General features: G+C 71.5%; 97 protein-coding genes and 3 pseudogenes (2 of these 100 cut by a window edge). 61 read left to right on the top strand and 39 right to left on the bottom strand.

Annotated features, from left to right (window positions below):
* Positions 1-357, top strand: the 3' portion of a protein-coding gene (locus tag FH610_RS06765) for a TetR/AcrR family transcriptional regulator (RefSeq protein WP_139573421.1). The gene continues 243 nt to the left of window position 1, outside the view; 357 of the gene's 600 nt are visible here — the last part of the coding sequence; the start codon falls outside the window, past its left edge; its stop codon occupies positions 355-357.
* Positions 358-438: 81 nt separating this feature from the next.
* Here FH610_RS06765 and FH610_RS06760 read toward each other — a convergent pair whose 3' ends face one another.
* Positions 439-1,752, bottom strand: a complete 1,314-nt coding sequence (locus FH610_RS06760) for a UDP-glucose dehydrogenase family protein (protein ID WP_139573420.1) — start codon at positions 1,750-1,752, stop codon at positions 439-441.
* Between the two features lie 226 nt (positions 1,753-1,978).
* Here FH610_RS06760 and FH610_RS06755 point away from each other — a divergent pair, with 226 nt between their 5' ends.
* Positions 1,979-3,142: an acyl-CoA dehydrogenase family protein gene (locus tag FH610_RS06755; RefSeq protein WP_139573419.1), complete on the top strand. Its 1,164-nt coding sequence runs from the start codon at positions 1,979-1,981 to the stop codon at positions 3,140-3,142.
* Positions 3,143-3,388: 246 nt separating this feature from the next.
* On the opposite strand, the gene FH610_RS06750 is transcribed toward FH610_RS06755, so the two are convergent.
* The 3 genes from FH610_RS06750 to FH610_RS06740 are packed head-to-tail and all read right to left on the bottom strand — an operon-like array spanning position 3,389 to position 5,745.
* On the bottom strand, positions 3,389-4,648 hold the full coding sequence (locus tag FH610_RS06750; RefSeq protein ID WP_139573418.1) for a tyrosine-type recombinase/integrase: 1,260 nt from the start codon (positions 4,646-4,648) through the stop codon (positions 3,389-3,391).
* 3 nt (positions 4,649-4,651) lie between these two features.
* Complete coding sequence (locus FH610_RS06745) at positions 4,652-4,828, bottom strand: helix-turn-helix transcriptional regulator (protein ID WP_139573417.1); 177 nt, start codon at positions 4,826-4,828, stop codon at positions 4,652-4,654.
* A complete protein-coding gene (locus FH610_RS06740; RefSeq protein ID WP_338104518.1) occupies positions 4,825-5,745 on the bottom strand; it encodes a replication initiator in 921 nt (306 codons plus the stop codon). The genes FH610_RS06745 and FH610_RS06740 overlap by 4 nt, the downstream gene beginning before the upstream one ends.
* Between FH610_RS06740 and FH610_RS06735 the strand changes: the two are divergent.
* From FH610_RS06735 to FH610_RS06725, 4 genes and pseudogenes are all read left to right on the top strand, one after another.
* Positions 5,681-6,577: pseudogene (locus FH610_RS06735) on the top strand (FtsK/SpoIIIE domain-containing protein); the annotation flags it as partial. The gene FH610_RS06740 and the pseudogene FH610_RS06735 overlap by 65 nt on opposite strands.
* Positions 6,578-6,595: 18 nt before the next feature.
* Positions 6,596-7,256: pseudogene (locus tag FH610_RS45585) on the top strand (DUF2637 domain-containing protein).
* A 17-nt stretch (positions 7,257-7,273) separates the two neighbouring features.
* Complete coding sequence (locus FH610_RS45580) at positions 7,274-7,423, top strand: hypothetical protein (protein WP_161627930.1); 150 nt, start codon at positions 7,274-7,276, stop codon at positions 7,421-7,423.
* Positions 7,424-8,003: 580 nt separating this feature from the next.
* Entirely contained in the window at positions 8,004-10,580 is a 2,577-nt protein-coding gene (locus tag FH610_RS06725; RefSeq protein WP_205825602.1) for an RICIN domain-containing protein, read from the top strand.
* A gap of 1,527 nt (positions 10,581-12,107) precedes the next feature.
* Here FH610_RS06725 and FH610_RS06720 read toward each other — a convergent pair.
* The 4 genes from FH610_RS06720 to FH610_RS06700 form a co-directional block, all read right to left on the bottom strand.
* Positions 12,108-12,476, bottom strand: coding sequence for a DUF427 domain-containing protein (locus FH610_RS06720; protein WP_139573414.1), 369 nt, complete (start codon positions 12,474-12,476; stop codon positions 12,108-12,110).
* A gap of 266 nt (positions 12,477-12,742) precedes the next feature.
* Entirely contained in the window at positions 12,743-13,789 is a 1,047-nt protein-coding gene (locus tag FH610_RS06715; RefSeq protein WP_139573413.1) for a LysR family transcriptional regulator, read from the bottom strand.
* 153 nt (positions 13,790-13,942) lie between these two features.
* Complete coding sequence (locus tag FH610_RS06710) at positions 13,943-15,424, bottom strand: MFS transporter (protein ID WP_139573412.1); 1,482 nt, start codon at positions 15,422-15,424, stop codon at positions 13,943-13,945.
* Positions 15,425-16,023: 599 nt separating this feature from the next.
* Complete coding sequence (locus FH610_RS06700; protein ID WP_139573411.1) at positions 16,024-16,662, bottom strand: HD domain-containing protein; 639 nt, start codon at positions 16,660-16,662, stop codon at positions 16,024-16,026.
* Positions 16,663-17,012: 350 nt separating this feature from the next.
* Between FH610_RS06700 and FH610_RS06695 the strand changes: the two genes are divergently transcribed.
* Together FH610_RS06695 and FH610_RS06690 are read left to right on the top strand one after the other, a co-directional pair.
* The gene (locus FH610_RS06695; RefSeq protein WP_139573410.1) at positions 17,013-18,005 is read left to right on the top strand and encodes a GlxA family transcriptional regulator; all 993 of its coding nucleotides are present in this window, start codon (positions 17,013-17,015) and stop codon (positions 18,003-18,005) included.
* Between the two features lie 211 nt (positions 18,006-18,216).
* The gene (locus tag FH610_RS06690; protein WP_240808806.1) at positions 18,217-19,299 is read left to right on the top strand and encodes an FUSC family protein; all 1,083 of its coding nucleotides are present in this window, start codon (positions 18,217-18,219) and stop codon (positions 19,297-19,299) included.
* A gap of 176 nt (positions 19,300-19,475) precedes the next feature.
* Here the strand turns inward: FH610_RS06690 and FH610_RS06685 are convergent, their stop codons facing one another.
* The gene (locus FH610_RS06685) at positions 19,476-20,801 is read right to left on the bottom strand and encodes a penicillin-binding protein (protein WP_139573408.1); all 1,326 of its coding nucleotides are present in this window, start codon (positions 20,799-20,801) and stop codon (positions 19,476-19,478) included.
* A gap of 469 nt (positions 20,802-21,270) precedes the next feature.
* On the opposite strand from FH610_RS06685, the gene FH610_RS06680 reads away from it, so the two are divergent.
* From FH610_RS06680 to FH610_RS42745, 5 genes are all read left to right on the top strand, one after another.
* A complete protein-coding gene (locus tag FH610_RS06680; RefSeq protein WP_161627929.1) occupies positions 21,271-21,813 on the top strand; it encodes a MauE/DoxX family redox-associated membrane protein in 543 nt (180 codons plus the stop codon).
* 15 nt (positions 21,814-21,828) lie between these two features.
* Entirely contained in the window at positions 21,829-22,371 is a 543-nt protein-coding gene (locus FH610_RS06675; protein WP_139573406.1) for a TlpA family protein disulfide reductase, read from the top strand.
* Positions 22,368-24,302, top strand: a complete 1,935-nt coding sequence (locus FH610_RS06670) for an ABC transporter ATP-binding protein (protein ID WP_240808805.1) — start codon at positions 22,368-22,370, stop codon at positions 24,300-24,302. Before FH610_RS06675 ends, FH610_RS06670 begins: the two co-directional genes overlap by 4 nt.
* The gene (locus FH610_RS06665) at positions 24,299-24,745 is read left to right on the top strand and encodes a S26 family signal peptidase (protein ID WP_139573405.1); all 447 of its coding nucleotides are present in this window, start codon (positions 24,299-24,301) and stop codon (positions 24,743-24,745) included. The genes FH610_RS06670 and FH610_RS06665 overlap by 4 nt, the downstream gene beginning before the upstream one ends.
* A gap of 108 nt (positions 24,746-24,853) precedes the next feature.
* Positions 24,854-25,027, top strand: coding sequence for a hypothetical protein (locus FH610_RS42745; RefSeq protein WP_161627928.1), 174 nt, complete (start codon positions 24,854-24,856; stop codon positions 25,025-25,027).
* Between the two features lie 72 nt (positions 25,028-25,099).
* Here the strand turns inward: FH610_RS42745 and FH610_RS06660 are convergent, their stop codons facing one another.
* Positions 25,100-26,995, bottom strand: a complete 1,896-nt coding sequence (locus tag FH610_RS06660) for an AfsR/SARP family transcriptional regulator (protein WP_139573404.1) — start codon at positions 26,993-26,995, stop codon at positions 25,100-25,102.
* Between the two features lie 162 nt (positions 26,996-27,157).
* Between FH610_RS06660 and FH610_RS06655 the strand changes: the two genes are divergently transcribed.
* The 4 genes from FH610_RS06655 to FH610_RS06640 all read left to right on the top strand — a co-directional run bounded on the left by FH610_RS06655 (position 27,158) and on the right by FH610_RS06640 (position 31,275).
* The gene (locus tag FH610_RS06655; RefSeq protein WP_139573403.1) at positions 27,158-27,811 is read left to right on the top strand and encodes a TetR/AcrR family transcriptional regulator; all 654 of its coding nucleotides are present in this window, start codon (positions 27,158-27,160) and stop codon (positions 27,809-27,811) included.
* Between the two features lie 206 nt (positions 27,812-28,017).
* Positions 28,018-28,395 (top strand): hypothetical protein, encoded by a 378-nt coding sequence (locus FH610_RS06650; protein ID WP_139573402.1) that lies wholly within the window; start codon positions 28,018-28,020, stop codon positions 28,393-28,395.
* A 38-nt stretch (positions 28,396-28,433) separates the two neighbouring features.
* Positions 28,434-29,618 (top strand): serine hydrolase domain-containing protein, encoded by a 1,185-nt coding sequence (locus FH610_RS06645; RefSeq protein ID WP_139573401.1) that lies wholly within the window; start codon positions 28,434-28,436, stop codon positions 29,616-29,618.
* Positions 29,619-29,796: 178 nt separating this feature from the next.
* A complete protein-coding gene (locus FH610_RS06640; protein ID WP_240808804.1) occupies positions 29,797-31,275 on the top strand; it encodes an AAA family ATPase in 1,479 nt (492 codons plus the stop codon).
* A gap of 128 nt (positions 31,276-31,403) precedes the next feature.
* Here FH610_RS06640 and FH610_RS06635 read toward each other — a convergent pair whose 3' ends face one another.
* Positions 31,404-32,783 (bottom strand): LCP family protein, encoded by a 1,380-nt coding sequence (locus FH610_RS06635; RefSeq protein ID WP_240808803.1) that lies wholly within the window; start codon positions 32,781-32,783, stop codon positions 31,404-31,406.
* A 195-nt stretch (positions 32,784-32,978) separates the two neighbouring features.
* On the opposite strand from FH610_RS06635, the gene FH610_RS06630 reads away from it, so the two are divergent.
* On the top strand, positions 32,979-34,037 hold the full coding sequence (locus FH610_RS06630) for a glycosyltransferase family 2 protein (protein WP_139573399.1): 1,059 nt from the start codon (positions 32,979-32,981) through the stop codon (positions 34,035-34,037).
* On the opposite strand, the gene FH610_RS06625 is transcribed toward FH610_RS06630, so the two are convergent.
* From FH610_RS06625 to FH610_RS06615, 3 genes are read right to left on the bottom strand one after another with little or no spacing between them, the layout of a single operon-like run.
* Positions 34,014-34,448, bottom strand: a complete 435-nt coding sequence (locus FH610_RS06625) for a Uma2 family endonuclease (RefSeq protein WP_139573398.1) — start codon at positions 34,446-34,448, stop codon at positions 34,014-34,016. The two genes, FH610_RS06630 and FH610_RS06625, sit on opposite strands and share 24 nt — an antisense overlap.
* A 23-nt stretch (positions 34,449-34,471) precedes the next feature.
* Positions 34,472-36,322 carry a CDP-glycerol glycerophosphotransferase family protein gene (locus FH610_RS06620; protein ID WP_139573397.1) on the bottom strand — a complete coding sequence of 617 codons (1,851 nt, stop codon included), beginning with the start codon at positions 36,320-36,322 and terminating at the stop codon, positions 34,472-34,474.
* 34 nt (positions 36,323-36,356) lie between these two features.
* Complete coding sequence (locus FH610_RS06615; RefSeq protein ID WP_139573396.1) at positions 36,357-37,763, bottom strand: bifunctional cytidylyltransferase/SDR family oxidoreductase; 1,407 nt, start codon at positions 37,761-37,763, stop codon at positions 36,357-36,359.
* Positions 37,764-37,932: 169 nt separating this feature from the next.
* On the opposite strand from FH610_RS06615, the gene FH610_RS06610 reads away from it, so the two are divergent.
* From FH610_RS06610 to FH610_RS43555, 8 genes and pseudogenes are all read left to right on the top strand, one after another.
* Positions 37,933-39,441: a CDP-alcohol phosphatidyltransferase family protein gene (locus tag FH610_RS06610; RefSeq protein ID WP_240808802.1), complete on the top strand. Its 1,509-nt coding sequence runs from the start codon at positions 37,933-37,935 to the stop codon at positions 39,439-39,441.
* A 100-nt stretch (positions 39,442-39,541) separates the two neighbouring features.
* The gene (locus FH610_RS06605) at positions 39,542-40,207 is read left to right on the top strand and encodes a DUF5941 domain-containing protein (RefSeq protein ID WP_139573394.1); all 666 of its coding nucleotides are present in this window, start codon (positions 39,542-39,544) and stop codon (positions 40,205-40,207) included.
* Positions 40,208-40,300: 93 nt separating this feature from the next.
* Complete coding sequence (locus tag FH610_RS06600; RefSeq protein WP_139573393.1) at positions 40,301-41,032, top strand: phosphocholine cytidylyltransferase family protein; 732 nt, start codon at positions 40,301-40,303, stop codon at positions 41,030-41,032.
* A 44-nt stretch (positions 41,033-41,076) separates the two neighbouring features.
* Positions 41,077-42,117 (top strand): iron-containing alcohol dehydrogenase family protein, encoded by a 1,041-nt coding sequence (locus FH610_RS06595; protein ID WP_167538693.1) that lies wholly within the window; start codon positions 41,077-41,079, stop codon positions 42,115-42,117.
* Positions 42,095-42,853 (top strand): CDP-alcohol phosphatidyltransferase family protein, encoded by a 759-nt coding sequence (locus FH610_RS06590; RefSeq protein ID WP_139573391.1) that lies wholly within the window; start codon positions 42,095-42,097, stop codon positions 42,851-42,853. The genes FH610_RS06595 and FH610_RS06590 overlap by 23 nt, the downstream gene beginning before the upstream one ends.
* 180 nt (positions 42,854-43,033) lie before the next feature.
* Positions 43,034-43,915, top strand: a complete 882-nt coding sequence (locus FH610_RS06585) for a glycosyltransferase family 2 protein (RefSeq protein ID WP_139573390.1) — start codon at positions 43,034-43,036, stop codon at positions 43,913-43,915.
* 86 nt (positions 43,916-44,001) lie between these two features.
* Positions 44,002-44,399: pseudogene (locus tag FH610_RS45095) on the top strand (sugar O-acetyltransferase); the annotation flags it as partial.
* Positions 44,400-44,498: 99 nt separating this feature from the next.
* Positions 44,499-44,672: a TetR/AcrR family transcriptional regulator gene (locus tag FH610_RS43555; RefSeq protein ID WP_205825599.1), complete on the top strand. Its 174-nt coding sequence runs from the start codon at positions 44,499-44,501 to the stop codon at positions 44,670-44,672.
* A 96-nt stretch (positions 44,673-44,768) separates the two neighbouring features.
* On the opposite strand, the gene FH610_RS06570 is transcribed toward FH610_RS43555, so the two are convergent.
* The 6 genes from FH610_RS06570 to FH610_RS06545 all read right to left on the bottom strand — a co-directional run bounded on the left by FH610_RS06570 (position 44,769) and on the right by FH610_RS06545 (position 50,458).
* Positions 44,769-46,361 (bottom strand): ABC transporter permease, encoded by a 1,593-nt coding sequence (locus tag FH610_RS06570; RefSeq protein WP_139573389.1) that lies wholly within the window; start codon positions 46,359-46,361, stop codon positions 44,769-44,771.
* A complete protein-coding gene (locus FH610_RS06565; RefSeq protein ID WP_139573388.1) occupies positions 46,358-47,254 on the bottom strand; it encodes an ABC transporter ATP-binding protein in 897 nt (298 codons plus the stop codon). Before FH610_RS06565 ends, FH610_RS06570 begins: the two co-directional genes overlap by 4 nt.
* A gap of 10 nt (positions 47,255-47,264) precedes the next feature.
* The gene (locus FH610_RS06560; protein ID WP_139573387.1) at positions 47,265-47,642 is read right to left on the bottom strand and encodes a hypothetical protein; all 378 of its coding nucleotides are present in this window, start codon (positions 47,640-47,642) and stop codon (positions 47,265-47,267) included.
* Between the two features lie 127 nt (positions 47,643-47,769).
* Complete coding sequence (locus FH610_RS06555; RefSeq protein ID WP_205825598.1) at positions 47,770-48,969, bottom strand: sensor histidine kinase; 1,200 nt, start codon at positions 48,967-48,969, stop codon at positions 47,770-47,772.
* Positions 48,970-49,014: 45 nt separating this feature from the next.
* The gene (locus FH610_RS06550; RefSeq protein WP_276607634.1) at positions 49,015-49,665 is read right to left on the bottom strand and encodes a response regulator transcription factor; all 651 of its coding nucleotides are present in this window, start codon (positions 49,663-49,665) and stop codon (positions 49,015-49,017) included.
* Positions 49,666-49,708: 43 nt separating this feature from the next.
* Positions 49,709-50,458, bottom strand: a complete 750-nt coding sequence (locus FH610_RS06545; protein ID WP_139573386.1) for an acetoacetate decarboxylase family protein — start codon at positions 50,456-50,458, stop codon at positions 49,709-49,711.
* Between the two features lie 148 nt (positions 50,459-50,606).
* Between FH610_RS06545 and FH610_RS06540 the strand changes: the two genes are divergently transcribed.
* A complete protein-coding gene (locus FH610_RS06540; RefSeq protein ID WP_240808801.1) occupies positions 50,607-50,987 on the top strand; it encodes a YciI family protein in 381 nt (126 codons plus the stop codon).
* The gene (locus tag FH610_RS06535) at positions 50,971-52,233 is read left to right on the top strand and encodes an RNA polymerase sigma factor (protein ID WP_139573385.1); all 1,263 of its coding nucleotides are present in this window, start codon (positions 50,971-50,973) and stop codon (positions 52,231-52,233) included. The genes FH610_RS06540 and FH610_RS06535 overlap by 17 nt, the downstream gene beginning before the upstream one ends.
* A gap of 48 nt (positions 52,234-52,281) precedes the next feature.
* Here the strand turns inward: FH610_RS06535 and FH610_RS06530 are convergent, their stop codons facing one another.
* The 4 genes from FH610_RS06530 to FH610_RS06515 form a co-directional block, all read right to left on the bottom strand.
* On the bottom strand, positions 52,282-53,445 hold the full coding sequence (locus FH610_RS06530; protein ID WP_139573384.1) for a glycosyltransferase: 1,164 nt from the start codon (positions 53,443-53,445) through the stop codon (positions 52,282-52,284).
* A gap of 67 nt (positions 53,446-53,512) precedes the next feature.
* Positions 53,513-55,993 (bottom strand): acyltransferase family protein, encoded by a 2,481-nt coding sequence (locus FH610_RS06525; protein ID WP_139573383.1) that lies wholly within the window; start codon positions 55,991-55,993, stop codon positions 53,513-53,515.
* A gap of 301 nt (positions 55,994-56,294) precedes the next feature.
* On the bottom strand, positions 56,295-58,229 hold the full coding sequence (locus FH610_RS06520; protein ID WP_139573382.1) for an LCP family protein: 1,935 nt from the start codon (positions 58,227-58,229) through the stop codon (positions 56,295-56,297).
* 335 nt (positions 58,230-58,564) lie between these two features.
* Positions 58,565-60,040 (bottom strand): hypothetical protein, encoded by a 1,476-nt coding sequence (locus FH610_RS06515; protein WP_139573381.1) that lies wholly within the window; start codon positions 60,038-60,040, stop codon positions 58,565-58,567.
* 385 nt (positions 60,041-60,425) lie between these two features.
* On the opposite strand from FH610_RS06515, the gene FH610_RS06510 reads away from it, so the two are divergent.
* The 5 genes from FH610_RS06510 to FH610_RS06490 all read left to right on the top strand — a co-directional run bounded on the left by FH610_RS06510 (position 60,426) and on the right by FH610_RS06490 (position 66,379).
* On the top strand, positions 60,426-62,537 hold the full coding sequence (locus tag FH610_RS06510; RefSeq protein WP_240808800.1) for a hypothetical protein: 2,112 nt from the start codon (positions 60,426-60,428) through the stop codon (positions 62,535-62,537).
* Positions 62,538-62,568: 31 nt separating this feature from the next.
* The gene (locus FH610_RS06505; RefSeq protein ID WP_139573380.1) at positions 62,569-63,447 is read left to right on the top strand and encodes a permease-like cell division protein FtsX; all 879 of its coding nucleotides are present in this window, start codon (positions 62,569-62,571) and stop codon (positions 63,445-63,447) included.
* Positions 63,444-64,301, top strand: a complete 858-nt coding sequence (locus tag FH610_RS06500; RefSeq protein ID WP_139573379.1) for a permease-like cell division protein FtsX — start codon at positions 63,444-63,446, stop codon at positions 64,299-64,301. The genes FH610_RS06505 and FH610_RS06500 overlap by 4 nt, the downstream gene beginning before the upstream one ends.
* A gap of 63 nt (positions 64,302-64,364) precedes the next feature.
* The gene (locus FH610_RS06495) at positions 64,365-65,300 is read left to right on the top strand and encodes a glycosyltransferase family 2 protein (protein ID WP_205825597.1); all 936 of its coding nucleotides are present in this window, start codon (positions 64,365-64,367) and stop codon (positions 65,298-65,300) included.
* Positions 65,297-66,379, top strand: a complete 1,083-nt coding sequence (locus FH610_RS06490; protein WP_139573378.1) for a glycosyltransferase family 4 protein — start codon at positions 65,297-65,299, stop codon at positions 66,377-66,379. The genes FH610_RS06495 and FH610_RS06490 overlap by 4 nt, the downstream gene beginning before the upstream one ends.
* Here the strand turns inward: FH610_RS06490 and FH610_RS06485 are convergent.
* A complete protein-coding gene (locus FH610_RS06485) occupies positions 66,343-67,296 on the bottom strand; it encodes a lysylphosphatidylglycerol synthase domain-containing protein (protein WP_338104517.1) in 954 nt (317 codons plus the stop codon). The two genes, FH610_RS06490 and FH610_RS06485, sit on opposite strands and share 37 nt — an antisense overlap.
* Before the next feature lie 143 nt (positions 67,297-67,439).
* On the opposite strand from FH610_RS06485, the gene FH610_RS06480 reads away from it, so the two are divergent.
* The 5 genes from FH610_RS06480 (at position 67,440) to FH610_RS06460 (ending at position 72,985) form a co-directional block, all read left to right on the top strand.
* Positions 67,440-68,294 carry a class I SAM-dependent methyltransferase gene (locus FH610_RS06480; RefSeq protein ID WP_205825596.1) on the top strand — a complete coding sequence of 285 codons (855 nt, stop codon included), beginning with the start codon at positions 67,440-67,442 and terminating at the stop codon, positions 68,292-68,294.
* On the top strand, positions 68,291-69,217 hold the full coding sequence (locus FH610_RS06475) for a lysylphosphatidylglycerol synthase domain-containing protein (protein WP_139573377.1): 927 nt from the start codon (positions 68,291-68,293) through the stop codon (positions 69,215-69,217). The genes FH610_RS06480 and FH610_RS06475 overlap by 4 nt, the downstream gene beginning before the upstream one ends.
* A 230-nt stretch (positions 69,218-69,447) precedes the next feature.
* Positions 69,448-70,575: a glycosyltransferase family 4 protein gene (locus FH610_RS06470; RefSeq protein WP_139573376.1), complete on the top strand. Its 1,128-nt coding sequence runs from the start codon at positions 69,448-69,450 to the stop codon at positions 70,573-70,575.
* Between the two features lie 333 nt (positions 70,576-70,908).
* Entirely contained in the window at positions 70,909-72,012 is a 1,104-nt protein-coding gene (manB, locus tag FH610_RS06465; protein WP_240808799.1) for a mannose-1-phosphate guanylyltransferase, read from the top strand.
* 1 nt (position 72,013) lies between these two features.
* Positions 72,014-72,985: a DNA-3-methyladenine glycosylase family protein gene (locus FH610_RS06460; RefSeq protein ID WP_139573375.1), complete on the top strand. Its 972-nt coding sequence runs from the start codon at positions 72,014-72,016 to the stop codon at positions 72,983-72,985.
* On the opposite strand, the gene FH610_RS06455 is transcribed toward FH610_RS06460, so the two are convergent.
* Complete coding sequence (locus FH610_RS06455) at positions 72,970-73,401, bottom strand: hypothetical protein (protein ID WP_139573374.1); 432 nt, start codon at positions 73,399-73,401, stop codon at positions 72,970-72,972. The two genes, FH610_RS06460 and FH610_RS06455, sit on opposite strands and share 16 nt — an antisense overlap.
* 146 nt (positions 73,402-73,547) lie before the next feature.
* On the opposite strand from FH610_RS06455, the gene FH610_RS06450 reads away from it, so the two are divergent.
* The 3 genes from FH610_RS06450 (at position 73,548) to FH610_RS06440 (ending at position 78,671) form a co-directional block, all read left to right on the top strand.
* Positions 73,548-76,172, top strand: a complete 2,625-nt coding sequence (locus tag FH610_RS06450) for a bifunctional FO biosynthesis protein CofGH (protein ID WP_139573373.1) — start codon at positions 73,548-73,550, stop codon at positions 76,170-76,172.
* A 113-nt stretch (positions 76,173-76,285) separates the two neighbouring features.
* Positions 76,286-78,049, top strand: a complete 1,764-nt coding sequence (locus FH610_RS06445; protein ID WP_139573372.1) for a substrate-binding domain-containing protein — start codon at positions 76,286-76,288, stop codon at positions 78,047-78,049.
* 67 nt (positions 78,050-78,116) lie between these two features.
* Positions 78,117-78,671, top strand: a complete 555-nt coding sequence (locus FH610_RS06440; protein WP_139573371.1) for an RICIN domain-containing protein — start codon at positions 78,117-78,119, stop codon at positions 78,669-78,671.
* A gap of 9 nt (positions 78,672-78,680) precedes the next feature.
* Here FH610_RS06440 and FH610_RS06435 read toward each other — a convergent pair whose 3' ends face one another.
* Together FH610_RS06435 and cofD are read right to left on the bottom strand one after the other, a co-directional pair.
* The gene (locus FH610_RS06435) at positions 78,681-79,964 is read right to left on the bottom strand and encodes a coenzyme F420-0:L-glutamate ligase (RefSeq protein WP_139573370.1); all 1,284 of its coding nucleotides are present in this window, start codon (positions 79,962-79,964) and stop codon (positions 78,681-78,683) included.
* Between the two features lie 31 nt (positions 79,965-79,995).
* On the bottom strand, positions 79,996-80,934 hold the full coding sequence (gene cofD / locus FH610_RS06430) for a 2-phospho-L-lactate transferase (protein WP_139573369.1): 939 nt from the start codon (positions 80,932-80,934) through the stop codon (positions 79,996-79,998).
* A gap of 173 nt (positions 80,935-81,107) precedes the next feature.
* Here cofD and FH610_RS06425 point away from each other — a divergent pair, with 173 nt between their 5' ends.
* The 4 genes from FH610_RS06425 to FH610_RS06410 all read left to right on the top strand — a co-directional run bounded on the left by FH610_RS06425 (position 81,108) and on the right by FH610_RS06410 (position 88,031).
* Positions 81,108-83,081 carry a sulfite exporter TauE/SafE family protein gene (locus FH610_RS06425; RefSeq protein WP_139573368.1) on the top strand — a complete coding sequence of 658 codons (1,974 nt, stop codon included), beginning with the start codon at positions 81,108-81,110 and terminating at the stop codon, positions 83,079-83,081.
* Between the two features lie 192 nt (positions 83,082-83,273).
* A complete protein-coding gene (locus FH610_RS06420) occupies positions 83,274-83,531 on the top strand; it encodes a WhiB family transcriptional regulator (RefSeq protein ID WP_079313297.1) in 258 nt (85 codons plus the stop codon).
* 154 nt (positions 83,532-83,685) lie between these two features.
* Positions 83,686-86,550, top strand: coding sequence for a glycosyltransferase family 2 protein (locus FH610_RS06415; protein WP_139573367.1), 2,865 nt, complete (start codon positions 83,686-83,688; stop codon positions 86,548-86,550).
* Positions 86,547-88,031 (top strand): DUF5719 family protein, encoded by a 1,485-nt coding sequence (locus FH610_RS06410; protein WP_139573366.1) that lies wholly within the window; start codon positions 86,547-86,549, stop codon positions 88,029-88,031. The genes FH610_RS06415 and FH610_RS06410 overlap by 4 nt, the downstream gene beginning before the upstream one ends.
* A gap of 4 nt (positions 88,032-88,035) precedes the next feature.
* Here FH610_RS06410 and FH610_RS06405 read toward each other — a convergent pair whose 3' ends face one another.
* Complete coding sequence (locus FH610_RS06405; protein WP_139573365.1) at positions 88,036-88,503, bottom strand: metallopeptidase family protein; 468 nt, start codon at positions 88,501-88,503, stop codon at positions 88,036-88,038.
* 166 nt (positions 88,504-88,669) lie between these two features.
* On the opposite strand from FH610_RS06405, the gene FH610_RS06400 reads away from it, so the two are divergent.
* The 7 genes from FH610_RS06400 (at position 88,670) to FH610_RS06370 (ending at position 94,999) form a co-directional block, all read left to right on the top strand.
* The gene (locus tag FH610_RS06400; RefSeq protein ID WP_139573364.1) at positions 88,670-89,035 is read left to right on the top strand and encodes a DUF3499 domain-containing protein; all 366 of its coding nucleotides are present in this window, start codon (positions 88,670-88,672) and stop codon (positions 89,033-89,035) included.
* Between the two features lie 118 nt (positions 89,036-89,153).
* The gene (locus FH610_RS06395) at positions 89,154-90,509 is read left to right on the top strand and encodes a phosphomannomutase/phosphoglucomutase (RefSeq protein WP_139573363.1); all 1,356 of its coding nucleotides are present in this window, start codon (positions 89,154-89,156) and stop codon (positions 90,507-90,509) included.
* A gap of 4 nt (positions 90,510-90,513) precedes the next feature.
* Positions 90,514-90,687: a Trm112 family protein gene (locus FH610_RS06390; protein ID WP_076432865.1), complete on the top strand. Its 174-nt coding sequence runs from the start codon at positions 90,514-90,516 to the stop codon at positions 90,685-90,687.
* 76 nt (positions 90,688-90,763) lie between these two features.
* Complete coding sequence (locus tag FH610_RS06385; protein ID WP_139573362.1) at positions 90,764-91,918, top strand: SIS domain-containing protein; 1,155 nt, start codon at positions 90,764-90,766, stop codon at positions 91,916-91,918.
* 34 nt (positions 91,919-91,952) lie between these two features.
* Positions 91,953-92,894: a cation diffusion facilitator family transporter gene (locus FH610_RS06380; RefSeq protein WP_139573361.1), complete on the top strand. Its 942-nt coding sequence runs from the start codon at positions 91,953-91,955 to the stop codon at positions 92,892-92,894.
* 132 nt (positions 92,895-93,026) lie between these two features.
* Positions 93,027-93,620 (top strand): DUF6230 family protein, encoded by a 594-nt coding sequence (locus FH610_RS06375; RefSeq protein ID WP_139573360.1) that lies wholly within the window; start codon positions 93,027-93,029, stop codon positions 93,618-93,620.
* Positions 93,621-93,631: 11 nt separating this feature from the next.
* Positions 93,632-94,999: a DUF6114 domain-containing protein gene (locus FH610_RS06370; RefSeq protein WP_139573359.1), complete on the top strand. Its 1,368-nt coding sequence runs from the start codon at positions 93,632-93,634 to the stop codon at positions 94,997-94,999.
* 30 nt (positions 95,000-95,029) lie between these two features.
* On the opposite strand, the gene FH610_RS06365 is transcribed toward FH610_RS06370, so the two are convergent.
* Positions 95,030-95,362 (bottom strand): MerR family transcriptional regulator, encoded by a 333-nt coding sequence (locus FH610_RS06365; RefSeq protein WP_079313289.1) that lies wholly within the window; start codon positions 95,360-95,362, stop codon positions 95,030-95,032.
* A 168-nt stretch (positions 95,363-95,530) separates the two neighbouring features.
* On the opposite strand from FH610_RS06365, the gene ahcY reads away from it, so the two are divergent.
* Together ahcY and FH610_RS06355 are read left to right on the top strand one after the other, a co-directional pair.
* Positions 95,531-96,958 carry an adenosylhomocysteinase gene (gene ahcY, locus FH610_RS06360; protein ID WP_139573358.1) on the top strand — a complete coding sequence of 476 codons (1,428 nt, stop codon included), beginning with the start codon at positions 95,531-95,533 and terminating at the stop codon, positions 96,956-96,958.
* 64 nt (positions 96,959-97,022) lie between these two features.
* Positions 97,023-98,279: an adenosylhomocysteinase gene (locus FH610_RS06355; RefSeq protein ID WP_139573357.1), complete on the top strand. Its 1,257-nt coding sequence runs from the start codon at positions 97,023-97,025 to the stop codon at positions 98,277-98,279.
* A 14-nt stretch (positions 98,280-98,293) separates the two neighbouring features.
* Here FH610_RS06355 and FH610_RS06350 read toward each other — a convergent pair whose 3' ends face one another.
* Positions 98,294-99,772 carry a DUF1349 domain-containing protein gene (locus FH610_RS06350; RefSeq protein WP_139573356.1) on the bottom strand — a complete coding sequence of 493 codons (1,479 nt, stop codon included), beginning with the start codon at positions 99,770-99,772 and terminating at the stop codon, positions 98,294-98,296.
* Between the two features lie 85 nt (positions 99,773-99,857).
* On the opposite strand from FH610_RS06350, the gene FH610_RS06345 reads away from it, so the two are divergent.
* Both FH610_RS06345 and FH610_RS06340 read left to right on the top strand, forming a co-directional pair.
* Positions 99,858-101,021, top strand: coding sequence for a sensor histidine kinase (locus FH610_RS06345; protein WP_240808798.1), 1,164 nt, complete (start codon positions 99,858-99,860; stop codon positions 101,019-101,021).
* Positions 101,018-101,674 (top strand): response regulator transcription factor, encoded by a 657-nt coding sequence (locus tag FH610_RS06340; RefSeq protein WP_139573355.1) that lies wholly within the window; start codon positions 101,018-101,020, stop codon positions 101,672-101,674. Before FH610_RS06345 ends, FH610_RS06340 begins: the two co-directional genes overlap by 4 nt.
* A gap of 32 nt (positions 101,675-101,706) precedes the next feature.
* On the opposite strand, the gene FH610_RS06335 is transcribed toward FH610_RS06340, so the two are convergent.
* Both FH610_RS06335 and FH610_RS06330 read right to left on the bottom strand, forming a co-directional pair.
* Positions 101,707-102,123, bottom strand: a complete 417-nt coding sequence (locus FH610_RS06335; RefSeq protein WP_139573354.1) for a nuclear transport factor 2 family protein — start codon at positions 102,121-102,123, stop codon at positions 101,707-101,709.
* 99 nt (positions 102,124-102,222) lie between these two features.
* Entirely contained in the window at positions 102,223-102,873 is a 651-nt protein-coding gene (locus FH610_RS06330) for a DUF305 domain-containing protein (protein ID WP_240808797.1), read from the bottom strand.
* A gap of 170 nt (positions 102,874-103,043) precedes the next feature.
* Here FH610_RS06330 and FH610_RS06325 point away from each other — a divergent pair, with 170 nt between their 5' ends.
* Positions 103,044-104,444: an LVIVD repeat-containing protein gene (locus tag FH610_RS06325; RefSeq protein ID WP_139573353.1), complete on the top strand. Its 1,401-nt coding sequence runs from the start codon at positions 103,044-103,046 to the stop codon at positions 104,442-104,444.
* 135 nt (positions 104,445-104,579) lie between these two features.
* On the opposite strand, the gene FH610_RS06320 is transcribed toward FH610_RS06325, so the two are convergent.
* On the bottom strand, positions 104,580-105,476 hold the full coding sequence (locus FH610_RS06320; protein WP_240808796.1) for an RDD family protein: 897 nt from the start codon (positions 105,474-105,476) through the stop codon (positions 104,580-104,582).
* A 40-nt stretch (positions 105,477-105,516) separates the two neighbouring features.
* On the opposite strand from FH610_RS06320, the gene FH610_RS06315 reads away from it, so the two are divergent.
* Positions 105,517-106,509 carry a stage II sporulation protein M gene (locus tag FH610_RS06315; protein WP_139573351.1) on the top strand — a complete coding sequence of 331 codons (993 nt, stop codon included), beginning with the start codon at positions 105,517-105,519 and terminating at the stop codon, positions 106,507-106,509.
* Here the strand turns inward: FH610_RS06315 and FH610_RS06310 are convergent, their stop codons facing one another.
* The 5 genes from FH610_RS06310 to FH610_RS06290 are packed head-to-tail and all read right to left on the bottom strand — an operon-like array spanning position 106,510 to position 111,949.
* Positions 106,510-107,850 carry a DUF58 domain-containing protein gene (locus FH610_RS06310; RefSeq protein WP_139573350.1) on the bottom strand — a complete coding sequence of 447 codons (1,341 nt, stop codon included), beginning with the start codon at positions 107,848-107,850 and terminating at the stop codon, positions 106,510-106,512.
* Positions 107,851-107,857: 7 nt separating this feature from the next.
* Complete coding sequence (locus FH610_RS06305) at positions 107,858-108,823, bottom strand: AAA family ATPase (RefSeq protein ID WP_139573349.1); 966 nt, start codon at positions 108,821-108,823, stop codon at positions 107,858-107,860.
* Entirely contained in the window at positions 108,820-109,968 is a 1,149-nt protein-coding gene (locus FH610_RS06300; RefSeq protein WP_139573348.1) for a DUF4350 domain-containing protein, read from the bottom strand. Before FH610_RS06300 ends, FH610_RS06305 begins: the two co-directional genes overlap by 4 nt.
* Positions 109,965-110,603: a DUF4129 domain-containing protein gene (locus tag FH610_RS06295; protein ID WP_240808795.1), complete on the bottom strand. Its 639-nt coding sequence runs from the start codon at positions 110,601-110,603 to the stop codon at positions 109,965-109,967. The genes FH610_RS06300 and FH610_RS06295 overlap by 4 nt, the downstream gene beginning before the upstream one ends.
* A complete protein-coding gene (locus FH610_RS06290; RefSeq protein ID WP_139573347.1) occupies positions 110,600-111,949 on the bottom strand; it encodes a DUF7847 domain-containing protein in 1,350 nt (449 codons plus the stop codon). The genes FH610_RS06295 and FH610_RS06290 overlap by 4 nt, the downstream gene beginning before the upstream one ends.
* 283 nt (positions 111,950-112,232) lie before the next feature.
* On the opposite strand from FH610_RS06290, the gene mtrA reads away from it, so the two are divergent.
* The 3 genes in view from mtrA to FH610_RS06275 are tightly spaced (at most 16 nt apart) and all read left to right on the top strand, a layout consistent with a single transcriptional unit that may run on beyond the window.
* Complete coding sequence (mtrA, locus tag FH610_RS06285) at positions 112,233-112,910, top strand: MtrAB system response regulator MtrA (RefSeq protein ID WP_030509347.1); 678 nt, start codon at positions 112,233-112,235, stop codon at positions 112,908-112,910.
* A gap of 16 nt (positions 112,911-112,926) precedes the next feature.
* Positions 112,927-114,666 (top strand): MtrAB system histidine kinase MtrB, encoded by a 1,740-nt coding sequence (gene mtrB / locus FH610_RS06280; protein ID WP_139573346.1) that lies wholly within the window; start codon positions 112,927-112,929, stop codon positions 114,664-114,666.
* Positions 114,656-115,343, top strand: the 5' portion of a protein-coding gene (locus FH610_RS06275; protein ID WP_139573345.1) for an LpqB family beta-propeller domain-containing protein. 1,079 nt of this gene lie beyond the right edge of the window; the window shows 688 of its 1,767 coding nt (coding positions 1-688); the start codon lies at positions 114,656-114,658; its stop codon lies beyond the right edge, outside the window. The genes mtrB and FH610_RS06275 overlap by 11 nt, the downstream gene beginning before the upstream one ends.

Here is a 115,343-nt window from a genome sequence, read left to right as displayed (position 1 = left end):
CTCCGCGACGACCTCGTGGCCCTGCTGCGCTGGATGTCGGAGCGGCGCGGCGAGTTGGCGGTGGTGATGAGCATGCAGATGAGCGAATACTTCGCGGAGACCGACTCCACCTTGGCCGACCTGCGGGAGCGGCTCCTGGCGGAGCGCGGGGGACCCCGCCTGATGGAGCAGGTCCTCGACCGCGCCGCCGCGCGCGGGGAGATCGACCCTCGGCGCATCACCGCGCGGCTGGCGGACCTGCCGGTCGACCTGATCCGTCACGAACTCCTGATGACCGGGCGACCGGTCTCCGAGGATGTCATCGCCGAGATCGTCGACGACGTCTTCCTGCCCCTTGTCCGGCTCAGGGCGGAATGACGGCGCTCCTCGACCGCCCCGGCCATACCTGGGCAAGCACGGCCGGTGAGGTCGGCGGGGTCGGCGTGGTCGGCGGGGAGATCAGGGGCGGCCGAGGGCGCGGTAGTCCCAACCAGCCTCGCGCCAGGTGTCCGCGTCGAGGGCATTGCGGCCGTCGACGATCGTGCGGGCGGTGACGACCGTGCCCAGCTCCTCGGGGTCGAGGGCGACGAACTCCTGCCACTCGGTGAGCAGCAGCACGACCTCGGCCCCCTGTGCGGCCTCCAGGGCCGACCCGGCGTACCCGAGGTGGGGGTGGGCCGCCCGCGCGTTCGACAGGGCGGCCGGATCGTAGACCGTGACCTGCCCGCCCTGCTCCGCGATCTTCACGGCCACGTCGAGGGCAGGCGAGTCGCGGATGTCGTCGGAGTTGGGTTTGAACGCCGCTCCCAGCACCGCGACCCTGCGGCCGTCGAACGCCCCGCCCAGGAGGTCGCGGGTGAGGTCGACCGTCCGGACGCGGCGGCGCAGGTTGATCTCGTCGACCTCGCGGAGGAAGGCGAGCGCCTGGTGGGCGCCGAGCTCGTCGGCCCTGGCCGTGAACGCCCTGATGTCCTTGGGCAGGCAGCCGCCGCCGAAGCCGAGGCCGGCGTTGAGGTATCTGCCGCCGATCCGCTCGTCGTACGACAGCGCCTGCGACAACTGGGTGACGTCGCCGCCGGCGGCCTCGCAGACCTCGGCCATGGCGTTGATGAACGAGATCTTCGTGGCCAGGAACGCGTTCGCGGCCGACTTCACCAGCTCGGCGGTGGGGAAGTCGGTCACCACGATCGGGACCTCGCCCAGGGGCGCGTAGACGTCCCGCAGCACCTTCTCGGCCCGCTCGGAGGTGACCCCGAGCACGATCCGGTCGGGGCGGAGCGTGTCCTGCACGGCGAAGCCCTCACGCAGGAACTCGGGGTTCCAGGCCAGCTCGACCTGCATCCCGGCGGGCGAGAGCCGTACGAGCTTGTCCGCGAGGCGCTCGGCGGTGCCGACCGGCACCGTGGACTTGCCCACGACCAGGCACTCGCGGTCGAGGTGGGGGGCCAGCGACTCGACGACCGCGTCGAGGTAGGAGACGTCGGCGGCGTACCCGCCCTTCGTCTGGGGCGTGCCCACACAGATGAAGTGGACGTCGCCGAACTGCGCCACCTCCTCGTAGGAGGTGGTGAAGCGCAGCCTGCCCGAGTCGAGGTTGCGTTGGAGGAGCTCCTGCAGGCCGGGCTCGTGAATCGGCAACTCGCCGCGCTGCAGTCGCTCGATCTTGCTCTGGTCCACGTCAAGACCGAGCACTTCGAAGCCCAGTTCGGCCATGCACGCCGCGTGCGTAGCACCCAGGTATCCGGTCCCCAGCACAGTGAGGCGGTACGGCACGGCATGCTCCCCTCTTACCGACTCTTTGTGATCTGGCATGGTACCGGCCCAGTCAACTGCCCTGTGAGCCACCTGGGCAAACCAGCGCCTTGGCCCCCACGGTACGGCTCTGGGCGTGCCAGGTCGACGCCAGGCCAGCACTTCCTCGCCCCTGTCAGGGCGTTGTGTCAAGGAGGGGGTCGTACTGACTGGTAACTTTCTAGTCGGACGTCCTAGTATCGGCGCTATGAGCTTCCCTCTCTACGCCCCCGCTGAGGAGCACGAGATGCTCCGCGAAACGGTCCGGGCCCTCGCCGACGAGAAGATCGCCCCGCGCGCCGCGGCGGCCGACGAGAACGAGGAGTTCCCCTGGGAGGTCTACAAGGACCTCGTCGCGGCCGACCTGCACGCCGTCCACATCCCCGAGGCGTACGGCGGGGCGGGCGCCGACGCGCTCGCTACCGTGATCGTCATCGAGGAGGTCGCCCGCGCGTGCGCCTCGTCCTCGCTGATCCCGGCCGTCAACAAGCTGGGCACCGTGCCGCTGCTGCTGTCGGCGTCCGAGGAGCTCAAGCAGCGCTACCTGACGCCCGTGGCGCGCGGGGAGGGCATGTTCTCCTACGCCCTGTCAGAGCCGGAGGCCGGCTCTGACGCCGCCTCGATGAAGACCAGGGCCGAGCGCGACGGCGACCACTACGTGCTCAACGGCACCAAGATGTGGATCACCAACGCGGGCGTGTCGGAGTACTACACGGTCATGGCCGTGACCGACCCCTCGGCCGGCGCCCGCGGCATCTCGGCGTTCGTGGTGGAGAAGGACGACGAGGGCGTCTCGTTCGGGGCCAAGGAGAAGAAGCTCGGCATCAAGGGCTCGCCCACGCGCCAGGTCATCCTGGAGAACGTCCGCATCCCGGCCTCGCGGATGATCGGCGAGCCGGGCACCGGGTTCAAGACCGCCCTGGCCACGCTCGACCACACCCGCATCACGATCGCCGCCCAGGCGCTCGGCATCGCGCAGGGCGCGCTCGACTACGCGCTCGGATACGTCAAGGAGCGCAAGCAGTTCGGCAAGCCGATCGCCGACTTCCAGGGCCTGCAGTTCATGCTCGCCGACATGGCGATGAAGCTGGAGGCCGCCCGCCAGCTCACCTACGCCGCCGCCGCCAAGTCGGAGCTGGCCATGAAGGGCACCCGGGTCAAGGACCTCACGTTCTTCTCCAGTGCCGCCAAGTGCGCCGCCTCCGACGCCGCCATGGAGATCACCGTCGACGCCGTCCAGCTGCTGGGAGGGTACGGCTACACGCGGGAGTTCCCGGTCGAGCGCATGATGCGCGATGCCAAGATCACCCAGATCTACGAGGGCACCAACCAGATCCAGCGCATGGTCATGGCCCGCCAGCTCCTCAAGTAACCCCTGACCTGCGGTAGCCCCGCCTGCCGCACTCGGGAGGCGGGGTGCGCCATGTCCGATTCGGAGCCTCTAAAAGATCTTGTTCCGTGGCTGTTCCGTGAGAGCTGCCGAACGCGTTTGGCTGTGATCGTCAACGACCATCAGCGGGACGCGCCCGCGCTCACCCAGGGTGACCATCTGTAGTCACGAAAAGCGAAGAGCCACCGGGCGGGTTTCGTCGCCGGTGGCTCGTGTACTTTCCAGGCGCTACCCCGTGGCGACCTGGTCGCCGGAGACGGCGCGGGGACGGAACAGGCGGTCGTCGATGGCCTTGCGGGCTCGGTCGTGGGAGCCGGGCATCATGTGGGCGTACACCCGGAGCGTGAAGCCGGGGTCGGCGTGGCCGAGATACTCGGCGAGTTCCTTCACGGAGACGCCACCCGCGAGCATGACGCTGGCGTAGTAGTGCCGGAGCTGGTGAAGGCCCTCCTTCCGTGAGGTCGTGAAGCGCTTCCGCGCTCGGGCGTCCTTCTCGGCATCCGGGATGACGCCGGCCGCGACGAGGGAGGGCTTCCAGACGAGTTCGCTGTAGCCGCGCGCCCGGATGAACTTGTCGTCCGTCCAGCGGAAGAGCAGGTTGTGCGTACGGAGAGGGCCGTTGAGCTTCTCCCAGGGCAGCGAGCAGGCGAGCGGGGGATAGGCATTGACGTGCCGTTTGATGGCCTCAGCGGCCCACTGAGGGAGCGGGTCCATGCGCTCACGGTCGTTCTTGGGGAGGGCGAATACGTGGTCTCGGCCGAGCTTCTTGATCTGCCGCCGGACGCGGACGATTCCCTCGTCGAAGTCGACGTCCTCTAGGGCCAGGCCGAACAGCTCTCCCTGACGGAGACCGCAGGACGCGGCGATGATCGGGATGAGGCGGAAGAGGTCCGGATGGGCGTGGATCACCGCATGGACCCTCTCGTCCGACCATGCGATCAGCTCTTCACCGGAACGCTTGGGCACCTGGACGATCGGGGATCGGGCCGGGTTCTTACGGATAGCCTCATCCGCGACGGCCAGCTCAAGGACGCCTTGAAGGACGAGGAACGACGTCTCGATGGTCGACGGGCCGTAACGCTCGTTCAGGTCACTGATCCATGCCTGGACGTGCGAGGGGAGGATGCTCTTGACCTGCCGCCGTGCGAAGGCCGGGCCGACGTGCAGGCGGTAGATGTACTCGTATCGGATCTTCGTGGACGGGTCGACGATGCGGGAGTCGAGCCAGCGGGCCGCGATGTCGCCGAACAGCATCTTGCCGGCGTTGGGGTCGATGTACTCGCCGCGGTTGACGTCGGTGCCCATCGACGCGGCCTTCTTCTCCGCATCGGCCTTCCGGTCGAAGGCGGCGGACACCTCCTTCCCGTCCGGGTCGAGCCAGACGGCGAGCCAGCGCTTTCCGCCGCCGTACCGGGAGGTCCTGACCTTCTCCGTCCTGCCGTCCGGGCGGCGGACTGTCTTGGTCCACAGGTCCTTGACGTAGGCCACCGGCTACTCCTGTTCCCGGACCCAGGACATAACGTCCTCGGGCACGTAGCGCAGGTGACGGCCGATCTTCCTGCTGGGGGGACCCGTCCGATGGTGTCGCCATTGATAGAGCGTGGCGACCGGGACGCCGAGGAACTCCGAGACTTCTTCCGCTGTCCAGAGCCGTTCGAGCGCGATCATCGGCCACCGTCCGGCAGCCATGTCGTGGCAAGCGTGGCGACCAGGGCGTCACCGGGGGAGTAGCCCTTTCCGGCGTACTCCCATTCGCTGACGACGAGGACGGTGTCCTCGTCGAGGAGGGGCAGGAGGCCCGTCGTGATCTGCTCATCGCGAGCATGTTCCTGCCGGTCGGCACGGATGTCGCCGAGGGTGGTGGAGTAGCGGCGGGATCGGGTGGAGAAGTGGCCGCGGAAGCCGAGCATGTGCGCCCACTGGGTCAGCCGTAGGTCCGCCAGCTCCTCGAAGGAGCCGAGGCGGAGGCACTCGGCGATGAGTCGCCGGGCGTGGTCCCGGACGGGCAGGGCGGCCAGGTCCTCGCCGGGGACGATGCGCCGGTCCATGGTGCCGACGCATTCGGCGGCCTTGGTGGCGTACTTGGCGATGTAGCCCGCAACGGCCTGGTCGGTCAGCTCACCGTCAAGGGTGACCGGGCGGACGTCGATTTGCGTACCCCAGTGCAGGACACGCGCGGGCTCGTTGTCGAACGCCGGGATCTTGGCGATGACCACGGCGGCGGCGTGCTCTACGGCCTGTGTTAGCAGGTCGAGCGTCGCCCAGGCCGGGGGCGGCGAGATCGGTCCAGCCGGACCGTCGAGCCGGATGACGGCGTGGAGGTGGACGACGCCGCGCCGCTGGTACTCAGCCACCTTGGCGAAGGACACGACGAGCTGGTCGCGCATGTCGCGGAGAGTCAGGCCGCCGAGCTTGGCCAGGTGCCGCCGTAGGGCGTCGGCGAGGCGCTTCCACAGCAGCGGCGCGACCGCGTTGAACAGCACCGAGCCGGTGTAGTCGTAGCAGTCGGGGCAGAGCGGGGCCGCCACCGTGCGAGACCCACTCGTCCAGCTCGACCACCTCCCGGCCTCCGACGACCTCCTCACCGTCCACGTCGGGCGGCTGGAGACCGGCGGGCTGTGGACGATCGACTTCCGCACGGTGCCGCACTGGATCAACGCGGGCGCCACCCAGTCGGGCAAGTCCAACCTCGCCAACGCCCTGCTCGTCGGGCTGGCCCCGCAACCGGTTGCGCTGGTCGGCATCGACCTCAAAGGCGGCGTCGAGTTCACCCCGTACACGCCACGCCTGTCGGCTTTGGCAACCACACGGGCCGAGAGCGTGACCCTGCTGGATGACCTGGTGGCGCTCATGGTCGACCGGATGGGGCTGTGCCGTACGGCCGGCGCCCGCAACATCTGGCAACTGCCGCCCGGCGTGCGGCCGGTCCCGGTCGTGGTGCTGGTCGACGAGCTGGCCGAGCTGTACCTGATGGCCGACAAGTCCGAGAAAGACGAGATCGCTCACACCTCCACCGCACTGCTGCGCATCGCGCAACTCGGGCGGGCGTTCGGCATCTACCTGTTCCTGTCCGGCCAGCGAATCGGCTCAGACCTGGGCCCCGGCGTCACCGCGCTTCGCGCTCAGTGCTCGGGGCGGATCTGCCACCGGGTCAACGACCCGGAGACCGCGACCATGACCCTCGGCGACCTCGACCCCGCCGCCCTGGTCTCCGCCCGAGCGATCCCCGCCGAGACACCCGGCGTCGCGATCATCGCCTCCCAGGACGGCCAGTGGTACCGCGCCCGCTCCTTCTACGTCGCCGAGCGCACTGCTGAGCACGCCGCCCGCACCTACGCCCACCTCACCCCCGACTGGGCCGACATCGCCCGGCCCGACCGGGACGGGGCTGACCTATCCGACCTGCTATCCGCCTGACCGAGAAAGGGGGTAACGATGCGACGCCTCGCCTCATGGCTGCTCGACACCGGGCCGGTCCTCGTCCTGGCCGCCATCGCGGGTGCCGGATCGTTCACCCACATCCGCGACACCGCCACCGGCCACGGACAGACCGGCTGGATGTCATGGGCCGTGGCCGTCTGCGTCGACCTCACCTGCGTCATGGCCGCCCGCGAACGCCAGCGGGACAAGAAGACCGGACGACAACGGACCGGTCTCGTGTCCTGGCCGACGCTCGTCCTGGCCGGTGGGATCGTCCTGTCCCTGGCCGCCAACCTCCACCAAGCCGAGCCGACCGTGTGGGGCTGGCTCACTGCCGCCACCCCCGCCGGGGCGTTCCTCATCGCCGTCTCGATGCTCGAACGCCGCGCCGCCGCCCCTCGCCCCGAACCATCCGCGCCCGTCCTGACCGTCGAGACCGTCTCATCCTCACCGTCCCCCTCCCCGGCGCTCGTCCCCGCCGTAGAGGACGGACAGGACGACGAGCCAGGACCGTCCCCGGCCCTGGTCGACTACGCCCGCCGCGTCGCCGACGAACACCCAGGCCAAGCACGGCAAACCGATCACCCGCGACCTGCTACGTGCCCGCCTGGGCGTGTCCAACCAGCTCGCCTCCGACCTGCTGCGCACCCTGCGCACCGCGTCCGAACCCGCCTGACGAAAGGAGACCACCACATGACCAACGACGACCACCGTTCCGCCCTCATCGCCGGGCTCCGCGCCCTGGCCGACTTCCTGGATGCCAACCCGGCCGTCCCCGTCCTAGCGGTGCAGGAAGTCTCCGAGGGCATCGGTGCGTTCGTCATTGCTGGCGTAGGGCCGTAGGTGGGCCCATTCCTCTACCAGGCGCCCGACGGCATCGAATCGATCCGTTTAACTGTGAAAGTTCGACACAGGTTGGATGGTCCCGAGCATGCCGATTCTCGATCTTGGAACCGTGTTCGAGGCGTCCAACGCAGCCTGAAAATTACACGGCGTCTAGGACCGCGTGATCTGATCGGGCGTGATGGGAGCCAGACGGCCGAAGTGATCCGATCTCTGTGAACCCTGAGCATTGACAGGTGGGAGCCTGGGCCTTAAGTGTGATGGCCGGCCATCCGTCGAACCGATACGACGCTCCCATTACGAGGAGACAGAATGCCCCCTCAAGCCGTCGGCTTTCGCCGACGAACGGCGACGGCCTGAACGGCCGGGCAGTGGCGCCCGCGGAGGGCCGGCCGGACCCGGGAAGTACCTCACACACGGGATTCACCCGAAAGGATTACCGATGAAGCGGAGCGATCCCTCCTCCCGTCCTCGACGTCCGGCGAGCAGGTGGCCGGCTGTGGTGGCGGCCTTGCTGGTCGCGTTGATCGGGGCTCAGCCGGCTGTGGCGGCACAGCGGTCCGCATCGTCGGAATCCACCGTGTCGAAGTCCGCCGCCTCGGTCGCCGCCGCCGGGGACATCGACGGCTTCACCGCGGGCAATGCCGCGGTCGCCTCGGTCGATCTGGCCGGGACGTGGAGCTTCACTCCGGCGGGCCGGTCGACGACGTCGATCAAGGTGCCCGGAGGTGGCTGGTACAAGCAGGGTTTCACCGATGTGTCACAGGCGGTGTACTCGCGTACGGTGACGGTGCCGGACTCGGGGCAGCCGCAGTCGACGTGGATCGAGTTCGGCGCCGTGAACCACCAGGCGACCTTGTCGGTGGACGGCCGGGTGGTCGCGACGCAGACCACGGCCTTCACTCCCTCGAAGTTCGACATCAGCGCCTACGCCGCACCGGGCACCACTCATACGATCAGCGTCGACGTGAAGGGCCGCGGCGCGTTGAAGGCATCCAACGGCCGGTACCTGGTGCCCGACGCCGCCGAGTGGTCCGAGGCGGTCCCCCAGGGGATCTACCGTTCGGCGTTCCTGCGGGTGTACCCGGCGGTGTACGTCAGCGACACATTCGTGCGTACGTCGGTGGCCAACAAGACGTTGAGCTACGACGTGACGGTGCGTAACACGTCGGGCAGTTCCCGGTCGGTGACGTTGACCGGGTCGCTGTCGTCTGACAACGGAACGGCTTTCAGCTACCCGGCACTGCCCAGCCGTACGGTCACCGTGGCGGCCCACTCGACCGGGACCGTGACCGTCGGGCCGGTCGCGTGGAACCTCGACAGCACCTCGTACTGGTGGCCCAACGTGCCGTACCGGTCGGGGTACCGGGCGCAGCTGCATCGGCTGACGGTGCATGCCGACACCGATGACGGGCACACCAGCGACGCCACGTACCGGTTCGGGTTCCGGGAGGCCACCCAGAACGGCGAGTACTACTACCTCAACGGCGTGCGCGTGAACTTCCGCGGCGACAACCTCCAGGGTGCCGACTACGACCGGATCAACAACGGCGGCAAGGGCGACGCCTACGACACGCTGCCCGGATTCCTTCCGCCTTCGTCGGGCAACGGCGGCTGGCCGCAGGCCGTGGACAACTACCAGCGGCTCAACTACAACGTGGTGCGCGTCCACCAGGAGCCGGCCAGCCCGTACATGTTGGATGTCGCCGACGAGATGGGCCTGATGATCATCGACGAGGTCGCGATCCGCGGCTCCCAGTCCGGGCAGGATTGGATCTCCGGGCACGACAACATGGTCAACCACGCCCGTGCGCTGGTCCTGCGCGACCGCAACCACCCCGCGGTCATCCGCTGGAGTCAGAACAACGAGCCGAACCAGAGCGGCCAGGATTCCGAACAGTTCGAGAAGGACCTGTACGCGGCGATGAACGGCGCCGACGGCACCCGGCCGATCATCGTCGAGCTGGGCGTCGGCGCGAATCCCAACATGTATCCCGGGATGACGTACGCCAACTTCGCGGTGATCTCGCACTACGTCGATGGCTTCGGCAGGTACGGGGAGGGCCTGATCACCGTGAACGGGCGGCCCGACGGTGAGGGCGAGTTCATCTGGCCGGCATGCAACAACAAGCAGGGCTTCGAGTGGTTCGCCACGGCAACCCTGGCCAAGCGCGGCAAGAACGCCACCGACCTGCGTCCGTACACGCTGCTGTCCGCCTGGGCCAGCGTTGTGCCCGGAGTGCGTTCCACGGACTTCACCCCGGAGGAGGGCGGTCACCCTATCTACGGCGCGGACAACCTCTCGAACCCCTGGAGCAACCCGCAGATCCAGCGCGTGCAGGCGGCGTTCAACCCGGTGGCAGCGGTCGACCTCCCGTACTGGTCCGCCTCCGGCGCCTCGGACTCGAACGGCAGCTTCCCGCTGCCGCAGGCCGTGCCCACCTACGCCCGGAACGCCTCGGTGACCCGCAACATCACCGTTTTCAACGACGACTTCGCCGACACTTCGGTGGGCTTCACTTGGACGGCGCGGCTCGACGCGCCGGACGGCGCGGTCGTCGCGTCCGGAAGCACGACCTTGACCGTCCCGCTCGGCTCGCGGGTCACCCAGCCGGTCACCTTCACCACACCGGCCACCGGCAACCGCGTGTACCTGCAGCTGTCGACCACGAAGTCCGGTAGCCCCGTCTTCACCGACGCGGTGGAGTACTTCAACCTCGGCGGAAGCAGCGGAAGCGGACCCGCACCGGGCACCTACCGCATCGTCAACCGCAACAGCGGCAAGCCGCTCGCTGTCGCGGGCAACTCCACCGCCGACGGTGCCAAGGTGGTCCAGCAGAGCGGCACCGCCACCTGGACCATCGCCACAACCTCCGACGGCTCCTACACCCTCAAGTACGTCCCGAGTGGAAAGGTGCTCGACGTCAACGCCGGCAGCAGCACGGCCGGGCTGCAACTGCAGCAGTGGACGGCCAACGGCGGCACCAACCAGATGTGGTATCTGCGATCCACCGGCAACGGCTACTACACCATCGTCAGCCACAACAGCGGACTGGTGGCGGACGTCTCCGGTGCGGCGACGAGCGACGGGGCACCGGTCGTGCAGTGGGCCGCCAACGGCGGGGCCAACCAGCAATGGCAATTTAACCAGACCTGACCGGACGACCCGGTTCTCGCCTGCTGCCGCGGCGTCGACCGCTACCCCTGGCCGCTCCGCCCTGCGGCCAGGGGTAGCGGCGAGATGTCAACTCCGAACGTCGGCAAGCGACCACCACCGAGTACCTTGTCTCCGCTCCCATCGGTACGGCCCGGCAGACCACCGCGGTGAACGCATCGAACCGCCTCGCTCGCGAGCGGTAGGCGCTCGTCATTGATCGAACCCCCATGGGGGTTCGATCAATGACGGTCAATGGACCCCACGCTGATGGAGGTTCCGCAACCGTCGGCCAGCTCCTCCAACCATGAGGAGACCCACATGGCTTGTTCGCACAGCTCGGGGGGCCGCAGCGTTCGACGGTCCATGGTGATGGGCGCCACGGCCGTCGTGTTGGTTCAAGCACCGCCGCCATCCCTATGAGGGGCGTTATGGAATCGCAGTCCGAGCAAGAACGCCAGAGGGGGAAGCATGTTGGCCATCGCCTTCATCGCGCATCCCCGTGGGGGCGATAAGCCGCCTCCGGTGCGCCGGGCGATGATCTTTCTAACGCGGATGCTAACTGCGTCCCGAGACGGCCGTAGACGTCGACAGAAGACGATCAAGCCAATCAGCCCGCTGAGCAGGCAGGAAGAGACGCTGAGGGACAGGAGTAGACGATCTTCTCCCGGCTTGTAAACAGAAGGTCCAAGGGCCTCCGGCGGGGGAGTCTGGCTCCGAGGGGATCGAGGAGCAAGGGTTCCGGTTGTGGTGTGGCTGAGGGCCATGATCGACTCACCTGACGTCGCCCAGGTGGAGCCCAGCAGACCGACTCCTCCGACACAAGCCCGGTCCCTTCTGTAGGGCAACCAGCAGAGGAGAAAGGGCGCCGGGGACAGGTACACGCCAGACCGGGCTTGCGTCTCCGTCGCCGGCCCGCTTTCGGGTCGCCCTGGGACGACGGCAGACGAGGCGATCATGGTGGGCTGAGATGTGGCGCGCGTCGACGGCAACACCAAATCCGATGTTCACTCTCCATCCGAATGGCTACTGTGAGTCACCCTTCGGGCGAGTGATCAAGAGCGGTGGATTGCCGATAATGCGGATCTTGTTCCGTGGCTGTTCCGTGAGAGCCCGTAAGCCAGCGAGAAACCATGACAGGTACCCAGAGGCTTATGCCCTGGTCAGAGGCTAGATCAAGGAGTTAGCCCAGTTCGCTCAGGAGTACGGCGGAGAACACCCAGATCTACGAGGGCACCAACCAGATCCAGCGCATGGTCATGGCCCGCCAGCTCCTCAAGTAGTCCTTGAGCAGCGAACACCCCGCCTCCAATGTTGGGGAGGCGGGGTTTGCTGTCTACGTGGACAGCCTCTGAACGATCACCTTTCCGTCTCTGTTCCCTGAGATTCGTCGTCGGACGGCTCCGCGGCGATATTCAACAGCTCAGCCCCGAGGTGCTTGCACGACAGATCGTGATCGGTCAACCCTCCACAAGCACCAGAGTGACGGCTTATGAAATCTGCCTTGCGGAAGCTGTGAACTGCGACTGCTTACGCGACCTGCCCGTTCACTTCCAGGGTGACGCCCGGCTTCTCGGCCCAGAAGGCGAGCCGTCCTCTGATCTGCTCGACCTGCGCGAATGGTTCCGGGTAGGACCAGACGACGTCTTCGACCGGAGCCTCTCCGGTGTCAACCGACCAGTACACCGCATCGCCCTTGTACGGGCAGTGCGACGTCGTCGTCGACGACCGCAGCAGATCCATCTTCACATCCTCCTGCGGCAGGTAGTACCGCGGTGGGCACTTCGTCTCGGTGAGTACAAGCGCCCGGGAGGAGGTCGCGACGACCGTGTCATTGACTCGCACCACGACGTGGTCCGACGCGTGTGTGAGCTCGATGCGATGTTCTTGTGTATTCATGTGAATCCCATCAAACATCTCCGGCGGCGACCAATGCTCACCGGCCGTGCGTCCACTGTTCGTATTCCACCGTAACACGAATATGCGCCACGCGGCAAAGAATTCCTGTGTATTAGCCGAGTAATTCCAAGCCGAATGGAGAACTGATTTAGATTCGCAGGACCGGGAGCCGCCTGAGCGGCCGGCCCGATGAAGAGCCCGATACGGCCAATATCAGTTATGTGATCGTCACGCTCACTCAGGGGCCACCTCGGGCACGACGGATTTCACGACGTCGCGTCGGCTTCCCGGAACATGTCGTCTTGGCGTGGCAGCAGCCAGTCGTACTGTTTGGCGACCAGGCGGGCGCACTCGACGAAGGCTTTGACTTGAGGCGTGTTCTCGACGGCAGGTGCGATCATCATGGCCCAGCTGAACACCGGCACAGGCTCGACGAGCGGGCGGAACACCAGGTCGGCAGGCGGTTCGTGCCAGCGCGTCGTCGGTGTGACGCAGAGCCTCTCGCGCAGCACGTCCGCCGCGCCATGCGAGCCGTAAGTGACGCCCGGCCACCTGCGCACTCGGATGCCCGCCTGCCGGCAGAACTGCGCGACGAACTCGACCCACTCGACGGCCGCCTCTTCGGTGGGCAGCAACAGCTCGAAGTCGGCCAGCCGCGCCACCGGCACGACCTCCAGATCCGCGAGCGGATGGTCGGCGGCCGTGCCCAGCACGACCGTCTCCCGCCGGATCACCTCGGCCGCAATCTCGATCGGACAGTGGGTGGCCAGCCCGAGCAGCACGTCGAGGCGTCCTTCCTGCAGGGCGACCAGGCCGCGGGTGACGCCCTCCTCGATCTGCAAGACCGGGATCTGCGGGTGCAGTTGCCGGAAGTGGCGCAGCAAAACTGCCCCGGTCTGGAGGCCGCTGGAGGAGATGTCGACCCGCAGCGAGCGCTGATACCCGCCGCTGCCGGCCCGCTGGGCGGTCTTGAGTGCGTCCTCGGCCGCGGCGATCGACTGCCGCGCCGGGCCGAGCATCGCCTGACCCGCGGAGGTCAGCCGCACGCTGCGGGTGGTGCGCTCGAATAGCTTGACGCCGAGCTGGTGTTCGAGCTGCTGGATGATGCGGCTCAGCGCCTGCTGCGAGACATAAAGCCGCCGGGCGGCCCTGGAGAAACTCAGGTCCTCCGCCACGGCGACGAAATACCGGAGATGCTTGAGTTCCGGTCCCATGTCAACTGGCAACTCTACCCACAAGGGATGATCGGTGCCACCGACCTTCCCGACGGCCACGGCCGCAGTCGCGTCGACCCGGAAGTCGGCGCAGGTCACGGGGAGCCGCCGGGTGGACGAGGCCTTCGTCGCGCGGTCGGGGGCGGGCTTATTCCACGGGGGTGATCAGGGGCAGGGTGCTCACAATGCCGTGCGGACAAACTCGGCACGTCCGCGCGACGTCAGCATGGCCCAAATGCCCCTTCCAGGGGTCTACGCCGTTGCCGCCTGCTCCTGTTCTTCGGCGACCGCCTCGGGGGCGTCCATCCGGCCGAGGAGGGTCACGATCGCGCCGAGCAGTGGGATGACGGTGCCGACGAACGCGCCGACGTGCAGGGCGGGGATGTAGTCGTTGGGGTCGGCTTTGCCGTCGAGCGAGGCGCTCACGCCCGTGGCCACCAGGGCGAGGCCGAGCCCACCGCCGACCTGGAGGGCGGTCTGCTGGATGCCGGCCGCTAGACCCTGCTGTGAGATGCCGACCCCGGTCACGCCGCCGATGGCGTAGGTCGGGTAGGCGTTGCCCACGCCGAGACCCAGGCAGATGATCGATGAGGGCAGCAGCACGGTGGCGTAGCCGGTGTCGACGTCGACAAGGGCCAGCATGAGAAATCCGAGCGCGACCAGGAACAGGCCGGCGAGGCTGCCGGTGATGCGCATGCCATAGCGGCGGATGAGGGCCGGCGCCATGTAGCGGGACACGAGGGCGGACACCACCGCCGCCGGCAGCAACGCCAGACCGGTCTTCAGCGGCGAGTAGTGCAAAACCTCCTGCGTGTAGAGGGTGACCACGTAGGAGTAGCCGAACGGGGCGGCCAGCACGGCCAGCGACGAGATGTCGGCGTTGCGGAGGGTCGGCATCCGGAAGATCCTCAGGGGCAGGAGAGGATCGGGGTGCTTGGCCTCGTTGACGACGAACGCGATCAGCAGGACCACGGCGGCGACCGCGGAGGCGATGACCAAAGGCACCGGGACAGTGTGGCCGGCGATCTGCGTGACGGCGAACGCGATGAGCAGTAGACCGGCGGTGCAGAGCACGCCGCCGAGCAGATCGTAGCTGCGCGAGCGGTCATGGGTCTCGGCGCGGGGGATGACGCGGACCCCGATGATCAGTGTGGCGGCCACGATCGGGACCTTCACGAAGAAGATCCAGCGCCAGTTGAGCAGGTCGGTGAGGACGCCGCCGAGGATCAGTCCGGCGGAGAACCCGGAGGCGGCGGCCGCGGAGAAGACGCCGAAGGCGCGGTTGCGCTCGCGGCCCTCGGCGAACGTGCCGGCGATGATCGCGACGCTGGATGGCACAGTGAGAGCGGCGCCGACGCCCTGGATGGCGCGGGCGAGGATGACCACAACCGCGTTCGGCGAGAGCCCGGCGACCAGTGACATGACGCCGAAGACGGCCAGGCCGAAGAGGAGGACGCGGCGGGCGCCCAGCAGGTCGGCGGCGCGGCCACCGAAAAGAAGGAAGCCGGCGTAGGTGAGGACGTAGGCGTTGACGGTCCACTGCACGCCGGACGTGGACAAGTCGAGGCTTCTGCGGATGTCGGGGAGCGCGACCTGAGTGATGGACAGATCCAGAGCGTCGAGCAGGATTGCCGTGGACACCACGAGCAGGACCAACGAGGAGTGTTGGCCGACTCGCTTCTCGGAAGGGACGCCCCTGACACCGCCGCCGGCCGAGGCCGTGCCCTGGCTCATGACAGCTCCTTGTTCACGATATTCCCTCGGTTTCGATTGTCATCGATTCTTAAATCTCGGTGGCTGGAAATGTGTAGGCAAAAGTGAATGTTGCGGGCGGCGCCCGTACGGCCAAGGTGAATTGAGGGCTCCTACGCTAGCGGCATGCCCGACCGTGTGCACCACCCGCATGACACGGTTTTGGAGTGAATGAACAAGAGGTCATTGTTATTCGCGGGCACGAAAACCTGTGGCAATTGTCCGAAGGCGTACGGCCAGTTCAAGGGCTAGATCGGCGAGTGGGTCCAGGCGGGCGAGGAGCACGACGGAGAACACCCGGATCTACGAGGGCACCAACCAGATCCAGCGCATGGTCCCACCAGCTCCTCAAGTAGCTCCTGAAATGCGAAAACCCCGTCTGCCGTTCAGGGCGGGCGGGGTTCGCCGGCGTCAGCCCGACAGCGGTCGCACGGCGCCGACGATGGGGTTGAGCCGTCCGGCCCGGAGGCGCTGGGCGAGATCGGTCAGCCGGGCGCGGCCGGGTTGCACCCACGCCCCCGGAAGAGCGGGTGGACCGGGGACGGCGCGCTCGTGGGCGCGTGGCTTCGTGTGATGTGCGGTCAACTCGGCCAGGGCGAGCCGACGATGCGCTCGACCGTCGTGATGCGCCGGAAGCCGGGGACGAAGTGCTCGAGCACGTCGGAGTTCACGGTGCCGTTCGTGGTTTCGGGGCGGTTCTTGAGTCCGTCGACGTAGGCGCGCAGAAACTCGTTCTTGAAGTCCCCTCGTGGGTGGACCGCGAGGATCTCGCCCAGTTGATCGCGTTCCATCCTGTCCAGGCCGAAGCCGATCGCGTCGGTCAGGACGCCGAGGTGCGTGCTCGCGATCACCGGGGCCATCCGGCCGGGGATGCCCGGCGTGGTGTGCAGCGCGATCGCCGTCCAGACGGTCTCGGCGGCGGTCGCCGAGAAACCCCGGTCCAGGAGGAACTTGCGCGCATGGTCGGCGCCGTCCACTTCGAAGCGCTGCTCGACATCGGAAAAGGGAGTCAGGAGGCCGGTGTCGTGGAACATGGCCGCCAAGTAGAGCAGCTCCGGATCCGGTTCCACACCGAGCTTGTGAGCGTGAATCAGGCCGAAGAAGTAGACCCGCCGGGAGTGGTGGTAGATGAGGGGGCTGGTCGTCTCCTGGATGAGCGCGGTCGCTTCGGCGACCGCCGCTGTCTCAGGAATCTCCAACCCCGCGATGACCTCTGGCATGACCCCTGACCTTCCGGGGAATTATGTCGGGCTGTGGACCGTGTGTCCGACTTCCATGCTCCCCGCCGATCGGCGTGCGGCGCCGCCTTCGTCCGGCCAGGAATCACCTATATCCAGACAGGGCGAAATCGCCGCCGGGCGCACCACCGCGACCACGTCGCGCAGCAGGGCCCCGCACGTGGCCTGCGAATTCGTGTCGTCCGGTCACGGCTGGAGGATCCCCGTGATCTCCGATGACGATGTGCTACCAATGAACGGTGTCAATGCCTTCTGCGCCGTCGGCCCGACAGCGGTCGGTGCCGGCGGGATCCGGCCGGTCACCGCGCGGATCCGGCTCCCGTGGGGCCGGAGTGGCGGACGCCGCCCCCCATCGCGTCGCGATCCTCGTCTACGACGGAGTGACGTTGCTGGACGTCGCCGGTCCCGCGGAGGTGTTCAAGGAGGCGAACCGGTTCGGTGCCGACTACCGGATCGTGCTGCTGTCGCCGACCGGTGCGGACGTCACGTCGAACCTCGGGGTCCGGATCGCGGTGGACGGCGCCGTCTCCTCGGAGACGGCTTTCGGTACGTTGCTGGTGGCCGGGTCGGATCTCTATCCGCGCGCCCGTGTCCCCGGCGACCTGGCGGACGCCGCGCGGATACCCGCGGCTGTGGCCGGCCGGGTCGCGTCGATCTGCACCGGGGCGTTCGTCCTCGCCGCCGCCGGCCTCCTCGACGGCAAGCGCGCGACCACGCACTGGAAGGTCGCGCACGAGCTCGCCGCCCGGTGTCCGACGTGTCGTGTCGAGCCCGACGCGATCTACGTTCGTGACGGCACCACATACACGTCGGCAGGGGTGGCGGCCGGCATCGATCTGGCGCTCGCCCTCGTCGAAGAGGACCACGGGCCCGACCTTGCGCGCGACGTCGCCCGCGCCTTGGTGGTGTACATGCAGCGTGCGGGTGGCCAGTCCCAGTTCTCGGCACCGCTGAAAGGACCGCCGCCCCGCTCGTCGGCTCTGCGTAAGATCACCGACTTGGTGACGGCGAACCCCTGCGGGGACCACTCGCTCGGTGAGCTTGCGAAACACCTCAACGTGAGCACCCGGCACCTCACCCGGCTTTTCCACGACGAGCTGTCCACGACACCGGCCCGCTACGTGGAGGACATCCGATTCGACCTGGCCAGGGCACTGCTCGACCAAGGACACACCGCGACGCAGGCTGCGGCCCTCGCCGGGTTCCCCAGTTACGAGAGCATGCGGCGGGTCTTCGCCAGAAAGTTGTCAATCAGCCCCGCCGCCTACCAACGCCGGTTCGGCACGGCCCGCCGCGTCAACGCGGGTCAGGCGCAAGCCGGGTAGCGCCGCCGCATCGGTCGGCAACGACGTCCCGGGCTGGTAGCCGCCAACCCTCCGGACAGCCGTGCGAGGTGACGGCGACAGGGCGATCGCCACGCCTGAAAGGCCTGGCCGTCGCAGAATGGTTCGAACCAGAAGAATTCGGGGCAAATGTGATCCCAATGTCATAAAGATCCGCGATCGTAGAGGAGTGCGCACGTGGCTCGATGATCAGGTGAGGAAACGGCTGGGTACGTTCGGCCTGATCGTGCCCTCTATCGCGCAGTGTGCCGTGGGCGCGGCGCTGGCCTGGATCGTCGCCGTTCACCTGCTCGGCCACGCCCATCCCCTCTTCGCACCCATCTCTGTGATGATCTGCGTGGGTCTGGGGCTCGGGCAGCGGCTGCGCAGGGTGGCCGAGCTGGTGGTCGGCGTCAGTCTGGGCGTGGGCATCGGCGACCTGCTGGTGTCCTGGATCGGCTCGGGCCCCTGGCAGCTGGCGCTCGTGATCGCGCTGGCGATGACCATCGCGGCGCTGCTGAACAGCGGCGAGCTGTTCGTGTCGCAGGTCGGGTCGTCCGCGGTGCTGGTCGCCATGCTGGTGCCGGGCGAGGACGGCGGCGGGCTGGACCGGATGGCCGATGCGCTCGCCGGCGGCATCATCGGCATCGCCGCGGTCGCACTGCTGCCCGCCAGCCCGCTCACCATCGCGGGCAAACATCTGTCCGGCGTGCTGGACGCCTTCTCCACCGTGCTGGAACAGGCGGCGGAGGCGATCGAGAAGGGCGATATGGACCTGGCCGCCGAGGCACTGGAGTGCGGCCGCAGGACCCAGACGGCGGTCGAGGATTTCGCGGCGGCGCTGGAGAACAGCAAGGAGATCATCAGGATCTCGCCGCTGCGCTGGCATCACCGGGCCAGACTGGCCAGGTACACGACCGCCGCCCTACCGGTGGATCTGGCGCTGCGCAACGCACGCGTTCTGGTCCGCCGCACGCTCGCGGCGATGGGGGAGGCGAGCCCGCCACCGGTCGCCCTGGCCGAGTTGCTGCGCGAAGTCTCTGAGGCGGCGCTGCTGCTCCAGCTCGAACTGGGGGCCGGACGGGAACCGATGTTGACCAGGCAGGCGTTGCTCGCCGTCGCCGCACGGGAGCGGCCCAAGAACCTGGGCTTCTCGGCGAACGTCATCATCGCGCAGCTACGCTCCATCGCCGTCGACCTGCTCGAGGCGACCGGCATGGATCACGACGCGGCATCGGCCGCGCTGACCCCGCTGAACGAGCTGAACGAGCTGAACGATGAGAGCATGCGCGGCTGAGGTCGAACGCCAGCGCACCGTCACCCTCAGGCCTGCGCCGAGTCGGCCTCGACCCCGGGCGAGACCAACCAGATCGAGCGCTGGTCACGGCCCGCCGGCTCCTCAGGTACGTGCTCAAGAGGCGGGGTGTCGCTGCCTTGGCAGGTCATGATGACCGGTTCTGGGGGCGGCGACGGTCAGCTCGGGCAGGCGTCGCGGCAGCCGCCGAAGCGCTCGGCGTCCGGTCGGACGAAGCGGGTCTCCTGCGTTCCGCGCAGCGCCTCGGTCATCGCCTTCTTCCAGATCAGGCCGGGCACCGACGTGCCGTCCACGTGCGAATAGCGGCGGTCGCCGATGGTGACGTCCACCATCGGGTGCCGCACCGGGCCACGAGAGTCGCCGAGGCTTACGGCCGAGGCCAGGCCGGGGGTGTATCCGGCGTACCAGGCGGTGCGGAAGCCGTCGCCCTCGCCGGGCATGCCCGCCGCCTCGCGGCCGACGCCCTTGAGTGAGCTTTTCGCCAGGACGTCCGACAGCACTCCGGTGACCGCGTCGGCGACCGCCGGGTCCAGGACCTGCTCGCAGTGCGCCGGGAAGGGGTGCCCGGCGCCTGAGCCGTCGCGGATCTCCGTGATCACTCGCGGCTCGCAGAAGCGGCCACGGGCGGCGAGGCTCGCGTACGAGTTGGCCACCGAGACGGGATCGGCCTCGGTAAGGCCCAGCGCGAAGGTCTCCAACTCTCGGAGCGGATTCCCGTCGGCGCTCCTGAGCCCGAGCCGCTGGGCCATCCTTACGGTCTCGCACAGGCCGACCTTCTCCTGTAATTGCATGAAGAAGGTGTTCACAGCGCCCTGGGTGCCCGACCGGAGGGTGACGAACCGGACTCCGCCCTTCTTCCGGTTGTGGATGTTGTGCATTGGATCTGCGACGGCTTGGCCCGCGCAAGTCTTGAACTTCGAGTAGCTCCGGGGACGGTACTCGTCCGAGACGACGAACCCGTCGTCGTAGCGGAAACCGGTGGCGAGCGCGGCGGCCAGGGCGTAGGGCATCGCCGTCGTGCCCTGCTGGAAACCCGGCCCGTCGGCGGGATCACGGCTGGTGACCATGGCCTTGACGGCCCCTTCACCTGGGACGATCATGACCTGCGGGTCGTCGCGGTGGACGTAGGCGTCGACGGCCTGTTGCGCCGCCCGCTGGAGCCGCTGGTCGATCGTCGTCTGGATCGTCAGGCCGTCACGGGTGAGCAGTCGCGGATCCTCGGCGAGAAGCCGCCCTTTGACATACCGGCAGAGATAGGGATATCCGCTGTTGGCGCAGTCGCCGGAGAATTCCTCGATGACGGCGCCCTCGGCGTCCAGCAGCACGCTTTTCCGGGCCGCCGGGGAAGCGGAGGCCGCCGCGGTGGAGACCAAGGCCACAGGCTCATCGTCGACGTCGCCGCCCGCCGGGTTCCGCAATAACAGGAAAACCGCGATCACCGCACCCATCGTGGCGACGCCCAGGAAAACCAGAAGTGCCTTCATCGTCGCCCTTCGGTCGCCCAAGGCCGCGTTTCCGCCACGGCCCGGTTGTCTCGCCGGGCCGAAACGTCCTTCCATGATGCAGTCCCTGCACCATGCCGGCCAAATTCGCGCGGGCACCTCGGTGCCCATTCCTCGACAGGGTGATTTCGCCGATGACGGCCGCAGACGGCGGTCATTGCCGAGGGACATGCCGTTATTCAGTTTTCCGCCCCGCCGATGAACGATTGGACGGCCATCGAAAGCGTTCGGTAGCGAGCCGACTCCATCTCGATCGCTGGAACAGCGGCCGGAGATGAAACGTCGCTATGGAACGGCTCACCACACGCGCCGCGGCGTAGCGGGAATCGCCAGGCGGGCGGGGCGTTCGTCCCCGATACATCGCCACGTGTAGCCGTCGTATACCCGGCGTCCCGCGGTGGTTCCTAACGTGGTGGGCGACCCGCCCGCCCAACCGGGGATGAGGACGCCCGTGGCCTATCTCTTCGCCTTCTTCCGGCTGCTCACGGGGATCGTCTTCCTCATGTCCGCGGTGAGCAAGCTGCGCGGGCGGGCGGCGTACGAGGAGTTCACGGTGGCCACTCGCGCCCTCACACGGCTGCCGGCCCGGCCCGTCGTGGCGCTCGTCGTCACCGCCGAGGTCGCCGTCGCGCCGCTGCTGGCCTGGCCGCCCACCATGCTCGCCGGCTTCTGCGTCGCGCTCGGGCTGCTCGTGGCCTTCACCGTGGCCATCGTCGTCGCCATGCGGCGCGGCAGGCGGGTCCCCTGCCGCTGCTTCGGCGCCTCCGCCGTTCCGGTGGGCCCCGGTCATCTCGCGCGCAACGCCGTGCTGATCGCCGCGGCGGCGGCCGGAGCGGTTCAGGCCGGAATCGGAGCGGTTCCGGCCTGGACCGGAGCCGTCCCCGCGGGTCTCGGGCCGGCCGGGCTCGCCGCGGTCGCCCTGGCGGCCGGAGCCACGGCGGTCCTGCTGTCCGCGATCGGCGAGATCGCCGGTCTCTTCACCAGTTCACCCTGACGGAGGTAGTCCCTCATGCCGTTCCTGACAGCGCTCGTCCTGGGCGTCGGCGTCCTGTGCCTGATCGACCTGGTGCTGACGGTCGGGGTGATCCGGCGGTTGCGGGCGCACGAGGAGATGCTGTCGGCGAGGCCGATGGCGTCCCCGTCGATCGTGCTCCCGCCCGGGGCGACGATCGGCGGCTTCTCCGCGGTGAGCACCGACGGCGTCCACGTCTCCGACGAGACGCTGACCGAGCCGGTCCTCGTCGGCGTCTTCTCTCCCGGGTGCTCGGCCTGCCACGACCGCCTGCCGCAGTTCGCCGAGCGCGCGCGATCCTTCCCTGGAGGACGCGGCAACGTGCTCGCCGTGCTCGTCGGCACGGAGGAGGAGGTGGCGGACGAGCGGCGGACGCTGGAGCCGGTCGCCCTGGTGCTGATCGAGGAGTACGGCACCGGCCTGACGAAGGCGTTGCAGGTGAACGGCTTCCCGTCCCTCGCCCTGGTCGATGTGCGCGGGAGGGTCGTCGCCAGCGGGACCACTCTCGAGGACCTCGACAAGATTCCCGTACACGCGTGACGGCGCGGGTGCGGGGCCTCGCCGGAGCGCGGGCGGTGGTCACCGCTCTCGGCATGGCCTGGCGGGCCGGCAGGGGGCTGACCATCGCCTTCGCCGTCCTCAGCGCGCTCATGGCCGTCCTGCCGGTGACGATCGCCTGGTGCACCAAGCTGGTCCTCGACGAGATCGCCGGCGGCCGGCCCGGGGCCGGTGTGACGGCGGCGCTGGGCGCCGCGCTCGCCGGGTGCGGGGTGCTGACGGCGCTCGGGCCGCAGATCGTCCAGTACGTCAGGGACGAGAGCGGGCGCAGGATCGGGCTCGTCGCCCAGGACAGCCTCTTCAGGGCCACCGAGCGGTTCGTCGGCCTCGCCAGGTTCGAGGACCCCGCGTTCCTCGACCGGATCCGCATGGCCCAGCAGTACGGCGGGGCGACCCCGGGCATGGTGGTCTCCGCCGCCCTGGGCGCCGCCAGGACGGTGATGACCGGCGCCGGGTTCCTCGTCTCCCTCGTGACGATAAGCCCGTGGATGGCCGCCCTCGTGGTCGGCGCCGCGGTGCCGTCTCTGGCCGCGGAGCTCTGGCTGTCCCGGCGGCGTGCCGCCATGCTGTGGGGCATCGGCCCGGTCGAGCGCCGCGAGTTCTTCTTCGGTGAGCTTCTCGTCAACGTCCAGGCGGCCAAGGAGCTGAGGCTCTTCGGCATCGGTGCGCATCTGCGGCGGCTGATGGCCGCCCAGCGACGGGCCGCGAACGCCGAGCGGAGCCGCACCGACCGGCGGGAACTCGGCGTCCAGGCCCTCACAGGGACCACGGCGGCGCTGGCGACCGGGGGCGGCCTGCTGTGGGTTCTCCTCTCCGCGGCGAACGGCACGGGCGGGGTCGGCGACGTCGCGCTGTTCCTCGCCGCCGTCGCCGGAGTCCAGGCGGCGGCGAGCGGTCTCGTCGTCGAACTCGTCACCGCGCATCAGCAGGTGCTGCTGTTCGGCCACTACCTCGCCGTCCTGGACGCCGAGCCGGACCTGCCGGTCCCGGCCCGGCCCCGGCGGGCCGGTCCGCTGCGCCGGGGGATCGAGCTGAAGGACGTGTGGTTCCGCTACTCGCCCGGCCATCCCTGGGCCCTGCGCGGGGTCAGCCTGACCATCCCGTACGGCGGCGCGGTGGCGCTCGCCGGGAGGAACGGCGCGGGCAAGAGCACGGTGGTCAAGCTCCTGTGCCGGATGTACGACCCGGAACGCGGCTCGGTCCTCTGGGACGGGATCGATCTCAGGGAGATGGATCCGGCGGAGCTTCGGGCGAGGATCGGGGCGGTGTTCCAGGACTACATGGAGTACGACATGACCGCGGCGGAGAACATCGGCCTGGGCGATCTCGCCGCGCTGGACGACCGGGGGAGGGTCGAGGCGGCGGCGCGGCGGGCGGGCGTGCACGGCGTCGTGAGCGGCCTGCCCCGGGGGTACGACACCATGCTGTCCCGTATCTTCGCCGGCCCCGCGGCGGACGGCCCCGTGGAGGACGGCCCCGCGGCGGACGGCCCTGCGGAGGACGGTCCCGTGGTGGACGGCGGCGGCGACGTGGGCGTCCACCTGTCGGGCGGGCAGTGGCAGCGGCTCGCCCTCGCCCGCGCCTACCTGCGGGGCGAGCGGGACCTGCTCATCCTGGACGAGCCCAGCTCGGGCCTCGACGCCGAGGCGGAGCACGAGATCCACCAGGGCCTGCGGGAGCACCGTCGCGGCCGTACGAGCCTGCTGATCAGCCATCGGCTCGGCGCCGTACGCGACGCGGACCACATCGTGGTCCTCGACGGCGGACGGGTCGTGGAGCAGGGCACGCACACCGGGCTGCTCGCGTGCGGCGGGATCTACGCCCATATGTTCGCCCTCCAGGCGGAGGGATACCGGCAGCGGGAGGACCGGAACGCCGACGCCCCGCGCGACCGGCTCTCGGGGGCACGATGACACCCGTCCTGCTCGTCCTGCTCGCATCGGCGCTCGGGGGCGTCGTCGTGATGGTGGCCAGGCGGACGTTGCGCGTCGTCGAGGTGCACGGGGAGAGCATGGAGCCCGGCCTGTGGCCCGGTGACCAGGTTCTCGTGCGCAGGCTGGGGCCCGGTCGGCCCCGCCGGCGCGTTCGGCGCGGGGACATCGTGGTCATCTCCCGCGTGGGCCCCGGGGAGGGCGTCGTGCTCGACGGCGGCACGAACCTGGTGATCAAGCGGGCCGCGGCCGTGGCCGGGGATCCGATCCCTCCGGGATTCGAGGCGTTGGGGGAGACCCGGGTGCCGCCGGGGCGGCTGCTGGTCCTCGGGGACAACCCGTCGCGCAGCACCGACTCCCGGCAGTGGGGGCTCCTTCCGGAAAGCAGGATCACCGGTGTCGTGCTCCGGCGGTTGAACGCGTGAACCAGGTGAAGCCAATACAGGCAATCGTGTATCGCGGTAATACGTCCCTGATCGAAGCCGCTCCTAATGTCGGTCACCGAAAAGGAGTCCTTCAGAAGGAGGAACTTGATGACACGGACGATTCAGCGGCTGGCGGACCGGATGGTCGCCCGGCTGGTCCCGGCCACCCGCGCGGAGGCGGTCAACTGCTGGTATGAGGGCTCAACCTGCGTCCAGCGCTACTGCTGCAGCGGGTCGGGCATCCCCAGCGGCTACTGCACTCCGTGGCAGTACCTCTGCTAGACGAATACAGCGGAGCGCCCTGTCGCGTAAACGCCCCTTGCGCAAAGGGCGCTCCGCTCTCGCATCGCCACCCTAGACGAATGCCGCCGAATTCCCGCTCTCGTGTTTTCCGGCGGTTCTGGCGATCTCCATGGCGTACAGGCGGGTGAGGTCGTTCATCCGGTAGTGGTCGGGGGCTATCGACCTCATCAGGCGGAGATCGGCCAGCCTGCCGAGCGCCGCCCACGCCGTGCGCCGGTCGCATCCGAGGAGCCCCGCAGCGGTCGCCGACCCGCAGTCGGCCATGCCTCGCTCGCCGAGGCGGTGGAACAGGGCGAGCGCGCTGCCGTTCGCCGTTCCCCCGCACTGCCGCAGGGCCTCGTAGTCGAGGTCGAGGGCGCTTCGCACGGAAAGGTCACCGCAGGTCAGCAGGTCGAGCCGGTGCTCCTCGCAGGCCAGCATGTCGGCGAACGCCGCCAGCGTCCACTCCCGTCTGACCGCCAGTCGCTTGCCCGCGATCCGCAGCGCGAGCGGCAGGTTGTCGCAGAGCCGGGCCACTCTCCTCACCTGCTCGGGGTCGACCCGGTCCCGGCCGCAGAGCCGGACCAGCAGCTCGTACGCCGTGTCGTCCGTCAGGGGAGCGAGCGGCAGATGGTCGACATCGTCGAGCGCCGCGAGCACCCTCCGGCTGGTGATGACGAACCGGCAGTCCGGGCAGGCGCCGATCAGAGACCGCAGTTGCCCCTCGTCGGTCACGTTGTCGAGGAGGACGAGCACACGCCTCTCGGCCGTGGCGGTCCTGAACTGGAGCACCGCGTCGTCGAGGTCCGGAGCGATCTGGTCGCCCGCCAGCCCCAGCAGGCTCAGCAGCCGCGCCGGCGTCTCGTACGCGCCGGGCCGGGGAAGGGACCGCAGATCGACGTGGAGCACGCCGCCGGGGAAATCCGCCGCCGCCATCCGGACGGCATGCAGGGCCAGAGCCGACTTGCCCACCCCCGCCGGACCGTGGACGGCGACGGGCCGCGGGGGAGAGGCGGCGATCGCGGCCACGAGCTCATCCAGCTCCAGATCCCGGCCCACGAGACTTCCGGACCCCGCGACCGGCGTCGGCTCCGCTTTCGGCTCCGCTTTCGGCTGCGCTTTCGGCGCAGGCGCCGGGTGGGACGAGCCGGGGGCGGGGAGCCGGGGAACCGCGCAGAGCGCCGGGTCCCGGTTGAGTATGCTCCGGTGCAGCTCGGCCAGCTCCGGCCCGGGCTCGACGCCCAGCTCCTCCGCCAGGAACGCGCGCGCCTGCCCATAGGCGGACAGCGCGGCCGCGGAGTCGCCGGTGCGATACAACGCGAGCATGAGGCTGCCCCACAGCCGCTCCCTGGTGGGATGGGCGGCCACCGTCTCGCGGAGCTCCGGCACCGCGTCGGCGTGCTCGCCCAGCATGAGGCGGGCCTCGGCCTGCGCCTCCAGGGCCAGGCAGCGCTGCTCGGCGAGCGCGTCCAGGCGGGGGCCGAGCGCCGCCGACCTGGGCACGTCCTCGGCCGGTGCGCCCCGCCACCGGGCGAGGGCCGCCGACAGGTGCCGCAGCGCCGCCTCCGGCCGCCCGGCGGACAGCGCCTTCCTGCCCTGCCGCAGGGCATCGGCGAACTCGGTCACGTCGAGCTCGCCGGCGTGTGCGGTGAGGACGTAGCCGGGCGGCCGGGCCGTCAGCCGGTCGCCTTCGCCGAGCGTGCCCCGCAGCCGGTTGACGTAGGTGCGGACGTTGGCGACGGCGGAGTGGGGCGGCTCCTCGTCCCACACTGCCGTGATCAGCCGGTCGATCGACACGACCCGGTTGGGTTCGAGCAGCAGCGCGGTCAGCAGGGCGCGCTGCTTGGGCGAGCCGAGCGGGACCGGCCTGCCGTTCCTCCTGACCTCGACCGGGCCCAGCAACCCGAACCGGAGGCTCAATCCGCCCTCCGGAAGCCCGAGGGCGCGGACGTACGCGTCCAACCGCATGATCGATGCACGAGGGGACCTCCATAGGCGTCGGAATCCCCACGAAGATCCCTGCCCGCCGCAAACCCCCACAAGGTCGGCGAGCGTCCGGAACAGTTCCGGATCGCGCCTACCGGGGCAAGTGCGTGATTAGGGGGAGACCAGGCGGGAACCGACTACCCCATGACGGGTACGGGCGACGGGGACCTGTCCGACCGCGTTCTCCAGGTGGCGACCCGCTTGTTCGCCGGGTTGGGTTACGACGGCACGGACATGCGGCAGATCGCCGACGCCGCGGGCACGGATGTGGCCTACGTCAGGCGGCGGTTCGGCGACAAGCGCGAGATCTACCTCGAGGTCATGGATCGCATGAACAGCGCGCACAACGCCGTCCTGGAAAGGGGGGTCAAGGACATCGTCGGCGCTTCGCCAGAACAGAAGATCGTCGCCATGCACCGGCTCCTCGACCGATACATCGACTTCTGCCGCAGGCAGCCGGAGTATCCGGCGCTCTACACCCACAGGTGGCTTTCCGACGCCACCGACATCCCCGAGCTGGAGCCGATGTACGCCGCGCCTGCGGCGCAGTTCGTGATCGACACCATCGCTCCCCTGGTGACCGCCCCGGACGTGGACGTGGACTACACCATCAACTCGGTGATCTGGTGCGTCCACAGCTTCGTGCAGAGCGGCGTGTACGACCGGTCGGGCCGGCGCTACGACCACGACCATCCAGTCGCGCTGTGGCGCTTTCGCAGCTATCTGCATCAGATGGTCCACCGCACGCTCCGCCTGCCGGGGGAGCCCCCACCGCTGGAGCGTCCCTCTCGTAGGTGAGACGGAGATCGTCCTCCTCGCCGGCCGGCCCTCCTGGGACCTCCGGTGGGGCCGTCGGCTTGCGGGCGGTTGACGATGTCCCGCCTCCTGCTCTAACTTCGTCACCATAAGGGACGAAGTTAACTCGTTGTCGTTGCGGGGCTTCGTCGTGGGCGTGGTAGTAATGAGACCCGCGGAGGAGGCCGTACAGACAGAGTTGGTGCACCATGACCGAGCGATACCTCGGCGTCGTCGGCATCGGCGAGGCGCTGGGCGTGAGCCGGCACGCGGTGCACAAGTGGCGCTCCCGCTATCCCGGCGGTTCGGAGCGCCCGTTCCCCGAGCCCGATGTCGAGGTCGACGGGACTCCCGGCTGGCGGCCTGACCGGCTCGCGGAGATCATCGAGTGGCGCAACGGCCTGCCGGGCCGTGGCGTGGGCGGCGGACGTCCTACCGCCGCACGACAGGAATACCTGAAGGAAGCGGCGGCGCGAGGCATGGACCGGGACGAGGCGCTGCGCGCGCTCGTCACGTTGTCCGAAGATTTTCCCGAGATGACCGAGCCGGAAATCTGCGCCTGGCTCATCGGGCACTGGCGGAGATAGCACTTCCCCCGATCAATCCATCACGAAGGCGATGACGCATGCCCGAAATCGGCGGCGAGACCGCACCCGGATTCGAAGCGGTACGTGAGGCGTTCGCGGCCAACCTGGCCGGCGGACAGGAAGTGGGCGCCGCGGTCGCCGTCTACCTGCACGGCAGGAAGGTCGTCGACCTGTGGGGCGGAATCGCCGACCCCGGCACCGGCCGCCGCTGGGAGCGCGACACCCTGCAGGTCGTGTTCTCCACCACCAAGGGCGTCACCGCCGCCTGCGCGCATCTGCTCGCCGAGCGCGGCGAACTGGACCTGGACGCACCCGTCGCCGTCTACTGGCCGGAGTTCGCGGCATGCGAAAAAGACCGGATCCCGGTCCGCTGGCTGCTCACCCACCAGGCCGGACTGCCCGCGCTCGATCACCCGATCACCCCGGCGGAGGCGATCGCCTGGGACCCCATGGTGACCGCACTGGCCGCCCAGCGGCCGTTCTGGGAGCCGGGCACCGACCACGGCTACCACGCCCACACGTACGGCTGGCTGGTCGGCGAAGTCGTCCGCCGGGTGACCGGCCGAAGTCTCGGCACGTTCCTCGCCGAGGAGATAGCGGCGCCGCTCGGCCTGGATCTCTGGATTGGACTGCCGGAATCCGAGCGGCACCGGGTCAGCCGGATCGTCTCCACTCCGATCGACCTCGGCGCGTTGGCCGGGATCGACCTGGACGCCCTGCCCGAGCCCGCGCGCGAGGTGATGAGCGCGTACGCCGATCCCACGTCGCTGACGATGCGGGCGATGACCGTCGTCACGCCGATGCTGAACCACGACGACCCCGCCGAGCAACTCGCGGAGATGCCGTCCACCAACGGCGTCTGCACCGCCCGCGCGCTGGCCCGCTTCTACGCCGCGCTCATCGGTGAGGTCGACGGGCATCGCGTCCTCTCACCCGCCACTCTGGCCGCGGCGACCGCCGAGCAGGTCAGCGGTGTGGACCGCGTCCTGCGCGTGCCCGTCCGTATCGCCACCGGTTTCGGCCTGCCGACACCCGACGCCTTCTGGTACAGCCCGACCGCCTTCGGGTTCCCCGGCTACGGCGGATCGCTCGGCTTCGCCGACCCGGCGACCGGCCTGGCCTTCGGCTACGTCATGAACCACATCCGGGAAGGCGTACCGGACCGGAGGGCCGCCACGCTCCTCGACGCGGTCCGCGGCGCGATCAGGGCCGGGGCCCGGTAGCCGCGGGGCCGGGGGGCGCCGCGACGCTGTCTTCGGTGCGGGCATCGGGCCGGGGTGCCGGAGGCGCGAAGGCGGCCGTCGAAGCGATCGACGACGGGCTCGCCCCGAACGCCGAGAAGAACCAGTACCGACTTCCGCGGCGTCACCTGTGGACCACACTCTGTCATGGAGGTGTGATGTGGTTCCGAAGCCTGAGCGGATGTTCGGCCGAGGGCGGGAGTGGCAGGGGCTCGCCTCCTTCGTGTCGGCGACTGCGATGAGCGGGGCCACGCTCGGGATCGTCAGCGGACGCCGCAGGCAGGGGAAGGGCTTTCTCCTGCAGGCCCTGGCGGAGGAGACCGATGGCATGTACTTCGCCGCTACCGAGGCCACGGAGGCGGAGTCGCTCCGGCTCTTCGCGGACGCGCTCGTACGGCATACGCGGGAGGTGCCGGAGCGTCCCTTCCGCGACTGGAACGACGCGATCGCGGAATTGTTCCGCAGGTTCCGAGGCCGGCCGACTCTGGTGGTCGTGGACGAGTTTCCCTTCCTGTCCAGAGTCACGCCGAGTCTCCCCTCCATCATCCAACGCGAACTCGGCCCGGGCGGCAGCGGACGGGACAGTTCCGCGCGACTGATCCTCTGTGGCTCCGCCATGGCGGTCATGGGCGGGCTGCTCGCGGGGCAGGCGCCGCTGCGGGGGCGGGCCGGGCTCGAACTGGTCGTCCAGCCCTTCGGTTACCGCGACGCCGCGCGGTTCTGGGGGCTCACTGACCCGCGCCTGGCCGTGCTCGTGCACTCGATCGTCGGGGGCACTCCCGCGTACCGGTTCGAGTTCACGCAGGGCGACGCGCCCGCCGGGCCGGCCGACTTCGACTCTTGGGTGGTCAGGACCGTACTGAACCCGCAGAAGCCTCTTTTCCGTGAGGCCCGGTATCTTCTCGCGGAGGAGTCGGACATTCGCGATCCGGCTCTCTACCACTCCGTACTGGCGGCGATCGCCAGTGGAAACACCACGAACGGTGGTATCGCGAGCTACATCGGCCGCAGGTCGGACCAGATCACTCATCCGCTCAACGTCCTCGAGGACTGCGCGCTGGTGGCCCGGGAGCCGGACGTCTTCCGCCAGGGTCGTTCCCGCTACCGCATCGTCGAGCCCCTGATCACCTTCTACGAGGGCGTGATGCGGCGGCGCTGGCCGGAGCTGGAGGCGTATCGCGGTGAGACCGTGTGGGGCTCGGTACGTGAGACCTTCCTGGCCCAGATCGTGGGCCCGCACTTCGAGGCTCTGTGCCGCGACTACGCCATGGGCGCAGGCGAAGAGGTGTTCGGGGGTTTCCCCGCCACGGTGGGCGCGGGCACCGTGAACGACCCGGAGAACCGCACCCAGATAGAGATCGACGTGGCGGTCTTCTCTCCCCCTGACGGAGGCCGCGCGGGCAGGTTGCTGTCCCTGGGGGAGGCGAAGTGGGGGGAGACGATGAGCCATCACCACGTGGGGCGGCTGGCCCGGGCCCGCGACCTCCTCGCGGCCAAGGGCTACGACACCCGCGACACGATTCTGGCCTGCTACAGCGGTTCGGGCTTCACCACTGAGCTGCTGGCCTCGGCCGCCGGGGATCCCGGTATCCGCCTGATCGGCCTGGACGACATCTACGCCCCGGGTGCGTTCGGCTGAAGCCCCGCCGGTCACGCGCACCGCAGCTCGGCCTGTCAGCCGACTCGCGATCCGTCCCGGGCTCCGCACGAGGGCGGTCACTCAGCGCGGGAAAGCGGGCCCCGGCCCATATTCGCCGGCCGGGGCGGTCACTTCTTGCAGATGTTCTGCGTGGCGGTGCGGGCCGAGGGGGTCGCCTGCGGGGTGGGCGTCGCCGGCGTGGCGGAGCCCTCCGGTGCGGCGACCGTCACCTTCTTCACGTCGTGGTTCTTCTGGCCCACGACGACCTCGATGCCGGTCACGTCCGGCTGCTCGCGCAACTCGGCCCCCGGGATGGCGGCGGCCACCGTACGCGCCGAGTCCTCGCGGCCGGGCGGGTAGCGGATGACCGTGGTGGTGAAGTCGCGGCGGGCCGTGTCGCCCGGGGACGACGGCACCATGAACCCGGCCTCGACGAGGCGGGCCTTCGTGGTCGCGCCCAGGCCGGTGATGAGCGTGCCGTTGAGCACCTTGACCGAGATGCGGCCCGGCGGGATCGTGAGTGCCGTCGGAGAGGCCGTGGGCCCTGTCGAGGGGAAGGCGCTCGCCGACGCCGCGGGGCTGCCCGAAGGAGACGCCGAGGCCTTCGCCGACGGCTTGACGAGGGGCTGGTCGGCGTCGATCCGCTGGAACAGGTCGCGGGCGGCCGTCTTGTCCCACAGCACCGCGGACTCGCCCGTGGGCGCGTGGTAGTTCACGTCGGCCAGCGGCACGGTCGCGAACGACACGTCGTCGGTCGAGACGTCCTTGAACTGGTTCACCATGCCGAGCAGGTCCTTCTGCAGGGCCGGGTCCACGGTGAGCGTCTTGAACGTGGAGTCGAGGAACCCGGCGAGCCTGGCCGGGTTGGCCAGCGTGCCACCGCTGAGCGCCTTGCCCAGCAGCGCGGAGATGACCTGCTGCTGCCGGTCGATCCGGTCGAGGTCGGAGCGCGCCGTGGCCCGCGTGCGGGCGTACGCGAGCGCGTTGACGCCGTCCAGCGTGTACGTCCCCGGCTGCAGGTTCAGCTTGGTCTTCGGGTCGTCGATGGGCACCGGCGTGCAGACGGTGACGCCGCCCAGCGACTCCACCACGTCGATGAACCCGAGCACGTTGACCTCGACGTAGTGGTTGACGCTCAGGCCCGTCGCCTGCTCCACCGTCTTCACGGCCAGCTTGGCGCCGCCGAACTGGTACGCCGAGTTGATCTTGTGTTCGCCCTGGCCGGGGATCGTCGTCCACGTGTCCCGCGGCAGGCTGACCACGGTCACCCTGCGATGGTCCTCCGACAGGTGGATCACCATCATCGTGTCGGTGCGCTGCCCGACGTCGCGGCCGAGATGGAGCTGGTTCTGCTGGCGCCTGGTCAGGTTGTCGCGCTTGTCCACGCCCACCAGCAGGATGTTCATCGCGCCCGTGGACTCGGCCTCGCTCGTTCCGGCGTCCACCGAGTGGATCCGGTTGATCGCGTAGTTCGGCGCCAGCCACGCGACGCCCGATCCGATCAGCACGACTCCGGACAGCGAGCCCGAAATGACCAGGGATCGGAGATTTGATCTCCGTTGGCGGGCGCGTTGCGCCGTCAGCCTTACCCCGCCGTACCCGTCGCCCCCTACGCGGACGCCGGAGTCCTCCTCATGGTCGCCGGGCATTCCCGTCCTCCGGTTGCCGTCTCCACCCCCCCGTACAGTAGCGTGAGCGCCGCCATGAAGCCCTTTCCCGACTCGCGACAGTCGAGCCAGAATCCCGCGCGGCCCTGGCCGCCGGTGTCGGTGATCATGCCGGTGCTCAACGAGGAACGGCACCTTCGCGACGCCGTACGGCAGGTCCTCGAGCAGGACTACGAGGGCCCTCTCGAGGTCGTCATCAGCGTGGGGCCCTCCCACGACCGCACGCAGGAGGTCGCGGACGCCATCGCGGCCGAGGACCGCCGTGTCGTCGTCGTGCCGAACCCCACGGGCCGCACCCCCAACGCGCTGAACGCCGCCATCGCGGCGTCCCGCAACCCCATCATCGCGCGGGTCGACGGGCACGCGATCCTGCCCCGCGACTACCTCCGAACGGCCGTGGAGACGCTGGAGCAGACCGGCGCCGACAACGTCGGCGGCATCATGGCCGCCGAGGGGATCACGCCGTTCGAGCAGGCGGTGGCCTGCGCCATGACCTCGAAGATCGGCGTGGGCAACGCGCGGTTCCACACGGGCGGGGAGGCGGGCCCGGCCGACACCGTCTACCTGGGCGTCTTCCGCCGCAGCGCCCTCGACCGGGTGGGCGGCTACGACGAGCACTTCCTGCGCGCGCAGGACTGGGAGATGAACCACCGCATCCGGGAGACCGGCGGGCTGGTGTGGTTCCAGCCGAGGATGCGCGTCACCTACCGTCCCCGGCCCAACGTGCGCGCCCTGGCCAAGCAGTACTTCCACTACGGCCGCTGGCGGCGGGTCGTCTCCCGCACCCACCAGGGCACGATCAACCTGCGCTACCTCGCCCCGCCCGCCGCCGTGGCGGCGATGGCGCTGGGCCTGGTGGTCTCGCCCTTCTTCTGGCCCGGCCTGATCATCCCCGGGGGCTATCTGGTGGCGATCCTCGCGGGCTCGGTCCTCACCGGTCGCGGGCTGTCCGGCGCCGCGCTCGTACGCCTGCCGGTGGTGTACGCCACCATGCACATCTCGTGGGGGACGGGCTTCCTGACCAGCCCCCCGAAGCTCAGCAAGCCCCGTCCCACGCCCGAACGGGCGAGGCTAGAGGACCTCTTCGAGGACTGAGGTGTCCAGCGTGAAGCCGATCGGGTGGGGGACCTGGATCTCCCGCCCGAACGGCACCGTCGAGGTCACCTGGTACTGGCCCTCCTTGGGGTCGCTGTAGACCGTGACCGACGCGGGCCTCGTCAGCGGGTCCACGAGGAGCATCACCGGAACCCCGCCCCCGGCGTAGATCGCCGGCTTCTTGAGGCGGTCGTCCTCCGCGCTCCCCTTCGAGACCACCTCGGCGACCAGCATCAGCCCCGAGGACAGCAGCTCACGCTCCTCCCAACGCGGACAGCCTCGCGGGGCGAGCACGAGATCCGGCACCACCGGCTCGTTGGTCCCGTCGAGGCACACGCCCACGTTTCCCGCCCATCCCTGCCACGCCGGGCACCGGCGCCAGAGCGGGCCGGGGCGGCGCTTCGGCGGCATCCATAGGGCTCTCCTCGGCTTGTTCAGTCACGGGTGGAAGGGGCGAGGGCTTCGAGGCCGAGGGAGCGGGCGCGGGCCTCGGCGCGGGCGGCGGCACGCCGTACGGCCTCCTCGAAGCGGGCCAGCGGATCGGGGTGGTCGGCGCCGAGCAGGTAGGCGCGCAGGGCCCGCCGGGCCGCGGCCATGTCGTCCTCTCCCGGCACGTCGAGACGGCGCAGGATGTCGGGAAGCTCCGCCAGGTCGGGCCCGAGCAGGTACGCCGCCCCGGCGGCCGGGTAGCGCTCGCGGAACCGGTCCGCGGGAAGGCCCGCCACGTTGGCCACGACGTACGGCTTGCCGCTGGCCACGAAGTCCGACACCACGCTGGAGATGTCGGAGACCAGCACGTCGGCCTCGTTGAAGCACTCGTACAGCGACGGCTCCCGGCCGGTCACGGCGACGTGGGGCATCCCCGTGCTCTCGTGCAACAGGGCCAGGATCTTCCGGTGCGCGGCCCTGGCCGCCGGCGAGCGGTGACCGGTGAGCGGGTGGGGCTTGTAGATCACCCGCACCCGCCGGCCGAGCAGGGCGCGCACGATCGCGGGTCCCATGGCGATGAGCGAGCTGTGGAACAGGTCGTCGCTCCATCCCTCCCACGTGGGCGCGTACAGGACGGTCCGGTGCGGCGCCAGCCCCTCGGCGTACGGGCTGGTGCGCAGCACCCCGGCGAGCTGGGGGCGGCCGACCTCCTCGACGGCCTCGTCCCGCACGCCCACCCGGGCGCGCAGGTAGCGGTCCCGCCCGGCAGGGCCGGCCACCCAGACCTCGTCGTACACCTTCGTGTACGGGTTGAAGGACGCCTCCTTGTCGCTGTCGCCGTGGCCGATGAACACGCTCCGCACGCCCGGCACCCGGAGCATGTGGATGTTGTTGCCGACGTTGGCGGGGAACAGCGCGACCCGCACACCGTCGAGCGCGCGGAAGTTCATGAGGTCGACCGACGAGGGGATGCACACGACCGGCAGCGTCGTCGTGCCGAGGGCGGTGGCAAGCGACCGGTCACGCAGCACCACCAGCGTCCTCGGCGTGATCCGCTCCAGCGTGCCGAGCCACATGGTGGCCTGGTAGACCGCCGTGACCGGGCCCGAGAAGTACATGACGACCTCGGGCCGGTAGGCCGCGACCCAGTCGTCCACGGCGGAGAGGACCCGCCGCCGGTCGCCCAGATGCCTGGCCCGCCTCGCGTGGGCCAGCAGCGCGACCACGGCGGTGACCTCCAGCACCAGGGCCGCGACGGCGCCCGCCACGCCCGTCCAGCCCAGGCCCATGGGCGCCGTCGCCGCCGCGGGCAGGACCGCGAGCGCGTCGAGGTAGAGCAGCCGGGCGCCCCGCCAGGCGAGCAGCGCGCGGGGCGGCGCGGGCGGGATCCGCAGCGCGGGCAGGTCGATGTTGCGGGTCACCACCGGCATCAGGTTGTGCCGGCGGTCGACGTGCTCGGCGAGCCACGTCTGCACGGCCCGCAGGCCGTGGAACAGGAACAGCCCGGCCGCGAGCGCCGCGAACCACAGTGGCCGGCCCGGCGCCAGCCGCGCCAGCAGCACGACGGCGGCCGTCTCACGCGACAGGAAGCGGACCGTGGCCCCGAGGTGGGCCCGGCTCAGCGCCCCCGCCGCCCGGCCGGGCAGCGCGGCCTCCGCGGCGTACGACAGCGGCACGAGCACCGCGAAGGTCGCGGGCAGCGGCCACACGGCGGCCGCGAGCAGGGCCGGGTACGACGCGAGCGTGAGCGCGGTGAACGCGCCCCTGCGCCCGCCGGCCAGGCTTCTCAGGGCCGGCCGCCGGATTATCGCGACCAGTGCGTTCGGGGCCCTGCGCCCCTTGATGTTTCCCCCCATGGGCGAGTGCCCGTCCCTCCGTACATGGTTGCGGTCATCGGCTGAGCCGTACGTCCACGACCTGTCCCGTGAGGCGGGACAGCAGCACGTCGATGCTGGTGCGGGCGACGGCGGCGGGGGAGAGAAGCGTTCCGGCGGGTTCGTCGCCGAACGCGCGCAGCCGCATGGGGGTGGCGGTGCGCTCGGGGTTGACGCAGTTGACGCGGACACCCTGGCAGGCCCACTCGTCGGCGAGCGCCTGGGTGAGGTTGACGACGGCGGCCTTCGTGGAGGAGTAGAGGCTGTAGTCGGCCCGGCCGCGGGTGTAGGACGAGGAGGTGTAGAGGAGCAGGTGGCCGTGGGTCTCCATCAGGTACTTCACGGACGCGCGGGCGATGTTGACCGGTCCGAGGTAGTTGACCCCGATGGTCTCCTCGATCGTGTGCTGCCCGGCCTCGCCGAGCTTGCCCATGTGCAGCACGCCCGCCGTGTTGACGACGTAGTCGATCCGGCCGGTCTCGGCGTACACCCGGGCGAGCGCGTCCTCCACGGCGGCGACGTCCTCGACGCGCACGCCGTTCTGACTGCGGGAGAACGAGTGGACGCTCGCGCCGTGTCTCCTGGCCAGCGCGACGATGTCCGCGCCGATGCCGTAGCTGCCGCCGAAGACCACGAGCGTGCGGCCCTCGAGCCCGGCCCGGTAGGCCTCCTCGTCCAGTGCGGGCGCCGTGTTCTCGGCGAGCTGGAAGAGCTTGTCGGCGATGAAGACGTCGACCGGATGGGTGACCTTCATGTTGTGCTCGCTGCCGGGCACGATGTAGATCGGCACGTCGGGCAGGTAGCGCAGCACGACGCCGCAGTCGTCCGTCGTGGGCAGCGAGGGGAACTCGGGGTCGGCCAGGGCCCGCTCGTACGCCGCCCGGATCACCGACAGCCGGAAGCACTGCGGGGTCTGCCCCCGGCGCAGCCGGGAGCGGTCGGGGATGTCGCGGATGATGTCGCCGCGCGGGCCGGGAGCGGCCACCACGATCGTGTCGGAGGAGGGGATCGCCACCTCGACCGCCTCGTAGCGTTCGAGCGCGGCCACGCACTCGCTGATGATGCGGGGCTCGATCAGCGGCCGTACGGCGTCGTGCAGCAGCACGTCGCACTCCTGCTCGCCCAGCGCGCACAGCGCCCGCCAGGTCGTCTCGGTGCGGCTCGCGCCTCCTTCGAGCACCCGGCCGACCTTGGTGTAGCCGTTTCTCCTGACGAGCTCCTCGGCCTCGGCGACGAAGCCGGGGGCCATCAGGACGACGACCTCGTCGATCTCCGGGTGGCCGTCGAACACGTCGAGCGTGTGCTCCAGAATCGTCTTCCCGGCGATCTTCAGAAGCTGTTTCGGGGTGTTGAGGCCCACGCGCTGGCCGACGCCGCCGGCCAGCACCACCCCCACCCTGCGCAGACGCGATTCGGCGATCATGATGTCCTCCCCGGAGGAGACCATACCCGTGCCGGAAGCCGGAGAAGGTGATTGCCACCTAGTGATCACTCGGTTACTTTGCGAGGTGAGCACGTGCGGTCGACGTGAAGCGGGTTTCCATATGGGGGCGGATCCGAGCAAGCCCGGTACGTCACGGGACACAGAGACGGTGGCGGTCGTCCTCGCGACCTCACCGGCCGCCGGGCTGCCCTGGTCCGACGGCGCCCGGTCCGACGGCAGCCTCCTGGAGCGGCTCACCGCCCAGCTCCTCACGCTGCCGATCCGCGAGGTGCTGGTCGTGGTGCGGAGCCAGGACGCCCAGGCGGGAGGGTGGGAGAAGGGCGCGGAGAGCGGCCTGCGGCATCAGATCTGCGTCAGCGACGGGCTCGCCGAGGACCTGCGGATCGTGGCCAAGACGGCCCGCGCCTCGACCTCGCCGGTCGCCGTGCTGGCGGCCGACGTGGTCGCGCACACCGAGGCGCTGTCGCTGCTGCTCGAACATCCCGCGCGCCCGACCGGCGCGATCGTCGCCAGCGGCGACCCGGCCCCGCTGCGGCCGCCCGTACGGACCGAGTGGGGCCGCGTCGTGTCGGCGGGCACGTCCTTCCACGAGGTCGAGTGGGCCAACGGCACGTTCCGCGGCGTCCTCCAGGTCGGGGAGGCCCACCTGGCCGGGCTGGCCGACATCGCCGAGGACCTGGCCGACCTGGCCCAGCGCCGTCACCTCGGGCGGGTCGGCGACGGCGAGGTTCCCGAGCTGCTGCTCACGGGCCTGGTGCGGGCGGGCGTGCAGGTGCACGCCGTCGCGCTGAACACCCTGCACTGCGGGCGGGCCGGCACGCGCCCGGCCGCCGAGCGCGCGGTGCGCGAGCTGGCCGACGTCGACGAGGCGCAGGCCAGGCTCGACGCCGCGGTGAAGAGCGGCGACGGCTTCTTCACCACTTACTGCGTCAGCTCGTGGTCGCGTCACCTCATCCGTCCGGCCGCCCGTCTCGGCCTGACCCCGAACACGGTCACCGGCATCTCGGTCGGGTTCGCCGCCATCGCCGCGATCTGGTTCTCCGACGGCCGCCGGGCGGGGCTCGTGGTCGGCGCCGTCGCGCTCTACCTGTCGTTCGTGCTCGACTGCCTGGACGGGCAGCTCGCCCGGTACACGCGCCGGTTCTCCCCGCTCGGGAGCTGGCTCGACGCGATCTGCGACCGGCTCAAGGAATACCTGGTGTACGTCGGCCTGGCGGCCGGATACCTGGCCGGCTCCCGGGAGCCGTGGGAGATCTGGGCCCTGGCGGTGGGCGCGATGATCCTCCAGACGATCCGCCACGTGGTCGACTTCTCCTACGCGGGAGCGATGGCCGACCGGGCCAGGGTGGCCGGCCTGCGGGCGGCGGCCCCGCGTCCGATGGGCGTGCCCTGGGACGAGGCGCCCGCGGCGGCCGCCGCGAAGGGCACCGGATCGGTGCTGGCGCTGTCGCGGCGGCTCGACGCGCTGAGCGGCGCGAGGGGCGTGGCCTACTGGGCGAAGAAGATGATCGTCCTGCCGATTGGGGAGCGCATGGCGCTGATCTCGGTGACGGCCGCGCTGTTCGACGCGCGGGTGACGTTCCTCACGCTGCTGGGCTGGGGCGCGGTGGCCCTGGCCTACACGGCCGCCGGGCGGATGGCGAGGTCCTTCGCATGAGCGAGCGTAGCGAGCGAATCAGTGAACACAGCGTCCGGCGAGGTGCTGACTTGCGCGCCTCCGGCACGACCCAGCTCCGAGCCGAAGGCGAGGAGGGGGCATGAGCCGGCGCCCCCGCGAGGCCGGCGGGAAGGCCCGGGGCGCGATCTCCGTGCACATGACTCCGGTGCCGCGCAGCGTCGTGGTGGCCTACCGCGACGACGGCCCGCTGTCGAGGGCGATGGGGCTGCTCGTGGCCGGGCAGCTCCCGCCGCTGCCGCCCGCGGTAGCGGGGGCCTTCGTGACCGCCGTGCTGCTGGTGCTCGGCATCGCCGGGGCCGACGACTTCGCGGTCTTCGCCCCGGCGGTGGCCCTGCTGCTGGCCGGGGCGGGCAGCGCCCACCGGCACGACGGCCGGCTCGACTGGCTGGCGCCCCCGATCCTGCGGATGACCGAGTATGGCTTCATCGCCTCGGCCGGGTTCGCCCGCTCCGTCCCGCCGGCGCTCATCGTCGCGCTGCTCGGCGCGATGGCCTTCCACCACTACGACACGGTCTACCGGCTGCGCCAGCACGTGTATCCGCCGCCGTGGCTGGCGACGGCCGGGCTGGGCTGGGACGGCCGGATGCTCGTCGTCGCCCTCGGCGGCCTGCTCGACGTGATGACCGCCGTGTTCGTGCTGCTCGCGGTCTACCTGTGGGCCCTGTTCGGCTGGGAGAGCCTGACTTGCTGGCTCGCCGCCCCCCGCACGCCCGACGAGGCCGTGGAACCGGCACCCCAGGATTAACGTCAGACCAACGGTGGATTACCCAACCGGGGTGCCGAGCCAACTAACCTTTGGGGTTACTGTCTGACGCTCGACCTCAAGGAGTGCGGGAAATTGCTCGGAATGGTGCTGGCCGCCGGAGCCGGACGTCGCCTGCGGCCGTACACCGACACGCTGCCGAAGGCGCTGGTGCCGGTCGACGGTGAGACCACGATCCTCGACATCGCCCTGCGTAACCTGGCGGCCGTGGACCTCCGCGAGGTCGTGGTGATCGTGGGCTACCAGGCCCAGGCCGTACGGGAACGGCAGGCCGACCTGGAGCGACGCCACGGGGTGAAGCTCACGCTTGTCCACAACGACAAGGCCGAGGAGTGGAACAACGCCTACTCGCTGTGGTGTGCCCGCGACCACTTCTCCCAGGGCGCGCTGCTGGTCAACGGCGACACCGTCCACCCCGTGTCGGTGGAGCGGACCTTGCTGGCCGCCGAGGACACCTCCGACATCCTGCTCGCCGTCGACGACGTGAAGTCGCTGGCGGACGAGGAGATGAAGGTCACACTGGAGGACGGCCGGCTGAAGCGGATCACCAAGCTGATGGACCCGGCCGAGGCGTACGGCGAGTACATCGGCGCCACGCTGATCCGGCCGGGCGCGGCCGAGCGGCTCGCCGACGCGCTGAAGGCCACGTTCGAGCGCGACCCGCAGCTCTACTACGAGGACGGCTACCAGGAGATGGTCGAGCGCGGCGAGAAGATCGCCGTCGCGCCGATCGGCAAGGTCGAGTGGGTCGAGGTGGACAACCACGACGACCTCGCGAAGGCCCGTGAGATCGCATGCCGATACTGATTTCCGCGGCCTTCTGAGGAGTTCGCATGCCGATTCTGGCAAGGATGCTCCCCGCGCCTCTCACGATGGAGGTGCGGCGGGGCGCGATCGCGCAGCTCGGCACCCTGCTCGCCGACAGCAGGGTGGCCACCTCCGGCCGGGTCGCGGTCGCGGTCGGCGTCGGGCAGGGCGACCGCATCGCGGAGGTCATCGCGCCGTCGCTGGGTGAGGCCAAGGTGCTCCGGGTGGCGGACGGCACCGTGGACGCGGCCGTGTCGCTCGGCGCGGACCTGCGCAAGGGCAACTACGAGGCGGTGGTCGGCGTCGGCGGCGGCAGGACGATCGACGCCACCAAGTACGCCGCGTCGCTCGCCGGCATCCCCATGGTCGCCGTCGCCACCAACCTCTCGCATGACGGCATCTGCTCGCCGGTGGCCTCACTCGTGTACGAGGGCGGCAAGGGCTCGTTCGGCGTCCCCATGCCGCTGGCGATCATGGTGGACCTCGAGTTCGTCCACGACGCCCCGCCCTCGCTCGTCCGGTCCGGGATCGGCGACGTGCTCAGCAACCTGTCGGCCATCGAGGACTGGCAGCTCGGCAACACCGAGCGGGGCGAGCCCATCGACGGGCTGGCGATCTCCATGTCGCGCACCGCGGCCGAGGCCGTGCTCGGCCGGCCGGACTCGATCGAGTCGGACGCGTTCCTGACCGTGCTCGCCGAGGCGCTGATCCTGTCGGGGATGTCGATGGTCATCGCGGGGTCAAGCCGTCCGGCGAGTGGCGGCGATCATGAGATCCTTCATGCTGTGGACCAGCTTTTCCCCGGCACCTCCAACCACGGTGAGCTGGCCGGCATCGGCGCGGCGTTCTGCTACTTCCTCCGTGAGGACGCGCACCGGCTCGGCCAGGTGACCGGCTGCCTCGGACGGCACGGCCTGCCCGTCGTGCCCGGCGACGTCGGCCTGACGACCGAACAATTCACGGCCGCGGTGATGCTGGCCCCCAGCACCCGGCCCGGCCGCTACACCATTCTTGAGCACCTCCGGCTGTCGGAGCACGAGGTCCGTGGGAGAGTTGAGGACTATGTCCGCGCCGTCGGTCGCTGAGCTTCGCGCGGTCGCCCAGCCGCAGACCACCATGGACCGCCGCAGCGGCGAGCACTGGGCCGGCCTGCTGTACATGCGGCGCCTGTCCATCTACGCCACTTGGCTGCTGGCCAAGACCCCCATCTCGCCGAACCAGGTCACCGGCCTGATGATCGTGTGCGGGGTGGCGGCGGGCGCCGTGCTCGCCCTCCCCGGCTTCTGGGCGGCGCTGGGCGCGGCCCTGCTCATCCAGGTCTATCTGCTGCTCGACTGCTCCGACGGGGAGCTGGCCCGGTGGTCCGGCCGCACCTCGATCACCGGGGTCTACCTCGACCGGGTCGGGCACTACTTCGCCGAGGCGGCGCTGCTGATCGGGCTGGGCTTCCGGGCCTCGGAGACTCTGCCCGACTGGTACACGGTCATGGGCGTGGCGGCGGCGCTCGGCGCGATTCTGATCAAGTCGGAGACCGATCTGGTCGACGTCGCCCGCGCCCGGTCGGGCCTGGTGGCGACCACCGAGGCGGCGGCGCAGCAGTTCAGCTCGCCGCGGCTCGCGCTGGCCCGCAGGGCCGCGGCGGTGCTGCGGTTCCACCGGGTGATCCAGGCCGTCGAGCTGTCGCTGATCGTCGTGGTCGCGGCGGTGCTCGACAACTGGTTCTCCGCCACCCGGATCCTCGTGGTCGCCTGCGTCGTCATCGCGGGAGTCCAGCTCTTGCTGCACCTGGTCAGCATCCTCGCCTCCCGGCGGCTGTCATGAGCGCGTCGTTTCCCGCCCGGCGTGCCGATCGGCCGTACATTCGCGGTTGGGTAGGGGTTTGGTGGCAGTTCCGATACCCTTATTCCACGGTAAACCAGGCAGATTCCGGATTGCCCGGCCATACAGACTCGGTGATCATGAAGTCGTGTGTAGTGCGCCCCACGTCGAGGCGATGACGCGGTGAAAATCTCCTGTGTCATCCTCACCATGGGCAACAGGATCGCCGAGCTCGACCGGGCAGTGGAATCCGCGCTCACCCAGACCGACGGCGATATCGAGGTGGTCGTCGTCGGCAACGGCGCGGACGTGCCGGAGCTGACCGCCCGGCCGCTCCCCGGCTCCGCCGCGACGATCAAGACCGTACGGCTGGAGCACAACGCGGGCATCCCCGAGGGGCGCAACCGCGGCGTGCAGGAGTGCTCGGGCGACATCGTCCTGTTCCTGGACGACGACGGCTGGTACGCCAACTCCAAGGTCGCCGCGCACGTCCGCGAGCGGTTCACGCACGAGCCCGACCTCGCCGTGATCAGCTTCCGGGTGATGGACCCCGAGGGCGGCTCGGTGCAGCGGCGGCACGTGCCCCGCCTGCGGGCCGGCGACCCCGAGCGGTCCTCTCCGGTGACGACCTTCCTCGGCGGCGCCTGCGCGATCCGCAAGTCGGCGTTCCTGCAGGTCGGCGGGTTGCCCGAGCGGTTCTTCTACGCCCACGAGGAGACCGACCTCGCCTGGCGCCTGCTGGGCGAGGGCTACCGCATCGAGTATGACGCCGAGACGGTCATGTACCACCCGCTGGTGCTGCCGTCCAGGCACACGGACTTCTACCGGCTGAACGCCCGCAACCGCGTCTGGCTGGCCCGGCGCAACCTGCCGTGGCCGCTCGCGATGTTCTACCTGCTCAACTGGGTCGTGCTCACGCTCGTACGCGAGCGCTCGATGCCCGCGATCAAGGCGTGGTTCCGCGGCTTCTTCGAAGGGCTGCGCGAGCCCGCGGGCGAGCGCCGTCCGATGGCCTGGCGCACCGCCTGGCGCATGCTCCGCCTCGGCCGCCCGCCCATCGTCTAGCGGTTCGTCGTTCTCGCCCCCGGCGCGACCGGGGCAAGCGGCCGGCGTGACAGGGCGGGCCCGCGCCCGATGCGTACAAACGTGCACTCCTGGGGAGCCTGGGCGAGGGGGCGGTCGTCAGGCCGCCGCTGTACGTCGACTACGGCGAGAACATCACCATCGGCGCCCGCACCTTCGTCAACTACAACCTGACCGCGCTCGGCGTCGCAGCGATCACGATCGGCGAGACTGCCAGATCGGCCCGAACGTGCAGCTGCTTAACCCGACGCACCCGGTCGACCCCGAGCCGCGCCGGGCGAAGCTGGAGGCCGCGGAACCGATCACGATCGGTGACAACGTCTGGATCGGCGGCGGCGCGATCATCCTGCCGGGTGTGACCATCGGCGAGAACACCGTGATCGGGGCCGGAGCGGTCGTGACCGAGGACGTCGGCGCGAACGTCGTCGCGGTCGGCAACCCGGCGCGCGTGACACGGCGGCTGTGATGGCCCGCCGCCACGACCCGGAGCGCCGCGACCGCATCATCGACGCCGCGATCGACTGCATCGCCGAGGACGGGGGTCGCCGGGACCTCCCACCGGAAGGTGGCCGCCCGGGCCGACGTCCCGCTCTGGTCCATGACCTACCACTTCGAGAACATGGACGACCTGCTCGTCGAGGCGTTCACCCGGTTCGCGGCGGGCACCGGCGACACGTTCGAGCGACGCCTGGCCGCCGCCCCGGACCGGGACGCCGCGGCCGAGGCGATCTGGCGTTAATCCACGGGGACCTGCAGCGGTCCCGGCGCGAGCACGTGCTGACGTACGAGCTGATCGCCCGTCTCGCGTGTGACGGCCGAGCGTGAGCACGCCGCGTCAGCGGGTCGCGTGGCGGGCGGTGCGGACCGCCAGGGCGGCGCAGAGCAGCGCCGCGGCGAGGCCGGCCACGACGAGCGGGGACGGCCCGGCGGGCAGCCCTTCCGCGCGGACCGCGCCCATGTAGTCGACGGCCGCCGTCCCGTTGACGGCGAGATACCACAGGCCGAGGTAGACGACCTGGAAGACCCGGTGCGTACGGCAGGCCGCGCCGAGCGCCAGGGCGAGCGAGGGCACCAGGAGCGCGCCGCCCGCCCAAGACCCCACTCCGGGCCAGTCGGCGGCGACCGCCATACGGACGAGGGGTCCCACGCCCGTCGCGGCCGTGAGGACGACCCCGGCCGCCCACTCCGCGAGCAGCCCGCGCCGGGGTGCGGGATAGGCGCCGAGCAGCCCCTCCACGCCGTACTCCGCTCGCTGGGTTCCCAGCCGTGACCAGATCAGCACCGGCCATATCCAGGCGAACGGGAGCATGGTCGCGGGCTCCGGCGTGGCGAAGGCGGCCGCCGTCACCCCGGCGGCCACGAGCCACCACCAGCGCGAGACGCCCTGAAGGAGGATGCGCAGCTCGCCGGCGAGAAGCCGTCGCGACGCCCGGCCCGGACGCGGCGCCACCCGGGGCGCGGTCCGGAGGGCCGTCCGGAAGCCCGCTGCGGTGACGCCCGGCTCGTACGGCGTGACGGCCGGGGCGGTGAGACGACGCGCCGGGTCGAACCGGGCGAACCAGAGGCACGGCAGCAGCGCCAGGACGACCGCCAGCAGGACCACGACGAGACGGCCGCCGAGGAACGCGCCGGTGACGGACAAGCCGTCCCAGTGGAAGGTGCGCAGCGGCCTGGCGACGGAGGTCAGGCCGAGGCTGAACTCCCGGCCGTGCACGTCGACGCCTTGGGTGGCGAGGGCGGCGCGCATCGAGTCGGCGGCCTGGTGCACCCCGAGACCGCCGAGAGGCGCCTTCCGCGACTGTCCGCCGATCAGGAGGACCAGGGAGACGACGAACCAGACCACGTTGCCCACGCCGCCCCGAAGCAGCGGCACGGTTTCGAGCAGCACCGCGGCCGCCGCCGTCAGCGCCAGCGGGGGCAGCGTGATCGTCACGAAGGGCAGCAGGAGCGCCACCGGGTCCACGGCTCCGGACTCGCCGCGGGCGAACTGCATGATCGGCGCGGTCACCGCGAGCACGCCCGCCATCGAGGCGAGCACCAGGAAGTCGCTGAGGAACTTCGCCAGCAGGTAGGCGGACGTGCGCAGTGGCGTGGCGGCGACGAGCTGGCCCACACGGGTGCGCTCATCCCGGCCGATCGCGTCGCGTACCAGGTAGAACCCGCCCAGAGTGAGCCAGAGGGCGCCGGCGAGGGCGGTCGCCGTCCCGACCCAGGCGCTGGTGTAGACGCCGCGGTAGCCTCCGACGTCCAGGATCACCCACCCGGCGTCCGCGGGCGGGACGGCCAGCCGGGCCAGGCCGACCGCCGCCAGCAGGATCACGGCGTACGCGGGCCGCCGGACCCGCTCCCGGAAGTCGGCGACGGCGAGCGCGACCGTCGCCCGCGCCGTGACCCGTGTCGTGACCCGTGTTGTGACCCGTGCCGTCATCGGGCCGCCTCTCGGACGCCGCCACCCACGACGGCGAGGTACAGGTCCTCCAGGTCGGGAGGCACCCGTACGGCGCCGGCAGCCGGCGGCGTGTCCGACAGGAGTCGCAGGCGGATGCCGTCCGCCGTGCGGATCACGCGGCCGGTCGGGTGGCGCTCCCGCAGGGCGGCGGCCTCGGAGGGCCCGGCGACCGTCTCCCAGACGTGGCCGTCGACCTCGGCGAGCAACGCCTCGGGGGTGCCGCGCCGCAGCAGCCGTCCCCCGGTCACGACGGCGACGTCGGACGCGACGGACTCGATGTCGGACACGATGTGCGTGGACAGCAGGACCACCCGGTCCTCCGCCAGGTCGGAGAGCATGGCGCGGAACCGCACCCGCTCCTCGGGGTCGAGCCCCGCCGTCGGCTCGTCCACGATCAGCACCCTCGGGTCGGCCAGCAGGGCCTGGGCGATGCCGACCCGGCGCAGCATGCCGCCGGAGTATTCGCCGAGGGGCGTGCGGACCGCCTCCGTGAGGTTGACCAGTTCGAGCAGCTCGTCGATTCGCGCACGCGCCGCACGCGCGGCCAATCCTTTCAGGGCGGCGAGGTAGGAGAGGAACTCCCGCGCGGTCAGGTGCGGGTAGACCCCGAAGTCCTGCGGGAGGTAGCCGAGAACCCCGCGCAGCGCGCCGGGCCGGGACACCACGTCGGTCCCGTCGTACAGGACCCTGCCGCCGGTCGGCCGGGTGACCGTCGCGCAGATGCGCATCAGCGTCGACTTCCCCGCGCCGTTCGGGCCGAGCAGGCCGAGCAGTCCCGGGCCGCACCGCAGGGTGACGCCGTCGACCGCGCGCTTGCCGCCCTTGTAGGTCTTGGTGACGTCCACCAGTTCGAGGGCCGGAGAATCGATCATCTCGTTCCCCTCACCCGGGCAGGCCGCGCAGATCGGTCGTGCGGCCGTCGCGCAGCACCCTGACCTCGCGGGGCACCTCGACCCTGAACCGGGCCGAGCAGTCGGCCCACCCGGAGCATCCGGCGTTGAGATCGAGCGTGTTCCCGTCGAGGGTCTGGCTGGATTGGGGGTTGGTGCCGTGCACGTCGAACCACAGGGTGACCTTGATGTCCTTCCTGTCCGTCGCGACGAGGTCGGCCGGGGTGTCGTGTGCCCGCACGTTCAGCGTCCTGCCGCTGAACGTGAAGGTCCGGGACACCGGTGCGGCCTTCGACGCGTCTGAACAGCCGCTCAGAACCGCCGCCGCGAGCACCGTCAAGGCACACCACACCGTCTTGCGTGTAGTCATCGGATCCTCCGGGGTGAAACCGTCCCGAGCAGGATCCGCTGCGGGCGGCCGGGCCGGCATCTGCCGTTCGGCAGATATCCGGGGTCCGATGGCGGGCCGACTCAGCGGCCGGCGCGGCTCCTGGCACTCAGCGGCCCGCGCGACTCCTGGCACTCTGCGGAACGGGGAGGACGGCGCCGACCTGCCAGCCCGCCGCCTGGCGGCCGGCGTGGAGCGCGCCCCCGAGCGCCTTCACCCGCTCGGCCAGGCCGATCAGGCCGGTGCCTCCGCCGTGCCGGTCGTCTCCCGCGAGGCCGGTCGGACAGGTGCCGCCGTCGTCGGTGACGGACACCCGCAGGGCCGGGCCGTCGGCCGCGCCATCGACTGGGGCGACCGCGACCACCACGCGGGTCGCGGAGGAGGCGTGCCGCCGCACGTTGGTCAGCGCCTCGAGCACGACGGCGTACGCCGTGCTCCCGATCTCGGGAGCCACCGGGAGGGCGAGGTCGCCGGGCATGTCGAGCCTGGCCGGGATCCTTCCGGTGGCCGAGAAACGGCCGACCAGGTCGGGCAGGTCGGCCAGGCCGTAGACGCGGGTCGGCGGCGGTTCCTCCGCCGCCCGCTCGTCCGGGTCGCGCAGCGCGCTCACCATGTGGTCCATGGACGCCAGCGCGCGCAGCCCCGCCTCCTCGACGCGTGCGGCGAGCTCGCGCGCCTCGTGCGGATCGAGCTCGCCGAGCTGCGCCGCCTGGGCCTCCAGGACGATCCCCGTGACCTCGTGGGCGACGAAGTCATGCAGGTCGCGGGCCGTCTCCAGCCGCTGGGCCCGCCGCGCGTCCGCCACCGCGCGCACCCGCCGGTCGTCCAGTGACCTGAGGTAGAGCGCGACGGCGGCCACGGCGGCCACGGCGATGAACGACAGGAGGCAGGCGATGACCGAGGCATCCGCCGTCGGGCGGGGCATGCGCAGCGTCAGCCGCAACGGCAGCGCGACGGCCGTCGCGATCCCGAGCGCCGTCCCGATGACCGCCGCCCGCCGTCCCGGCAGCCGTCGCACGACCCGTCCGAACAGGAGCAGCAGCGCGCCCATCTCGACGGGCAGCCACAGCCCGGCGAACTGGTGCCGCCCCTGGTAGGCGAACGTGACGGCGAAGGAGACCAGCACGACGACGGTCGCCGCCGTGGCGAGGCCGATCCGCCGGTAGGGCAGGCGCGTCAGCGCGACGGCGACGGCCAGGGTGGCGGACAGGGCGACGACGAGCGCGTGCGGGGGAGCGAGGATCGCCGGCGCCGGCACCATCGCCACGACCACGGCGCACAGGAAGGCGCGGACCCGGGACCTCGTCATGCCACTGAGGGTACGCACGCGGTGGGGACCGTGATCGCACCCTGGTCACCGCACCCTGGCATACCCCAGCTCCCAGGCGCGTACGGCGATGCCGACCCGGTTGCGCACGCCGAGCTTGCGCTGGATGCTCGCCACGTGGGTCTTGACCGTGCCCGGCGAGATGAACAGCTCGGCGGCGATGTCGGCGTTGGTCTTCCCCTCGGCCACCTGGCCGGCGATCTCGATCTCGCGCTCGGTCAGCGGTTCCGACGGCGGCGTGTGCCGGGGGCCGTCGCCCGTGACGTGCCTCAGCAGCCGCACCGTGACCGAGGGGCTGATCAGGGTGTCGCCGGCCACGGCGGCCCGGACCGCCTCGACCAGGAGCGCGGGGCCCGAGCGCTTGAGCAGGAACCCGGACGCGCCGTGCCGCAGCGCCGGGTAGACGTACTCGTCCAGGTCGAAGGTCGTCACCACCACGACCTTCGTCGGCACCGATGCGCCGGGGCCGGCGAGAGCCCGGGTCACTTCGAGCCCGTCCATCCTGGGCATGCGGATGTCGACGAGCGCCACGTCCGGCTGGAACCGCCGGGCCATCTCCACCGCGGCCACTCCGTCGGCGGCCTCGCAGACGACCTGGATGTCCGGCTGGCTCTCCAGGATGCGGCGCAGGCCCCGCCGCACCATCTCCTGGTCGTCGGCGATCAGGACACGAATCACCCGCCGATTCTTCCAGCCCCGCCGGGAACGGCCCGCGGCGGCGTCACGCCCGTCCCGGCTCCTCGAACGTCATCGACACGTGCTCGGCCGCGGCCGTCATCAGGGCCCGCCGGGGCAGGCCGAGCTCGCTCAGCTCCTTGGCGATCGGGTGGTTGCCGAGGCGGATGAGCGCGCCGCCCGGCCGCCAGCGGATCCCCCGGGCACGGACCGTCCAGGGGATGCGGCGGGTGACCCCGTCCAGGTGGGCGTAGGCGTCCGGCACGGGCAGCGCCTCGCCGAGCAACGGCACGGGCGTCGCCGGGATGCCCGGCCTGACCAGCAGGTCGACGACCATCCGGCCGTCCCTGCGCAGCAGACACCGCTTGTACGGCGAGCCGAGCCGCAGATCCACGTCGGCCAGCTCCTTGGGGAAGCCCCAGATGGTCCGACCGGCCTCCAGCGTGAACGCCTGGTCGACCGGCAGCCAGTGGACGAAGGCGCCCGACCCCGCCCCGCGCAGGTCCTTCAGCCCGGCCAGCGGCCCGCGCCTCGGCGGGGGGCCCGCGTCGGCCGGCCGTACGAGGAAGGTGACCCCGAACTCGTTGTAGGAGCCGAGGTCGGAGTCGTGGTAGCGGACGAACACCAGCGAGCACAGGGCCTTGCCCGGCAGGACCTCGGTGACGTCCATCCTGGAGTACGCGAGGACCGCGCGGGCGGCGTCGGCCCGCACCAGGTAGGCGGCGAGGCAGACCGAGGCGTCGCGAACCTCCACCGGCGTCTCGACCCTGCGCCCCTGGACGACGTGGCTTGCCATGGTTCCAGTACAGCAAAGCCCGGCGGCCGTGCGACAGCCGTACGGCGGCAAGGTTGTCCCAGCCCTGTTTTCCGGCGGATGTCGATTCCGGGGCGGTCGTTCGTGTAGAGGGTGAACGGGCCCGCGCCGGGCGGGCCTCGCCGAGGAGGTGGACGAGACCATGAGGCACTATCTGCTCAGCATCCAGCAGCCCGACGGCGGGACGCCCCCGCCGGAGGTCCTGGAGCCCATCATGCGGGACCTGGCGGTCCTCAATGAGGAACTACGCGCCGCGGGGGCGTGGGTCTTCTCCGGCGGGCTGCACGATCCGGGCACGGCGACCGTGGTGCGGGTGCGCGACGGGGAGGAGCTCGTCACCGACGGTCCGTACACCGAGGGCAAGGAGCACGTCGGCGGGCTGACGATCGTCAAGGCGCCCGACCTCGACGCGGCGCTCGAGTGGGGTCGCAGGCTCGCCCGCGCGACCACGCTCCCCGTGGAGGTGCGCCCCTTCGCGGGCGTCGTGGAGGGCGATGACGACCGGCAGTAGGGACCCCGACCTCGAGCGGGTGTTCCGCGAGGAGTACGGCCGGGCCGTCGCGGTCCTGGTCCGCCACTTCGGCGACATCGACGTCGCCGAGGAGGCGGTCCAGGACGCGTTCGCCGAGGCGGTGCGGCGCTGGCCGCGCGACGGGACGCCGCCGAGCCCGGCCGGCTGGATCATCACTACCGCCCGCAACCGGGTGATCGACCGTCACCGGCGGGAGTCCCTGCGTGCGGACCGGCACGCGCGGGCGGTGCTGCTGCGCGCCCCCGGCGACGCTGACGACGAACCGGCCGAGGAGGGTCCCGTGCACGACGACCGGCTCCGCCTGATCTTCACCTGCTGCCATCCCGCGCTCGCCCCGGCCGCCCGGGTCGCGCTGACGCTGCGCCTGCTCGGCGGCCTCACCACGGCCGAGATCGCGCGGGCGTTCCTGGTCCCTGAGCCGACCATGGCCCAGCGGCTGGTCCGGGCCAAGGCCAAGATCCGCGACGCGGGGATCCCGTACCGCGTTCCGCGGGAGGCCGACCTGCCGGACCGGCTCCGGGCCGTGCTCGCCGTCATTTACCTGATCTTCAATGAGGGCCACACGGCGAGCGCGGGCGACCGGCTGGCCCGCGACGACCTGTGCGCGGAGGCCATCAGGCTCGGCCGCCTGCTGGCGGCGCTGATGCCCGACGAGCCGGAGGTGATGGGGCTGCTCGCGCTCATGCTGCTCGTCCACGCGCGGCGCGACGCCCGCACCACCCCGGCCGGCGACCTCGTGCCGCTGCCGGAGCAGGACCGCGGCAGGTGGGACCGCGCGCTCGTCGCCGAGGGCCAGGACATCGTGCGGGCGTGCCTGCGGCGCGGCCGGCCGGGGCCCTACCAGATCCAGGCGGCGATCAACGCGGTTCACGCCGACGCGCCGATCGCCGCCGCCACCGACTGGAGGCAGATCCTGAGCCTGTACGACCACCTGCTCGCCCTCGCCCCGAACCCGGTCGCCGCGCCGAACCCTGTTGTCGCGCTGAACCGGGCCGTCGCGGTGGCCGAGGTGGACGGGCCGCAAGCCGCGCTCGCCCTCGTGGACGACCTCGGCCTGGACGGCTACCACCTGTTCCACGCCGTCAGGGCCGACCTGCTGCGGCGGCTCGGCCGGGCCGGGGAGGCCGCGCGGGCGTATGAAGCGGCGATCGCCCGCACCCGGAACGCCTCCGAGCGGGCCTTCCTCGACCGCCGGCTGCGTCAGGTGCGGGAATTGAGTGGGTGACGCGACCGCCGCGCCCACCGGGACGGGCGCGGCGGCCGGCACGGGTCGCTAGACGTTCTGCCCCGACAGGTTGGTCAGGCGGCCGGCGGGAGAGCGGTCCGGCAGGACGGCGACGGAGCTCGGAGCCTGGGCCCACCGCTCGAGCAGGGCGACGAACTCCCCGGCCACGGCGGGCCAGTGGAAGTGGTTCAGCGCCTCGACGTAACCCCGCGCGCCCATCGCGGCACGCCGTTCGGCGTCCTCGCGCAGGCGGAGCACGCACTGCACGACCGCGTCGGCCACCGCGCCGACCTCGCCGAACGGGACGATCGTCCCGCAGTCGACCCGCCCGACCAGGGACGCCGCCCTCGGCAGCGGGGTCGTGACGACGGGGATGCCGCGGGCCATGTACTCGATGACCTTCGTGGGCGTCGACTCGCGGTAGTTGGGCACGTCGTGCAGCAGGGACAGCCCGGCCAGGGCGCCCTCGGCCATCCGCAGCGCGTGGTTGTTGGGGACGTACCCGAACCAGTCGAGCAGCCCCGCGCGCTGCGCGTCGCGCAGCATCGGACGCACCGCGGCGTCGGCCGGTCCGATCAGATCTAGGCGGATGCCGAACGGCCGGAGCCGCCGGGCGATCTCCACCATCTCGGCCGCGCCGCGCGCGAGGGAGATGTGGCCCACGTAGACGATCCGGTGGTCCCCCGGAGGCGCGGGCGGCGTCTGCGGCACGTACGTGTGATTGGGCACCACGGGATGCGCGCCGGGGAAGCGCTCACGGTAGGACTCCTCGGCGAGGATGAGGTGGAGGCGCCGCTCCGCCCGGCCCTCGACCGCGCGGATCAGCGGCGGCAGGACGCTCCGCACCGGCCCCGGCAGGTACGCCTTGGCGTTCAGCGCGCCGATCGTGTCCTCGTGGACGTCCCAGACCGTGGGCGGCCGTTTGCGAGGAAGCGCGAGCAGCAGCTCGATGTCGTGCACGAGCAGCAGGTCGGCGTCTCGGACCGCCGTACGCAGGGCGGAGGTGGCGGCCCGCAGCGCCTTGGCGCGGTGCAGCCCCACGGCCCTCGGCACGTCCACGGCCCGGATGCCCGGCCGCGGCGTCACGTTGCAGTGCGTGAACGGCGCGACGAAGGTGACCTCGTGCCCGGCGTCGAGCAGCGCCCGGATCTGCCGGTGGGTGATCCGGGCGTCCTCGGGGTGATGGACTGTCGTGCCGACGCATACCCTCATATGGGGAGGCTGACTGCACCGTCCGAAATGACCGGATGCGCTGGGTGAATGCCCCCCGAAATGCCGCTTAACTTCCGGTGCTCGCCGGCTGCGGCGTTCGCGCGCTCGGCCTCCGGTACAACCAGGTCAGCCGGGGTTCGAGCAGCCACTTGAACGCCGTACGGGTGATCGGCAGGCACAGCACGATGGCCAGCGCGAAGCAGGAGCACGCGATGGCCGCCACGCCAAGCGGGCCGTGCAGCCAGGGGAAGCTGAGCCAGCCCATCTCCTTGGCGATCATCACCGGCACACCGTGCAGCAGGTAGCAGTAGAGCGTGCGGGTGCCGAGGTCGGTGAACCACGTCTGGCGCCGGGGGATCAGCGACATCACGGCCGCCGACATGGCCAGCGCGGCCACCAGCAGGCCTGTCCGCAGCAGCATGCCCTTCCACCAGACCAGGTGGAGGTCCTTGTAGCTGTCCTTGTAGTAGATCGGGCCGAGCTTGATCGAGTACTTCTGCACCAGGAAGATCGCCACACCCGCGGCGCCCACCAGGACGACCACCGACAGCGCCATCACCCAGCGCTGCTTCAGGAAGTCGAAGACCCCCGGCTTGAGCACGAGGCCGAGGACGAAGAACGGCATCAGGCCGAAGAAGCGGTCCATGCTGAAGTCGCCGGACAACTCGGAGAACCCGGAGAACAGATATACGGCGATCGAGATCACAAACGGATACTTCATCCGTTTCCACACGGGTGTGGACAGTCGCCAGAACAGGAGCGCGAGCAGATACCAGTTCAACCAGGCCGGGTCCATGATCGTGATACTGAACTTGTGCCCAAAGGCGGTGCGCAGCAGGGCGTACCCCAGCTCGACGATCACGTACGGCACGAGGAACGTGTCGACCAGTTTGTTGGTCTTCGCGTTGGAGTTCCAGAAGTTCCTGGACAGGTAGCCGCTGACGATGACGAACAGCGGCATGTGGAAGACGTAGATGAACAGGTACGCCGCCCGGGACGAGTCGGCCGCCAGCGTCGGGACCAGCGAGTGCCCGATCGGCACCAGGGCGATGCCGACGAACTTCACGTTGTCCAGGTAGGGGTCGCGCGGCTTCTTGGCCCGGGGCGCGGGCTCCTGCTCGGGCTCGTCCTCCAGGCCGTCACGCTGTCCCGTACCCCGGGCGAACGGGTCGTCCGGCCGGACGGGCACCTCGGCCCAGGCGGGCAGCGGAGCGCGCAGCGGCCTGCCGAGCGGACCGGTCTGGCGGGGGTCGTTCGCGCCGCCGTAGCCGTCCTGGGAGCGCCGCCAGGGGTCCCACTGGGCGGGGTCGTCGGCCTCCTGGCCGGGCCACACGGGAGCCGGCGCGTCCTGCGCGGGCGCGGTGCTGAAGGCCGCGTTCGGGGCGGCCCCGGAGAAGGCGTCCGGCACACCTCGCCCGCCGCGCGGGCCGCGGGTGGTCTCGGGGAACGGCGTGGCGCCGAAGGGGTCGTCCGGTGTGAAGACGGGGCCGACGCCGGACGGGGGAGTGTCGAGGAAGGGGTTCGCCGTCCTGCCGGCGGCGGCCGCCGGCGGCTCCGGGAAGCCGGGAGGTTCGGGGAAGCCGGAGAATCGCGTCCCCAGCGGCTCCGGCCCGGCCCCGAAGGCCGGGGCGGGGAAGGCCGGGGGTTCGCCGAAGGGAGGCGTGGGGACGTCGGAGCCGTCCTGTGGGCCGGGCGCGGACGACCGCCGGGTGGCGCCGGGGAAGGCGTCCGCGAGGTTGCGGGGACCGTGCTCGGGGAACGTCTGCGGCCACGCGGGGCCGTCGGCGGCGCTCGCGCGCGCCACAGGAGGCTCTGTGTCCTGACGATCTGTGTCTGTACGATCTGGGCCCCGGCCGGCGGAGAAGTAGTCGAAGCCCTCCGGCTGCGGGGCGGACGCGGGCGGCATGCCCAGGCGGGAGGCGCCCGGCTGGCGCGGCTTCCGTACGGGCAGGGGCTGCTTCTCGTACGGCTTGTCATGCGACGCGGAACCGGTGGGCGCGGAACCGATCGGCGCGGCGCTGCTCGACGAGATGCCGGGCACCCCGGCGCCCCGCGGCTTGCGCACGGGCAGGGGCTGCTTCTCGTACGGCGGGGCGCCGGCGGGCGTGGAACCGGCCGCCGCGGCGCTGTTCTGCACGGCACTGTTCTGCGCGGCGCTGTTCTGTACGGCGCTGGGGCCCTCGGCGCGCCCGGCTTCGGCGGCCGCGCCTGCCGCGCCACCCGTGCCTGTCGTGCTGCCCGGGGCCGTCTCGCCGCTCTCGTGGCGCCCCTGCGCCGATGCGATCGCGCTCTCGTCGCCGGGAGCCGGAAGACTCCCCTCGTGGCGCCCGTGCTCGTGCCGCTCGTGGGTCTGGGAGCCGGGCCGGCCCGCGCCCTGCTCCGCCTCCGGACCACCCGCGGTCTTCGGCTCCCGCCGCGGCAGGCCGCCGTCCGGAGCGGGCCAGTCTCCGGTGATGCGGCCTATCACTCCGGTGGGAGCCTCTTCGGCATCGGGGTCGTTGCCTTGCGGGGATCCGGGAACCGGGGGGTGATGGCGGGTGTCACTCACGGGAGAAACGCTCAGCTATCTGTTGGAGGCTCGGGGGAACGGCCACGCCTGGCGTAGCGTCGCCGCGTCCTTTCGGACATTAGCGAAGGCGCCCCGGCGCATCAGCCCGAACGGGCGAACAGGGCGCGTTCGCCAGGTGTTCACCCTAACGTTCTTGGACACTGATGTCGCCTCTGAGGCCGAACATAACTCCTGTGACGTCTGTCGGTTCTGTTGTCAGACCGCCGGAGACGGGACGGCCGGGGCTCCGTTCTCATGGGACGGAGCCCCGGCCAGGATGTCGGCAGGGGTGTGACGCGTGTCAGCTCGCGCAGATGTTGGTCTCGGAGGTCACCGCGTTGTCCCCGACCTGCAGGGGGACGCGCACGCCCTTCCAGTCGGCGCCGATGACGAGCTGGATGATCGGCCCGCGCACCTTGCCCTTGGGCGCGTCCGGCGAGGGCGAGGACGGGGTGAACGGCGTGACCGGGCCGCTCGCTACCTTCCCGGTCTCCGGGCTGACGGGGTTGATCAGCTTGCCGACCAGGATCTTCGAGTAGTTCCAGCCCTGACCGGTGTAGCGGACCACGGTCTTCGGCTGGTCGGTGCCGTCGGGCTTCCTCGCGTCGCCGACGCCGACGACGTTGAAGCCGAGCCCGGAGAGCTCCTCGGCGACCTCCTTGCCCCGGCCGGGGGTGTTGGTGCCGTTGAACACCTGCACCTTGACCTGCTGCGGCTTGGTGACCACGGGCCCGGACGGCGAGGCGGCCGCGCTCGGGGCGGCGCTGGCGGTGGGGGCCACCTCGGTGTCGTTCGCGATGGCCTTGAAGAGGTTGCCCGCGGCCGGCTGCTTCCACTGGACGCGGTTCTTGTCGGCGATGTACGGCTCCCACGGCACGGTGGTGGCCTTGAAACCCTTAGCCGAGAGCTTCTGCGCGCTCTGCGCGATCTTGATGAGCTCTTCGGTGTTGAGCGCGTCGTCCATGGTGACGGACTTGGCCGCGGCGGCGATGAAGTTCTGCAGCTTGCCGACGTCGGTGAGCAGGGCGCTGCTGGTCGCCTTCTTGACCACCTGGGAGAGGAACACCTGCTGGCGTTTGATCCGGGAGATGTCGCTCCCGTCGCCGAGTCCGTGCCGCAGCCGTACGTAGGCCAGCGCGGTCTCGCCCTTCACCAGGTGCTTGCCCTTGGCGAGCGTGAGCTTCGACTGCTTGTCGTTCACGTCCTGCGGCAGGCAGATCTCGATGCCGCCGAGCGCGTTCACGATGGACTTGAAGCCGGTGAAGTCCACCTTCACGTAGTGGTGGACGCGGATCCCGGTGAGGCTCTCGATCGTCCGGCGCGTGCAGATCATCCCGCCGTCGGAGAACGCGGAGTTGATCATGCCCAGGTGCGCGGGAACGAGCGTCCTGTTCCTGTTGTAACAGGCGGGGATCATCACCATGGAGTCGCGGGGGAAGCTGAGCAGCGTCGCCCCGTCGCGGTTGGGCGACACGTGCAGCAGCATGATCGTGTCGGTGCGCTCGCCGTCGTTGACCAGGTGCTGGCCGTACTTCTTGTTGTCTCCGGCGCGGGTGTCGGAGCCCACGAGCAGCACGTTGATCGCGCCGGTCTCGTTGACGGGGCGGTTCTTGTCGAGGTCGTCGGTGGACGCGCCTCTGTTGATCAGGCCGATCGTGCTCCGGTAGACCTTGTAGGCCGTCAGCGTGCCGATGACCAGCACGCACGTGAGCACGACGCTGATCCAGCCGCCGATCCCCAGCCCGGACCGGCGGCCGCCGCCCCCGCCGCGCCGGCGGGACGGCCTGCCGTCCGGAGGGGGCAGATCGCCGCCACCTCTGGACGCGCGGCTCGGGGCGGTGGGCGCGGTGGGGGCCGGGCTGTAGCCGGTCTCCTCGTCGCCGCCGCGCCTGCGGCCACGCCGCCGCGGCGGCTCCTCCTCGTGAAGGGGCTCGGGTGGCCCGCTCGGCTCGGCGCGCCGCCCGCCTCGGCGGCGTCCCTCGTCGTACGCCTCCGGCGGGTAGTCGTCCCTGGGCGGTCGCTGCCCGCCTCGTCTCCCCGGCATCTCCGCGTAGCCCGCGGGGGCGGTGGCCACCGGCATGTCGGCGTACCCGGCGGGCGCGGGCGCCCCCCTGCGGCCCCGGGGGGGCTCGAAGGCGCCGTCGTACGAGCCGTCTTGCGGGGGACCCCAGACCCTCTGGTCGGACGGAGCCTGCGGAGGACTGGAACGCGCGGCGACGCGCCTGCGCTCGCTCACCGCACGCCTGCCCAGGAAGCGACAGCCGGGCGGCACGGCGCGGCGGCCGTACGGCACAGTCTGGCGGCCGGACGAGTGGGCGAGAGGCCGCAAGGATTACTGGTTCGCTCGCACACTTGTCCTCCTTGCCTGGCGATCACATGTCGCGCTCCGAGGGTAGGTCACTGGAGCGTCTGCGGGCGCCGCGATTGGGAGGATCCAGGGCGCGATCACGCCGTGCCGCGTCCCCCTGATCCAGGGGCAGAGCATACTAAACACCGACATTTTGGGTATGAGATTGAGTTTCCCTTTACCTGGATTTGATGTTCGGAGGGCCGTTTGGCCAGGTCAGCCGGTCATGTCCGTCGGCGGAGCCCCCGGACGGACAGAGCGGCGGCCAGGCAGGCAAGCGGCACCACGGGCAGGACGTAGCGGTAGTCGAACTGGGCCGTGGCGGGCGGGACGAGAAGCAGCGCCCAGGCCGTCGCCCAGGCGATGCCCCAATTCGAGTGGGCCCAATTCGAGGAGCCCCGGTTCGAGCGGGCGCGTCTCGCGGGCGGCCGTCGTGTCCGCGCCGACCGGGCCCGGACGAGCCAGGCGGCCGGGGGCGCCAGAAGGAGCACCAGCAGCGCCGTCCCCGGCAGCCGTGCGACGTCCTGGTAGGCCCGCATCAGGCCGGCGAACGGCTCGGAGATGCGCAGCGTGATGGGCCCGCCCTCGTAACGCTGCGCGAACTCCTTGCCCACCACGGCGGGGTTCCGCCCGGGCGGCGGCGGCACGGTCTCCGGAAACTCGTAGTACCCGTACGTCTCGGCGTCGGGATAGACGGGCCGCCCGAGCGTGAACGACCTGCCGAGCTCGGTCAGGGTGCCGCGGAGGTAGTCGAGCGGCTGGCTGCGGATCGCGAGCGAGGCGAACCTCCCGGCCAGGGTGTCGGTCTCCTTGGTGAACGTGATGCCGGGCAGCCGGACCAGCGGGGCTTCGGGGTTCCAGATGTACTCCTGGGACGCCGGCCGGGACGCGGGAGGCCGGGAGTCGCACAGCACGGCGAGGTCGGCCGGCGGCTTCATCACCGAACAGTCGGCGAACGCCATCGTGCGGGCGTAGAGGAAGACGCCGTTCGAGCCGACCAGCCCGACGCGCTGGTAGGTCGCGTAGAACCAGCCCGCGTAGCCCGCGACCGGCAGGAGCGCGGCCACCAGGAAGGGCACGGTGAGCCTGGCCACCGCCCGGCCCGGGCGGCCCGCCCCGCTCGCGCCACGCACGCCGTACGCGAGCAGGACGAGCGCGAAGACGGCGATCAGCGGCAGCCCGACGGTCCTGGTCAGCGTGGCGGCGGCCAGCACGAGGCCGAGCGCGGCACCCGAGCGCGGCGTCTGCGGGCGGCGCATCGCCAGGCACACCGCTCCCACGACCAGGAACGTGAACAGCGAATCGGAGACCAGCAGGTGCTCCAGCTCGATCTGGTACGCGTCGAGCAGCACCGGGACGCAGGCCAGGACGGCCGCCCACGAAGGACCGCCGCGCCGCAGGACGGTCACGTAGAGCATCACGCCGACGAGCAGTCCCAGCACGTGCTGCACGGTCACGACCAGGGCGAAGCTGTGGAACGCCTCCAGGAGCCTCAGGAACATCGAGTAGCCCGCCGGGCGGACGAGGTCGGGCCTCGGCCGCATGGCCGTCACGACGTACGTGTAGGAGTCGGGGAACCACAGCGCGGGCCGGTAGCCGAGCGCGGTCACCAGCCGCAGGAGCGCCCCCAGCCCGAAGACCACGAGGAACCACCGATGCCTGCGCGCCCACCCGGGGAGCTCCGCACGCGCCCAGGCCACCGGGTGAAACGGATCGCGAGGCGCCAGACGCCCACGGACCCGGCTCCCGAGCCGCCCGCCCGCTGGACCTTCGCCCATGAGCCCCCGGTTCGCGAGCCGTCCCTCCCCAGGCGTCGTGGGCGGCCCTGGGGACGGCGGCTCGCCTGGCCGGGCGGGTCCGGGGCGTTCGTGCGGGTGCCCGTCCCGCTCTGGCCAGGGCGCCGAGCCCCGGCTGTCCGACACCCTCATATGCCCCCCCGCCTGCTTCCCGGCGTACGCTACCGGCTCCGTACGACCCCTGTGCGGGGGCCGCCCGCGCCTGTGGACAACCGCGACGCGCGCAGCGGGCGTGCTGCCCGATGAAGGCGGGGCGCGGGGATGGGCCGCTAGTCTCGGGTGCATTCCAGTGCACGGATCCGGCCACTCACGTGGCCGCACACGGCTGCCATCGGCGCAGGAGGCGGCGGGCAGGACGCTCGCGGCCGTCTCCGTCGTGCCCGCGCTCGCGCTGAGCGGGTGGCTGCTCGCCGGGCTGCCGCTGCTGCTGCTCGGGTGGTTCCGGCCGCTGCCCACGGCGGTGCTCGGCGGCGCCGCCGCCCTCCTGCTGTGCGCGGCGGGCCTGCGCCGCCTGCCCGCGACCGCAACGCCGCACCGCTGGGCGACGGCGGCCACACTCGCCGTGGCACTCGGGTCGGGAGTGTTCAACGGGCTCCTGCACGGCGAGCAGCTGATCGTCCGGCGTGACCCGTCGACCTACGCGCAGTACGCCGTCTGGCTCGCCCGGCACGGGTCGCTGCCGATCCCGGTGGGGGACTTCGGCGGTCCCGATCCCGCTCTGCGCTTCGACAGCATGGGCGTCTACATGACCGGCGGCGGGATCGTCCCCCAGTTCATGGCCGGGCCGCCGATGACCTACGCCATCGGCCACTGGCTGGGCGGTGTCCCGGGCCTGCTGCTCGTGCCGCCCGTGCTGGGCGCGCTCGCGGTGCTCACCGTCGCAGGGACCGCCGCGCGGCTCGCGGGCGCGCGCTGGGCGCCCCTTGCCGCCCTCGTGTTCGCGGTCAGCCTGCCGATCATCTACACGTCGCGGACGACGTTCAGCGAGATCCCCTCGCTGATCCTGCTGTTCGGCGCGATGAACCTGCTGCTCGACGCCCGGGCCCGGCTCAGAGCGGCACTGCCCGGTGCGGGCTTCCCGTCCGCCGCGCTCGCGGGGCTGTCGTTCGGGCTGGCGCTGCTGGTGCGCATCGACGGCCTGCGCGACGTGCTGCCCGTGCTCGCCTTCGCCGGGGTGCTCGTCGCGCTCCGGCGGATCCCCCGCGCGAGGCCCTTCCCCGAGGGGCGGCTGGGCGTGCCCCTGCTGACCGGCCTGGTCGTGGGCGGCCTGTGGGGGTTCACCGGCGGCTACGTCCTCGCCCGGCCATACCTGGAGTATCTGTCGGGCTCACTCCTGCCCCTGCTCGCGATCTGCGCCGTCGTCGTGGCGCTCACGGTCGCCGGCACGGCTCTCGCGCCCTGGATCGCCGTCCGCGCGCGCGGGCTCCTCACGGGAGCCGGGTGGCTGCCGAACGCCGCCGCTGCCCTGGTCGTGCTGGTCATGGCGGGCTTCGCCGTACGGCCCTGGGTGCAGACCGTGCGTCGTGACGCGGTCACGCCCGAGGACAGGCTCACGGCCGACTTCATCGAGAAGACGCAGGTCGCCAACGGCCTCGCGAAGGACATGTCCCGGCTGTACTACGAGCACTCCCTCGACTGGGTCTTCTGGTATGTCGGGATCCCCGCCGTCGTGCTGGCGACCGTGGCGGCGGCCGTGCTCGCCCGCCGCCTGACCAGGGGTGAGGAGTTCGGCTGGCTGCTGCCGCTGGCCGTGATCGGGTGGACGACGGTGACGACGCTCTGGCGTCCCGCGATCACCCCCGACCACCCCTTCGCCTCCCGCAGGCTGGTGCCGATCGTCGTCCCCGGCCTGGTGCTGCTCGCCGTCTGGGGGCTGCGGTGGCTCTCGCGGCGTCTCGCGCGCACGCGCTGGTTCGCCGCCCGCCGGGGACGCTCACGGGCCGCTGTCGCGGCGGGGGCGCTGCTGCTGGCGGTCCCGCCCGCGATCACCTCGATCGGCACCGCGTTCACGCCGGTCAACAGGGGAGAGGCCGCCGCGGTGGCGGGCCTGTGCCGGGCGATCCCGGCGAACGCCTCCGTGCTCATCGCCGAACGCGTCACGGGCGACCGGCTCACGCAGGTCGTGCGCGGCCAGTGCGGGCTGCCGACCGCCCGGGTGGTCTATCCCCGGGGCTCCGACGTGCCGCCCCGGGCCGACGTGCTGCGCCTGGTCGAGGCCGTCCGGCGCACCGGCCGCGTGCCTGTGCTGCTCGCCGCCGAGCCCGAGCAGCTCATGGCGTACGGCCCGGCGACCCGGGTGATGAGCCTGCACACCCGGCAGGACGAACGCTCGCTGGTGGACCCGCCCAACGGCACATGGTCGCTCACCATCGACGTCTGGATGACCGTGCCCACCCAATAGATCTAGGGTTCGGCGTGTGAATTCCCCTGCGATGGAGGAATCGTCCTTCGGCGACGATCGTCGTGAGCCGGAATCCAGGACGGGCCTTCTCCGGAAGCCGCCGGCCGTCGCCGGACTGGTGGTCGTGCTCCTGGGGGGACTCGCCGTACTCGGGCTCGCCGGGTGGCGGATCTACGAGCACTCCCGCTGGCCGCTGCCCCCGCCCGAAACCCCCGCCCCGCTCACCGGGAGGTTGTCGGTCTTCCTGTGCGTGGACGGTCCGGACGAGTACGCGCCGAACTGCCTGTACGGTGCCGCGACCGCCGATGACAAGCGGGCGATCGAGGCCGCGCTCAGGTCGCTCCCGGAACTTCGCGGTTTCTCCTTCGAGACGAAGGAACAGGCGTACGAGAAATTCCGGAGGAGTGCCGGTGATGACCCGGCGGGTCTGGAGTTCGTGCGGAAAACGAGAGTCGACGAGATGCCCGAGTCCTACCAAGCCACTCTCGGTCCCGGGGACTGGGAGGCGGTCCGGCTCCGCATCGACGACGTGCGCGGCGTCTTGGCCACAGAGATTTACGGCGACAGTCTCTGGAGAGGAGTCGCCGACATCGGGATCGCGCTCTGTCCGGAGATCGGCAGCGACTATCCGCGGTGCCGGGGACGTGAAAGGGTCTCAGAAGAGGAAAAGGCGGCCGTGCTCGACCGGATCAGGGACCTCGGCGGGGTGAAGGCCGTGTACGTCGAGGACGCCGCCCACGCGCGCGTGAACAGGCGGCGGATCCTCTGGCGGCCGGACGCTGAGGATGTCGACGTGCGCGCCCTGCCTGAGGCGTTCTACATCGCGCTCGACCGTCCACCGGCGAAGACCGAAATGGAGAAGATCTTCCTCCCTATGCCCGGCGTCGCCCAGGTGGTGCCGGTGTCATGACACTTCCCGAGGAGCCTCAGATCGAGGAGATGACGATCGGCGAGAGCGATGGCCGGCGGAGAAGGCCGCTCGTCATCGCGGCGGTCGTGCTCGTCGCGGCGCTGGTGACCGGAGGGGTGTTCGCCTACCGGGCCTCCGGGGAGCCTTCGTCCCCGCCGGACGGACCGTGGCCCCGTACGGGCACCTTCCTGGTCCACCTGTGCGGGCCCCCGTCCCCTTATGACGGGCAGTTGTCCGGCGAATCGCAGCCCTCGGACGAGACCTGTCCGTCGGGCGCGGCGACGGCGGCCCAGCGGCGCGCGGTCGAGCGCGTGCTCGCGAGCCACGCGGAGACCCGGGGATACCGGCGACTCACGCCGGCGCAGGCCCTCGCCATCGCGCGCCAGAACGAACGCATCGGCGACATCCTCGACGAATATCTCGTGAGGCGCGCGGTGTACGGCGGTGTCCTGGCGCATGGGAACTGGCGGCGGGTCCTCGGCGAGGTGCAGCGGCTTCCGGGGGTCTTCTATGTCGAGTCCTATCGGGACGACCCCTGGTGGGGCAGGGCCGACGTGGCGGTCCGGCTGTGCTGGAAGGACTGCGAGGGCGGCCTGGCGGACCGGCAGGCCGTGCTCGGCCGCATCCGCGCCCTGCCCGGCGTTGACGAGATCTATTTCGAGGACGCCGAGCACGCCCTGGCCGTCATGCGTCACGTGCAGTGGGTGGACCGGCCGGAGTTCTACCACGCGGACCTGATGCCGGAGGCCTTCCACGTGAAGTTCGCCGGCCCGTGGGATTTCGCCCAGGTGCAGCGGGCCTTCGCCGGTATGCCGGGCGTCGTGAAGGTGGTGCGGCACGTTCGCCCCCTGTAGCGGCGGGGTGAGGAGATTCGAAGTGAGACCGCGATTTGGTGGGGCAGAGTAGCCTAGCCGGACGTGACCACGCCCGAGACCTCTGGAAGCGCCGTGACTCCCGCAGAAACCCCGTACGTCACGATAGTCCTGCCGTGTTACAACGAGCAGGACCACGTCATCGACGAGGTCGAGCGCATCTGCGCGGCCATGGACGCCAGCGGATACACCTACGAACTGCTGGCCGTGGACGACTGTTCCACCGACGAGACGCTCGCGCGCCTGCAGGAGGCCGCGCCGCGCTTCCCGCACATGCGGATCAGGGCGTTCCACCGCAACGGGGGCTCGGGCACCGTACGCAGGATCGGCAGCCAGGAGGCCCGCGGCGAGATCGTCGTGTGGACCGACGCCGACATGAGCTACCCGAACGAACGCATCCCCGAGCTGGTGCAGATCCTGGAGAAGGACCAGACGATCGACCAGGTCGTCGGCGCGCGCACCACGGAGGAGGGCTCGCACAAGTTCCTGCGCGTGCCGGCCAAGTGGTTCATCCGCAAGGTGGCCGAGCGGCTGGCGGGACAGAAGATCCCCGACCTCAACTCCGGCCTGCGGGCCTTCCGCAAGTCGGTCGCCAAGCCCTACCTGCGGCTGCTGCCCCCCGGCTTCTCCTGCGTCACGACGATCACGCTGGCGTTCATGTCGAACCAGCACGACGTCTACTACCTGCCGATCGAGTACGCGAAGCGGGCCGGGAAGTCGAAGTTCAACTTCGTCTCCGACGCCTACCGCTACATCCTGCAGGTGCTGCGGATGGTCATGTACTTCAACCCGCTCAAGGTGCTCATGCCGCCCGCGCTCTGGCTCGTCGGGATCGGCCTGGTCAAGGGCGTGTACGACATGATCAGCCACCTGGCCTTCTACCTCACCAGCAACACCGTCGTGACCTTCCTGTCCGGCATGCTGATCGGGGCGGTGGCCCTGCTGGCCGACCTGATCGTGCGATCTCGGGGTGATGTGTGAGGATCGCGATCGTCGGCCCGACGTATCCGTACAAGGGCGGCGGGGCGCAGCACACCACCGAGCTGGCCCACCGGCTGCGGGCGCGGGGCCACGACGTGGTCATCGAGTCGTGGCGGGCGCAGTACCCCTCGTTCCTGTACCCCGGGCAGCAGACGATCGACAGCCCCGAGGGCGAGCCCTACCCCGGCACCCGCCGCGACCTCGACTGGCGGCGGCCGGACGGCTGGGTGGCCTGCGGGCGGCGGCTGCGCGGGGCCGACCTGGTCGTGCTCGCCGTGCTCAGCCCGGTGCAGGTGCCCGCGTACCTCGGCATCCTGTACGGCCTGCGCCGCCGGGCGCGCGTGGTCGCACTGTGTCACAACGTGCTGCCGCACGAGACCAAGCCGTACGACAGGCCGCTGATGAAGGCGCTGCTGCGCCGGGTGGACGGCGTGCTCGCCCATTCGGAGCAGCAGGCGGACCTCGCCCGCGCGCTCACCGACGCGCCGGTGCGGGTGGCCGCCCTCGCACCGCACCTGCCCGTGCGCGGCGCGCGGGAGGCGGCGGGCCGGGGGCCCCAGGGCAGGCTGCTGTTCTTCGGCATCGTCCGGCCCTACAAGGGGCTCGACCTGCTGCTTGAGGCGCTCGCGCAGGTGCCCGACGTACGGCTGACGATCGCCGGTGAGTTCTGGGGCGGCCTGGACGACACCCACGCCCTGATCGCCCGGCTCGGTCTGGCCGGCCGGGTCGAGATCCGGCCGGGATACGTGGCGGCCGAGGACGTTCCCGGGCTGTTCGCCGGGGCCGACGCGCTGGTGCTGCCCTACCGGTCGGCGACCGCAAGCCAGAACGTGTGGCTCGGTCACGAGCACGGCGTGCCGGTGATCGCCACCCGGGTGGGGGCGCTGCCCGACAACGTACGCGACGATGTGGACGGCCTGCTGGTGGAGCCGGGTTCGGCCGGCGCGCTGGCGGAGGCGATCAAGCGGTTCTACGAGCCGGGGACGCCGGAGCGGCTGCGGGCGGGCGTCGCGCCCGTCGATCCCGAGCCGCACTGGGCCGCCTACGCGGACACGTTGCTGGCCGCGTCGGAGAGCTGACCGGCCGGGGCGGTGCGGCCGCGGGCGAGCAGGAAGCCGAGCCCGGCCCAGGCGGCGTCGGCGACGGTGAACATCACGCGGGACACCACGGCGATGGCCAGCGCCCTCGGCGTGTCGAGCACCGGGGCCAGCGCCACGACCATCGCGCCCTCCCGCACACCGATCCCGGCGGGCACCACGACCGTGAGGATGCCCGTGGCCCAGGCCAGCGCGTACGCCCCGGCCGCGACGGCGTACAGGGACGGGCCCGCCGGGCGCACACCGCCGACGAGGACCCACAGGTGAACGCCGTACACCAGCCAGCCGGCCATCGTCCAGGCGGCGGCCTTGGCCATCTCCGCGCCGCTGAGCACCCGGTCGAGCGGCTCCCTGCGGGCGACGCGCAGGGCGAGGTTGAGCCCCCAGGTCATCACCCGCGGGTGGAGGCCGACGAGGATGAGCGGGACCAGTGCGAGCAGCCACCACGCCTGCCTGGCGATCTGCTGCGACAGCGTGGCCGCGGCGAGGGCGAGCGCGCAGCCCAGGGAGGTCACCAGGCCGAGAGCGGTGGCGCTGAACGTCCGCCGCGGCGGCGCGCCGTGGTCGCGGGCCAGCTCGATCATCGCGGCGAACGCCCAGACCGAGCCGGGGATGTACTTGCCGAGCTGTCCGACGAACAGCACCCGTGCGGCCACGCGCAGCGGCAGGGGCGAGCCGAGCCCGGCGAGGATGTCGCGCCAGGCGACCAGCATGAATCCCAGCCCGGCGAGCACGGCCAGGAACGAGGTCCCGAGCGACCACCACGACAGCCGCGACAGGGCGGCGGAGGTCTCCGTCCAGTTCCGGGCCAGGCCGTACGCCAGGAAGGCGAGCGCGACCAGGGCCAGCAGCACCCGCAGCAGCGGGCTGGAGCGCAGGCGGTTCAGCAGGCGCGGCACGCGCCCCAGAGTAAAGCCTGAAGCTACTGATCGGTAGGTCCGCCGCGCGGGTTATCCACAGGGTCGGCTGATCGGGAGACGGGGGCGGGGCGGGCACGGGTACTGTTGGGCAGCGTGAAGACGAGGGTGAGCGGAGGACGAGGGTGAGCGCGGAACGCGCGGCCCAGCTCGAATACTCCGAGTTCCAGGCCGCGATGCTCGACGAGGACAAGCGCAGGCGCAAGGCCGCGAAGATCATCGCCGTGCTCGCGCACTTCCTGGGCAGGGACGCGGCCAAGCCCGGCGAGGCGCTGTCGGGGCTGACGGTCGGCGACGTCGGGTGCTCGGCCGGGTTCATCGCCGACGAGCTCGCCGCCGCGGGCGCGCGCCGCACACTCGGGCTCGACATCGACGTCCCGGGCCTGCGCAAGGCGTCCGACCGGTTCGGCGAGCGGGTCGGATTCGTCTGCGCCGACGGCTCCCGGCTGCCGTTCCCTGACGGCTCGATCGACGTGCTGGTCTTCAACCACATCTACGAGCACGTGGTGAACCCCGACGCCGTGATCGCCGACATGCACCGGGTGCTGTCCGACGACGGCGTGCTCTACCTGGGCCTGGGCAACCGGCTCGGGATCATGGAGCCGCACTACAAGCTGCCCTTCCTGTCCTACCTGCCGCCCGCCGCGGCCGACCGGTATGTGCGGGCGTTCGGCCGGGCCGACCACTACTACGAGCGCTTCCGCACCCGGCCGGGGCTGCGGCGGATGCTGGCGGACTTCCACGTGTGGGACTACACGTTCCCGGTGCTGGCCGCGCCCGAGCGGTTCGCCGGGGGCGAGCTGTTCCCGGGTGCGGCCGGCCGCGCCGCCAAGGCCACGCTGGAGCGGACCCCGCGCCCGGCCCTGCGGGCGCTGCTGCCGGTCGTCCCCACGTATCTGTGGGTCGCGACCAAGACGCCCCGCCGTCCCCTCGGTGCGCCGCTCCCGCAGCCGCCCGAGCCGGTCCGTACGTCCCGATGAGTCGCCGCAGGGCCGTTCGCGCGCTGTTTCTGCTCGTGGCGCTGGGGTTCGGCGTCTGGGCGGTGGCGAGTCAGTGGACCGCCGTGACGGACGGGTTCGCCCGCCTGTCGTGGGCGGAGCTCGCCGGTTCGCTGGTGGCGGTGCTCGGCGCGCTGCTGTCGGGGATGCTCATGTGGCGGGCGCTGCTGACCGACCTGGGTTCCCCGCTGGCGTTCACCGACGCGTCCAAGATCTTCTTTGTCGGCCAGCTCGGCAAGTACATCCCCGGGTCGGTGTGGCCGATGCTGGCGCAGATGGAGATGGGCCGCGACCACGGCATCCCCCGGCCGCGCAGCGCCGCCGCCTTCTTCCTGACGTATCCGATCTACCTCGGCACCGGCCTGCTGGTGGCCGTCGTGACGCTGCCGGTGCTCGCCGGGCAGTCGGTCGTGAGATACGCCTGGCTGCTGCTGCTCGTGCCCGTGGTCGCCGCCGCCCTGCATCCGAAGGTGGTCAACGGCGTCATCGCCTTCGGACTGCGCACGCTGCGCCGCCCGCCGCTCGAACGGCCGCTCACCCGGCGCGGCGTGCTCGTCGCGTGCGGCTGGGCCCTGGCGGGCTGGGCGGCGTACGGCGTGCACCTGGCGCTGATCGTGCACGGCCTCGGGGCGGGCGGGCCCTCGGCCGTCGTTTTGAGCTTCGGCGCGTTCGCGCTCGCCTGGTGCCTGGGGTTCGTGTTCGTGATCGCCCCCGCGGGCGCCGGCGTGCGGGAGGTCGCGATGGTGGCCGCGCTCGCCCCGGTGCTCGACCGGCCCGCCGCGATCGCCGCCGCGCTGTGCTCCCGGCTCATCGTGTCCGTCGGCGACCTGGTGTGCGCCGGCGTCGCCGGTCTGGCCTCACGGCGCGCGGTCCGTACGCGGGAGGAACCCGTAGCACGGGCCTGAATCCGTGGAATCGGCGCGGGTCGCTCATCGGGAGAGATGATCCTCACGTGATATCGCTCACGTTTCGGGGGACGTCGGAAATAGAGTGACAGGGAGGGATGCGGGGGAAGGCGTCAGTTCGTGGCGTGGGCCCCTGGCCCCTGCCGGAACACCGCCGGAACCAGCGGGACCGCGCGGGCGGGGAGCGATCCTCCCGGCCTTGGGCGGGCCCAGTGAGGGGAGCGATTCACTTGACACCCCGGGTGCTCGTCGACGCCGCCGCGGTCCCCGCCGATCGCGGCGCCCTGATCAGGTATGTCGATGGACTGGTCGCGGCCCTGCACGAGGCGGACGCGGACATCGCGGTGGTCTGCCAGCGCGCGGACGCCGAGCGGTACGCCGCCCTGGCCCCCTCGGCGCGGATCCTCTCCGGACCGCCCGCGATCACCAACCGGAACAAACGGCTGGCCTGGGAGCAGACCGGGCTGCCGGTCCTGGCCCGGCACGCCGGCGCCCAGGTGATCCACGCCCCCTACTATTCGATCCCGCTGGGCTCGGGCCTGCCCACGGTGGCCACCGTCCACGACGTCACCTCGTTCACCGACCCCGACCAGCACGACCCCGTCAGAGCCTCGTTCTTCCGGTCGGCCACCCGCACCGCCGTACGCCACGCCAACCGGGTGATCGTGCCGTCGAAGGCCACCATGGACGAGCTGGTCCGGGTGCTCGACGCCGACCCCACCCGGATCGACGTCGCCTATCACGGAGTGGATCCCACGTTGTTCCACCCGCCGGCGCCCGAGGACGTGCGCCGGGTGGCCGGGCGCATCGGCCTGCACGGCCGGCCGTACGTCGCCTATCTGGGCGCGCTGGAGCCGCGCAAGAACGTGCCGAACCTGGTGACCGGGTTCGGCCGGGCGGTCGGGCATCTGTCCTCGCCGCCCGCGCTGGTGCTGGCGGGCGCCCCAGCCTGGGACGAGGAGGTCGACGCCGCCGTCACCGCGCTGCCGCCCCGGGTGAAGGTCGTGCGTCCCGGTTTCCTGCCCTTCGCCGACCTGCCGGGCTTCCTGGGCGGGGCGCTCGTGGTCGCCTCGCCATCACGGTGCGAGGGGTTCGGCCTGCCGGTGCTGGAGGCGATGGCCTGCGGGGCGCCCGTGCTGACCACCCACCGTGCCTCGCTGCCTGAGGTGGGTGGCGACGCCGTGGCCTACACCGAGCCCGACGCCGACAGCATCGCGCGGGCACTGCGGGCCATGCTGGAGTCACCGGAGCGCCGCGAGTCGCTGGCGCGGGCGGGCGTCACCCGGTCACGCGAGTTCACCTGGCGGCATTCCGCCGAGGCCCACCTCGTCGCCTACCAACGGGCCGTCGAAGGCTAAGAAGGCGAACGCCACAGGCCGAGTCGCCTGCGCAGTGCGCCGCATTGCTCGCCCGCATGGAGTCACGCGCTATTCGGCCTGGCACCGTCCGGAGCTTAACCCTTCAGTTTCGTTGAGATATCCGCAGACGCAGCGGAGCTTGGCATGTGCTGCTCGGTGGCGTCTCGATTTCCGGGCGTCCATTTTCAATGCTTATGTTGAGGCGAAATCATCCCCTGGTATCGCCCGGTTTGGGGTTCGCGAACGGAGATTTCGCGCCTGTCGTGAAACGTCCGCACAACGGTCGGCGGCGGCAAGCCATGCGGAGGGCCCGGCTAGGCTACCCTCGCGGCTGTGAGGGAGAGTTCTGTGCGGTCGCCGGATGGTCTTGAGGCCATCCTTCTCGTGGGCGGCCAGGGCACGCGTCTGCGACCGCTGACACTCAGCACGCCCAAGCCGCTGCTTCCGACGGCGGGGGTGCCCTTCCTCGCGCACCAGCTGGCCAAGGCGCGGGCGTACGGGGTGCGCCGGGTGGTCTTCGCGACGTCCTATCGGGCCTCCATGTTCGGCGAGGCGTTCGGGGACGGGTCGGGCTTCGGCCTGGAGATCGTCTACATGACCGAGGACACCCCGCTCGGCACCGGCGGCGCGATCCGCAATGCCGCGCGGGCGCTGACCTGCCCGCCCGAGGCGCCGGTGCTCGTGCTGAACGGCGACATCCTGTCCGGCCACGACATCGCGGCGCAGGTGGACCTGCACGTTTCACGGGGGGCCGCGGTGACCCTCCATCTCACGGAGGTGGACGACCCGTCGAGGTTCGGCTGCGTGCCGACGGACGACGACGGCCGGGTCAGCGCCTTCCTGGAGAAGACGCCCAATCCCGTGACGAACCGGATCAACGCCGGCTGCTACGTGTTCCAGCGCTCGGTCATCGACACGATCCCCGAGGGCCAGGTGGTGTCGGTGGAGCGGGAGACCTTCCCCGGGCTGATCGCGGCCGGCGAGCTGGTGCTCGGCTACGCCGACACGTCGTACTGGCTGGACGTGGGCACGCCGGCGGCGTTCGTGCAGGGCTCGGCCGACCTGGTGCTGGGCAAGCTCGGCTCGCCCGCGCTGCCGGGTCCGGTGGGCGAGAGCCTCCTGCTGGACGGGGCCGTCGTGTCGCCCGAGGCCAAGGTCACCGGTGGCACGGTAGTCGGCGCCCGGGCCACCGTCGAGGCCGGCGCGAGCGTACGCGGCAGCGTGCTGTCCGAGGACTGCCACGTCGCGTCCGGCGCGACCGTCGTGGACTCGGTCGTCGGCGTCGGCGCCCGCGTCGCCTCCGGCGCCGTGCTGCGCCAGGTCGTCGTCGGCGACGGCGCGCTCATCGGCCCCGGCAACGAGCTCACCTCCGGTATACGCGTCTGGCCCGGGGTAAATCTGCCCGAGTGTGCGGTCCGCTTCTCCAGCGACGTCTGAAATGATCCGAACGGCTTCCACCGGACGGCGAAGCGAGCGGCACTGGCGGCCGTCGGCGCCGTTCGACCTCGCGCTGACGCTGTCGCCGCACCGGCACGGGGGAGGCGACCCGGCCTGGCGGCGTACCCCGGACGGGGCGATCTGGCGCACCTCGCGCACCCCCGAAGGGCCCGGCACCCTGCGCGTGACGGTGAGCGGCGGCGAGGTCCTCGGGCAGGCGTGGGGGCCGGGGGCGGACTGGCTGCTTGAGACGCTTCCGTCGCTGCTGGGCGCCGACGACGACGTGGCCGGCTTCGCCGCGACGCTCGCGCGGCTCACCCGCTCGGGCGATCCCCGGCAGGCCCGCGCCGCCGCGTTCGTCGCGGGACTGGCCGGGCGTGCCGGCGGGCTGCGGATCGGGCGCTCCCTGCGGGTCTTCGAGGCGCTCGCGCCCGCCGTGCTGGAGCAGAAGGTGGTCGGCAGGGAGGCATGGCGGGCCTGGCGGTTCCTCATGGGCCGGTACGGCGAGCCGGCCCCCGGCCCGGCCCCCGAGGGCATGCACGTGATGCCGCCGCCGGAGGTGTGGCGGGCGATCCCGTCGTGGGACTGGCACCGGGCGGGCGCGGAGGCCGTACGAGCCAGGACGATCGTCAACGCGGCCCGGCACGCCGAGAAGCTGGAGCGCACCACGGAGGCGTCGGCGGAGGCGGACCGCCTGCTGCGGGCGCTGCCGGGCATCGGCGTGTGGACCTCCGCCGAGGTGCGCCAGCGGGCCCACGGCGACCCGGACGCCCCGAGCGTGGGTGACTTCCACCTTCCGGGGATCGTCGGCTACGCGCTGACCGGGCAGAAGACCGACGACGACGGCATACTCGACCTGCTCGAGCCGTTCCGCGGACACCGCCACCGTGTGGTCCGGCTGATCGAGCTCAGCGGCGTCAGGCCGCCGGCGCGCGGCCCCCGTATGGCCCCGCGCGACTACCGGGCCTTCTGACCACGTCCGGCGCGCCACGCGCCGCCGGCTTCGTGTGTCTTCAGGTCCTGGTTGATCCCGCAGTGCTCGACCCCCGCGTGGCACCGCCCGTTGAGGGTGTTGGTGAAGAAACTGACGCTCGACTCCTGCTGGAGGCCGGCGAACGCGAGGCCGTTGTTGCCGGCGGGGGCGTTCACGTTGCGCCTGCCCATGGACACCTGCCGGGGGGCGCTGGCGATCGCGGGCGTGTTGGCCGTGTTGCGGCCGTCCGTGACCTGCTTGGCGTGGCCCTTGCCCGATCCGCCGCCGTGCCCGGCGTACGGCGCCGCGAAGGCCTCGGCCGCCGACGCCGACAACCCGATGACGAGCGTCGCGACGGCCAGCGACCGGACCCCTGAGGCTAGACAAAACGCCCCATTCGCCCCGATAACAGCCACCGAATTTCCCCCGTTCATCGATGTGGTCCCATCGCTAATACCCTCCGGCCGCAAACTGCCCGGCGGGCGCGCGCCATGACTTCTCCCGTACGAGCGGCCGGGGGCTGGGTGCGCCGGACGGACCCACGCCTCATAGGGTGCGGCGTATGACGGCGAAGCGACCCCCGAACGTCAGCTCCGACAGCGGCACCCGCCGGGCCCTCGCGCGGGCCAGGGACGGCAAGACCCTCGACCTCGCCGAGGCGGCGATCCTGCTGCGCGCCCGCGGCGACGACCTGGACGCCCTGCTCGCGCACGCCTCGCGGGTCAGGGACGCGGGACTGGAGGCCGCCGGACGGCCCGGCGTCATCACCTACAGCCGCAAGGTGTTCATCCCGCTGACCCGGCTGTGCCGGGACCGATGCGGCTACTGCACGTTCGCCACCGCGCCGCACAAGCTGCCCAGCGCCTTTCTGTCCCCCGACGAGGTGCTGGAGATCGCCCGCCAGGGCGCGGCGATGGGCTGCAAGGAGGCGCTGTTCACGCTCGGCGACCGGCCGGAGGACCGGTGGCACCAGGCGCGCGAGTGGCTCGACGCCCACGGGTACGACGACACGCTGTCGTACGTCCGGGCGATGGCCATCCGGGTGCTGGAGGAGACGGGGTTGCTGCCCCACCTCAACCCCGGCGTCCTGACCTGGAAGGACCTGCAGCGGCTCAAGCCGGTCGCGCCCTCGATGGGCATGATGCTGGAGACCACCTCACGGCGGCTGTTCACCGAGAAGGGCGAGGCCCACTACGGCTCTCCCGACAAGGACCCGGACGTACGGCTGCGCGTGCTGGAGGACGCCGGCCGCTCCAGCGTGCCGTTCACTACGGGCCTGCTGATCGGCATCGGCGAGACGATCGAGGAGCGAGCCGAGTCGATCTTCGCGATCCGCCGGGTGGCCAGGGAGTACGGCGGCATCCAGGAGGTCATCGTCCAGAACTTCCGCGCCAAGCCCGACACGGCCATGCGCGGAATGCCCGACGCCGACCTGCACGAGCTGGCCGCGACGATCGCGGTGACGCGGCTCGTGCTCGGCCCGAAGGTTCGCGTGCAGGCGCCGCCCAACCTGATCGGCGAGGAGTACGCGCTGATGCTGCGGGCGGGCATCGACGACTGGGGCGGCGTGTCCCCGCTCACGCCCGACCACGTCAACCCCGAGCGCCCGTGGCCGCAGATCGACGACCTGGCGGCGCGGACCGCCACCGCCGGGTTCAGGCTGCGCGAGCGCCTCACGATCTATCCCGAGTATGTGCTCGCGGGGGAGCCGTGGCTCGACCCCCGGCTCACCGAGCACGTCGCGGCGCTGGCCGACCCCGCCACCGGGCTCGCGCGGGAGGACGCCGTGCTCGCGGGCCGTCCGTGGCAGGAGCCCGACGGCGGCCTCGTCACCGGCGGACGGGCCGACCTGCACACCGCCGTCGACGCCGAGGGCCGGACGGGCGACCGCCGCGCCGACTTCGACAGCGTGTACGGCGACTGGGACGCCCTGCGCGAGCGTCTGCCCAGCGGCGGACGAGACGGGGCCGTGAGGGCGGACGTGCGGGAGGCGCTGCGGCAGGCCGAGGCGGACCCGGCGCGGCTGACCGACGAGCAGGCGCTGACGCTGCTCGACCTCGCCGGGGACCAGTCGGGGGCGGGCGCCGACGACGCCGGCCTGGAGGAGCTGTGCCGGATCGCCGACGGGCTGCGCCGCGAGGCGGTGGGCGACGACGTCACCTACGTCGTCAACCGGAACATCAACTTCACCAACGTCTGCTACACCGGCTGCCGCTTCTGCGCGTTCGCCCAGCGGCGCACCGACGCCGACGCCTACACCCTGTCGCTGAGCGAGGTGGCCGACCGGGCGCAGGAGGCGTGGGAGGCCGGGGCGACCGAGGTGTGCATGCAGGGCGGCATCCACCCCGACCTGCCCGGCACGGCCTATTTCGACATCGCCCGCGCGGTAAAGGAACGCTGCCCCGAGATCCACGTGCACGCGTTCTCGCCGATGGAGGTCGTCAACGGCGCGAGCCGTACGAACCTGTCGGTCGAGGAGTGGCTGCACGCGGCGCGGGAGGCGGGGGTCGACTCGCTGCCCGGCACGGCCGCCGAGATCCTCGACGACGACGTGCGGTGGGTGCTGACCAAGGGCAAGCTGCCCGCCCGGGAGTGGATCGAGGTCATCACCACCGCCCACCGGGTCGGCGTCCCGACGACCTCGACCATGATGTACGGCCACGTGGACACCCACGAGCACTGGGTGCGCCACATCCGGCTGATCCGTTCGATCCAGGAGGAGACGGGCGGGTTCAGCGAGTTCGTGCTGCTGCCGTTCGTGCACCACAGCGCCCCGATCTACCTGGCGGGGATCGCCAGGCCGGGGCCGACCGCGCGGGAGAACCGGGCCGTCCACGCCCTGGCGCGGATCATGCTGCACGGCGCGATCCGCAACATCCAGTGCTCCTGGGTGAAGCTTCGCGACGACCTGTGCCGGGACGTGCTCGCCGGAGGCGTGAACGACCTCGGCGGCACGCTCATGGAGGAGACGATCAGCCGGATGGCCGGCTCGGAGAACGGCTCCTACAAGACGATCAGCGAGATCGCGGCCATGGTCGCGCCGACCGGCCGTCCGCTGCGCCAGCGCACCACGTCGTACGGCCGGCCGAGCGAGGAGCGGGCCGAGGCGGCCCGGCGCAGCGACGGAGTGTGCCAGTCGGTCCGCGGGCCGCTGCTCACGGTCTCGCCCGTCGTGCGTCGGGAGTAATTGGACGCGCTGTATATAACAAGTTCTATTTCGCTCTTGCGCCGCACGCGGGGGGGATGGGCAGAATCACAATGCCGCTGCACCGGTCATGAGAACTGGGAAGGACCCGCACCGTGCCGTCCGGTCGTCACCGCGCCGCCTTCGCCGTCGAGCGGCGCCGCAGGCAGGCCAGGTGGAAGGGCGTGGTCGCGGCCCTGGCGGCAGTGGCGATCGTCGCGGCGGGGGGCGTCCTCTTCCTCACGCGCTCGACGGGAACGTGTTCCGCCCGGGATCCGATCCTCGTGAGCGTCGCGGCCGCCGTGGACGTCGCGCCGCCGGTGATGGACGCGGCCGAGCGGTTCAACGCCTCCGGCGCGGGGGTGGAGGGACGGTGCGTCCAGGTCCAGGTGGCCGAGCAGCCCCCGGCGCCGGTGCTCCGCACGCTGATCGGCGACCGGGCCGGCGTCCTGCCCGACCGCCCGGACGGATGGATCGCCGACTCCTCCGTGTGGGTGCGGCTGGCCCGCAAGCAGGGCGGGCAGGACATCGCCGCAGACGAGACCGTGGTCGCGACCTCCCCGCTGGTCTTCGCCACCCGGCGCTCGCTCGCCGAGCGGTTCGCCGCCGGGGGGACGGCCATGAGCTGGGACATGGTCTTCCCCGCCACGGTGCGGGGACGCCTCCAGCCCACCGAGCACGAGCCCGACATCGTACGCATCCCCGACCCGTCGGTCTCGGGGGCGGGGATCGCGACCGTCGCGGCGGCCCGTGACATCGTCGGCACGGGCGAGAAGGCCGACCGCGACCTCACGGCGTTCGTGCGCATGGCGCAGTCGGGATCGGCCCCCGACTACCGCAGCATGCTCGGCGCGGTGGACGCCCCCGGATTCTGGTCGCGTCCCGTGGTGATCGTCCCCGAGCAGTCGGTGTGGGCGCACAACCGCGGGAGCGGCGCGGAGCCCGTGGTCGCCCTCCAGCCGAAGGAGGGCACGATCAACCTCGACTATCCGTACGTCGTGACGGCCGCGGACCCCGACCGGGCGGCGGCCTCGCGGCTGTTCGCGGCGTGGCTGCGGTCGGCGGCGACGCAGGAGGCCGTGCGGAAGGCCGGGTTCCGCGGCGCCGACGGGCAGCCGCCGTTCGACAGCGGTGCGGGCATCTCGACCGAACTGCCGCGCCCGCGGCCGTCGATCACGGCCGAGGTGATCGACGAGGCGCTGGAGGCGTGGAGCAGGCTGGCCCCGCCGAGCCGGCTCCTCGTGCTGGCCGACGTGTCGAAGGAGAACGCCGAGCCGATCGACGGGCCGAAGGGCGCGGGCGGGAAGACCCGGCTGGACGTCGCGGTCGAGGCGGCCAAGCTCGGCCTGCAGCTGTTCCCGAACGAGACCCACATGGGCCTGTGGGAGTTCGCCCGCGACCTGAAGGACGGCGCGGACCATCGCGAACTCATCGGCCTCGGCCCGATCACCAAGCCCGACGACGGCCAGGAGGAGATCCGCAGGACCGCCCTGTTCCGGGTGGCCGACGGCATCAAGGCGCTCGGCGACCGCAGCAGTTCGCTGTACGACGCGATCGACACGGGCTTCCGGTCGGTGTCGAAGGGCTACGACCCCCTGATGAGCAACGCCCTGCTGGTGCTCACCGCGGGCGTGGACGACGGGAAGGGCGTCTCGCGGCGCGACCTCGTCGACAGGCTGCGCAAGGAGTGGGACCCGGACAAGCCGGTGCAGATCATCGTGGTCGCGTTCGGCAAGGCCGCCGACCGGCAGGCGCTCGACGAGATCGTCTCCGCCACCAACGGGCAGCTCTACGTGGCCCAGGAGCCGGGCCAGATCATCGACGTGTTCCTGTCGGCGCTGGCCCGGCGGCTGTGCCACCCGACTTGCTCGAATCGCTGAAAAGCACAACCACTTCACCACGATCGGCATCTAATCCGGCGAAGCAGATCGACCGAAGGGATCGACCGTGGTGAAGAAGCTCCTCGCCGCCGGCCTGACGGCCGCGGTGGCCTGCGTGTCCGTCGCCGCGCCCGCCTCCGCCGCGCCCGCCTCCGCCGCGCCCGCCTCCGCCGCGGCCGCCCGGACATCGGCGACACAGACATCGGCGACACAGACATTGGCCACACAGGGCCGGCAGCTCAGGAACGCGAAGACCGGTCTGTGCCTGGCCATCGGCAAGGGCGAGGTCAGGGCCGGGAAGAAGGTCATCCAGTGGACCTGCAACGGCCTGAAGGACCAGAGGTGGATCTACTCCGGCCACCGCCTTGTGAACGCCAAGACCGGCATGTGCCTTGCTATCGGCGGCGGCGAGACCCGCAAGGGCGCGTACGTCATCCAATGGCCCTGCACAGACGGCGGCGCGGAGCAGGAGTGGGTCCGCGACGACATGCGACGCCTGCAGAACCGCGCCACCGGGCTGTGCCTGGCCATCGGCAAGGGGGAGGTCCGCAACGGGAAGAAGGCCATCCAGTGGACGTGCAACACCCTCGCGGACCAGGAGTGGTACATGGAGCGGCAGTGATTCCGGCGCTCACCTCGTGACGTGGAAGTCGGCCGGGTCGCGCGGCGGCCGGTCCTTCGGCGGCGCGGCGGGATGGCCGATGGCCACGGCGCCCATCGGGTCCCAGTTCTGCGGCAGGTCGAGCACCTTGCGCACCACGTCACGGCAGAACATCGTGGACGACACCCACGCCGAGCCCAGCCCCTGCACGGCGAGCTGGACCAGGAAGTTCTGCACGCCGGCGCCGGTGGCCACCACGAACATCTCCCGCTCGGCGGCGTTCCTGCGCTCGTCCCTGTAGGTGTGCGAGCCGTCCATCACCAGGCACGGCACCGCCAGGTAGGGCGCGTTCCGCAGCACGTCGCCGCGCCGGATCCGCCGGGCGATCGACTCCTCGGAGAAGCCGTCGGAGCGCAGGTCCTCGATCCAGGCGTCCCGCATCGCGTCGAGCAGTTCCGTACGCGCCCGCGGGGTCTCCAACAGCACGAACCGCCACGGCGTGGTGTGGTGCGGGGCGGGCGCGGCGACGGCGGCGGCCACGGCCCGCCGTACGGCCGCGGGGTCCACCTCGGCGGCGGAGAACTCCCGGATCGTGCGGCGGGCGAAGACGACGTCGGCCGAGCCGTACCGGAACATGTCCTCGTCGGCGGGGCGGACGAGGACCCGCCCGCCCGGGCCGTCCTCGTCGGTCACCAGGTCGCCCAGCCCTCGGACGACGGCCACCGGAACGCCGGACAGCTTGCCCTTCGCCAGGTCGCCCGCCGCCGCGATCTCGTCGGCCAGCGCCGTGACGGTGGCGTTGAGCGGGTTGCCGTAGCCGTCGGCGCCGCCGCGCAGGTCCTCCAGGGGGCGCACGCCGGCCGCGCCGATGGCGACGTCGGTCAGGCCGTGCCGCCAGGGCCGGCCGAACGTGTCGGAGACGATCACCCCGGCCCGCACGCCGAGCCGCTCGCGCAGCCCCCTGCGGATCCGGCCCGCCGAGGCGTCCGGGTCCTCGGGCAGCAGCAGCACGGTGCCGGGGGAGGTGTTGGAGGCGTCGACGCCGGCCGCGGCCATCACGAAGCCGTGCCGCGTCTGCGCGATGACCGTGTCACCGCGCCGCGCGACCACGCGCTCGGTCTCCTCCTCGATCGCGGCCGTACGGCTGCTGTCCTGGCGGATGCGGCCTTCGGCCTTGCTTACGATCTTGGAGGTCACGACCAGGATGTCGCCGTCCCGGAGGTCGGGCGCGGCCTGCGCCACGAGCAGGGCGATGTCGTCGCCGGGACGCACCTCGGGCAGGCCGGGCACGCCGCTGACAGTGATCTGGGGCATGGGCTCCTCTGGCATCTGTTCTGGCATCGGTTCAGGACGCGAGGGATCGGGCCAGGGCGAGGGCCGCGGCGGCGATGTCCCTCGTGGCCTCGGGGTCGCTCATCAGGAGCGGGCGCGCCTCGACCACCACGCCGTCGAGCGCCACGCCCTTGTCCTCCTCGGCCACGAGCCAGCCGTCGAGCAGCGCGGAGCCGTACAGCTCCAGGACGGCCTGGGCGCTCGTCTCGACGCCGATCGCCGTCAGGCAGGCGTCGGCCATGCCGCGCACCGGCGCGCCGCCGATGATCGGGGAGACGCCGACGACCGTCTTGTCCTCCAGAGCCGCCCGGATGCCCGGGATCTGGAGGATCGTGCCGATGCTGACGACCGGGTTCGACGGCGGGAGGATGACGACATCCGCCGCCGCGACGGCGTCGAGCACGCCGGGCGCGGGACGGGCCTCGTCCGCGCCGACGAGCACGATCTGCTCGGCCGGCACGGAGGCGCGCAGCCGCACCCACCACTCCTGGAAGTGGACGGCCCTCCTGCCGTCCTCGTCGGAGACGACCACGTGGGTCTCGGTGCGGTCGTCCGACATCGGCAGCAGCCGCACCCCTGGCCGCCACCGGTCGCACAGGGCCTCGGTCACCTGAGAGAGCGGATAACCGGCCGCCAGCATCTGGCTGCGGATGATGTGGGTGGCGAAGTCCCGGTCGCCGAGGCCGAACCACTGCGGCTCCATGCCGTAGGCGGCGAGCTCCTCCTTCACCGTGAACGTTTCAGCGGCCCGCCCCCAGCCCTGTTCCTCGTTGATGCCGCCGCCCAGCGTGTACATGACCGTGTCGAGGTCTGGGCACACGCGCAGGCCGAAGAGGGTGATGTCGTCGCCGGTGTTGCCGATCACGGTGATCTCGGAATCGGGGGTCGCGGCCTTGAGACCTCGGAGGAACCGGGCGCCGCCGATTCCTCCGGCGAGGGACACGATGCGCATGCCGCCAGTCTTCCACCGGCCGCCCGAGGGATCGCCGACACCCACCCCCAGGAGCGGGATGAACGCCGATATGTAGGGTGTGTTTGGCTTGTGAGGTTCTTGGGTCTGCCGACGCTTAAGTCAGACATGTGCAAAACTTCCCCCGAGTGCCGTTTGGACCGATGGGGGTAGTCGTGCTCAAGGTCGATACCGGCCGGCTCCGCGAGCCGGCCGCGTGGACGATGCTCGCGGTGGTGATCACCAGCGTCCTCGTCAGCATCGCGCGCATGCTGATCGGTTCCTCGCTGAGCAGCACGTTCGGCGTTCGCGCGGCGGCGAGCCTGTACTCCCTCGTGTCCCCGGTCTCGACCGCGCTCGCGTTCGGCGCCGTGCTGCTCGTCGCCAAGGCCGGCGCGCCCACCCCCCGGGCCCGTCTGGTGGCGCTCGGCGCGGCCGGATCGCTCGGTCTCGGCATCGTCTTCGGCGTGATCGGTGTGCTGGGCGTGCTCGTGGGCGACCTGGCCACGTTCCGCGACCGGTTCGAATACCTGATCACCGGACTGCCGATGGTCGCGCTCGCCGTCTTCGGCGTGCTGTTCGCGCTGAGCACGGCATCGGCGCTCCAGCCCGCCAGGGAACCGGCGGGCGACTACTTCGGCAGGCGCGAGGACGCCTACCCGCCCCAGTCGTACGCTCCGGCGCTGCCGCAGGGCCCGCAAGGCCCTCATGCCCCGCAGGGTCATCACGCGCCGCAGGGGTACGGCGAGGTTCCCGGATCGGCAGGTGCGGGCGCGCCGGCCCACAGCCCCAACCCCGGCCCGATGCCCGGTCAGCAGGTGCCCGGTCAGCAGGTTCCCGGTCAGCAGCAGTTCGGCCACCCCGCCCCGGGCGACCCGCAGAACAACCCCCTGCCCGGGCAGAACGTCCCCCAGACCCCGCCGCAGAACGTCCCGCACTCTGGCCAGTACGACGCCCCCCACCAGGGCCAGCCCCAGGGCCAGCCGCAGGGCCAGCCGCAGGGGCCCGCGTACGGGCAGAGCGCGCCGGCGCCGGCCCACCCCCAGCTGCCGCCCGCCGAGCACCGCTACGCCGAGCACCAGCAGTACGCCCAGGAGCGCCAGTACGGCCAGGACCAGTACGCGCAGGACCAGTACGCCCAGGAGCGGCAGTACGGCCAGGACCAGTACGCCCAGGATCGGGGCCAGGGGGCCTTCGGCCAGGAGCGGCCCCAGGACGTCTACGGCCAGGAATACGAGCCGCAGCCCTCCTACAGTCCCGCCCCGACCGCCCCGCAGCCCCCGCCGTTCGGACAGGCGGGCGCCCCCGCTCCCGCCCCGGCTTCCGCTCTGGGCCCCGGCCACGGGCAGGCGCAGCAGCAGCCCCAGCCGTCGCTGCAGGACGTCCAGACCGGCGCGCACTACCCCGATTACGGCGCGTACGGCGCGCAGCCCGAGGTGGCGGCGCCCCAGCGGCCCGACTACTCCCCGCCGCCGCAGGGCCCGGTGTTCGACCAGTACGGCTACGCGGGCCAGCAGACGGACTCCGGTGGCTACGGGCAGTTCCCGAGCGCTCCCCCCGCCGCGCCCATTGCCCCCGCCGCGCCCGACCCCCGCGGTTACGGTCAGCCCTCCTCCTACAGCCCGGCCCCCGAGGCCAGGCCGTACGAGCAGGACCAGCCGTACGGACAGGGCTCGCCGTTCTCCGGCTACTCGGGCCAGGCGTACGCACACCAGGCCGCCGAGCACACGGCCGGCGGCCCGGCCTTCGACGCTCCCCCCGCGTACGAAGGCCCGGCCGACCCGCGGGAGCAGCAGCTCGCGCAGGCCTACCAGCAGGCGCAGAGCTACCAGAAGGGCGCCCTGCCCGACCACCCCACCGGTCCGCAGGACATGCCGGAGTACTACGACAACCCGCTCGGTCACCCCCAGTCCGAGCCAGCGCCGTTCCAGCCCCCGGCGCCCGGCCCCGCCGACCAGACGCTCCGCTTCGACCCCTCCGGCTACACGGGAGACCCGCTCAGCGACCCCCTGCGCAGGGAGGAGCCGCTCGACCCGACGGCCATCTACACGCCGGATCGGTCGCAGGCAAAGTATGAGGAAGGTTCCGCCCCCGATCAGGCAGGCCGCGGAACCGACCCCAACCTCCCTTGGTATGGTTCCGAACGCTGATAGGACCGTAGATCGGGGCGTACGAACCGGGGCGAGCAGGTCTTTCCCCGGGTATCGTTATGCCGCTTGACGCCACACACGCCACGCGCGTGTAATTACAGACATGTTGTTACGCCTTCCCAAGGGTGGGTATAGGGCAGGCGTTTTTATGGGGGGCTCCATGTGGGCGGGCGAGCGACAGGGAGGTGTGCAATGACCGATCTGGTCATGGCACAGGCGCTCGATGGTGAAGATCTTGGGTGGCAGGAGCGCGCTTTGTGTGCGCAGACCGATCCTGAGGCGTTCTTTCCTGAAAAGGGCGGTTCCACCAGGGAAGCAAAGAAGGTGTGCCGTTCGTGTGAGGTGCGCGCCGAGTGCCTTGAATACGCGCTTCAGCATGATGAGCGTTTCGGCATCTGGGGCGGCCTGTCCGAGCGGGAAAGGCGCAAGATCAAGCGCCAGGCCGTCTGACGACGACGCCGACGGGGCCGTGCGTTCGTGCGCGCGGCCCCGCACTCATGTCTGGGTTGCTGCTGACATCCTGTTTCGCCTGGATGTGATCGGGTGAGTCCGGGTTGCCGTATCGTGGTCGGCGCTCAGCCGTACGACCCCCCTAGGACTCGACGTGCACTCGGTGACCGCGATCGTCGTCGCCCACGACGGCGCCCGCTGGCTCAAGGAGACGCTGGCGGCGGTGCTGCGCCAGACCCGGCCTCTCGACCGTGTCGTCGGCGTCGACAACGGCAGCCGTGACGGCAGTGGGACCCTGCTGACCGAGGCGTTCGGCTCGGGCAACGTGCTGACCCTGCCCCGGTCCACCGGGTTCGGCGAGGCCGTCCACGAGGTGCTGCGGCGGCTGCCGCCCGCGCCCGGTCAGGAATGGGTCTGGCTGCTCCACGACGACTGCGTGCCCGACGCGCACGCGCTGCAGGCCCTGCTGTGGGCCGCCGAGCAGGATCCCAAGGCCGCCATCCTCGGCCCCAAGCTGCGCGACTGGCTCGACCGGCGGGTGCTGCTCGAGATGGGCGTGACCGTCAGCAGGTCGGGACGGCGCGACACCGGCCTGGAGCCGAGGGAGTACGACCAGGGCCAGCACGACGGGATCGCCGACGTCCTGTCGGTCTCCACGGCCGGCATGCTCATCCGCAGGGACGTATGGGACGAGCTGTCCGGCCTCGACACCGCGCTGCCGCTGTTCCGCGACGACCTCGACCTGTGCTGGCGGGCCCGTACGGCCGGGCACCGCGTGCTGAACGTGAGCGACGCGGTGGCCTGGCACGCCGAGGCGTCGGCGCGGCGGCGCCGCAGGATCGCCACCAGCGAGGAGCACCCGCGCAGGCTCGACCGGCGCAACGGCCTGTTCGTCCTGATGGCGAACCTGCCGTTCGGCGCGCTCGTGCGGTCGGTGCTGCGCAACGTCTTCGGGTCCGCGCTGCGGGTCCTGCTGCTCCTGCTGGCCAAGCAGCCGGCCAACGCCCTCGACGAACTGGCCGCGCTCGGCTCGGTCCTCGGCCATCCGCTGCGCCTGCGGCGGGCCCGTAAGGCCAGGAGGAAGGGGAGGAAGCAGGGCTGGCCCGCGATCCGGCGCAAGCTCTCCCCGCCGGGCGCCGCGTTCCGGCGGCTGGCCGACATGGTGCAGGGCTTCCTCGCCGGAGCCGGCCCGGTGGACTCGGCGGGCCGCCACCACGCGGCCGCGGACCGCGCCCAGGAGGACGACGGCGACGAACTGCTGACCGACTCGGGCGGCGTCCAGCGCGTGTTCAGCAGCCCGGGCGTGGTGCTCTGCCTGATCCTGGCGGTGATCACGCTGGCTGCCGAAAGGACGCTGCTGCCCGGGCTCCTGTCCTCCGACGGACACCTGGGCGGCGGGGCTCTGGTGCCGGTCACCGGGGGCGCGTCCGACCTGTGGCGGCTCTACATCGAAGACCACCACGCCGCCGGGCTCGGCTCGCAGACCTGGGCCCCGCCGTACGTCGCCGTGCTGGCCGGGCTGTCGGCGGTCGCGCTGGGCAAGACGTGGCTGGCCGTGGCCGTGGTGCTGCTCGGCTGCGTGCCGCTGGCCGGGATCTCGGCGTACGCGGCGACCAAGCGGATGATCTCGTACACGCCCGCGCGGGTGTGGCTGGCCGCCACCTACGCCCTGCTGCCGGTCACGACGGGCGTGGTGGCGGGCGGGCGGCTCGGCACCGCGATCGTGATCGTGCTGCTGCCCGTCTACGCGGCGCTCGCCACGCGGGTGATCGCCGGGTCGCGGCGGGCGGCCTGGGGCTTCGGCCTGCTCCTGACCGTGGGCACGGCCTTCGTCCCGCTCGTGTACGTGCTGGTGGCGATCCTCGGCGGGCTCGCCGCGGTGTCGTTCGGAGGCATTCGCAGGGGCGTCAGGCGGTCGCTCGTGATCGGCCTCGGCACCCCGGTCGTCCTGCTGTTCCCGTGGCTGGTGCAGATCGCCAGGGAGCCGGGACGGATCCTGCTCGAATCAGGCCTGCACGACGGCCGCCTCACCGCCCCCCGCCTCGGCGCCGACTCCCTGCTCATGCTGAGCCCCGGCGGGCCGGGGGTGCCGCCCGTGTGGGCGACGGCGGGCCTGATCGCGGTCGCGCTGGCCGCGCTGCTGCTGCGGCGTCATCAGATGATCGTCGCCATCGGCTGGGGCGTCATGCTCTTCGGGCTCCTGGTGGCGATCGTGGTCAGCCGGGTCGACGACGCGTGGCCGGGGGTGCCGCTGGCGTTCGCGGCGACGGGCCTGCTGGTGGCGGCGGGGCACCAGGCGCACCGGATCGCCGAGTTCCGCGCCGCGGGCGGGCTGCGCCGCCTGGGCGCGATGCTGATCGTCGTGGTCGCCTTCGCGACCCCGCTCGCCGCCGCCGCGTTGTGGGTGACCAGAGGCGCGCAGGACCCGCTGCGAAGCGACCTGAGCGACCCGGTGCCGGTGCTCGCCGCGCTCCAGTCGGCGCCCGGCGAGGGCACGCTCCTGCTGCGTCCCAGGGACGGCAGGGTCGGCTACACGCTGATGCGGGGCCGGGGCCCGCTGATCGGCGAGTCCGACCTCGAACCTCCCCGGGAGGCGACCGATCGTTTCACGACCGCGGTCGCCGGGCTCGCCTCGGGCCGGGGCAGCACGTACGTCCAGACGCTCGCGTCGTCCGGGGTTCGCTTCGTGACGGTGCCGGGCGTCGTCGACCCCGCCCTGCAACGGGCGCTCGACTCGCAGCCCGCCCTGGTCAGGGTGAGCCTCTCGGAGACGGGCGGCCTGTGGCGCGTGGCCGGCCAGGTGACGGTGCCCCCGCCGCCGGCGACCGCGGGCGCGCTGCATCGGGGCTGGCTGTGGGCCCAGGGCGCGCTGCTCGTGCTCGTGCTGATCCTGGCCTCGCCCGGGGCCCGTACGAAGGAGCCGGACGTCGACTACGCCGACGCGCCCGCCGAGGAGGGGCCGCGGGGCCGCCGCCGGGCGAAGGGTGACAAGGGCAGGAAAGATCGGGTGCCCGCGTGAGGAGACTGATCGAGAACCGCTTCGGCCTGCTCGCCCTGGTGCTGGTCGCGCTGGGCGCGTTGTACGGCGTGGCCTTCGTCAGCCGGCCCGCGCCGGCCGCGCAGGTGCGTCCGCAGGCCGTCAGGGCCCCGGTGGAGTCGGTGACCGCCGTGTGCCCCGCGCCGTCCGGCAGCCGGGTGAGCGTGGTGACCCCCGACCAGGAACAGCAGAGCCAGGAACAGCAGAACCAGGTACAGCAGAGCCAGGGGCCGGGCAGCGCCACCCTGTCGGCGATCAAGACTCCGGAGGAGAAGGCCGGCGGCAAGGACGACGTGATCGACCGGCCGGGCCTGCTGTGGCAGCGCGAGATCGCCGCCGGAGGCGGCCCGCTCGTGGTCGACGCCACAGGTTCGATGGCCGCCGGGCTGGAGAGCGCCCAGACCGTCAGGGAGACCTCGGGCACCCAGCGGGGGCTCGCCGGGGTGCGGTGCGTCGAGCCGGGCGCGGAGAGCTGGTTCGTCGGGCCGGGGCCGGCCGCGGCGGAGATGACCCTCTACCTCGCCAACCCCGACGCGGCCCCGGCCGTCGTCTCGTTCATGGTCTACTCCGGGGAAGGCCCGGTGCTGAGCGAGCGCGGCAACGGCGTCGTCGTCAAGCCCGGCCAGCACCGCGTGATCAGGCTGCGCGACCTCGCGCCCTCCCCGCTGATCATGGCCCTGCAGGTGAGCACGCGCAGCGGCCGGGTGGCCGCCGCGGTCAAGGCCGTGCTGGGTGAGGGCAGGGGCGTCGACTGGCTGCCCGTCGCCGCCGCCCCCGCCACCCGGGTCGTCGTCCCCGGCATCCCCGGCACCGCCGGCCAGCGGGAGCTGTACGTCGCCACGCCGGGGGAGCGGGACACGGTCGTGCGGATCCGAGCAGTGCTGGAGGACGGCTCCTACGCGCTGAAGAACAAGGAGACGATCGAGGTGCCGGCCGGATCGGCGGCCTCGCTCGACCTGTCCACCGGGATCGGCGGGCAGCCGGCCGCGCTGGTGCTGGAGTCCGACGTCCCGATCGTGGCGGGCCTCAAGATCACCGGAACGGGGGCGCGGCAGGACGTCGCCTTCACGGCCGGCGCCGCCTCCGTCGACCTCGGCAGCGTCGTCGCGGACGGCCGGGCGGAAGGCAAGCAGACCTCCTGGCTGGTGCTGTCGGCGCCCTTCTCCGCGGCCACCGTGGAGGTCCGGCTGGTGCCCTCGAAGGGTGCGGCGCCGGCCCCGGTCGAGGTGAAGCTGCCCGCCGCCCGCACCAAGGAGCTCAGGCTCGCGCCGCCGAAGGGAAGCAAGGGCGGCTTCAGCGTGGTCGTACGGCCGATGCCGGGCTCGGGGCCCGTGTACGGCGGGCGCGTCCTCGACGAGGGGGCCAAGGACGGCCAGCTGCTCACCGCGCAGCCGCTGGCCATGGCCAGGACCTGGGCGCTGGTGCCCCCGACCGTCGACGCGCCGGGCGCCGTGCTGCCCTGAAGCCTCAGTGGCGGTCGTCGTAGCCGGGGTCGATCGTCTCCGGCGTGAGGCCCAGCAGGCTGGCAACCTGCTCGACGACCACGTCGAGGACCAGCGTGCCGAGCTGGTCGCGGTCGCGGGCCCGGGCCTCCAGCGGGCGGCGGTACAGCACGACGGTGGCGGGCTCGTCCCCCGAGGCCGACTCCGCCCGTCCCAGCGGGATCGGGTCGGACGACAGCCGGGCGGGACCGTCCACCAGCTCCGCGGCCGGCGGCACCTCCTCGACCGCGAACTCGACCGACGCGAGCTGGGTGCCCCATCGCGGCTTGAGCCGGTCGACCGCGTCGATCACCAGGTCGTCGAACCGCTCGCCGCGGGACTTGGCGATGGGGACGTGCGAGGGCGCGAGGGGACCGCGCATGCCGCGGCCGTGCCGGTCACGCCGGCGCACCCGCCGCCCTCGATCCGGCCTGTCACCGCTCCGATCGCTCACGCAGTCAGCTTAAAGCCCGGCCCACCGGTGCGGTGGCTCCCGTGGGTCGTGTCCGCTTTGCCCACCAACGTCATATCGACTTCAGAGATCGCGGAATTGTGGCGACACGTTCAATAAGAGCGGCGGGGTGGTGGCAATGTGAACGCGGACCGGATACGGTCCCTCCGTGAGCCCCGTCCGCAGCTGTTCCCGTACCGCCTGCAGGCAGCCTGCCGTCTTCACACTCACGTATGTCTACGCCGACTCGACCGCCGTACTCGGCCCTCTGGCGACGTACGTCGAGCCTCACTGCTACGACCTGTGCGCGGAGCACGCGGAACGGCTCACCGCCCCCAGGGGATGGGAGGTCGTGCGCCTTCCGTCCGAGTCCGTCTCCCCGAGCGGGGACGATCTGGAGGCCTTGGCGAACGCGGTCCGCGAGGCCGCCCGCCCCGCTCCCGCCGCCGGCGAGCCCGTCGGCCAGGCGGTCGAGGTGGGCCGCCGGGGTCACCTCCGGGTGCTCAAGTCCGCCCAGCCGAACAGGGAGCGATGACACCCCGCGATAACACCCCGCGATGAGATCGCACGCGGCGCGTTGGAGGGCTCATTGCGTGGGCAATCAGGCGCTATAGGCTCAGGTGCGAAGACTTAACGACTTTTAGGGGCGTGCAGTGGCCGACCTCAGCAGGATCTTCAAGGCGTACGACGTGCGCGGCGTGGTGCCGGACGAGCTCGACGAGGAGATCGCACAGGCCGTCGGGGCGGCCTTCGTCGAGCTGACCGGCGCGTCCTCGGTGGTGATGGCGCACGACATGCGCACCTCCTCCGGCCCGCTGGCCGCGGCGTTCGCGCGGGGCGCGAACTCCCGGGGCGCCGACGTGATCAGCGCCGGGCTCGGCTCGACCGACATGCTCTACTACGCCAGCGGCAGTCTCAACCTGCCGGGCGTCATGTTCACCGCGAGCCACAACCCGGCCAAGTACAACGGTATGAAGATGTGCCGGGCGGGCGCCGTGCCGGTGGGCACCGACACCGGCCTGCTGCAGATCCGCGACCGCGCGGCCGAACTGCTCGACACCGGACTGGGGGGCGAGCCCGGCAAGGGCACGGTGACCGAGCGGAACCTGCTGGAAGGCTACGCCGCCCACTTGAAGACGCTGGTCGACCTGTCGGGCATCCGGCCGCTGAAGGTGGTCGTGGACGCCGGGAACGGCATGGGCGGCTACACGGTCCCGGAGGTCTTCAAGGGCCTGCCGATCGAGCTGACCCCGCTCTACTTCGAGCTCGACGGCAGCTTCCCCAACCACGAGGCCAACCCGATCGAGCCGGAGAACCTGCGCGACCTGCAGAAGGCGGTCGTCTCGCAGGGCGCGGACATCGGCATCGCCTTCGACGGCGACGCCGACCGGTGCTGGGTCATCGACGAGCGGGGCGAGTCGGTCCCGCCGTCCACGATCACGGCGCTGGTCGCGGTGCGCGAACTGGCCAAGAACCCCGGCGCCACGATCATCCACAACCTGATCACCTCCAAGGGCGTGCCGGAGATCGTCGGCGAGCACGGCGGCAAGCCCGTCCGCACCCGCGTCGGCCACTCGTTCATCAAGGCGGAGATGGCCCGCACCGGCGCCGTCTTCGGCGGCGAGCACTCGGCCCACTACTACTTCCGCGACTTCTGGTTCGCCGACTCGGGCATGCTGGCCGCCCTGCACGTGCTCGCCGCGCTGGGCGAGCAGGACCGGCCGCTGTCGGAGGTGCTGTCCCAGTACTCGCGCTACGCCGCCTCCGGGGAGATCAACAGCAGGGTCGAGGACCAGGCCGCCGCCCTGGCCCGGGTACGCGAGACCTTCTCGGGCCGGGAGGGTGTTACCTTCGACGAGCTGGACGGACTCACCGTCAGCGGTCCGGACTGGTGGTTCAACCTGCGTCCGTCCAACACCGAGCCGCTGCTCCGGCTCAACGCGGAGGCCGCCGACGAGGAGAAGGTCGCCGCAGTTCGAGACGAAGTGCTCGCCGTTGTAAGGAGCTGACGAGTTGAAGATCGACGACTGGCTGCTGGACATCCTCGCCTGCCCGGCGTGCAAGTCCCCGCTCCGCGCGGTGCCCGACGCGGACGAGCTGGCCTGCACCTCGGAGTCGTGCGGGCTGGTCTATCCGGTGCGTGACGACATCCCGGTGCTCCTCGTCGACGAGGCCCGCAAGGCATGAGCGAGCGGAGCGAGCGAATCAATAAGCACAGTGCGATTCGCGAATGCCAGCCCGAGCCGCCAGGCGAGGGCGTGGCATGAGTGGTGCCGGAGGGGCCCGGTTCGAGCCCGACCGGCTCGACGACCAGGCATACCTGGTGGAGGGCGACCCCTCCGGCGTGCTCCGCTCCGTCGCGTCGTCGGCCGCCCAGGTGCGGGCGGCCTACCGATCGGCGGTGGAGAACGGCGTGGCCCGGGTCGGCCGGGACGGCCGACCCCGCGCGATCGTCGTGGCGGGCGTGGGCGCCTCCGCCCTCGTGGGCGACGTGCTCGAGGCGCTGTGCCGGTATGGCGCCCCGGTCCCGGTGGTGACGGTGCGCGGCCACCGGCTGCCCGGCTGGGTCGGCGCCGCCGATCTCGTCATCGCCGTCTCCCGCTCCGGCAGGACCGAGGAGACCGTCGCCGCGACCGCCGAGGCCGTACGGCGCGGGTGCGCGCTCGTGGGCGCGGGCGCGCCCGACACGCCGCTGTCGGCCCTGGTCGAGCGCGCGGGCGGGCCGTACGTGCCGGTGGGCGGGGCGACCGGGGTGGCCGGGCAGCCGAGGGCCACCCTGTGGTCGCTCATGGTGCCGCCGATCCTGGCGGCGGCCGCGCTCGGGCTGCTCCCGGCCGGGGAGAGCGAGTTCGAGTCGGTGGCCAAGCGGCTGGAGGACCTGGCCCATCGGTGCCGCCCGTCGAGCGAGTCGTTCATCAACCCCGGCAAGACGCTGGCGATGGACCTGGCCGGGACGCTTCCGGTCATCTGGGGCACCTCGCCGCTGGCCGCGGTGGCGGCCCACCGCCTGGCCGACCGGCTGAGCGAGGACGCGGGCTACCCGGCCATCTGGGGGGAGCTGCCCGAGGCCGCCCACAATCAGATCGTGACGTTCGACGGTCCTCTCGCCGGGCGGGACATCTTCGCCGACCCGTTCGCCGACGAGGCGGGGGAGGGCACGCGCCTGCGCCTGTTCCTGCTGCGCGACGTGGAGGAGCACCCGCAGGTGACCAGGTCCCGCACGGCCGCCGTACGGCTGGCCGAGGACCGGGGGGTTCCGGTGTCCGAGATCCTGGCCGAGGGCGTGCACCCGCTGGACCGGCTCGCCGCCCTGGTCGGCCTGTGCGACTACGCGAGTGTCTACCTCGCTCTCGGGTACGGGACGGACCCGGCGTCGGCCGCGGCGGCGACGGAACTCCAGGCCAGGATTTCCCAATAGGATCGCCTCGGCCGATTGAAATGAGGAGTTCAACGTGAGTGCGGGTGGCGGTACCAAGGCGATCCTCGCGGCGCTCGGCGCCAATCTCGCGATCGCTGTGGCGAAGTTCGTGGCGTTCCTGTTCACCGGGTCGTCCTCGATGCTCGCCGAGTCGGTCCACTCCGTGGCCGACTCCGGCAACCAGGCGCTGCTGATGCTCGGCGGCAAGCGCGCCGCCAAGGGGAGGACCCGCAAGCATCCCTTCGGCTACGGCCGGGAGCGCTACTTCTACGCGTTCGTGGTGGCCGTGGTGCTGTTCACGATCGGTGCCCTGTTCTCCCTGTACGAGGGCTGGCACAAGATCGCCGACCCGCAGCCCGTGGAGTCGCCGGTCTGGGCCTTCGCGGTGCTGATCTTCGCGATCGTCGCCGAGGGTTTCTCGTTCCGTACGGCCATCAAGGAGTCGAGCGCGCTCAAGGGCGACCACTCCTGGGTGGCGTTCATCCGCAGGGCGAAGGCCCCCGAACTTCCGGTCGTGCTGCTGGAGGACTTCGGCGCGCTGCTCGGCCTGGTCTTCGCGCTGTTCGGCGTGACGATGGCCGTGGTCACCGGCAACGGCGCGTGGGACGGCGTGGGCAGCCTCGTCATCGGCCTGCTGCTCGCGGTGATCGCGATCATCCTGGCCACCGAGACCAAGTCGCTGCTGATCGGCGAGAGCGCGACGCCCGAGGTGGAGGACAAGATCTGCGCCGCCCTGGAAGCCGCCCCCGAGGTCAGCCGGGTCATCCACCTGCGCACCCTGCACCTCGGCCCGGAGGAGCTGCTGGTCGCCGCCAAGATCGCGGTGGAGCACGACGACACCGCCGGCGAGGTGGCGCGAGGCATCGACGAGGCCGAACGGCGCATCCGCGAGGCGGTTCCGATGGCCAGGGTGATCTACCTGGAGCCGGACCTCTACCGGGCGGACGCGGCCTCGGAGCAGCACGCCGGGGCATAACCCCTGTTACGGGGTAGCCGTATTTCCTTGCGCACCGTAATTGAAATGTGATGCTCAGTCACTTCAGTGCGGGCGGTACCGGTCGGTAACTTTACCTTTACATTACGGCTGGTTTACCCCCGGAGGTGACTCATGATTCAGGGACGCGTGCGGTGGAAACGATTCGCCCTCGTCTTCGTGCCCGCGCTCGCGGTCGCCTCCGTGCTGGTCGGCGCGACCGCCGAGGGGGCGATCGGCGCGTCGTTCGTGGTCTCGGGTGACACGTTCAAGGTCTCCGCGGACACGCTGCAGGGTCAGGGCTTCGTGCAGTACGGCAGCACGGTCGAGAACAAGAAGGGCCAGAAGATCCCGGTCGCCGTCTCCGGCATCCGCAGGGCCACCCTGACCAACATGTGCCAGACGGTGCTGGTGAAGTCGCCCGTCGGCGCCGTGACCATCCGGATCACCGCCGGCACCGGAAAGGACCCGGTGATCGCCGAGAACATGATCGTCGACGCCACCCAGATCGAGGGCAACGCGGTCTTCACGAAGCTGGAGGCGGGCCGCGACGCGAGCTCCCTCGACCAGGTGCCTGAAGGCCAGGGCGCGGCGGGGATGTTCGGCCAGCAGGCCGCAGGGGTCACCATCAAGGACTTCCGGCAGGTCTCCTGGGCGGTCAACGCGGCCACGTTCAAGCTGCCCGGGCTGAAGCTGGCCGTGGAGCCTGGCGCGCACGAGTGCTTCTGATGGAGCGGCCGGTGAAATGGCGGCGGTCACGGCCGTTCTGGGGCGGGCTGCTGGTGCTCGCGGCCGGCCTGGAGTTGCTGAGCATCCCGTTCGCGACCCAGGCCCTGCCGCTCGTCATCCAGTCGGGCACGGTCGGCGCCACCTACCTGATCGCGCTGGTGCTGATCATCCTGGGCCTGATGATCTGGCTCCAGCCCGGCCAGCGGGCCTTCCTCGGCGTGGTCGCCGTACTGGTCTCGATCGCGTCGTTCGTCTACGCCAACCTGGGCGGCTTCCTGATCGGCATGCTGCTCGGCCTGGTCGGAGGCGCGCTCGCGGTGGCCTGGGCGCCCGCGGAGACCACCGAGGCCGGTGCCGCGCCGATCGAGCCCGCCGCACCCCGCGCGCCGGCGGAAGGGGGAATCACCTTCACCGAGCGCCGGGTGGTCAGCGGGGACGAACTTCAGGAGGCCACCCGGCCGCAGCAGCCCGTGGAGCCCGCGGGCGAGGGCCCGCGCGTCCTGGTCGCCCGCGTCCGCCGCGAGGCCGATCCTTCCTCCGGCAAGCGCGAGGACGGCCCCGGCGACTCCGACGAGAGCCCCGATGACGGCCCCGACGACGGTGGCGTACGTCCGGACGACGGCGGGCGGGGCGACACGGGTCCGGGCCCCGCGGCCAAGGCGCTGGCCATCGCCGTGCTGCCCGTCATCCTGGCGGCCGGGACGGGCATGGCGCGGGAGGACCCCGGACCGGGCGGGCAGGGCGGTTCCCTCCTGCCCGGTGTCGTCCCGAGCGCCGTTCCCGGCGGTCTGTCCGACGCCCTCCAGGGCGTCCTGCCCAGCGCGGTCCCCACGGCCCTGCCGACGACCCTGCCCACGAACCTGAAGGACGCCGTGGGGTCGCTCACCGGCAGGAAGAGTCCCTCGCCGTCGCCGGGGGCGGACGGCCAGGACGAGCCGGGGGGCTCCTCCGCGCATGGAGCGGTGACGGTCGCGACCGAGACGGCCGCCGTCCGCGCGCCCTCGCTGACCATGACCGGGATGAAGTTCACCGGCGTGGTCGAGATGCCCACCGCGACCGGCACCGTCAAGATGCTCCGCTTCACCATGGACAAGGCCGTGCTGGAGCAGCCCCAGCAGACCATGGGCCCGACGACGCTGACCGGCAGCACGTTCACCTTCGAGGGCAACGTGGTGATCTGCACGACGAAGATGACCGCCAAGCTCCTCGGCGTGCCGCAGGAGTTCACGGCCGATCACCCCAACCTGCTGGTCAGGGCACTCAAACTGGTGCCGTCCCTGAACGTCCCGCTGACGATGACCGACATCGTCAGCGAGCAGCCGTACGTCACGGCCGACTCCCTGCGGGCGGACGACCTGCACCTCGTGGTCGGCGCCTGACCTCCGAGCGCCTGACTTCGAGCGCCTGGCTCACCGGTGCCGCAGCAGCCGCAGGGCCTTCTCCTTCTCGAAGTCGAGCGCCCGGCGCGGCGCCTGGATTCGCCCGATGCGCACGCCGAGGTCGCGTACGGCCTGGGCCACCGCGGGCTCGGACAGCGCCCGGAGCGCGAAGGCCAGTTCGGCCGGCGAGACGTCGAACCGCCGCTCCAGCTCCATCGCCTGGCGCACCGCCTCCAGTTCGTCGGGCCCGAAGCGCCGGTGGGCGCCCTTGTCCCGTACGGGCGGCAGCAGGCCGAGAGCCTCCCGGTAGCGCAACATCCGGGGGGACATGCCGAGCCGCCTGGCCGCCTCGGTGATGCGCATCGTGCCTCCGGTCCCCGTTCCTGGGGTCCACGCTAGACAGTCCTGCGGCCCTCCGGCACCCGTCAGCGAGGGAATCTCACATTCTTGTGTCAGGTTCGCGGGCCTGCGTATGCGCTCCTGCGTCCGCGACGCCTAAACTCGCACCGACGGACAACGGAGGAGACACTCATGGACTTCAAGGTCGCCGACCTTACGCTTGCGGAATTCGGCCGCAAAGAGATCCGCCTCGCGGAGCACGAGATGCCGGGCCTCATGGCGACCCGCAAGGAGTACGCCGCGGCGCAGCCGCTGCGCGGCGCGAAGATCATGGGCTCGCTGCACATGACGATCCAGACCGCCGTGCTGATCGAGACGCTGGTCGCGCTCGGCGCCGACGTCCGCTGGGTGAGCTGCAACATCTTCTCCACCCAGGACCACGCCGCCGCCGCGGTCGTCGTCGGCCCGAACGGCACGGTGGACAACCCCTCCGGTGTCCCGGTCTTCGCCTGGAAGGGCGAGACGCTCGAGGAGTACTGGTGGTGCACCGAGCAGGCCCTCCGCTGGCCCGACGGCTCCGGCCCCAACATGATCCTGGACGACGGCGGCGACGCCACGCTGCTCGTGCACAAGGGTGTGGAGTTCGAGAAGGCCGGCGCCGTGCCGGTCGCCGGTGAGGACGACCCCGAGGAGTGGGCGGTCATCCTCGACACGCTCCGCCGCACGGTCTCCGCGGACAAGTGGTGGACCCGCGTGGCCGAGGGCATCAAGGGCGTCACCGAGGAGACCACGACCGGCGTGCACCGCCTCTACGAGATGCACAAGTCCGGCACGCTCCTCTTCCCGGCGATCAACGTCAACGACTCGGTGACCAAGTCGAAGTTCGACAACAAGTACGGCTGCCGCCACTCGGTGATCGACGGCCTCAACCGTGCCACCGACGTGCTGATCGGCGGCAAGGTCGCCGTGGTCTGCGGCTACGGCGACGTGGGCAAGGGCTGCGCCGACGCGCTCCGCGGTCAGGGCGCCCGCGTCATCGTCACCGAGATCGACCCGATCTGCGCGCTCCAGGCCGCCATGGACGGCTTCCAGGTCACCACCCTGGAGGAGGTCGTCGGCATCGCGGACATCTTCGTCACCTGCACCGGCAACTACGGCATCATCAGCGCCGAGCACATGTCGCAGATGAAGCACCAGGCGATCGTGTCCAACATCGGCCACTTCGACAACGAGATCGACATGGCCGGCCTGGGCCGCATCCCGGGCATCAAGAAGATCAACATCAAGCCGCAGGTCGACGAGTGGGTGTTCCCCGACGGGCACTCGATCATCGTGCTCGCCGAGGGCCGCCTGATGAACCTCGGCTGCGCCACCGGCCACCCGTCGTTCGTCATGTCGAACTCGTTCACCAACCAGGTCATCGCCCAGCTCGAGCTGTTCACGAAGACCGACGACTACCCGGTCGGCGTGTACGTGCTGCCCAAGCACCTCGACGAGAAGGTCGCCCGCCTTCACCTCGACGCGCTCGGCGTGAAGCTGACCACCCTGAGCAAGAAGCAGGCGGAGTACATCGGCGTCGACGTCGAGGGCCCGTACAAGCCGGACCACTACCGCTACTGACGGTCACTCGCACGACGACGGGGGCGTGGGCCCGGCCCGCGCCCCCCGTCAGGAGGCAGACGGCGTGATTCAGCCGGACATCGCGGCGGACAGCGCGGAGGCCGGAGAGCGGCGCATCGAGTGGGCGGCCCGGTCGATGCCCGTCCTCCAGGCGATCGGCGCCGGTTTCGGCGCCGACCGGCCGCTCGGCGGCCTGCGCATCGCCGCCTGCTTGCACGTGACCGCCGAGACGGCGGTGCTCCTCGGGGCGCTGCGGGAGGGAGGCGCCCAGATCGCCCTGGCCGCGTCCAACCCCCTGTCCACGCAGGACGACGTCGCCGAGGCGCTGAGAACGTACGGCATCGCCGTGCACGCCCGCGCCGGGGTGGACAAGGCGACCTACTACCGGCACATCCACCAGGCGCTCGACATCGCGCCGAACGTCGTGCTCGACGACGGATGCGACCTCGTCAACACCCTGCACACCGAGCGGGTCGAACTCCTCGACGGCGTCATCGGCGGCTGCGAGGAGACCACGACCGGGATCATCCGGCTGCGCCAGATGGCCTCGGAGAACGCGCTGCGCTTCCCGATGGTCGCGGTGAACGACACCCGGACCAAGCGGATGTTCGACAACCGTTACGGCACCGGCCAGTCGACGCTCGACGGCATCATGCGGGCCACCAACGTCCTGCTGGCGGGCCGCACCGTGGTCGTGGCGGGCTTCGGCTTCTGCGGCCGGGGCGTCGCGGAGCGGGCCAAGGGCCTCGGCGCGCGGGTCATCGTCACCGAGATCGACCCGGTCAAGGCCCTCGACGCCGCCCTGCAGGGCTACGACGTACGGCCGATGAGCCTGGCCGCCGAGACCGGCGACGTGTTCGTGACCGTCACCGGCAACCGCGACGTCATCCGCGCCGAGCACATGGCCGCGATGAAGGACGGCGCGATCCTCGCGAACGCGGGCCACTTCGACGTCGAGATCGACGTACGGGCACTGGAGGAGATGGCGCGCGAGGTGCGCTTCGGGATCCGGCCCAACACCGACGAGTACGTCCTGGAGAACGGCCGCAGGCTGCTGCTGCTCGCCGAGGGGCGCCTGGTGAACCTGACCGCCGCGGAGGGGCACCCGGCCGCGGTGATGGACATGTCGTTCTCCGCCCAGGCCCTCGCCGTCGCATGGCTGGTCCGGGAGTCGGTCCGGCTGGCTCCCGGGGTGTACGACGTCCCGGCCGACATCGACGCCGAGGTGGCCCGCCTGAAGCTCGCCGCCGCCGGGATCTCGATCGACGCGCTCACCGACGAGCAGGAGGAGTATCTCCACTCCTGGCGCCTCGGGTCCTGAGGCCACCGCGGCCGTCACATCGGCTGGTCGCCCGGCCTGCGCTTCACGGCCGGCCACACCACCGCCAGCGTGTACGCGCACAACACGGCGAAGCCGGCCCAGCCGGGGAGCGGGAAGTATCCGGCGGACGGCGCGTAGTGGGCGATCACCTGCGGATACTCCACTGCCGTCTGCTTGACGGCGAAGCCCGCTGCCGGGGTGAGCCGCAGCAGCCATCGCGACACGACGTCGGGCAGGAACGGGACCGCGGTCACCGCGTAGGGCACGGCGACGAGCGACAGCGCGAGGACGACGGCCGCCCAGCCACGCCGCAGCAGGACGCCCAGTCCGTACGACAGGACACCGCAGAGCGCGAGCACCGCCGCGATCCCGACGACGACCCGGACGCCGGTCAGCGGAGAGACCAGCTGCACGGGGACGCCGTTGCCGCTCAGGATCGCGACACCGGCCGGCAGGACCACCCCGACGGCGGCGAGCCCGGTCACGAAGGTCGCGGCGCCGACCACCACAGCCCGAGCGGCCAGAACGCGGCGAGAGGCCGATGTGCCGGCCCGGGCGCCGAATCGGGCGGCCAGGACGACGACGATGATCAGTGCGATCACCAGGCCGGACAGCAACCTCTCGACGGTGCTCTCGCCCTCGCTCCCGCTCGGGCCGATGTCACCGGTCCCGCTCACGGTGATGACGCCGTCCTTCTCGACCACGCCGGATGCGTTGTGGTACTTCTCCCAGTCGGTGTGGTTCATCTCGCCGACGGCCTCGCTGCGCCACGCGCCGGCGGACGCGCCCGCCAGGGTGACGTGATCGAAGACGCCGGTGGCCTGGGTGAAGCGGACCTCCTCGACCGCTCCGCCCAATCCGACCTTCCGCAGCGTGAGGTCGCCGGGGGACGCGGCGAACAACCCGACCTGCGCCGTCTCCGGGAGTCCGGCCAGCTTCACCGTCCCGACGGTGTGCCAAAGCCGGCCGTCGGCCGACTCGGCGCCGGTGACGGTGTCGCCGGATCGCGTCAGGCGCAGCCAGCGCGGGTATCGCGGCGAGAGGCCGCCCGCGCTCCCGGCGATGTCGTTGCGGTAGTCGTACTGCATCCGCACGCCGTGGCCGCCGGTCATCATGAGCGCCGCATAGGAGGAGCCCTGCCGGACGCCGTCCTTGACGATGATCCCGGCCTTCGCCCACGGCACCAGGCCCGGGACGATCTTGTCGTGGTCGGGCGGAGGGTAGGTGATCGTGCCGGTCATCGAGGTCATCCGTACGGTGATGGAGCCCCGCGGGCCGAGGTCGTGGTGCAGGAACCAGAACTGGTCGCCGACCGTCGACCCGTCCGCGGCGATTCCATCCCTCGGGCAGGGCCCGTCGCAGGACGTCTGGCTGCCGAAGGCGTAGAGCAGGCCGGCGGCGATCACGACGAGCGCCGCCGCGGTCAGGGCGATCAGCCGGGCGGGGCGGCGGAAGGCCGTCCATTCCCGGTGAAGAAGTTCTCCGGTGAGCATGTCGTCGTTCTACGGGGGCGGGCCTAACACCATCAGAACCGCTCCTGTCACCCTGTTGTTAGGTCCGGCCGGGCATCCTGGAGGCGTGATCAGGCTGCGCAACGGGACCGTGGGACTCCGGTTCACAATCTTGTACGCCGGAGTGTTCCTCATATCCGGAATCGGGCTGCTGGCTCTCACCTTCCTGCTCGCCGGCGGGGGAAGGTCCACCGCCCCCGCGGGCCTGCGACCACCCGCCGACGGCGGCACGGACGCGATATACCAGCAGGTTCGCCATCTGCAGGAGCAACTGGCCGAGGTGAACGCGCAGCACTCCCGGCAGCTGCTGATCGGTTCCCTGCTCGCGCTGACGGTGATGGCGGTCGTCTCCGTGCTGGCCGGCCGGGCGCTTGCCCGCCGGGTGCTGCGCCCGCTGCGGGTGATCACGGCGGCGACCCGGCGCATCTCCGCCGACAACCTTGACCAGCGGCTGGGCGTCAGCGGCCCGGCGGACGAGGTGAAGGACCTGGCCGACACCATCGACGGCCTTCTGGAGCGGCTGGAGGCGTCCTTCGCCGCCCAGCGCCGGTTCGTCGCCAACGCCTCACACGAGCTGCGGACCCCGTTGGCGACCATGCGGGCGTCGGTGGACGTCGCGGTGGCCAAGCCCGGTGCGGCGCCGCAGACGCTCGCCCTGGGCGACCGGCTGCGTACGCAGCTGGACCGTGTGGATCAGCTGCTCGACGGCTTCCTCATGCTGGCCCGCGCGCAGCACGGCACGCTCGCCGGCGCCGCTGAGGTCGACGTGGCCCGGCTGGTCGCGCAGGCGGTGAGCGACCGCGGGGCCGGGATCGCGGCGAGACGGCTGAGCGTGACCGAGGATCTGCGGCCCGGCATGCTCATCCGGGGCGATACCGCCCTGCTTGCCCGGATGGTGGAGAACGTGATCGACAACGCCGTGGCGCACAACGAGGAGGACGGCTGGATCCAGGTGGAGACCTTCCGGGAGGACGCCGAGGTCCGGCTCGTTGTGCAGACCGGCGGACACGTACTCGACCAGCGGGACGTGGACCGGCTCGCGCGGCCCTTCGAGCGGCTCGGCGCCGATCGAACCGGATCCGAGAACGGCTCCGGCCTCGGGCTGTCCATCGTGGCGGCGATCGCGGCGGCGCACGGCGGGCGGCTCGAACTGCTCGCCCGGCCGGAGGGCGGCCTGCGGGTGTCGATCGCGCTGCCGTACGTCCCGGTCCCGGCCGAGGTGCGGCCGTGAGGATCCTGGTCGTCGAGGACGAGCGGTCGCTCGCCGAGGTCGTCGCCGAGGGCCTGCGCGACCAGGCGATGGCCGTCGACATCAGCCACGACGGGTTGTCCGCCGCCGCCAAACTGGACCTCACGGCGTACGACGTGGTGGTCCTGGACCGCGACCTGCCCGGCCTGCACGGCGACGCGCTCTGCCAGATGATCACCGAGCGGCCGGACCGCCCGATGGTGCTGATGCTGACCGCGGCCGGGACACCCGACGACCGCGTCAGCGGCCTGACCCTCGGCGCGGACGACTACCTCGTCAAGCCGTTCCACTTCCCGGAGCTGATCCTGCGCATCCAGGCGCTGGCCCGCCGCAGGCCGAGCGCGCAGCCGCGGACCCTGCACGCCGCCGGGATCGAGCTGGACCCGGTGCGCCGGACCGCGGTGCGCGACGGCCGGCGGCTGAACCTCTCCGTGAAGGAGTTCGCCCTGCTGCAGGCGCTGATGCGGGCGAGTCCCGGCTTCCTCAGCACGGAGGCTCTGCTGGAGCAGGTCTGGGACGAGAACGCGGACCCGTTCACCAACACGGTGACCGTGACGATGGGGCGGTTGCGCCGCAAGCTCGGCGAGCCACCGGTCGTCACGACGACACCGGGCGTGGGGTATCGGCTCGCCTGAGCCTTGCCGTGCGGGGCGAACGGTGTGGCGTCTCAGGTGCTGAGAGCTCGCGCGACAGTAAGGCTGTCCTCGTAGATGTGATAGCGGGTGATGAGCCCGTCTTCGACGGTGAGGTGCAGCGCGAAAGGCGAGGTGTAGGCGGTGCCTCCGGCCCGGACCGTCTGCGCGATCTCTCCGAGCACGACGGCGTGCGTCCCGTCGACCAGGATCCGCGTCACGGACGTGCCGTTGAGTTCGGGCACGTGATGGGCCTCCAGCGACCGGAAATGGTCGGCCACCTCGGCCCGGCTGGACCGGGGCCGGATCCAGGGAACCGCCGAATGCCCCTCGGCGGGCCAGGAGAGCCGCCAGTCCACGGGCTCGGCGAACAGCTCCGCCGTGCGGTCGTGATCGCCCTCCGCCATGCGGCGCAGCAACTCTTCCACGACGTCATAAGTGTCACTACTCATGCCGCAACTCTTGTGGACTCGGGCGCGATGGGTCGATTACCGGTGAGGTAACGCGACCGGTGACGTGGCGCGACCGGCGAGGTGAAGCGCGGGGGAGGGTCAGGTCCCCTGCATCTCGCGCATCCGCCGGATCTCGGCGGTCTGTTCGGCGATCACGTCGGTGGCCCACTGCTCGACCGTGAGATGCGAGCCCTCGGTGAGCGCGCGGGTTGCCATCGTGATGGCGCCCTCGTGGTGGGCGACCATCATCTGGAGGAACAGACCGTCGAACGTGACGCCGGACGCCGCCCTGAGCGCGTTCATCTGCTCCGGGGTGGCCATGCCCGGCATGTCGTGGTGGTCCGCGTGGTGGTCGGGCCGCGGGAGGCGTTCCCGGTCGAGCCAGGACGTCATGACGCGGATCTCCGGCTCCTGCACGTCATGGATGCGGGCCGCGAGCGCCTTCAGCTTGGCGGAGGAGGCCCGTGAGGCCGCCAGGGCCGCCATGTCCAGCGCCTGCCGGTGATGGACGATCATGTCCTGGACGTACCGCACGTCGGCCGCGTTGATCGTGGGGGAGGGGACCGCGGTGGCGGCCTCGGCGGGGCTCAGGGTCCTGGCCTCCTCGCCGGGCCGGCCGGGCGCGATCACGGGGGCGGTCGAGACGGGGGCACTCTCGCGTACGTCCTCCGCGCAGGCGCTCAGGAAGAACGCGGCGCCGGCCGTGAGGACGAGCCCCAGTCGCGCCCCGCCCTGCCATGCGATTCGCACCCTGCCTCCCTGTCACGGAGCGTATGGAGATCACGACGCTAACCCGACATGGGCAATAGGTCAAAGGGCGACATGTGCCAGTTTTCTTGACAGATTGACGACTGGCGGGACATCCCTGTCAAAGGTGACGATCTGATCATTTATCTCCCTCTTATATGGAGGACAGCGAGTTGTTCACCTTACGCCGCAGCGGTCGTGCGCTGGCCGTGGCAGGAGCGGCGGTCGTCCTGGCCCTGTCCGCAGGTCCCGCACAGGCCGCCGACGTGCTGGCCCCGGACGAGATCGCGATGAGCCCGAACGTCACGCACGTCGCGAACGTCCCGACCCCGGCCGCCCTGACGGGCACCATCAACACCGACATGGCCTTCCAGGGCGACTACGCCTATGTCGGCAACTACGGCGGGTTCACGATCTTCGACATCGGGAACCCGAAGCGGCCCGCGGTGGTGAGCTCGGTGGTCTGCCCCGGCTCCCAGATGGACATGTCCGTGTACGGCGACCTGCTGTTCGGGTCCGTCGACTCCTCCCGCAACAACGACTCGTGCGCCAGCACGGCCCAGCCGGCGTCGGTCAAGGAGTCCTGGGAAGGCGTCCGCATCTTCGACGTCAGCGACAAGTCGAACCCGAAGTACATCAAGTCGGTGGAGACGAACTGCGGGTCCCACACCCACACCCTCGTGCCGGACATGAGGGGCGAGAACGTCTACATCTACGTCTCCTCCTACAGCCCGTCGGCGGCCTTCCCCGACTGTCAGCCGCCGCACGACCTGATCTCCATCATCAAGGTCCCGCTGAAGAACCCGACCGCCGCGTCCGTCGTGGCGGCGCCCGTGCTGTTCCCGGACGGCGGCAACCCGGGTGACAAGCAGCCCTACCCCTACGGCACGTCCGCGACGACCGGCTGCCACGACATCACCGCCTACCCGGAGAAGGGCCTGGCGGCGGGCGCCTGCATGGGCGACGGCATCCTGATGGACATCCGCGATCCCGAGCATCCGAAGGTCCTCGACGTCGTGCGCGACGACGAGAACTTCGCCTTCTGGCACTCGGCGACGTTCAACAACGACGGCACCAAGGTGGTCTTCACCGACGAACTCGGCGGCGGCGGCGCGGCGACCTGCAACGAGGCGATCGGCCCGAACCGCGGCGCCGACGCCGTCTACGACATCGCTCCCGGCAACAAGCTCACCTTCAGGAGCTACTTCAAGATCGGCCGCTACCAGGCCGACACCGAGAACTGCGTCGCGCACAACGGCTCGCTGATCCCGGTCAAGGGCCGCGACATCATGGTGCAGGCGTGGTACCAGGGCGGCGTCTCCATCTGGGACTTCACCGACTCCGCGCACCCGCAGGAGATCGGCTACTTCGAGCGCGGCCCGTGGTCGCAGCCGCTGAGCGGCGGCTTCTGGTCGGCCTACTACTACAACGGCTACATCTACGGCAGCGACTTCAACAAGGGACTCGACGTCCTGAGGATCGACGACCCCCGTACGAACCAGGCCAAGAGCGCGAAGACGGACATCCTCAACGTGCAGAGTCAGGGCTCGTACCGCGAGCACGGCAGGCATTAGCCACACAGAAACGGAGGCGGGCATCTCCGGTGCGGCCTCTCCCTCAACGCACCGGCGATGCCCGCCTCAACCCCACTGCAGGTATGCCCCATGACCTGCAATGACCACAGGTGCCCCGCAAATCGGGGTCTACACCTAAACGGGTGGAACAAATCCTCCCGATGTCGTCGGAGTCTCTCCGCGCGGCGGTCCCGCCTCCCGCGGCGGGGCCGGCGTCGGCACGCCGTACCCCTGCGGGCCGTATCCCTGCGGGCTCTGCCCCTGGGGGCCGTACGGCGGGGGCGTGGAACGAGCCCGGGCGAGCCGCATCTCCTCACGGCGCCTGCGTCCGGCCAGCACGGCGGCCAGATAGGCGTACGGCGGAACGCCGGGCGGGGGCGGCGGCGCCACCTGTGCGCTGATCTGCCCGGCCACACGCAGCCCCATCTCGTCCCGTGTCCGCGGGCTGAGGTCGTGCCACCGGGACAGGTACTGCCGGGCGGTGTTGGCCAGGTCGTCGGACAGCCCGGACAGCTCCAGCGTCGCGGCCCACGACGCGAGCGACGGAGGCATCTCCGGCGGCGGGGCCTGGTGCGGCGAACGCTCCCCGATGACGGTCGTCCCCGCGAAGACGTCCCCGAGGCGTTTGCCACGCTGGTTGAGGAGTGACGTGATGAGCGCGGGAGCGCCGACGAACGTCCAGAACTCCAGGAACCCGGCGAGCCCGCGGAACAGCGCCTGCCGGAAGCGCTCCGGCCCGCCGTCGTCGCTCACCACGCGCAGGCCGAGGGCGAGCTTGCCCAGCGAGCGGCCCCTGGTGATCGTCTCGAACGCGACCGGATAGCCCACCGTGACCAGCACGACGAACAGGATGAGCAGGCCGGTGGCCAGCGACTCGTCGGTCACCAGGGATGCCTGCGCGACCAGCACGACGGCCAGGATGATCACGGCCCACTGGACGGCCCAGTCGATGAGGAAGGCCAGGGCGCGGCTGGGAAGCTGGGCGACGCGAACCTCTACGACGACCGCCTCGCCGGTCACGACTTCGGACACACTGCGCACCCTACTGGCTCTCGCCGATAAGGTCCGATCCGTGGACATCGATGCGTTCGTCGCCGCGAGCAAGCCGTCCTGGGACCGGTTGGACGACCTCGTGCGGCGGCAGCGCAGGCTGCGCGGCGCGGAGGTCGACGAGCTGGTCGAGCTCTACCAGCGGGCGGCGACCCACCTGTCCATCGTGCGGTCGGGATCGTCCGACGCCCTTCTCGTCGGGCGCCTGTCGGCGCTGGTGGCGAGGGCGCGCTCGGCCGTCACGGGCGCCCACAGCCCGGCCTGGAGGGAGGTCGCCCGGTTCTTCACGGTGTCGTTCCCCGTGGTGGCCTACCGGGCGCGCCGGTGGTGGATCGGCGTCACGGTGGCCTCGCTCGCGATCGCGTACGTCGTGGGCGTGTGGGTGGCGCGCGATCCCGCCGTGCAGAGCCTCATCGGCACACCCGAGGAGATCCGGCAGATCGTCGAGCACGATTTCGCCGACTACTACTCGGAGAACCCGGCGGCGTCGTTCGCCGGCCACGTGTGGCTGAACAACGCCTGGCTGTCCATGCAGGTCGTGGTCTCGGCGATCCTGCTCGGCCTGCCCATCCCCTGGATCCTGTTCCAGAACGCGGCCAATGTGGGGCTCATGGGCGGCCTGATGCACTCGCACGGCAAGGCGGACGTGTTCTGGGGCCTGATCCTGCCGCACGGCATGCTGGAGCTGACCGCGGTCTTCCTGGCGGCGGCCGCGGGGTTGCGGCTGGGCTGGACGGCCATCGACCCCGGCCCGAGGCGGCGCGCGGAGGCGCTGGCCGAGCAGGGCAGGGCCGTGATGAGCGTCGCGCTCGGCCTGGTCGTGGTGCTGCTCGTCTCCGGGCTCATCGAGGCGGGAGTCACCCCGTCGGGCCTGCCGACCTGGGCGCGCATCTCGATCGGCGCGCTCGCGGAGGCGCTCTTCCTCGCGTACGTGATCGTCTTCGGCCGCCGGGCGGAACGCGCGAACGAGACGGGGGACATCGAGCACGCTCCCGACCTCGCCCCGACAGCCTGATCAGAGCCGGCCGGTGGCCTTCAGAGCCAGATACGCGTCCGCGAGCGCCGGGGCGACGTCCTCGGGCAGGGCGTCCACGACCTCCACGCCGTGGCGGCGCAGCACCGCGGTGATCTCACGCCGCTCGCCGCGCAGCCGCTCGGCCGCCGCGGCGTCGTAGACGGCCTCGGCGGTGCCGCGCCCGGCCGCCATGCCGGCCACGCGTGGATCGGCGACCGAGGCCACCACAACCATGTGCCGGGACGACAGGCTGGGCAGCACGGGCAGCAGCCCCTCCTCCATGGCCGCGGCGTTCAGGTCGGTCAGCAGCACCACCAGGCAGCGCCGCCTGGCCCTGGACAGCACGGCCGCCACCATCCCGGCGGCGTCGGCCTCGACCAGCTCCGCCTCGATCGGCGCCATCGCGTCCACCAGCGACGACAGCAGTTCGGTGCGCGACGCGCCGGACACCTGGGCCCGTACGGCCCGGTCGTAGGCGAGGAAGTCGACGCGGTCGCCGGCCCGGGCGGCGAGCGCGGCCAGCAGCAGCGCGGCGTCCATCGACCAGTCCAGACGAGGCCAGCCGGAGGACCGGTCACCGCCGACCGGTGCCACAGAGACCGGGGCCACGCCGACCCGGCCCGCCGAGGTGCGGCCCGTGTCGAGCACGATCAGCACCCGGCGGTCGCGCTCGGGCCGCCAGGTGCGCACGACGACGTCGCTGCGCCGGGCGCTCGCCCGCCAGTCGATCGAGCGGACGTCGTCGCCCACGACGTACTCACGCAGCGAGTCGAACTCGGTGCCCTGGCCACGCACCAGCGCCGGATGGCGTCCGTCGAGCTCGCGCAGCCGGGCCAGCCGCGCCGGCAGATGCCTGCGGCTGAGGAACGGCGGCAGCACCCTGACGGTCCACGGCACGTGGAACGTCCGCTGCCGCGCCGCCAGGCCCAACGGCCCGACCGAGCGGACCGTCACGGCGACGGCTTCCCGGTCGCCCCTGCGGGTGGGCGTCAGCGTCGTGACCAGGCGCCGCCTCTCGCGGGCCGGCACGTCGAGCGGCACCCGGCGCGGAGCGGCCCCGGCCGAGGGCTGCCAGGCGTCGCGCAGCACGCCCCGGACCCGTCGCGGGCCCGGGTTGTCCACGACGAGGCCGATCGCCGCCGACTGCCCGAGCCGCACCCGCCGTTCGCCGTCGCGCTGGAAGCGCAGCCCGCGCACGGCGCCCGCGAGCAGCAGGTCGGCCGCCATGAGCGTGGCGAGCACGAGCGCGGCGGCCGGCACGACCAGGCCGGGCTCGGGGGCGAGGAGCACGACGATCGCGGCGAGGGCGGCGAGCAGTCCCGCGCGTCCGGTCAGCGCCACGCCGCCCTCACCGGGGAACGGGGACGGCGGCCAGGATGCCCTCCAGGATGCCGTCCGGGGTGGCGCCCTCCAGCTCGGCCTCCGGGCGCAGCCCCACGCGGTGGCGCAGGGCGGGCCGGGCCAGGGCCTTCACGTCGTCCGGCGTCACGTACGTGCGTCCCGACAGCCACGCCCACGCCCGCGCGGCGGCCAGCAGCGCGGTGGCCCCTCGGGGTGAGACGCCGAGCTGGAGCGAGGGCGACTGCCGGGTGGCCCGTGCGACGTCCACGATGTAGCCGAGCACCTCGGCGCTCGCGTGGACGCGCGCGACCGCCCGGCGTCCCGCCGCGAGGTCGGCCGCGGACGCCACGGGCTTGATCTCCGTCAGGTCGCGCGGGTCGAAGCCGAGCGCGTGCCGTTCGAGGACGGCGATCTCCTGCTCGCGCGGCGGCAGCGGCACGGTCAGCTTGAGCAGGAACCGGTCGAGCTGCGCCTCGGGGAGCTGGTAGGTGCCCTCGTACTCGACGGGGTTCTGCGTCGCCACGACGATGAAGGGATCCGGCAGCGCGCGGGCCGTGCCCTCGACGCTGACCTGCCGTTCCTCCATGGCCTCGAGCAGGGCGGCCTGGGTCTTCGGCGGCGTGCGGTTGATCTCGTCGGCGAGCAGCAGGTTGGTGAAGACCGGCCCCTCGTGGAACTCGAACTCCGCCGTCCTGGCGTCGTAGACCAGCGACCCCGTGACGTCGCCCGGCATCAGGTCGGGAGTGAACTGCACCCGCTTGAAGTCCAGCGCGAGCGTGGCCGACAGGGTGCGTACGAGCAGGGTCTTGGCCACGCCGGGCACGCCTTCGAGCAGCACGTGACCCCGGCACAGCAGCGCGATGACCAGGCCGGTGACGACCGGGTCCTGGCCCACGACCGCCTTGGCCACCTCCGCCCGCAGCGCCGCGAGCGCCTCGCGGGCGGCGTCCGCGTCCGATTCAGGTGTGGTCACGAATCTCGTACCTGCCTTTCGAGTGTGTCCAGGTGGGCTGCGAGAGCCACCAGCGCGGTGTCGTCCCCGGGCGGCGGGCCGCACAGCAGCGCCAGCACCGGCTCCGGGTCGAGGCCGGCGCGCGCGGCCGCGGCGACGGCGACCTCCTCCGCGGTCGCGGTGCGCGGCAGCCCGAGGCGGGGGGCGAGCCGGTCGGCCGCCGCGGCCCGCAACGCGAGGGCGGCCCGGTCCCTGGCCCGGCGGGACCGGTACAGGCGTCCGCGCCCCTCCACGGTCTCCGCGGCCCGCACGACCACGGGCAGGCGCTCGACCACGACGGGCCCGAGCCTGCGTCCGCGCCACAGGGCGGCCAGGGCCACCGCGACGGCGAGCTGGAGGACCGCCCACCTCACGCCGCCGGGCATGAGGTCGCCGAGCGAGCGGGCCTGCCCCTCCGCCCCGGCGCCGGGGTCGCCCGCCTCGCCGGGGTCGTCGGGCTCGGCGAGCCAGACGAGTTTCGGCTGCGCCCCGGCCAGGTTCAGCGCGAGCGCCGCGTTGCCGTCCTCCGCGAGGCGCAGGTTGGTCATGAACGACGCGTCGCCCAGCACGGTCACCGTGTGCCCGTCCGCGGTGTAGCGGACCAGGGCGTGCCCGTCGCCGGCCGGGTAGCAGCCCGTGGCACCCGGCGGCCCGGCGAAGGACATGCCGCCGGTGAAGGCGTCGCCTGCCCGCGCCGCCTCCCGCAGCGCGCACTCCGGGGCCCGTGACCGGGCGCGCACAGGCCCCTGCCTGCGTACGCCGGAGGCGAGCACGTCGAGGTGTGGCACGGAGCCCGCCACGAGCCGGTCGCCGGGCGCCTCGGCGATGCGGCGGGCGGCGTCGCGGTTCAGGAAGCTCGCCTCGGTGACCAGCAGCAGGGTCTGCGGCCCCGCGGCGGCCACCGCCGCGCCGGGGGTCTCCACCCGGACCACCTCCACCCCGTGCGCCTCCAGCAGCCGGGCGAGTGCGCCGCTGCCGTTCAGCGAGGTGTCGGCGGGATCGAGGGTGCGGCCGCCGGACTGTCCCCCCGTCAGCAGCAGGGGCAGCACCGCCGTGACCAGCACGAGCACCACCAGCAACGTGACCCAGGCGGTCTGCCGCGCGCGCCCCGACGTCGTGGCGGTCACGCGGCCACGCCCGTACGGGCCGACCGCAGGCGCTCGTCCAGGGCGGTGAGCGTCAGGTAGCCCTCCCGGGTGCCGCCCGCCCCGCCGTAGGTCACGTCGTCGAACAGACGTGCCGCCGCGCGCAGGTCCGCCGCGTGGGGCGGCAGTGCCTGCCCGGCGACCTCGGCGAGTTCCACGGCGGTGCGGCCCGGCATCGGGGTGACGATCGCGCGTTCCTCCAGTTCGCGGGCGATCGCGCGCAGCCGCTCCTGGATGGCACCGGCCCAGCCGCCCTCGGCCGCCAGGCGCTCGGCCTCGGCGCGATGCTCGGCGGCCGTCCGCTCACGCCGCCCGAACACCGCACCGCTCTCCGTACGCCGGCCGCCGGAGAAGCGGCGCAGGGCCCATAAGAGCAGCACGGCCAGGACGGCGAGGACGACGGCGATCACGACGAGCGAGGTCACGCCGCCCCCGCCCGTCCCGCCGCCGCTCATGAGGTCGCCGAGGAACTGGGAGATCTCCCGCTGCAGCCGGTCGAACAGCGGCTCGTGCTGGTAGCCCGCCCCGGACAGCTCGCGCGCGGCCTCCCGGGCGGCCTGGTCGCGGCCGACGTCGACCGGCGAGGCGAGCAGCGCCGCCGCCCGCACGGTCGTCACGCCTGCGGTCCGTACGGGCCGTAGGGCCCGTACGGCGGAGCCCCGTGGTGCGGCCCGGAGGCCTGCCCCGTCCCGGCGGCGTAGCTCGGGTGCCACAGGTCATCGACCCCGCCGTGGACCCAGCCCTGCGACTGGTTCTGCGCCGCCGCCGTCTGCAGCACGAGGTCGAACGCCTCGGCCCGCATCCGCCGGTCGGCGTACAGCAGCCCGGCCACGCCCGCCTGGAAGGGGTAGCTGATCATGGACGCGAGGACCTGGCCGACCGCCAGGAGGAGCGCCGCGATCGCGGTCCCGGCGGCGGTGCCGCCGCTCAGCATCCCGAGGAGCGAACCGCCGAACGTGAACGGGATCGCCAGCACGCTGCTGATGATGGCCGCGAGTATGGCGGTGAGCAGCAGGATGCCGAGCACCCGCCAACTGTCGCCCTTCACCAGTCGCCACGACCGGCTCATGGCGTCGGTGACCCCGCGGCCCTCCAGCACGATGGCGGGGGCCGACAGCGACAGGCGTGTGTAGAAGAACAGCAGGTAAGGGATGTAGGCCACGAAGAACAGCAGGACGACGAGGACCGCGACCCCCGCGCCGGTGCTCCCCGTGCCGTCGAACGCGTTTGCCGCCGCGAGGGTCACGAGCACCGCGACGAGCGCCAGCAGCGGCAGCAGGAGGATGAGCGCCTGCAGCAGCACCAGCCCGAACAGCGCGGGCACCCGCGACCGCGCCAGCCGCCACGCCTCGCCCACCGTGATGCGCCCGCCGAACACCGCGCGGCCCAGCACCCGGGTGAGGACGCCCGTGAGGATGGTGGTGCCGACGAACGTCATGACGTAGCTGATGACCGCGCCGATGTACTGCGCGGCCACGCCGGCGACCGGCACGTTCGCCGTGTCGGCGGCGTACGGGTCGGCCAGGAGATCGCCGAGCGAGCTGAAGGAGATGGCCTGCCCGATCGCGGCCGGGATTCCGGTCACCGCCGCCACGATCGCCGACAGGCCGAGCGTGGCCTTGGGGTTCGAGCGGATCAGCTTGATCGTGCCGTCGAGGATGTCGCCGAGCGTCAACGGGCGCAGCGGGATGATGCCCGGCCGCGGCGCGTCCGGCGCCCGGTACGCGTACTGCCCGCCCGCATAAGGCGCGTACGGAGCAGACGGGTATGGAGCAGACGGATACGGAGCGGACTGGTGCGGGGCGGACGGGTGGGGAGCGGACGGGTTCGCGCCCTGCGGCGCGCCGGCGCCAGGGGAGGCCCAGGAGGATCCGGCTGCCCCGGCGGCCCCGCCGTATGGGGGAGGTTGCTCGGCCGCCCAGCCGGAGGGCATGTCGGGGGTGGAGCCGGGGCCGTCTGTCATGTCCCAATCCTGGCATGATGTACGCGCGCGCCGCGCGGTCGTACAGGAGGGCTCGGGGGGGATGGCCGAAACGGGGGGTGCGGGCGCACACTTGGAACGTGACCGCACCACGGGATTCCCGCCGGTGTGACCGCATCTGGTCAGATAATCGCGCGCTTCGTCTGCTGCGCCTAAACTCCATCCTCTGTCGTGGTCGTGTAACACCAAAGCGGTGGCCACGGTAGCCTGCGGGGGAAACCGTGACAAACGCCCAAATCTCCCAAACGCGTACGAATGAGGGGCCATGAAAGGACGCGTGCTGGTCGTCGACGACGACGCCGCTCTCGCCGAGATGCTCGGCATCGTCTTGCGCGGGGAGGGCTTTGAGCCGTCGTTCGTGTCCGATGGCGACAAGGCGCTCGACGCCTTCAGGGACACCCGGCCGGACCTCGTCCTGCTCGACCTGATGCTCCCCGGCGCCGACGGCATCGACGTCTGCCGCCGCATCCGCGCCGAGTCCGGGGTCCCGATCGTGATGCTCACGGCCAAGAGCGACACCATCGACGTGGTGCTCGGCCTGGAGTCCGGCGCGGACGACTACATCGTCAAGCCGTTCAAGCCCAAGGAACTCGTCGCCCGCGTGCGCGCCCGCCTGCGCCGCACCGACGAGCCCACGCCCGAGATCCTGCAGATCGGCGACATCACCATCGACGTGGCCGGTCACTCGGTCAAGCGCGGCGAGGAGACCATCAACCTCACGCCGCTGGAGTTCGACCTGCTGGTCGCGCTGGCCCGCAAGCCCCGCCAGGTCTTCACCCGCGAGGTGCTGCTCGAGCAGGTCTGGGGCTACCGGCACGCCGCCGACACCCGCCTGGTGAACGTGCACGTCCAGCGCCTGCGCGCGAAGATCGAGAAGGACCCCGAGCACCCGGAGATCGTCGTCACGGTCCGGGGCGTGGGCTACAAGGCCGGCCCGGCGTAAGCCGCACGTCACCGACATGCCGGTCCCCGCGAGGAAACCCCGTCGCCGGACCCCGGGCCAGATCGCCCGTGGGGTCCGCAGACGCGCGCGCCGCCTCGCGGGCCGGCTGCGGCACGCCTGGCGGCGCTCGCTCCAGCTTCGCGTCGTCACCAGCACGCTGGTGCTGTCGATGGCCGTCGTGGTCGTCCTCGGCGTCTTCCTGATGCAGTCGATCAGCGCCTCGGTGCTGACCTCCAGCGAGGTGGCCGCGGTCGAGGAGTCGCGGGCGAACGTCGCGACCGCGAGCGGCTACCTCACGCAGCCCACGGACGTGACCGACATCGCCCAGGACGCCACGGCTCCGGGGCAGACGATGAACCCCGTCGACGCGGCGGCCAAGGCGCTGACCGACCGCTCCGGCGGCCGCTACGACGTCGTCGTCTTCAACGAGGGCTCGGTCGGCGAGGGCCGGGCGTCCGGGCAGGTCGACTGGACGAGCATCCCCGAATCCCTGCGGGCGAAGGTCCAGAGCACCGAGGAGCAGACGCTCTACAAGGAGATCGCGACGATCAGGTACATCGGCGCCAAGCAGCCCGAGACAGGCCTGGTGGTCGGTGCCCGGGTGAACGGCACCTACGAGATCTACCACGTCTTCCCGCTCGGCGACGAGGAGAAGACGCTGCTCACGGTCCAGCAGATGGTCTTCGGCGCGGGGGCCGCGCTCGTGCTGCTGCTCGCAGGCGTCGCCTCGCTGGTCACCCGGCAGGTGGTCACGCCCGTACGGCTCGCGCGCCAGGCGGCGGAGCGGCTCGCCGCCGGCCGGCTGGAGGAGCGGCTCAAGGTGCGCGGGGAGGACGACCTCGCCCGGCTGGCGACCTCGTTCAACGAGATGGCGTCCAACCTCGCCGTGAAGATCCACCAGCTGGAGGAGCTCTCCCAGGTGCAGCGGCAGTTCGTCTCCGACGTCTCGCACGAGCTGCGCACGCCGCTGACGACCGTCCGCATGGCCGCCGACCTGCTGTACGAGGGCCGCGAGGACTTCGACGCCGCCTCCGCGCGGGCCGCCGAGCTCATGCAGAACCAGCTCGAGCGCTTCGAGTCGATGCTCGCCGACCTGCTGGAGATCAGCCGCTACGACGCGGGGGCGGCCACCCTCGACCTGGAGCCCGTCGACATGCGCGACGTGGTCCTGCGCGCGGTGGGCGACTCCGAGACGCTCGCCGAGCGGCAGGCCACCCGGTTCGAGCTGCGCCTGCCCAACGAGCCCTGCATGGCCGAGGTGGACAGCCGCAGGGTCGAGCGCATCCTGCGCAACCTGCTCTTCAACGCCATCGAGCACGGCGAGGGCAAGGACATCGTCGTCACGCTCGGCGCCGACCGCGACGCGGTGGCCGTGGCCGTACGCGACCACGGGGTCGGCCTCAAGCCGGGCGAGGAGACGATGGTGTTCGACCGCTTCTGGCGCGCCGACCCCTCGCGCGCCCGGACCATCGGCGGCACCGGGCTCGGCCTGGCGATCTCGCGGGAGGACGCCATGCTGCACGGCGGCTGGCTCCAGGCGTGGGGCGCGCCGGGGGAGGGCAGCCAGTTCCGCCTGTCGCTGCCGCGCATGGCGGGGGCCCCGCTGCGCGGGTCGCCGCTGCCGCTCGTGCCGCCGGAGGTCGAGATGCGGCGCACGTGGCGCGGCCATGCCACACCGGTCCTGACCCCGGCGCCGGCCGAGACGGCGCCACGGGTGCGCGAGAACGTGGACGCGGGTGCCTTCGATGCGGAGTGAGCGGTTCGGCGCCCGCCGTCTCACCGCCGCCGCGGGTGCGGCGCTCGTCCTGGTCTCCGGCGGGGCCGGGTGCGCCACCGTGCCCACGAGCGGCAGCCCCCGCCCCGCACAGGAGGACCACGGCAAGGACACGCTCAGCCAGCCGTACGTGCGCCTCATCGCGACCCCGCCCAAGAAGGGCGCCCAGCCCGAGGACATCGTGAAGGGCTTCCAGGCCGCCATGGCGGCCTTCGACGACCCCGAGCTCGCCATCGCCCGGGAGTACCTCACCCCGGGCGCGGCCGAGCGCTGGAACCCGTGGCGGCAGACCCGCATCTACGAGGGCAAGATCGAGTCGGACCGCGCGCAGGACCTCCAGGAGGCCACGCGGACGACGGTGACGCTGAAGGGCACGGCGGTCGCCACGATCGACGCGGAGGGCAGGTCCACCCCGGCCGCAGGCAACCTCGTCGAGCCGTTCACACTGGTCAAGCACAACGGCGAGTGGCGGATCGACGTGCCGCCCGACGCCCGCCTGCTGTCGTACGACGACCTGTGGCGTGCGTACCGGAAGGTGGACCTGTACTACCCGCCCGCCACCCGGGAGACCGGCCTCGTGGCCGACCGGGTGTGGGTGCCGATCGAACCCGGCAGGGGCGTGCCCGAGACACTGGTCCGCCGCCTGCTCGCCGGGCCGA

This window comes from Microbispora catharanthi (assembly GCF_006334915.2).
In the GTDB taxonomy this organism is placed as follows: Bacteria; Actinomycetota; Actinomycetes; order Streptosporangiales; family Streptosporangiaceae; genus Microbispora; species Microbispora catharanthi.
The sequence above is the reverse complement of the archived record's forward strand: the minus strand, read 5'-3'. Positions and strand labels throughout refer to the sequence as shown.

Excerpts from the sequence above, each read along its gene's own strand:
- FH610_RS06755 (WP_139573419.1), top strand. The coding sequence starts at position 1,979 with ATGAGCTTCCCTCTCTACGCCCCCGCTGAGGAGCACGAGATGCTCCGC.
- FH610_RS06745 (WP_139573417.1), bottom strand. The coding sequence starts at position 4,828 with ATGATCGCGCTCGAACGGCTCTGGACAGCGGAAGAAGTCTCGGAGTTC.
- FH610_RS45580 (WP_161627930.1), top strand. The coding sequence starts at position 7,274 with ATGACCAACGACGACCACCGTTCCGCCCTCATCGCCGGGCTCCGCGCC.
- FH610_RS06720 (WP_139573414.1), bottom strand. The coding sequence starts at position 12,476 with ATGAATACACAAGAACATCGCATCGAGCTCACACACGCGTCGGACCAC.
- FH610_RS06710 (WP_139573412.1), bottom strand. The coding sequence starts at position 15,424 with ATGAGCCAGGGCACGGCCTCGGCCGGCGGCGGTGTCAGGGGCGTCCCT.
- FH610_RS06700 (WP_139573411.1), bottom strand. The coding sequence starts at position 16,662 with ATGCCAGAGGTCATCGCGGGGTTGGAGATTCCTGAGACAGCGGCGGTC.
- FH610_RS06685 (WP_139573408.1), bottom strand. The coding sequence starts at position 20,801 with ATGAAGGCACTTCTGGTTTTCCTGGGCGTCGCCACGATGGGTGCGGTG.
- FH610_RS06675 (WP_139573406.1), top strand. The coding sequence starts at position 21,829 with ATGCCGTTCCTGACAGCGCTCGTCCTGGGCGTCGGCGTCCTGTGCCTG.
- FH610_RS06665 (WP_139573405.1), top strand. The coding sequence starts at position 24,299 with ATGACACCCGTCCTGCTCGTCCTGCTCGCATCGGCGCTCGGGGGCGTC.
- FH610_RS42745 (WP_161627928.1), top strand. The coding sequence starts at position 24,854 with ATGACACGGACGATTCAGCGGCTGGCGGACCGGATGGTCGCCCGGCTG.
- FH610_RS06660 (WP_139573404.1), bottom strand. The coding sequence starts at position 26,995 with ATGCGGTTGGACGCGTACGTCCGCGCCCTCGGGCTTCCGGAGGGCGGA.
- FH610_RS06655 (WP_139573403.1), top strand. The coding sequence starts at position 27,158 with ATGACGGGTACGGGCGACGGGGACCTGTCCGACCGCGTTCTCCAGGTG.
- FH610_RS06650 (WP_139573402.1), top strand. The coding sequence starts at position 28,018 with ATGACCGAGCGATACCTCGGCGTCGTCGGCATCGGCGAGGCGCTGGGC.
- FH610_RS06645 (WP_139573401.1), top strand. The coding sequence starts at position 28,434 with ATGCCCGAAATCGGCGGCGAGACCGCACCCGGATTCGAAGCGGTACGT.
- FH610_RS06630 (WP_139573399.1), top strand. The coding sequence starts at position 32,979 with ATGAAGCCCTTTCCCGACTCGCGACAGTCGAGCCAGAATCCCGCGCGG.
- FH610_RS06625 (WP_139573398.1), bottom strand. The coding sequence starts at position 34,448 with ATGCCGCCGAAGCGCCGCCCCGGCCCGCTCTGGCGCCGGTGCCCGGCG.
- FH610_RS06620 (WP_139573397.1), bottom strand. The coding sequence starts at position 36,322 with ATGGGGGGAAACATCAAGGGGCGCAGGGCCCCGAACGCACTGGTCGCG.
- FH610_RS06615 (WP_139573396.1), bottom strand. The coding sequence starts at position 37,763 with ATGATCGCCGAATCGCGTCTGCGCAGGGTGGGGGTGGTGCTGGCCGGC.
- FH610_RS06605 (WP_139573394.1), top strand. The coding sequence starts at position 39,542 with ATGAGCCGGCGCCCCCGCGAGGCCGGCGGGAAGGCCCGGGGCGCGATC.
- FH610_RS06595 (WP_167538693.1), top strand. The coding sequence starts at position 41,077 with ATGCTCCCCGCGCCTCTCACGATGGAGGTGCGGCGGGGCGCGATCGCG.
- FH610_RS06590 (WP_139573391.1), top strand. The coding sequence starts at position 42,095 with ATGTCCGCGCCGTCGGTCGCTGAGCTTCGCGCGGTCGCCCAGCCGCAG.
- FH610_RS06570 (WP_139573389.1), bottom strand. The coding sequence starts at position 46,361 with ATGACGGCACGGGTCACAACACGGGTCACGACACGGGTCACGGCGCGG.
- FH610_RS06565 (WP_139573388.1), bottom strand. The coding sequence starts at position 47,254 with ATGATCGATTCTCCGGCCCTCGAACTGGTGGACGTCACCAAGACCTAC.
- FH610_RS06560 (WP_139573387.1), bottom strand. The coding sequence starts at position 47,642 with ATGACTACACGCAAGACGGTGTGGTGTGCCTTGACGGTGCTCGCGGCG.
- FH610_RS06555 (WP_205825598.1), bottom strand. The coding sequence starts at position 48,969 with ATGACGAGGTCCCGGGTCCGCGCCTTCCTGTGCGCCGTGGTCGTGGCG.
- FH610_RS06545 (WP_139573386.1), bottom strand. The coding sequence starts at position 50,458 with ATGGCAAGCCACGTCGTCCAGGGGCGCAGGGTCGAGACGCCGGTGGAG.
- FH610_RS06535 (WP_139573385.1), top strand. The coding sequence starts at position 50,971 with ATGACGACCGGCAGTAGGGACCCCGACCTCGAGCGGGTGTTCCGCGAG.
- FH610_RS06530 (WP_139573384.1), bottom strand. The coding sequence starts at position 53,445 with ATGAGGGTATGCGTCGGCACGACAGTCCATCACCCCGAGGACGCCCGG.
- FH610_RS06505 (WP_139573380.1), top strand. The coding sequence starts at position 62,569 with ATGGAGGAATCGTCCTTCGGCGACGATCGTCGTGAGCCGGAATCCAGG.
- FH610_RS06500 (WP_139573379.1), top strand. The coding sequence starts at position 63,444 with ATGACACTTCCCGAGGAGCCTCAGATCGAGGAGATGACGATCGGCGAG.
- FH610_RS06475 (WP_139573377.1), top strand. The coding sequence starts at position 68,291 with ATGAGTCGCCGCAGGGCCGTTCGCGCGCTGTTTCTGCTCGTGGCGCTG.
- FH610_RS06460 (WP_139573375.1), top strand. The coding sequence starts at position 72,014 with ATGATCCGAACGGCTTCCACCGGACGGCGAAGCGAGCGGCACTGGCGG.
- FH610_RS06450 (WP_139573373.1), top strand. The coding sequence starts at position 73,548 with ATGACGGCGAAGCGACCCCCGAACGTCAGCTCCGACAGCGGCACCCGC.
- FH610_RS06435 (WP_139573370.1), bottom strand. The coding sequence starts at position 79,964 with ATGCCCCAGATCACTGTCAGCGGCGTGCCCGGCCTGCCCGAGGTGCGT.
- cofD (WP_139573369.1), bottom strand. The coding sequence starts at position 80,934 with ATGCGCATCGTGTCCCTCGCCGGAGGAATCGGCGGCGCCCGGTTCCTC.
- FH610_RS06420 (WP_079313297.1), top strand. The coding sequence starts at position 83,274 with ATGACCGATCTGGTCATGGCACAGGCGCTCGATGGTGAAGATCTTGGG.
- FH610_RS06385 (WP_139573362.1), top strand. The coding sequence starts at position 90,764 with ATGAGTGGTGCCGGAGGGGCCCGGTTCGAGCCCGACCGGCTCGACGAC.
- FH610_RS06375 (WP_139573360.1), top strand. The coding sequence starts at position 93,027 with ATGATTCAGGGACGCGTGCGGTGGAAACGATTCGCCCTCGTCTTCGTG.
- FH610_RS06365 (WP_079313289.1), bottom strand. The coding sequence starts at position 95,362 with ATGCGCATCACCGAGGCGGCCAGGCGGCTCGGCATGTCCCCCCGGATG.
- ahcY (WP_139573358.1), top strand. The coding sequence starts at position 95,531 with ATGGACTTCAAGGTCGCCGACCTTACGCTTGCGGAATTCGGCCGCAAA.
- FH610_RS06350 (WP_139573356.1), bottom strand. The coding sequence starts at position 99,772 with ATGCTCACCGGAGAACTTCTTCACCGGGAATGGACGGCCTTCCGCCGC.
- FH610_RS06335 (WP_139573354.1), bottom strand. The coding sequence starts at position 102,123 with ATGAGTAGTGACACTTATGACGTCGTGGAAGAGTTGCTGCGCCGCATG.
- FH610_RS06290 (WP_139573347.1), bottom strand. The coding sequence starts at position 111,949 with ATGACAGACGGCCCCGGCTCCACCCCCGACATGCCCTCCGGCTGGGCG.
- mtrA (WP_030509347.1), top strand. The coding sequence starts at position 112,233 with ATGAAAGGACGCGTGCTGGTCGTCGACGACGACGCCGCTCTCGCCGAG.
- mtrB (WP_139573346.1), top strand. The coding sequence starts at position 112,927 with ATGCCGGTCCCCGCGAGGAAACCCCGTCGCCGGACCCCGGGCCAGATC.